The sequence below is a fragment of the Bacillus sp. 3G2 genome, assembly GCF_044324725.1.
Classification (GTDB): domain Bacteria; phylum Bacillota; class Bacilli; order Bacillales; family Bacillaceae_G; genus Bacillus_A; species Bacillus_A mobilis.
Genome location: NZ_CP172246.1, coordinates 949,387 through 1,064,141, shown reverse-complemented (window position 1 = coordinate 1,064,141; position 114,755 = coordinate 949,387). Strand labels below are relative to the sequence as shown.

The following is a 114,755-nucleotide window of genomic DNA, read 5'->3' as shown; positions in this document are numbered from 1 at the left end:
TTTCTGCAAAGTTTTCTTTCGTATATTGTCCTTTATCGAAATAACTCACGAAATGATACCCAGAGAAAATTTCTTCAAATAAAAAATCAACTAACGCTTCTTTAGAAGAAAAATGATAATAAATAGCCGGTTTTGAAATACCTACCTCTTTCGCAATCATGGAAAGGCTCATCTTCTCAATGCCGTGCTCTGCCATAAGTTTAAATGATGCCTCTACAATATTTTGCGATGTTTGTAAATTCTTTGTCATACTGTACCTCACTTATTTTTACTTACCGGTCGGTAAGTAAATTATAAAATGAAACGAAATGATTTGCAAGTTAGTTAATATTACAGAAGGGATTTATTGGTAAATACAGAAAGTATAAAGTAAAAGCAACATATAACAATAAGGAGGACATACATATGGCACTTGGAGGTAAAGGCGGTAGTGGTGGCACTGGCGGCGGTGAAGCTGGACAAGATGGTAAGGGCATTGGTAGCAGTTATATATTACTCATTGTGCTCTTTATCATATTAGTCGTAGTTGGAGTCAGCTATAGTGGACTTGGTCTTTAACTTTCACCAGTAAGAAAAGCACTGGCTATATTAGCGGCCAGTGCTTTCTATTTTCATTATTGATCATCCACAATAATATACGCTGTTCGGATTGGCCCATGTACACCTACGACAAGGTTCATTTCAATATCAGCGCTATTTGATGGACCAGAAACGAAATTTACACAAGCGGGTAGTTTTTCTCCCGCTTCATTTTGATCATGGATTCTTTTTGTAGCTTGGGTTAATCTTGGTACGATCGTACTTTTAGGAACGATTGCAATGTACGACTCCGGAAGAAGGCTAACATGTCTTCCTTTTAACCCGTCATTAAATAGGACAACGGTTCCTGATTCTGCCAAGGTCATATCGCTGAACGTAATACCAAGGTCAGCAGCTTTCGCAAATGCTATGTCCTCTTCTTTCTGATCCGATCCCCACATACGAAAATGTGTTGCACCTTCATTTTTGAAAAATGGAGTAAGACCATACTCATGAAAACGCTCATCGTTCGCATACATAGCGGATGTAATATTCCATTCTTTTAGTAAGGACCCCAATGTTTCAACAAGATTTTCTTGCGTTGTCCGTTTTACTTCTGTATGAATGACTTCGCAGTGCTCTATTAGTTGTAATACAAGTTCTTCTTGCGCGAGTCCGTCAAAAACAGTCCACTGCGGGGCAAAAGACCATTTCGGTTTTTTCACTGCTTCAGGACGTTTTCTACCAAGCTTTTCTGATAATTGGAGTAAAAATTCTTCACGATTTTGGATGGCCATCATCGTTCTCCTTTACGTGTTTTTCAAACCACTTTCGAAACGGTTGTTTTTTCGGAACTGGGAAATCTCTCGCATCCGTCCACGCTTTTAACGGTCCAATGCCGCGCTCGATTTTATCACCTTTCGCAAGAGGTTTTAATGCATAGGGAGCGCTCTTCGCCGCAAAAGAAAATAAGCTAGGACTCTTCACTACTTTTTCAAAACCTTTCATCGCCGCGTTCCAAGCTACAGGTGATCGTTTTTCTTCTACAATGCGGCTCCGATGTTTAATTAATAAGTCGTGTAAAGGAATTTTCACTGGGCATGCTTCTGTACAAGCACCACAAAGACTAGATGCATAAGGTAAATCCTTATATTCATCATATCCTCCTAAAAGCGGTGTTAACACAGCTCCAATTGGTCCTGGATAAATAGAACCATATGCATGTCCGCCAATATGCCTGTATACAGGACACACATTAATACATGCTGCGCAGCGAATACACTGCAGTACACTTTGGAATTCTGTCCCTACAATATCAGAACGGCCATTATCCACAATGACTAAATGGAATTCCTCAGGTCCATCTGTCCCGCCAGGCTCCGTTAATCCTGTAATATAACTCGTTAACTTTTGTCCTACAGAACTTCTGCATAGAAGAGTTACTAACACATCAAGCTCTTCCCATGTCGGCACAATACGCTCCATCCCCATAACTGTAATTAACGTTTTCGGAAGTGTCGTGGTCAGTCTTGCGTTTCCTTCGTTTGCTACGATAGAAATGGACCCAGACTCTGCAACCGCAAAGTTACATCCAGTCACTCCTATATCCGCTGCAAAGAAATCATCACGTAAATAGCCTCTTACAAACCTCGCCATTTCCGTAGGATCAGATGTGCCAGTGTAGTTTAACTTTGTTTTAAATATTTCACAAATGTGTTCTTTATCTTTGTGGAGGCACGGAACAACAATATGTGACGGCGGATCGTGGTCGTTCACTTGTAGAATAAATTCAGCAAGATCTGTTTCTAACACTTCCGCTCCAGCTTCTTCAATTGCTTCATTTAAACTGATTTCTTCTGTTACCATCGATTTTGATTTCACAATTTTTTTCGCGTTTTTCTTTTTTACAATTTCTTTTACATATTCCCTTGCGTCTTCTGCCGTCTTTGCAAAATAAACAAAACCACCGTTTTTTTCAATATTTTCACTTAGCTCATATAAATAATAATCAAGATTTTCTAATGTATGCTTTCGAATTTCTTCTCCTAAAGCTCGCCATTCTTCCCAATTCCCAAGACTCTCAGTCGCTTTTAATTTCTTGCCCCTAAGACCATCTTGCGCTTTCCTAACAGCCTGCCGCATAAATTGATCGCCAATGCCGGTTTCAGTACGCTTATGAAAGGGATCGTTCCCAATTCTCATTCCCATCTGTATATCCCCCTCTTATTTTCGGTCCTCATTTAATACTTGAGCAATATGTTTTACATCAATTGGATAGCCCTGGCGTGTTAAACGTCCTTTTATATTCATTAAGCAGCTACAATCCATCCCAATTAACACTTCTGCACCGGTTTCCATAATATGCTTTACTTTTTCATCGACCATTTGTTCAGAGATTTCTGGCATCTTTACTGAAAATGTCCCTCCAAATCCGCAGCAATCATAATTGTGCGATAGCGAAACTACTTCCAGTCCTTTGACACACTTTAATAATTTTTGCGGTGGTTCTTTAATTCCCATCAATCGGCTCATATGACAAGATGTATGAACTGTTGCTTTTTTATGAAGCACCGCACCTAAGTCTTCTTTCCCTAATACTTCAACGAGAAATTGTGTAAATTCATACGTTTTCTTCGCAAGCTCATCCGCTTTTTTCTTCCACTCCATTTCACTCTCAGAAAATAAGGTAGAAAACTCATGAACCATCATCGCGCACGAACCGGATGGTGCCACAACATATTCTGAATGAGCAAAGGTTTCAATCATATGTTTTGCCGCTGTTTTCGTTTCTTTCACGTACCCGCTATTATAGGCCGGTTGTCCGCAGCAAGTTTGGCTTTTAGGAAAATCAACTTCACACCCTAAATCTTCAAGAATTTCGACGACATCACTTCCGACCTCTGGATAAAAAACATCTGCCACACAAGTGATAAATATTGATACTTTCATATTTGCACCCCTAAATACAGTAAAGTAACTCCATTTGTATATTATTGGTAAAAAGATGAAAAATATGAATAAAAATAACAAAAAGCACCCTACATTACACATGTAGGGTGCTTTCTTTTTAATTTCTATTCAGTAGTCGCATACGATAACAATTCATCGTCACTTCTCCGAGTCTTTGCAGTAATTGATAGTTCGCATATGCGCCGACCGGGGCACCGATTATGGGAACGAGCTGAAGCATTTTCGCTAAATCAATATAGTCTCGGTACTCTGTTTGGAACTTTTCCCAGTCCATATGATTTTCTTCTTCTGTATCCCACGTTTCGATTGCTTTCCATATTTCTTTTCGGTGGTCGTCACTTGAAAAGGCAAGCTGGAAAACGTGAAGAATAAAAAGGCGCTCTTCTTTGTTACTCGTATCAAACCCGTACAACGTTGCTGCATCAAATAAAAATTTAATTTTAATGCCGAGTAAAAGCGGAAAATCAGCCAGACCGAGGAGAATACCGCCAGCTCCCGTCCCTGCTCCTTCTGCCGCTGCTATTTTTTTATACTCATCCATTTTTTTACGTACTTCGTCGTCTCTTCTTTGCAATGACCAGTTCGTCTCTTTTAATTTCGGCTTTATAAAGTTTGATCCAGCACTAATCGTTTGCACCATCATCCGAATCGTTTCTGTTAATACTTTTTGCACTTTCGCCGGAATAAGCTGTTGTACTTTCGTCTGCACTTTCTTAGAGAACCGTGTCATCATAGAAGAATCTTTCATGAATGTAGCTTTCCACTGCTCCAATTCTTTTATAACCTTCTCTTCATATGTAATCATAGGTTCATTCCCTTCAATTTAAACGCTCAATACGTTTCGCCCCATATTGATAAACGAAACCGATACTAAATACTATGCTTACGACTAATAAAATTCCCGTCATCATGAAATCTTTCGTCGCAAGGGCGAATATAACTGTAAATATCACGCTGCCGGTAATAAGGATTGCATTTAATAAGACAAGAAAATCTTTCTTCTTCTCTTCTCCCCCGACCGGATACAAATCAAGCCAAATCTTCATGCGGTGATGTTTCCATAAAGTTAAGAGCTGATAACCGATTAAGTATAGGAATATCAGGCTTACGATAAATCGTCCATATAAAAACGGAATGAAGTAAAGAATAACTCCGCCAAGAGCGAGCAAACGCACATATAATCCGAAATAGTTACCAGATCGTAAAAACGTTCTCGTATATAAGTATAAATAGGTACGCTTTTCACCGATCATCGAAAGGATGAAATCAAGCCATTTCTTGCGGGATACTCTTTCTTTTAATGCTGGTACGTCAACGAACATGTTCGCGATGCGGTACAGCAGCATCATTTTCTTACCTTCTTCAGAAATTAAATACTCCCAGTTTAATGGCTTTCCCTTCACCATTTGATGCAGTACTACGAGGTATAACACCATGAGAAGGACGGTTCCGCCAATAAACATAACGGAAGTACGTTCTACAAGGAAGTACACAAATAAGCCGTTTAAAATAAAACGAATGAACCAATCAGCTCTTTGTATATTTTGGTCTGTTAAAAATGATTTTTCCCACGCAACGAATAAGTTCCACGCTTTTACAATGACAAACGCGAGTACTAACCATATGTAAGCCGCTCCCGTTTGCTTCATTTGCTGAAAGTATAACGGGGCAAGCGCTGCCGCTACGATTGCGATTATGTATAACTGAATCATAAACGTAAAGAGAAATGCCTTTGTGAAGTATGGTTTTAACTTTTCTTCAACTGGCAGTAAGTAAACGAGATCCGCTTCTTTTAATAACGTTTGAATCGATCCGGCCGTTAATACGAGACCGAGTAACACTGCCATAACGAGCGCCGCCGGAAACGAAGGCGTTAACGTTTGTAACCATTGCTGGTAATAATACGCCCCTGCGCCGATGATAAATACGAAAATAAATTTCAAATGATCATTAAATACGTATTTACTATATGTACGAACTTCTTTTAGAAAGTGACGAAATCGTTCTTTCCATAATGCTGTGCTATTCATAATCTTCTTCCTTTGTTAAGGCAATATAAATATCATCTAGCGTTGCGCCTGGCATATTAAACTGTGATTGCAGTTCAGATAATGTTCCCATCGCTCTTACTTCACCTTGATGCAAAATAATGAACGAATCACAATAACGCTCTGCCGTCGCTAAAATATGTGTACTCATTAAAATACCCGCACCGCTCTTTTTCATTTGATCCATCATTTGAAGGAGTGATTGAATCGCTAACGGATCAAGTCCAACGAATGGTTCGTCCACAATGTAAAGAGATGGCTCCACTAAAAACGCACTCATAATCATTACTTTTTGTTTCATCCCTTTTGAGAAATGAGATGGAAACCATTTCAAACGATTTTTCATGCGAAATTCTTGTAATAATTGTCCTACACGTTCTTCGTATTGTTTTTCATCGACACCGTACGCCATCGCTGTTAACTTCAAATGTTCTTCTAGCGTTAGCTCGTCATATAATACTGGTGTTTCTGGGATGAACGAAAAACTAGAACGGTACGCTGTCATATCATCACGAATTGTTTTCCCATTAATTGTGACAGTTCCTTTTTTCGGTTCCATTAAACCGATAATATGTTTAATCGTCGTACTTTTACCCGCTCCATTTAAACCGATTAAGCCGACAAGTTCGCCTTTATTCACAGAGAACGAAACATCTTTTAGTACAGGTCGTTTCGTATATCCTCCTGTAACATTTTCTACACGCAATAACTCGCTCATACGACACCACTTTCTTCATTAGTATTCATTCTATATTCATCTTACCAAAAATAGCGCTGTACTACATAGTATCGATGCCCTCAAAAAAAATTTAAATTTGTTCGCATATATTTTTACGAAAGCGGACATCATAATTAAGGAAGAAGGAACACATTGAAAAAGCAACCACCAATTGATGAGTAAAACAACATAGTGAAGTCATCATGAAATGGGGTGTCCATGTTGGACAAAGAAATTTACACATAACCAGATCATTTGTTTCATTTTAGAAACGGGGTGTCTCCGAAAGAGCATATACTGTTTTAAAAAATAAACAATTTCCTTTTATAAAAGATTGCAATTCATTTCACTTGAAAATGGGGTGTCTACGGCAGAAACTTTAGCCGATTTACCGTGCATTTCTTAAATAAATGAGGTGTCTGCGAAACGTAAATTACGATAATGCTTTTTCAATCCCTCTTCAGAAAACAGGAAGCTGAGTCAGCTTCCTGTTTTTCGTGTTTGTTCTCTTATGTAATTATGGTAAAATACGGCTAAGGATATTTGAAAGGATGAGATCAATGAATCATACAGCGGACAATTGTATTTTTTGTAAAATTATTGATGGGCAAATCCCTTGCTCAAAAGTATACGAAGATGAACATGTGCTTGCATTTTTAGATATTAGTCAAGTAACAAAAGGACATACTCTTGTTATTCCAAAAGTTCACAAACAAGACATTTTTGCGTTAACGCCAGAAATCGCATCACACATTTTTTCTGTCGTTCCGAAAATCGCAAATGCGATTAAAGCAGAGTTTAACCCAGTTGGCTTTAACCTACTTAACAATAACGGTGAAAAAGCTGGACAAACTGTGTTCCACTTCCACCTTCATTTAATTCCACGCTACGGTGAAAACGATGGTTTCGGTGCTGTTTGGAAATCACATCAAAATGAATACACAATGGAAAATTTACAAAACATCGCAAGTACAATTGCAAATAGTGTGAAATAGTGACACTATAATAAGAAGTAATACATAACAAGCCACTTTCCTAAAGTGATTAAATATTGCACGGCTTGTTTCTCCACTCAAGATGCCGGGGACTGTGCACTGCACACTTTTCTTTCCCTTGTCTTAAAGATATGCATATTTTTTCACATCATGAATACGAACAAAAAATAAGGAGGTTTCCTTTTATGTCAAAAGCTAAATCCTTTATTACAGGTGTCATTTGCGGCGGAGCAGTTGCTGGACTAGCTGTTCTTTTCTCTACTCCTTCTTCTGGTAAAGCTATGCGCGGCAAGCTAAAAGAAAAAGGAACTGATATTAAAAAGACTTTAGCTGATATTACAGCTGATACAAAATTATTAAAACGTCAAATCGTTGAAACTGCTTCAGAAGGTAAAGAAGTGTTTCAAGAATTAAAAGACGATATGCAAGACACGCTTTCGAACTGGAAGCAAGATATTTCTCAAAACAAACGCCATATTGAGAAAGAGATTTTGGACATTCAAAAATCAATTGAGAAACTACAAGAAGCTGTTCCGGAAAAAGCGTAAACAAATTCCTGCTTAGTTTTTTGCATATAACAAATATTTTTTATATAAATTGACCTTAACACGGCATATCACACAGATATGCCGTGTTTTTATGCATTTACAATATATGTTATCACTTAACATGTATGGACAACGCATGTGTTCTCGACTCATAAAACGCTTCCATAGTTATGCATGATTTGTATAGAATGTCATTTTTCCAAAAAATTTTCACAATTCTCACAAAAAGACTTTATTAATTTTTATTTTACTGGCATAATAGATAGTAATGAAAAAGAATGTTAAAGTGGGTGAGTAAATGAAAAGTGGAGAAAAAGATTACTCGGTAAAAGAAGCGATGATTTTCAGCCAACGCATTGCTCAATTATCGAAAGCGTTATGGAAATGTGTAGAGAAAGATTGGCAACAGTGGATTAAGCCTTACGATTTAAACATCAATGAACATCATATTTTATCAATCGCTTATCATTTAAAAGGGGCTTCTATTTCTGAGATTGCTAAGTTTGGAGTTATGCACGTATCAACGGCGTTTAACTTCTCGAAAAAGCTGGAAGAACGCGGCTATCTTGTATTCTCGAAAAAAGAAGATGATAAACGAAATACGTACATTGAGATTACAGACAAAGGGGAAGAATTACTACTTCGCTTAATGGAGGAGTATGATCCTGAAAATAACTCTGTATTTAATGGGGCTCTTGCACTTCGTAATTTCTATGGTAAGTTCCCAGAAAATATCGAACTTATCGCTATCTTGCGTAACATTTACGGACAAGACTTCATCGATATTTTTGAGAAATCATTAGAGAATATTGAGGAGAACTTTACGGAAACCGATCAGAAGTTAGTTAAGAAGTAATCTATTTATTTTTTCGCAATCATGCTTAAGAATTCATTCATAAGCGGGTTAAATAAACCTTGTTTTGCTAGCGCTTCCGCAGTTTCGTGTACTTCGAGCTGATGTGGAAGCGCTTTTTCAAATTGATCTAACAGCGCATCGAACAGAAGAAGCCCTTCTGCTTTTTCCACTACATATTGCTCGTTCAGTATTTCACAAAGTTGTAGTATACGTTCAATATCTTTTTTGCGAGCTTTTTTCTTTATGATTAAAGAATAAAATGGACACTTTTCTTCATCAATCATTTTAAATAGTAGGTCTACGTAGTATTCAGCTTGTTCTAATCTTCTAACAACGTCCATTTTCTCCCTCACTTTCTAACACAAAGTCTTCTATTTCTGAATTTTATAACACGAACAAAATATCGTATGATACAATATATAAAGTATATGTATTTTAGCCAAAAGGAGGTCTCGCCTCATGACACTTATAACAGTTGTTTTTGTCGCATTCGCACTTCTTGTTATATTTTACACGAATTTTATGACACATACACTGTGTGAACGAAAACAAATAGCTGCGAGCCGCCAACCCGGTGTCTTTCGGGTTATTAATGTATGTATAACAATTTTATTAATTTCTAGTTATATAGAAATTATATTTCATGGAAAGTGAGGAAGGAAGCCCCTTCCTCACTTTTTTCCTCTATAAGCAAATTATACCTACTATAACCAATAAAATAAACAGTACAAGTAATAAAATAAGTTGAGAATTCATCCCCATCCCCTCCTCTTTTCTGTATATGCGGCATGCGCCCAATATGGAACACCTTCAAAATCTGACACGGACTGGTTAAATTTTCTTTATCAATATGAAATCGAGTCGAAATATGATATATTAAATTTTGTACATATTGCTTATACTATGAAATAAATGACACGCATCTTAACTTTATCCTAAAGCCTCGGTAAGCCCTGTTAAGCGCGCTTTACCAATACAAAAAGCAAAAGTATCAGTGAGACTTAATCGGGCTCTTATGAACTAAAATTCATTGGGTAGGATAAATTAAAAATACATAATAGTAGGAGTGTTTATCGAATGAAGAAAGCTATGCTTGCCTTAGCCGCAACAAGTGTAATCGCATTATCAGCATGTGGAACATCATCATCAGACAAAATTGTTACATCTAAAGCTGGTGACATTACAAAAGACGAGTTCTACGAGCAAATGAAAACACAAGCTGGTAAACAAGTACTAAACAACATGGTTATGGAAAAAGTACTTATTAAAAACTACAAAGTTGAAGACAAAGAAGTAGACAAAAAGTTCGATGAAATGAAAAAACAATACGGTGATCAATTCGATACACTATTAAAACAACAAGGTATTAAAGAAGAAACTTTAAAAACTGGTGTGCGTGCTCAATTAGCGCAAGAAAAAGCTATCGAGAAAACAATCACTGATAAAGAATTAAAAGATAACTACAAGCCTGAAATTAAAGCAAGCCACATTCTTGTAAAAGATGAAGCAACTGCGAAAAAAGTTAAAGAAGAACTTGGACAAGGTAAATCTTTCGAAGAGTTAGCGAAACAATACTCTGAAGATACTGGTTCAAAAGAAAAAGGTGGCGACTTAGGATTCTTCGGACCTGGTAAAATGGTTAAAGAATTCGAAGATGCTGCTTATAAACTGAAAAAAGATGAAGTAAGCGAGCCTGTGAAATCACAATTCGGTTACCACATCATTAAAGTAACAGACATTAAAGAACCAGAAAAATCATTCGAACAATCAAAAGCTGACATCAAAAAAGAAATCGTTCAGAAAAAAGCACAAGATGGCGAATTCATGAACGATCTTATGATGAAAGAAATCAAAAAAGCTGACGTAAAAGTTGACGATAAAGATTTAAAAGATCTTTTCAAAGAGCAAAAAGCTGACGCTAAAAAAGACGAAAAGAAATAATGAAAAGCTCGGGCTAATCCCGAGCTTTTTTGTTTGCCCTCTTCTCGTAATACATTGCGTCTAGATTCGGTACATGAAATTATGTAGTTGATTTTCGTGAATCTAAATTATATCGACCGCAACTCCAATTATATCGGCGATTTTCAAAATATATCGACTATAACTCCAATTATATCAGCGATTCTTGAAATATATCGACTTACCGACAAAAACTGACAATGATCGCAATCCCCTCTTCAAGAAGCACAAAAAACCTTGATTCCATCACACACGGAACCAAGGTTTATCTTATTATTATTGATTAAATGAAAAAACTATGTTAAATTAGTACAGAAACACGTTTTTAAAAATATACCGAACGTATTTATCCGTATCTTAATTGTACACCAAAACACATCTTCAGTCAACCTCTATTTTTCACTTTTAAAGGAGTGCTTACGTATGAACAAAAAACTTGATTTAGAGCAAAAACGATTGGATACCGTAATAGAAACGATTACGCAGCAAATTGATAAACTGGAAAATGAAACTGGCAGACGCCGTGCGGAAGTAATCCATATTCGTAAACATTTCTGGGATGACGTGAAAGTGAATACTGATACTTTTGATGATTATCTTGAAACAGTTATCAACTTAAGACAACAAGCTCAGTCACTAGCTGTCACACAAATTACCCATAAGCACACCTTTAATCGACTTGCCGCATTAAGACGCATGCATAAAGCACCTTACTTCGGGCGAATTGATTTCAAAGAAGAAGGAGAATCTACTGCGGATCAAATTTATATCGGCGTAGCTACACTTACTGATGCAAGCGGAGAAAACTTTCTTATATATGACTGGCGCGCACCCATTTCGAGTGTGTACTACGATTATCCACCAGGGCCAGCTGAATACAGTACACCAGGAGGCATAATCCACGGTAATGTGGAGAAAAAATTACAATACATTATTCAAAATGGCGAGATTGATTCTATGTTCGATACGAGCCTTACAATTGGTGATGAAATCTTGCAACAAGCGCTCGGAAAAGGTACGAACAAACATATGCAAAGCATCGTTGCTACAATTCAGCGCGAGCAAAATGAAATTATCCGTCACGATGAAGGCCGACTTCTTATCGTGCAAGGAGCTGCTGGTAGCGGTAAAACGTCCGCTGCGCTGCAACGAATCGCCTACTTACTATATAAATATCGCGAATGGCTAAAAGCGGATCAAATCATTCTCTTCTCCCCTAACTCTATGTTCAACAGCTACGTATCTAACGTATTGCCTGAACTCGGTGAAGAAAATATGCAGCAAGTGACATTCCAAGAATATTTAAACCATAGACTAAGCAAGTCATTTGACGTTGAAGATCCTTATGAACAATTAGAATATATGTTAACGGAAACGAATAGCCCTACCTATAAAGCAAGAAATGCGAGCATTCGATTTAAAGCATCTACCCAATTTTTCGAGATGATTCGAGCGTACAGACAATCTCTTGAATCTTCAGGCATGCTATTTAGAGGTATGAAGTTTAGAGGAAAGTTAATTGCTTCTGCTAAAGAAATTACAGAGCAGTTTTACAACACTGACTCCTCCCTCCGCTTCCATAATCGAATTGAAAAGTTAACGGATTGGCTAAATAAACAAATAGATGCAATTGAAAAAGCAGAACTGAAAAAGCCTTGGGTAGAAGAAGAAATTGAATTACTGAGTAAAGATGAATACCAAAAGGCTTATAAATATTTACAGAAAAAAGGCGAGTTTGACGACAACTCCTTTCATGATTTTGAAAAAGAAACGAAAGTACTTGGACGTATGATTGTCCGTAAAAGATTGAAACCACTTCGTAAAGGCGTTCAAACATTGCGTTTCATCAATTTCACAGGCATATATAAACAGCTCTTCACAGATGCATCATGGGTTACTGGAGAAAAACCGAAAGAATGGGATGACATTTGCTCCTTAACAGTAAACATGCTTGATGAAGGAAAGCTATATTACGAGGATGCGACGCCATTTTTACTTTTAAAAGAATTAATTGAAGGCTTCCAAACGAATAGATCGATTAAACACGTACTCGTAGACGAAGCGCAAGATTATTCACCGTTTCAATTTGAGTTTTTAAAACGTCTCTTCCCTGCTGCGAGAATGACTGTACTCGGAGACTTTAACCAAGCGATATTTGCCCATGCGAGTGAAGCAGTGAATTTCAATACACTTACTAGCTTATACGGACCAGATGAAACGAACGGTATCAACTTAACTCGTAGCTATCGCTCAACAAAACCGATTATTGAATTTACACGCGCTCTCGTACCGGAAGGAAAGAACATCCATGCATTTGAACGTGACGGTGAGAAACCTACAGTGACGAAAGTATCCAGTGACAGCGAACTGCACGAGCATATTACTGCCAAAGTTGCTGCACTACAAACAGAGCAGCACAATACGATCGCAATTATATGTAAATCTGCAGCTGAAAGCGCCGCTGCCTACGAAGCACTTCGTCATATCGAAAATATTAAACTTGTGAAAAGTAACTCAGCCGAGTATGAGCAAGGCATTGTCGTGATCCCCGCTTACTTAGCGAAAGGTATCGAATTTGATGCTGTTATTATTTACGATGCTTCTAAAAATGTGTACAGTGATGAGAGCGTTCGTAGATTATTCTATACTGCTTGTACACGCGCGATGCATGAATTACAACTTTATAGCGTTGGCGAGATTAGTCCTTTTATACTCGGGGCTAATTCGGAGAGTTTTGAGCTTATTACACCTTGATACTAATCAAGGTGTTTCTTTTTTATGAAGGATTTACACCTTAAAAGTAGAATATATCAGTTTAGAAAAAGCTAAGGAGTGAAAAGATGAACCATTATTTTATTGCTATCTATGACGGCGTGTTTCCTACTGAAAAATTACATACCATTTTACAATCTAATCCTACTTTTACCGACCTAAACATCTGCCCTCTCTCAATCTCATCACCAAGACCTATCACATTATTAGTTGGCGCAGAACACGATACACTCACAACTGGTCTTACAGATACATACCATTTATTAACGCAAGAGTTGCAAAAACTAGAAGAACAAGAAAAGTACTATTACGTATACGATTATAAAACTAGAAAGACCATCGAGAATCCCAACCAAAAATGCTTCCCATTAGCAAAAATCAATATAAGTGTTACGAAATTCCATCAGATGATTCAAAAAGTAAAAGACTTAAAACGACCTGTATTTGCAGGTTATAACATCACTTCTCATGATTCGGATATACTTACGATTGATGTACTTCTTTCTTCACCTTTATTGGATCCTAACACTTCCGAAAAAGATGCGGAAGAATATACCTATTTACAACAGCTAGCTGAATCAATTTCTCGTTCTGAATTATGTACATCTATTAAAGCAAGTTCGCTTATTACAACATAAAAAGAGGGTTATTTATCATAACCCTCTTCTGCTATCTATTTACGTCTATACTTGATCATAATAATGCACTCTTTTACATGTAACTTATATAAGTATCAAGGTGTTTTTCTTATTCTAAACGGCATATCTTTACGCCGATATACACTCAGCACGATCCCCATTATAAGCGCATGAAATACAGTCGGCGTTAATCCGTAGCTAATAAAAGGTAAGGATATAGCAGCATGCGGCAATAATCCTAGTATCATTCCAACATTATAAATGAACTGGAATACAAAAAGAGTCACTCCACCAACGAGCAGCAATTTACCGTACCGATCATTTATTTTATAAGAGATGACTATTAATCTTGCTGTAAAAAGAGAAAGAACTAAGACAAGAATGAGCGCAAGCCAATATCCATAATAGTAAGTCAAACTAGCAAATACAAAATCAGTATCTCCAGCAGGGATGAACCTTGTATCTCCAGCTGTACCAAACCAACCTGCTGACGACATCGCCTCTTTTAAACGTATATACATAAACCCTGCGCCACGCGCATCACTCTCTGGATTTATATACCCTAAAAATCTCTCCAAGTAGTATGTTTTTGCTGAGGTCACGGAAAAGAATACCTTAATAATAAATAAACAAATGGGTACAGCTGTAATAATCACTGCCGTTTTCTTTCCTAATTTACTCCACCAAAGCATAACGAAGACCATTGCGATATAAATAAACATTGTTGAAAAAGCGGATCCAATTAAGAATAAATATAGCGAAAATAAATATAAAGCGACGAGATACCTAACTTTCAACCTACTATTATTGAAAAAAGAAGCCCAGGCTTGAAAAAAGAACGGCACTGCCATTAAACGACTAATTGCAACGGGCCCAATTTTTATTAACGGTTCTCCAGCCACCGAAACGCTCGGAAAACAATATAATATTAACAAAATAAGTACACCAATTGTGTAAAACAGCCACCCAAATCTCTCTAATTTCCGGTAATCAATCAGCATCATCACTACAACTGTTGCAATGCCGAGAATAACAGATATTACCTTATTCATTAGTAAGTCATCCATATATCCAAAAGCTATAACTGGTAAAAAACCCAGTCCCATAGCAGCCACTAATAAAATAAGTAAAAACCAATCCACCTTTGGCTTATGAAGTTTATTAAGTTCTTGCCCTAGTTTAATCGGACTCCCCATTTGTTCAACAGCTTTTTCTTCAGCAATTTCCTCGCTTAATCCTTTATCCATCCACATATTCTTCGTCTGTTTTAAGTGAAAGTCTAGCTCAGTTGTTACAAAGCTCTTTGCTTCTTTTGATTTAATATGATTCGTAACCTCGCTTACAAAACGCTCCCCTTTTTTATTCAATTTCGCCTCACTCCTGTACTAAGCCTTTTAATATAAATTGTACCTTCGTAGCATTTTTTTCTGCCTTTCGCAGCATCTTTCTTCCTTTATCATTTAATTGATAATATTTCACTCCTGCATGATCCCAACTAGATTGGATAAAACGGTTCTGTTCTAGACGATGTAATACTGTGTATAGAGACCCTTCATCACCTTCGAATTTTTGAATCCCTCTCCCACGCAGTAACTGAATCAATTCATAACCTGTTTTTTCATTCATAAGAAGTTGCAACACTGCTAAAAGGATATCTTCTTCCTTTTCGGACGATTGATTGATTTTTTCACGTACCCGCTTCCGGTGCTGATCAGAAAAACTCAAATGTTTAAACGTTGTATTCTCCATTGATTTTCGCAGGCCTTTTAATCGATCTTCCATTTGATTATTCCTCCAATCCTTTCTTCAAAAGCTCCTTCGCTTTTTTCAGTCTCGTTTTTATCGTATTTTCCTTCACTTCTATTACTGTAGCAATCTCCTTAATTGATAACTCTTCATAATAAAATAGATAAATGACTTCTCGATATTTTATCGGTAAATTCATTACCGCAGAAGCGAGCTCACGGTCCTCAGCATTTTGAATAACAGTTTGTTCGACACTATCATTTTGAATCCCCATATAAGCAGATTCATCCTCTGTCACGATCACCTTTTTGTTATACCAACTTTTTATATAGTCCTTACATTGATTAATCGCAATTCTCCACAGCCACGTTTTCACATTTGACTTCCCTTTGTATGTATGAAGAGATTTATAACATTTCACAAATATATCTTGCGTTACATCCTCAGCAATCTCTTTATTATTCACATATGAATACACAAGCTGCAGGACTTCTTGTCCATACTTATTCATAATCTCATCGATAAGGAGTTCCTTATCTTCTATTTCAAACGCTTCTACCGTTAATTCATCCACACTATTTCCTCCTTCCCATATATTAGACGACGTACTGTATGGAAAAGTTTTATAAATTTATAAAAAAATCCGGTTGGCAATAACATTTTTGATAAAACACTTCCCCAGCCACTTACATATAATAAACCGAATAGTCGTTACAATACATTCACCTAAAGAGCGCCTCTCTCCCAAGGCGCTTTTTAAGTTTGCAATAAGGGTTTTGTTTTCTATCGTCAAGATTCCCCTCATCGCTATATTAAAAAGAGAACCGATTTAATTGAGTCCTCTTTCATCCTAACACTCACTTAAAGAATCTAATATTTCATGACCATACAAAGATGGCTTGCTAATATCAAAACCGATACATAACACACAAAAACCACCTAAAGGCTCCCCTTCAGGTGGTTTTCTATTTTACGCTAACGCAGCTGCCTGTTCTTGTTGATCTACAGGAATTACAGCGTCTGTTAATGCTTTTTCTAGTTCTGCTGTGTATTTCATTTGCTCTTCTTTGCTCCAGCCTAGTTTCGCAGCCATGTAGTTGATTACTGCTTCTTTCCACTCGTATACCCAGTGGATGTTGAAGAATACAGCGCCTCTGCGGCGTACGAAGAAGTCAACTGGTTTTGCTGTCATTTCGTAATCCATTGCGTATACAAGTGGGATTAGAACGTCTAGCGGCATATTGTATTCTTTCGCTTCGTCTTTATGTTTTTTCGCTAAGTCGAATAATACGTCTACGTTAGAGCCGTAGAATTTCGCGAATTCTTCTGCTTGTGCTGTCGTTAAACCGTATTTCGTACCTTCGCCTGCTTTTTTCGCAACGAATGCTGGGAATCCGTGTGAACCATCTACATGTCCACCAGAGATTGGCATATGTTTCGTGTCGCTCTTCGCATATGCACTATGACCTTCTTTTTGTAATAGATTCGTTACGTAGTCTACTACCATTTCAGCCATTTTGCGGTATCCAGTTAATTTACCACCTGCGATTGTAATTAAACCAGATTCAGAAGTCCAAATTTCATCTTTACGAGAAATTTCAGATGCATTCTTACCTTCTTCATAAATTAACGGACGTACACCAGCCCAACTTGACTCAATGTCTTTCTCCGTAATTTTTACGCTCGGGAACATGTAGTTAATCGCATTAATGATGTATGTGCGATCTTCTGTTGTCATGTGCGGTACAGCTGCGTCTTTATCATAGAACGTATCTGTTGTACCTACGTATGTTTTTCCGCCGCGAGGAATCGCGAACACCATACGTTTATCTGGTGTATCGAAGTAAATCGCTTGGCCTAATGGGAAACGTTTTTGGTCAATTACTAAGTGAACACCTTTTGATAACTGAAGTACTTTTCCTTTTTTCGAGTTATCTTTTTCACGCAGTGTATCTACCCAAGGACCAGCTGCGTTTACAATTTTCTTACCGTACACTTCATATACTTCTCCATCTAGTAAATCGATTACACGTACACCACATACTTTTCCATCTTTATATAAGAAACTGTCTACTTTTGCGTAGTTAACAGCTTTCGCACCGTGTTCAATTGCTTCTTTCATTACTTCAATTGTAAGACGCGCATCGTCTGTACGATATTCTACGTAGTAACCGCCGCCTTTTAATCCTTCTTGTTTTACAAGAGGCTCTTTGTTTAATGTTTCTTCGCGGTTAAACATTTTTCTGCGCTCGCTTCGTTTTACGCCTGCTAAGAAGTCGTATACACGAAGACCAATTGATGTACTGAATGATCCGAACGTACCGCCTGTATGGAACGGAAGTAACATCCACTCTGGTGTTGTTACATGGGGACCGTTCTCATATACGATCGCACGCTCTTTACCCACCTCTGCTACCATTTTCACTTCAAGTTGTTTTAAATAACGTAGACCACCGTGTACAAGCTTCGTTGAACGACTTGATGTACCTGCTGCAAAGTCCTGCATTTCAAACACAATTGTTGATAACCCGCGTGTTGCTCCATCTAATGCAATACCAGAACCAGTAATACCTCCACCAATTACGATCACATCTAACTCTTGTTTATTTACTCCGTTTAATACGTCTTTACGTTGTTTACTTGAAAATTTCATGGTAATTCCTCCCTTTGATAACGAAAAAAGAGACCACAAACTCCGCTATAGATTTCGCCTCTATAGCGCGTTGTGGTCTCTCCAAATCTCCTACCGAATTATTAACTTGTCACCATTATAACACTGTTTATGATTATTTGAAAGCTTTTGTTGCTTCAATTGCTTTTTTCCATCCAGCATATAGCTCTTCGCTTGTTTCCGCTTCCATCGTTGGTTCAAAGCGTTTGTCCATATGCCACTGTTCTTTAATTTCATCTTGGTTTTTCCAATATCCAACCGCAAGACCAGCTAAGTACGCTGCACCTAAAGCTGTCGTTTCGTTGATCACCGGACGCTCTACAGGAACAGCTAAAATATCACTTTGGAACTTCATTAAGAAGTTATTTTTAACAGCTCCGCCATCTACGCGTAATGTGTTCAGTTCAATACCTGAATCTGCTTCCATTGCGCATAATACATCTTTCGTTTGGTAAGCTAAAGATTCTAGCGTTGCACGAATGAAGTGCTCTTTCGTCGTACCGCGCGTTACACCAAACATAGCGCCGCGTACTTCACTATCCCAGTACGGTGTACCTAAACCTACGAATGCTGGTACAACGTATACACCTTCAGTTGATGCAACGCGTGATGCGTACACTTCACTCTCACTTGCATCTTTAAACATGCGCATTCCGTCACGTAACCATTGAATTGCAGAACCTGCTACGAAAATACTTCCTTCTAATGCGTAGTTCACTTTACCATCTATTCCCCATGCAATTGTTGTTAATAGGCCATGCTCAGAAGCTACTGCTTTTTCACCTGTGTTCATTAACATGAAGCAACCAGTTCCGTAAGTGTTCTTCGCCATACCTTCACCGAAACAAGCTTGTCCAAATAATGCTGCTTGTTGGTCACCAGCTACACCTGCAATCGGTACGTTTTGACCGAAGAAGTGATAGTCAATTGTTTCTCCGTAAATTTCAGATGATGGACGTACTTCTGGAAGCATACTCTTTGGCACTGTTAACATATCTAGAAGCTCATCATCCCACTGTAAGTCGTGAATGTTAAACATTAATGTACGTGATGCATTTGAGTAATCTGTTACGTGCGCTTTACCACCAGATAGTTTCCATACAAGCCACGTATCAATTGTTCCGAATAATAGATCGCCGTTTTCTGCTTTTTCTCTTGCACCTTCAACGTTATCTAAAATCCATTTTACTTTCGTACCAGAGAAGTATGCGTCAATTAAAAGACCTGTTTTTTCGCGAACTGTTTCGCTATAACCTTTTTCTTTTAACTCATCACAAATTTCAACTGTTTGACGAGATTGCCATACGATTGCGTTGTAAATTGGTTTTCCAGTCGTTTTATCCCAAACAACCGCTGTTTCACGTTGGTTCGTAATACCGATACCAGCGATTTGTTCTGGTTTTACATCTGCTTCGCTTAAGCAAGTTGCGATAACCGCTAAAATAGATCCCCAAATTTCTTGCGCGTTATGCTCTACCCAACCTGGCTTTGGAAAATGTTGTGTAAACTCTTTTTGAGCTGAATGAACAATTTCACCTTTTTTATTGAACAGAATTGCGCGTGAGCTAGTTGTTCCTTGGTCTAAAGAAAGAATATATTTTTTCATATCGGTTTCCCCCTATGCTACTTTTCTACTATTTGTATTGCTTTCACTTTTTTTACTTGTCATATAAGAGATTGCTAGTACAATCACAGTTGCAATAATCACATAAATAAGTGCTACATTTTGTTTTCCTTCAAATACAACTTGATGGAATAATCCTGCAAGTGATCCACCTAAAATTGGACCAACTACGGGAATCCATGCATACTTCCAGTTTGAACCGCCTTTTCCTGCAATCGGAAGGAAGAAGTGTGCGATACGCGGACCTAAATCACGAGCCGGGTTAATCGCGTATCCTGTTGTTCCACCTAATGATAAACCAATACTTACAATTAAGAAACCTACGATAAATGGATTTAAACCATCTGCAAATTTATTTGCTCCAATTGCTAATATACCAAATACTAAAACGAATGTTCCAATCATTTCACTTAAAAGGTTTGTAAATGTGTTCGGAATTGCTGGACCTGTTGCAAATACGCCTAACTTTGTTCCTGGATCTTCTGTTTCTTTCCAGTGTGGTAAGTAATGTAAATATACAAGAACTGCCCCGATAATTGCCCCAATCATTTGTGCTGCGATATAACCTGGTACGTCACTCCATGGGAACGCTCCCTTAAAAGCAAGGCCTATCGTTAAAGCCGGATTTAAATGTGCCCCACTAATTGATCCAACTGCATACGCTGCTACCGCTACCGCTAAGCCCCAGCCCATTGTAATGACAATCCAACCAGAATCTTTCGCAAACGACTTCTTTAAACTTACACCAGCGCAAACGCCGCCACCAAGTAAGATTAACAACGCAGTCCCTATTAACTCTCCTAAAAATGCTGACATAGTATCCCTCCACAATCAATTTAAACGCTTCCAAATGTGATAGAGGTAAAATGAATGGCCATTCGTTTTTGTAAAAAGAAAAAGACCCACAGCTTTGCACGCTTCTATATAAATTTATATAGAAACAATGAAATGTGGATCTCTTCTTTTCTCCGTCACGTTTATTAACTTGTCTATAATGTTAACCTTTCATGAAAGCGGTGTCAACAGAATTTTTTCACATTTTCGTCACTTTTTTTGGTAATGTTTCCATAGTTCGCGTTTTGATGTCGTAATTGCTGTCGCACCAGCATTTAAAGCTCTTTCAACATCTTCCACAGTACGAATGAAACCACCCGCTAAAATCGGGACACCAGTACGCTCTTTCACCTCAGCAATCACATCCGTTAGCGCACCAGGAAGCACCTCTATATAATCCGGCTTCGTCTTTTCTAGCAAATTACAGCTCTTTTCCATCGCGCTAGAATCAATTAAAAAGATGCGTTGAATTGAAACAACACCCTTTTGCTTCGCCTTCATAATTACACTCGCCTTTGTCGAAAGTAACCCGTACGGTCTAAACTCTTGGCATAAATACTCCGTCGCATGTCCATCACTCTGCAAACCATGAATTAAATCCACATGTAAAAATACCTTCTTACAATATTGCTTCGCAAGTGACACGACACTCTTCAATTGACCGACATGAATATCTAAAATAACAATATACTCATACGAACTATGTAATAGCTTTTCCAAATCTTTAATTTGCCTCACTGCCGGCAAAATCTTCTGTTCATGAAATTCCATTCTAAATGTCCCCTTCTTTATGTCATCCTATCCTTTATAGTACACAATTTGAGTAGAAAGAACAGCTAGTGCGGGGAAATTCTTTCAATTTATCCACGCAAACAAAAAAACGCCATCGCTTCCTATACTTCTATAGAAAGAATAGCGCATACCTCCATTTTTATCCCTCAGATTTTCGGTTATATGAAAACCCCGGATATTTCACAACAGGCCACTTCTCCTTACGCAAGGAATCCATGAATTGCGGCCCAACATGTATATTACTTTCCACTATTTCTTTAGGAGTCAGTGCCATCCATTGATTTAACGATACATCTTCAAAACGATTGCTTCTGAACATCTCTAAAAACCATAATGTTTCTTCACCTGTATTTTGAATATAGTGTCCAGTCGCAAATGGGACGTACCCGACATCACCAGCTCTATAATCAAATGTACGAGCTGTACCATTCCCAAGAAACACAGTCATTCTTGCTTGCCCGGTAAGATAATATTGCCATTCATCATTATTTGGGTGCCAATGAAGTTCTCTCATTCCACCAGGCTCAACTTCAACGAGTGCCGCTGCAATTGTTTTTGAGATAGGAAAATTTGTAGAGTCTACAATTCGGACGCTACCACCAGGAGTTGTAATCGGATTTTGTTTTAACAATTCGTGTTTAAACGTTAAAGGAACTTCTCCTTTTGGTGACTGGACTTCCTGACTCTCAAGCGAACCCGGCACCTCTCCTTGATAAATATAAACTTGATCTGAAGGGATAGAATGAAAAGCACTCTCTGGCACGCCAAAATTAGCCGATAACACTTCTTTTGGCATATGCGCAAACCAGTCGGAAATAGCTAAAGTAGATAAATCCGAAAAATGTCCATCATCGAAAACGAGTAGAAATTCACAATGCTCCAACCCTTGAATCGAGTGCGGAATGCCAGGCGGAAAATACCAAAGATCACCCGGGCCAACATCAGCAATAAAATTCCGTCCATTTTGATCAACAGCTGTTATCCGTGCCCGTCCTAAAAGCATATACGCCCATTCCGCCTCTTTATGCCAATGAAGTTCTCGTACTCCGCCGGCCGTTAAGCTCATATTGACCCCAGCAATCGTAGTTGAAACCGGCAGTTCCCGAACAGTAATCTCCCGAGACCACCCACCTTGTTTTAAAATCATAGAAGTATCTGAGAACGAAAATTTCAAATTAGGAACTAATCCCGCATCCGTAATAGGCGGCACAAGCATATTCGGATTTTGAATATCCCGCATTACATTACGCGGCCCTGAATCAATCGCACCTGCTCCATCGCTCCGTATTGGCTGTGGCACATTCCCTCCCGCTTCATTAACAGTACGTTTCTTCATCATTACACTCCTTTTTCATCCGGTTATTAGGTGAAAAACCTCTATCATAGTGTATGAATTTGGGTTTGGGTGGTTACTGTTTCTATAGATACAACACGTTTCGCTCTAACAGCCTACTACCATTATTATTTAAAATAGAAGATGGACAACAAAAACTTTAAGTAAAATACAAAAAACGCCCTCTGTTTCAGAAAGATTAACAGAAAGCGCTTTCTTTTTTGGATGCAGAAAACATCCGGAAATACATTGACCAAATCCGAATAGTATGATACTTTAAAAATGTATAAAAAGAATTTCTCTTGGTTTACTTTTACATATTTAGTTGAAAACTGCCGTTTTCTAACGGTTTTTTTATTGACTAAAAATCCACAAGAATTCCCTTTTTTATACAAATATAAAACAAAAGGAGTCATTAATAATGGAAAATATTACATCTTCATTATTAGGAGCAATTTTCAGTTGCACTGTCGCGATCTACAATGCTTTATGCCCAATTTTTAGCAAAGAGATTACAATCTTAGTAATCTGGAAACAAGCAAAATACCATTTTGGGGGCTTGTTAGTAATCTTTATAGCCCTATTACTAACACTAATCCTTCAATACCACACGCAAACATTATGGTATGAATACTACCATTGGCTTCTGAACCGAATGATAAATCATTATTTCGAAACACGTATCTATCATGTTGCTGCATAATAGATACATACATTAATTTAAAGACCTCTTTCTTTCGCCAAAAGGAAAGGGGTTTTTAATACTCTGCAAACATTGTTTGCAATATCTAAATGTTACTTCTAATATTAATTAAATTTAACGTTCGTTTAATATCACTATTTACCAATTTTTAATAACCTGGTATATATCTTTGAATTGTTTCTTTCGCCAAAAAGAGACAACGCCTTTTTAGATTCATTGCAAAATTTGTTTGCACTATCTAAATATTATTTCTAATATTTACCACTGTTTACCAAAATATAATAATCTGGTATAGCTAACACTCATAATATTATCAAAAACATTGACTATAATCAATAAAAAAATCTATTATTTACCCTATTTAACTCTCTATTCAAACTGAATTTAATTAATAAAAACCATTAAATTCCATATTCGTTCTGAATTTAATTAATAAAAACCATTTAATTCCATATTTATTCTGAATTTAATTATCAAAAACCATTTAATCCCACATTTATTCTGAATTTAATTATCAAAAACCATTTAATCCTATATTTATTCTGAATTTAATTAATAAAAACCATTTAATTCCATATTTATTCTGAATTTAATTATCGAAAACCATTTAATTCCACATTTATTCCGAATTTAATTATCAAAAACCATTTAATCCCACATTCATTCCGAATTTAATTATCAAAACCTATTTAATTCCGAATTTAGTCATAAAAAGCGTTGACTATAGTCAACAAAAAATCATAAAAAAATCTATCTAAATCCACATAAAAAAACGATAGATTTCTTATCTCAACACTTATAGCGTTTATTATATCTTCACAATTAAGAATCAACTATATACAAAGTTCAAATTATTCGTTGCTTTAGCGATTATATCTTATCCAGTTCTTGTACAATTCTAATTCAAAATAATCCCCACTCTTATCATATAGACTTTACACTAAATTTCTCTATAGATATTCAAAATATGAATATCCAAGCTTCCACTAATAAAAGAAGCTATCTTACACAGACTGTACCTCACAGCCTTTTCAGATAACTTCTCTCTGTTACTTATAATAACACCGAATCTTTATCACTATCCTGATTACGTTTCTCACGCTCTTCTTCTAAACGCTTCATATATACTTCGCCTTCTTTTTCGATAAATTCATTATCCATCTCTTGCTCTTTTTTTGAAGTATATAAAACCATGTAGCCACTTAATACGATCCCTACGATTACAAGATACACCCACCATGGTAAAGTTTCCACTGTACTTCATTCCTTTCCTTAGACAAGCCTTATTAGTTTCACTGTATGAGAAAAGAAGTGGATTTATGCTTAAAATTTATTGTGGATTCTTCGCGAAGAACGCTTGTACATATTCCATAAACTCTATTGGTTCCTGGCGAAACGGTGCGTGGTATCCTTTTTCAATGATATGGAACGTACTATCCGTAAATAGCTGATGATACAGTTCACCATTTTTCCAAGAAACGCTCTTATCGTGTCGTCCCCATATAATTAAAGTCGGTACCTTAATTTTGTCTGCTTCCATCGCGATGCGGCGCTCTCTCATTTTCGTCAACTGATCATAATGTTCTTTATCGTCGCGACTATTTTTCACTGCATTTTTATTATAATCCGTAATCTCTGTTACAGTTTGTAAGTCTGTTGATAGCGGCGGCACTTCATAACTTTCTTTTTGCTGGAAAGACTCTATCCCTGTAGAATCCGCTAAAATGAGATGCGTTACTGCATCCGGATATAAATACGCTAAATTTAGAGACATCTCTCCGCCCATCGAATGACCAAGTACTGCGAACTGATCGTATCCGAGTTTTTTCATTAACTTATAATATAAATTCACTTGCGCAGGAAACGAATACTGAAAATCAACCGGCTTCGAAGAACGTCCAAATCCTAAAATATCAACCGCTATAATCGTGTGATCTCGTGCAAGTTCCGGGTAAATATCACTAAATCCATCAGATGAACCACCAAACCCGTGAAGCATAAGTAAAGGCGGTTTCCCTACGCCAATTTGCTTAAAATAAATCGTCTGTCCATCAATTTGCGCCATATTCTCTTTCGTATTTACCTTCATCATAACAGTATCTTTCACTTCTTTAACCTTCGCAATCGGCTTATCAACGAAGTTACATATAATTAACAAAACGAGCACAATACCGCTAATAAAATAAAACTTAAACCGTTTCAACATTCCCGTCTCCTTTCTCTTGTTGCTATTTAAAGTTTTTACATTATTTGGTTGTTTTATGATTAATTTTAATTGTAACCAATACAGTTACAATTATACTAAAAAAATATTACTCACTTCTATTATTGATGGTTATTTTGTAACTATTATAGTTACATATTTAAAGTAAGTCAATTCTTTTCTCTGCATGGCCTCATAATAAAGAAAAGGACTTCATGTTGAAGTCCTTTTCTTTGTTATTATAGCTGGCTTACTCCGCCGTCACCTCTATTATCTGCTGGTGCTCCGCCTGTGTCGCCTCTAGTATAGTCCGGTTTTACTGGCGCTCCTCCGTCGCCTTTATTGAAGCTAACATAATCTGGTCTTGCTGGTGCTCCGCCTGTCTCTCCTATATTTAATGCTTGATTTGTAAACGCACTGTTAACTCCAATTGATAACGCACCTACTAACGCAATCCCCAACATTCCAAAGTGAATCTTTTTCATTATTTTAGCGCTCCTTTTTTTAATAATTTTTTTTGAGCTTTATGACTCATGTGAAAATAGTGACTTGCTTTATTGTGATTCTCTTCTTTATGAAACCTTAGAGCTAACATTTCAGCGTATTCCTGTATACAACCCCATAGCTCTTCTTTTTCAAAATAAGTAATACCTTCTAAAACTACTTGCTCTAAGCTTAATGTAGGTGATTTTTCGTTTACACTTTTCAAAATCATAAAACGATAGTGAAACTCTTCCTTATTTAATTCTTTACAAATATCCAAACCTTTTTCAACCAGATCTGCTGCCAATTGATATTGCCCTAATTTATAACATTCACGCGCTTCAACAAATAGCGCTTTAAAAAATTTCGGCTGTTTTTTTGTAACTTCGGATGCATGGCGAACTGCAAGTTCCGATAAATCTTGACTAGCATACAAAAAGGCTAAATTATGACGCACCATTAAAATATATTTTTCATAATTTACCTTTTGAAAAATATCCATAGCAGCATTTAAGCTTTCTTCCGCGAGTTCGTAATTTTTCAAATCAATACAACACAGACCAAAAGCATTTTCACATAGCGCTATATTTATTTCGCAACCTATATGTTTTTTGAACTCCTCTTTTGCTTTTCTCAAATAATCAATTGCATTAACTTGTTGATACGTTTGATAGTAAAAATTACCCATACGATAATCAAACTCAGCATTCTCTAAAGAGTGCGAAACGTATTTCAGTAGTATATTTGCCTTTTCATAACTTTCCTTTGCATCATTATATTTAGACATTGAAGTACAATATATCCCTTTAAAAAAATGATAATAATATGCTAAAAATCCTTCAGTTGGAACTTCAAAAGATTCTATTCTTTCAAAACTATTTTCTTTTATATTTAACCAATCCGTCAGCATTTTATATCTAAAATCTAATAACGTAAAATACAAAGATAATTCCTGATCCACATCCAACCCACTAATCTTACTATCAATCTCTTCCTTCATCTCCGTTGCTTTCTCTATATTTTGCTGCAACATTACACGATACCAATCATCTAAAGAATGTTTCATTTGCTCCCTTGTTACTACATCTGCTCCCATACACCTGCATCTCCTTTTCTCAAACTTACAAAATTAGGATATTTATACAATTATCAAAATTGTATAGTATCACCTCTTTTCTATGTATTGAAAAATAATTGTCAGAAAATTTATAATTTAAATGAATTATACCAAATATTTCTATTTTAAAAACTTGAGAAACATTTTTCAGAAAATTTTATAACCCAAATAAAAAAACAAGCAGTTCCAGCGATCAGCTAAAACTACTTGCTCTCCTACTTACTATCTCTATTGTTACTCTTTAATAAATTCCTTCGTGCTTCTTACTGTATCAATTGGACGAACTAGTTTTTCAATTTCTTCACGTTTTGGCTCTAGGAACGGAGGTAATGATAACTTTTCACCAAGTGTTTCGTATGGCTCATCTCCCATAAATCCTGGGCCGTCTGTTGCGAATTCAAATAAAATTTGTGGTGCAACTCTTGCGTATAATGACTCGAAGAAGTGACGATCTACATATCCAGATGACGGAAGGCCAACGCTACCGATTCTCTCAATCCATTCTTCTAATACAGCACGATTTTCTACGCGGAATGCAGCATGGTGCACTGTACCAAATCCTTGTCTTGCTTCAGGAAGAACCGTATTATGTTCTACAATGACAGAAGCACCGTTTCCGCCTCCGTTTACTTCAAATAAATAGAATTCTCCTTCTTGCGCAATCTCTTTAAATAATAGAACTTTCTCTAACACTTCTTTAAAGAAACTAAAGTTTGCGATACGAATGAATACAGGGCCTAAGCCAGTAATCGCATATTCTAATGGAACTGGACCATTTTGCCACGGTGTACCTGACTCGATCCCGTTATCTAATTCATCAGAGATTAACTGATAGTGTTGATCATCAAAATCAACGAAAGAAAGAGTTTTCTTACCAAATTGCTCTTTAATTCCTGTATGCTCCACTTCAAGACGGTCAAAACGTTTTACCCAATACGCTAATGCTGCATCAGTTGGAACACGGAATGAAGTTTTTGAAATCTCATTTGTACCATGTACTCCTTTTGGAATACCTGGGAAATCAAAGAATGTCATATCTGTTCCTGCACTACCTTTATCGTCTGCAAAGAATAAATGGTACGTTTGAATATCATCTTGGTTTACTGTTTTTTTAACTAAACGCATTCCTAAAACGTGAGTGAAAAACTCATAGTTCTTTTCTGCACTACTTGTAATTGCTGTAACGTGGTGAATTCCTTTTAATTGGTTCATTTTATATTCCTCCAATGGTTTTAAATTTTATATTTTCTCTTCTATTATTTCTCTTCAATAGGTGCTAATTTCGCTTCAATTTCTGCTCGCTGATCTTCTAAGAACGGCGGTAAATCAAGTTTTTCTCCTAAATGCTCTACATCCCCATCAACTGTAAATCCTGGTCCATCTGTCGCAATTTCAAATAGGATTCCGTTTGATTCGCGGAAGTATAAGCTTTTAAAGTAGAAACGGTCGATAATGCCTGAAGAATGGAAACCTTTTTGTATCACCTGTTCTTCCCAATAAGCTAGCTCTGCATCGTTTTTTACACGAATTGCCAAATGGTGAATGCTACCACGGCCCGGCTTTTCAGTAGGACCATCCAAATATTTCACAACGATTTCTCCGAAGGCTTCTCCTTTAATAGACTGGAAAATCGCTTCTTCATCGCTTCGGCTAATCTCTGTATAACCAAATATATCTGTTAATGTACTCGCCAGTTTATCAAGTCTACGCACTGTCATTTCCACAGAACCCATTCCTTGAATTTGATGCTGTGCAGGAACTTCTGATTTCTCCCACGTTTCCCAGTGCTCCACTTTTTCTCCGTTTGAAACGAGTAACACGAGGCGAAGACCTTCCGCATCCTCAAATTGCAAAGCAGGACGATTTGCATATGTTGTTATTTCACTATGTTTTACATCAAATCTCTCAAATCGTTCTTTCCAGTAATGTAAGCTTTCCTCTGAAGGAACGAGTAATCCGATTCGCGTAATTGCATTCGTACCACGGTACGTTTTTCCTACTAAAGGCATTTCAAAAAATGATAGTTCCGTACCTGGACTTCCTGTTTTATCTCCATAAAATAAGTGATACATTGACGGATCATCTTGGTTTACCGTCATTTTCACACGGCGCAAACCAAGTACGTTTTTATAAAAGTGATTATTCTCACTTCCGTTTTTTGTAACCATTGAAATGTGATGATGCCCTTTAATTTCATACATTGATAATTCCTCCGTTTCATTTTACTAGTCAAGTGATATCTAAAAAATAATATTTCCAACAAATAATATGGTTATTAACTTTTCAATTTATGCTCATTATGTTTTTATAGCTTAATCGTAGTTTTTACTGAATAAGCTGCACTGAATCCATTTATAAATTACTTTGTTTTGTATACCGAAAGCAACTGAGTGTATGTTTTTCATATGACTCAATCGCTTTCGTTACTATCACTTTACAACTCAAGTGATTAAAAAGCAAGTAATTTATCTCAAATTCGAGATATTTTTTTATTGGATAACATTTTGAACTGGAGAATGATAAAGTGAAGGCTAATAATCAGTGGGGTTTTACTGTCCATTAACGCGGGATAAAGTATTCATACGAAGAGTAGACAACTTCTCCCCTTTAAAAAGGTTTATTACATGTTGAAAAGGAATGTTATCTATAAAAGAAAGGAGTTAATTTATGAATAAAAATATATCATTACTGACCTTATCATTATTCCTATATCTATCCGCTTGTTCGACTGAGACAAACACTGGTAGTACATCTACTACTGAACAAACAAAAGTAAAAACTGCCTCAATACAACAAGAGGAAAATCGTAAACCTATTTTCTTTCAAGGAAAGGAAATAAAGAACATTGAGCTTATATCCACTAAGGTAAAAAATAAAAAAGCAGTTATAAATCTACAGTTTGATCAAATTATTAAATCCATGGAACATACAGGAATAGATAAGGATCGAGAAAGAGTTATTCCTCTTTTGCTAGATGATGAGGCCAAAGCAAATATTGATTATCAAATGAATGTAAATTACCAAGATGGTTCCAATGAAACATATTTAATTTGGCTAGAGGATAAAAAAGTTATAATTGCTCGTCAAGATAATGAAGAACAAAAAAATCTAGAACATTACATAATAAGGGATACAGATGCTCAACAAATATTACGTTTATTTAAGAACAATGTAGAATAACTTCCAATAACGAGGATTATGTAACTAAGCTGCCCATATGGACAGCTTATTGTATTTTTTGCTTAACATATTTTTTCTGAAATGCTGGCGGTACTCAATTTAAAAGTTGATATGCTCCCATTCTAGTGGCAAGATATGTTTTATTTGTTCTTCGTTACACCCATGCGTACTTCTTAACTATTTTATTTCATTTTTAATAAAGTGAAACTTTAATCAGTGGGGGTTTTCTTCATCCCCCACTGATTATTAGCCCTCACCAATCGGACGTTTACGGACAGCCCGACTCCCACCTAACTTCTTTGCTTTCGCTGAATTTGGAGATGTGGTCTTACTGCTCATTAAAGCGGGATAAATCGAAATTTAATGACTTAACATTATGCTAATCTTAGGAGCGAGGTATTTTATCGGTGAGTGTATACAAACCATGTAATGCTTGCTGTTAATAATGTTGACGAAATCAAAGCTGTAAGAACACTATATGTTTGCCAAATAAGTATTGTTGCCCAATCGAAAGCACAGCACAGTATACCTAGGGCAATCGTAGCAGTCAGGAAAATAACTGTTACGGTTATTCTCTTTTTTGTCATTGGCTGCTGATTATTCGTTTTCCTTCTGCGTAATCCTAAGAGAAATAGCAAAACGGCCAATAGGCAAAGAATAATTGTGATAGACGACAAAATGATATCCAAAAGCTGTGTGCCGCTTATTTCATATGACTGAGTTAGATTGCCTTCTAATATATCTTTAACTTTTAGTACCATATTTATATTGGTATTTGTGCCGTTGCTCAGCAAGGAGACGGCTGTTCGTTCATTTGGCAGTATGACTACTTCGGTTCTGAAATTTGGATTGCCCCCAGTGTGTTCTATAATCGTTTGTTCGGCGTTTACGGACCAGCCTGCCGCATAATACATACCGTTAACAGCCGAAACAGACATATCACCCCTATGTGATTTTTCGATAACCATGTGAAATATTTCGGGTATGTCCTGCACGATCCCCATCTGTATGCCCATCCAACGCGCCATATCTTTTGTATTAGAAATGATGTAGCCTGCGGGTTTATTCCCAGCATAATCCGGAGCTTTAAATGGAGTTGTCATAAAAAAGGAAGAACGGTAGCCCTGTGCCAGCTGTCCAGTGGCTTGAGCAGCTTCTTTATAAACATACGTCTGGTGAAGACCTAACGGCTGAAATACCTGTTCCTTCATAAAGTCTTCATAGCTTTGTCGCGACACAATCTCAATAACCAAACCCAATACGTCATAATTAACGGTTCCATAGTTATACTGTTCACCGGGAGGGAACGCCAATTCAGCATCCACGAGCATTTCTACAGTCCTTTGCAACATATCCGGTGTATTGCCTTGTGGAATACTTTGAGTATGCCTAATATTTGTTAGACCACTGGTATGGTGAAGAAAGTTATTTAGTGTAAGGCTTTGCATATCAACAGGTTTCCCTTGATACTTTAACGTAAACCAAGGTAAATATTTTTGGACAGGGTCAGTCATTGAGAGCAGCCCTTGCTCTTCCAATAGCATAATGCCCATACCGGTAAAAGCTTTACTGACCGAGGCTAACTCATAGAGTGTATTTTCACTTGCAGACAACCCCTTTTCACGGTCTGCATACCCTGAAGAAAAGTAGAACACTTCATCATCAGCAAGTATTGAGATTGACATTCCCGGCACACCTGATATACGACAGGCATCATCTAGCAACGCTTGTATTGCCGTAGATTGCGAATCTGACAACGCATAACTTTGTGTTGCAAATCCTGAGAATAATATAAATATCGTTAATACAAAAACAATAATCTTTTTCATAAACTCTCCTTTTTGGAAAATTATAAGAGAATAATATAAATAACCTCCTTTTACAACTACGAAACTAAATTTTAATTTATCTTTCTATTCACCTGTATAATATCAAATAATTACGAATAGTTACACTTGAACGAACAGATGGATGTAATTTGAAACAACTTTAAAGAGCCTTGCTACGTAGAATGTAGTAAGGCTCTTAGCTTTTTAATAATCAAAATTCAATAACTTTATTATCATTATACAACAGCCTCACTAAGCGTATTAACACTTAATGAGGCCATTTGATTCACATTATTAATTATGGAACGTCGGTTTATAGAACGAACGATTATCAAGTGCGAAGACACGCTCTGTGTATTCGCCTGGTTTTGTGCGTCCTAATGCGCGGTCCATCATGTTCATTTTTGCATCTAAGTTATCGATGTAGTGCAGAATTTCTGCTTCTTTTACTAAAGGTGGTTTTGGGCTACCCCATTCTGCTTTTCCGTGGTGAGAAAGGACGATGTGTTGAAGAATTAATACTTCTTCTGCATCGATGTTCAGCTCGTCTGCTGCTTTACCAATTTCGTTCACCATAATAGAAATGTGGCCTAGTAAATTTCCTTCTAACGTGTATGTTGTAGAAATTGGGCCAGATAATTCGATTACTTTACCAAGGTCGTGTAAAATAACGCCTGCGTATAGTAAGTCTTTATCTAATGATGGGTATAGATTTGAGATAGCTTTCGCTAAATCAAGCATCGATACGACGTGATACGCTAATCCAGATACGAATTCGTGATGGTTCTTTGTCGCTGCTGGATATTCTAAAAATTCGTTTTGATGCTTATTTAATAAATGTCTTGTTAGACGTTGAATGTTCGGGTTTCTCATTTCAAATATGTATTGCGTAATTTTCTCGACCATATCTTCTTTTTTCACTGGTGCTTTTTCTACGAAGTCTGAGATATCCGTTACTTCATTTTCATTCGCAACTCGGATTTGTTTCACACGTAATTGAATACGTCCTTTGTAGTTTAGAATGTCACCAGCTACTTTAACGATTGTTTCCGCTACATATTGTTTCTCAACTTCTGGTGATACGTCCCATAGCTTCGCTTCAATATCTCCACTTGGATCTTGTAAGATTACTGTTAAAAACGGCTTTCCATTGCTTGCTAGACCTTTTGTCGCTGTTTTAATTAACAAGAAAACATCGACTTGTTCACCAACTTCATATTCTGCAATTTTCTTTTTCATTCGAATTCCTCCACCATATCAGTTACTTTTAGTATAGCACACTACAACTCATTTTCTTTACGCTTACGCACTAATTTTATAATCTGTTTTTCTGTAAAATACGTTAGTAAATGCGCATGACATGTAAAGAAGATGACTTGTCTGTCTTTCGCAATTTCCTTTATAAGTTCAATCGTACGATTCGTCCTTACCGCATCAAAATGCACGAAACTATCATCAATAATGAACGGATAATCATGCTCAAATGTTTTCGCTAACGCAAATCGTAACGATAAATATAACTGTTCTGCTGTCGCTTGGCTTAGTTCATGACTGTAAAAACGCATACCATCGTTACGCTCAACGATGAACGGCTCTGCCTCTGACGGTGAAAAGATTTTACTATAGCGTCCGCCTGTTAAATACACAAAGTACTCTTCTGATTTTTGTAAAATACGAGGAAGATGTACTTCGTGATAATATTGCTTCGTTTTCGTTAACACTGTCTTTGCGGCCGCATACGCAGCCCACTTCTTCACTTGTTCACGCACTTGCGCTTTTTTCATTTCCCATTCGTGTAGTAAATCACCATACGTACTTCCTTCTTCTAAATTCTCAATTTCCATACGATGCTTCGCAATGCGCTCTGTCAATTCTTTTTCCTTTGTAAGACAGTTTTGCGCGGTTGTCATTTCTTGCTTTAATTTTTCATCATAACCGTCAGCCTCATAATGTTCAGCTAATGATAAACTCGTTAAACGCTGTTCTAACAAATCAATTTGCGGTAACAAACGCCCTACTTGCTTCTCAGCATCTTCACGTTTTTTCGATAGTTTACCCGCTTCTAAAAACATCTCTTCATCAGTAGAATGTGCGATATGCCATAAACTATCTCGTTCTACTAACAGTTGTTTCAATTGCTCTTGCATGAACTCATATTCTTCTTGCCATTCAGCTAGTTTCTCTTTTAGCTGCTTACAAGTTTGGCGCTTTTCTTTCTCATTTTGCATACGGCTTTGCGCTTCGTGCAACTTACTATACTCCGCACTACCGATAACAGTTTCTAGTTTATGTTCAAAATGCGAAATCATTTCATATAATGAAGATTTCCGAGCACCTTGTTTCTCTAACTCACGATATAATTGCTGCATCTTTTCCATACGCTCAAACGCCGGTAATATGTGAGCATACGTATAAAATTCAGGGAACATATAGCGCATTTTATACACATTTACTTGTTCGCTAATGCGGAACGTTTCTCTCTCCCATTCCTCATACGATGAAACGACTTTATCATACGCTCGCTCCATTTGTTGTAACTTATATGACTCACGCTCAAATAGCTTACGAACCTCTTCATCTTTTTCTAACGCATAGCGCACAGACATCGCTTCTTCACTTTGTCTCCCGCCAGCACTTTGCTGAAGAGTAAGAAGCTCTTCTTGTAATCCACTTGACGGATCTTTATATAAAACGAGGGCAAGAACAATCCCTACAAAAATAATGACACTAATAAATAAGAGCGGGCGATTGTCTATAAATAAGCTTGTAAATAAAACGACTGTGTTAATAAGAAGTAACAGAAGACAAACTCTTTGCCACTGCTTTTTCTTTTGCATAGCCGCTCCTGCTTTTTCTTCATACTTGCGATTCATTCTCTCTGCGCCCATACCGATAAACGCCGCATCTTGGAACGACTTCTCTTTCTCAGCTAACGCACTTCGCTCTTCATCCGCTAACATTTGCTTCTTAATCTGTCTTATGTTTTCTTCTTGTTCTTCTAACTGCTCCTGCGCTACTTTAAAACGATCATCAAGCTGTGCTTTTTGCGTTTCTAATTCACGCGCCTTTTGCACTGCTTGCGTAATTAACTCTTTCGTTGCCAAACTCATATCAAACGACAGGACTGTTTCTTTTTCAAACGTAGCACCGATTTGTTGCTCTAATTCTGCCAGTTCTTCTTTTATATTCGTAATCGTTCCTGTCACATCACGCATTTCTTGACGTGCATTTTCATAAGACATGTGCTGCATACGAAGTTCTTCTACATAACTTTCTTTTTGTAAAAACGCTTCATCTATTTGAATCGATTCCATTTCCGATTGCACATTCTCTATTTTTTTATAGAGTGAATCAACTTGTAATTGGAGCGGCTCCATCTTCGCCTTAATCGCTTCATAACGCGCCATTCCGTTTACAGGAAATTGCCCGCTCTCGTTTTCTAACACTTTCTCATGCGCACGCTTTTCAATAACGAGAGGTTCAAGCGCAGCTAATATTTCATAATCTTGCTTTCGTTTTTCTGCACTCTCTTTTTCCAAGCGAACAGTAGCTAGCTTCTCTTCACTTTCTTTTAACTGCTCGACCTGTTTTTCATACGTGCCAATTTTCCCTTGCCACTCTTTCATCTTCTCTTCAAGCTTCTTCATTTCTTGCAGTGACACGTTAATTTCAGGTTTACGCCCACTCGGCTTAAAGCGCTGATCCATTTCTTTCTCTAGCTTTTTATCGAGCTGTAATAACGCATCACTTCCGACTGCGCTTGCTGAAAATAAATAATTTCCAATATCCGCTTCACCAAGCTGATGAATATTTTGAAGACCGTGCATATCAAATGAAAAGACCGATTCAAATAAACTTTCATTCATCCCGCTTAATATATCGTGTAAAATTTCCTCGCCGCCCGTTTTCCCATCTTCAAAATAAACGGTCACCTCACCAGCTGCTGTTTTTGGCAATCGTTCAATTTTCAAACGACCATACTTCTCTGTTTGCACAGTCATCGCACCGCCATACTTGCCGCCTTCTTTCGGCTCATAACGGCGTTGTCCTCTCGTTGGAAAACCGAATAAAATACTTTTCATAAATGAACGAATTGTCGATTTCCCCGCTTCATTTTCACCATATAAAACAGTCAGCAATGAAAGATCCATTTCCACATTTTCTAATTTTCCGTACCCATAAATATGGAGTTTTTCAATTCTCATTTCTTATCCCTCTCTTGCTGGAATAATTGCTCTAAAATAATATTTTCCGCTTCTTTTTGAATCTCTTTCTTCTCTTCTTCTGTAAAAGATTCAATACTATTACGCGCTACAGGAGATGTCCAAATACTGCGCAGCACGCCGTCCATATTGGTGAAAGCTTCTAACTCTTTTAGCACGCTACCGACGAAATGATTTTCTTCTTTCAAACGCTCGATTTCCGCAAACGAAACCGTCTCATTTTTCCACTTCATCGCGTATACAAAATCTTTTCGCTCTTCGCCCGCTGCTAAAATATGAAAAATCTCTTCCACACGTTTTTCATCACGTAAATAAGGAGAAAGTGGCCCCTGTCCTGTAAATACGACAGTTAAAAGCGTCCCTTCTTCTCTTCGGCATTCATTCATCGCACTTGATATCACAGTCATAAGTTCATCAACCGTTTCAAGTCCATCGATACTTACTTCTATCTCATCCCACACAACATCCGCCGTATGGAAAAATGAACATTGCGTTCCTTGTTTCGTGAGTTCAATCAGGTACGCGCCCTTTTCGCCCGTTTCCTTACGATGACGTCCTTGTATGTTCCCTGGATAAATGATGTATGGCTCTTCTGATAAAATTTCACGTTTATGTATATGGCCGAGAGCCCAATAATCAAACTGCTTTTCTTTCAGCTCACGAATTTGAAACGGTGCATAGCGATTATGCTCTGCATCCCCTTCCACACTTCCGTGAAGCATACCAATATGAAAAGGCGCATCACTCATTTTCGTATACTGCGCTGTCATATTATCAGTTACCGCTTGCTGCAAATAACTAAACCCGTAAATAGAAGCTACTAGCTCACCATTTTTATAAAACGATTTCTCTTCTACATAAGGCTCCGTAAACACATGAACATTTTCCGGAAACTCAATTGCTGCCCAGCTTCCCCCTAAATGATCGTGGTTACCGTGAATAATAAAAACAGGGATATCGTACTGCGACAGTCTCTTCATTTGCTCGCGCACAAACACTTGCGCTCTCAAACTCCTCGTCTCCGCATCATACAAATCCCCGGCTAGTAATACGAAATCAACGCGCTCTTGAATCGCTTTATCAACAATACGCTCGAACGATTCAAACGTACTCTGCTTCATTCTCTCCCAAACAGACTGCGGTACATTCATCTCCATCCCTTTAAACGGACTATCCAAATGCAAATCAGCCGCATGTATAAACTTCACTTGTTTCACAAATAACGATCCTTTCTTTTCCGTACTTTACTACGAATAGTAAATCTAGTGCCCATAAAACTTCCCCTTTATTTTAACACGCAATGTCATATATTTCTTTGCATATTCTAGCGATTTATGCCAAAATAGTTATAAGATTCTGATTTTTATTATTGGAGGGAATTTTCATGGGAGTATACGTTCTAACAGTCTTTGAAAAAGATGGTTCAAAAGCATTAGACGAATCATTCGAGGCGGCAACCGAAAAAGAAGCGAAAGCAAAAGGTGAATCTATTTTACAAGAAAAAGGATTGTATGAAAAAACACATCGCTGCACATCTTCTGCAGGCAAGCTCGTTTTATTCCAGCGCTAAAAAAAGAAGCGTCATCCGCTTCTTTTTACTCTACTATATCTTCATCACACCACGTAAACGCCACATCTAGAATGCGATTACCGATACGTACGCGCTTATTCCATTTTCCTGTTTGGATCTGATGTTGCAACTCTGCTTTCATCTTTTCCGTCCAGTTGTGAATCGTTTCACTACCGTCGTACGGATATACGCTTGGAAACTCTTCCTGCAGTAGATGCAAGCTCTCTGCATCAAAATGAAAATGGAAGAAGTAGTTTGCTGTAAGCGATGGTTCTTGCAATCGTAAAAAATGATCATCAATTTGCTTTCTATTTCTATAGAAAGTAAAGATATTCACTTTACCGCTCGTAATTTGGTCAATTTGAATTTCGTGCTTCTCTATAATCACGTCTTGCCCACCTCGTTATATACTATCCTTAGTATATATGTCTTTTGCAACAAAGTTAACCATTTTCGCGCGAAATTCATTTCCTTCATTATTATCCTGTACCTCCATATGCAATCAGAACAAATAAAAACAAAGTTGAAGGGGAGCGATTACATGTATTTCGGAAGCAAAGGTTGGTATGTAAAAGAACTTAAAAAATTAGGTATCCGTACTTATGAAGGCAAAAAACTAGAATCGTATCGTACGCATGTGTTATCTAGTTTACTTGAGAGAATGAAGAGAGCTTCGGCTTAATAGGTAAATAGTTTATATGCTTTGTTAAAACATAACTAAAAACTATATTTTATATAATATACGAAAAAAGCTGTATCAATTTTTTTGATACAGCTTCTTTTTATTCATACAGTAGGATCCTTCTTTTCACAACTTTGCTTATTTTCCTTATCTATTGGTTTAATGTGATAATTAATAGGCTTTATAACCTCTAAGTCCCAACACCTATTAGATATATATAAAATTGAATTATTTTCTATATAATAATTTCCAACTAAATCACTTTCTTTTCCTGACTGATTTACATAAGTAATTTTAATTGGTTTTTCAAACGGTTGGTTTATTATTCTTATGAATTGTCCACTCCATAAAGAGAATCTGGGTAACGAAACAAAAGCGAATAAGAGTACAAGTCCAATTACTAACCTCACTACATTATTAGCTTTGTTAGAAAGAATACTATAACATTTATAAATAACTATATATAAAATTGAATTATTTTCAAAAGACCTTTCCTTATTTTCTTCCTGCTTCTCTTCGATTTCCCCTTCGATTTTCTTACTAGCGCCTAATTTTACCTTTTCTTCTATCTTTTTCTGAGTTAGTTTAACTATTTTTAAAATAGCGAAATGCAAAATTGGCATTGTTGCAATAAAAATCGCTTTTTCAGAAAAAAATACTATATTATTCTTCCCTAAACCCAAAGATAATAGCATAGAAATTATAATAGAAAACGGTAAACAGCTTATAGAATTGAACCATTTCTTACTATGGTAATGACGAAATATTATTAGTGTAATGAAAAGACATGGAATGAATAATACAGTAGATAATTCCATGTATATACTTTCATCTAATACTTTCATAACACTTAATACTTGTCCGATAAAGGCTAGTAGCAAAAACTGAAGCACAGCCGCACTTATCATTAGAATTGGGTGTTTTTCCGCTATATTAATAGTATATAAAAAACATAGTGTAAAGCCTACAAATATCCATATAAAAGCAAAACTTAACATACTAATGAATGTAATCTCATTAGCAAAAAACATCGTTATAAACAGGTTTAATAAGAAGATTATTAAACCTAATAAAATGAAGATAGCTCCCTTTTTCTCCTTATTTTTGCGCATCAAAGGAATAGATGCTGAAATTATATAATAAGTGCAAATAAAAAATATAGAAGTAATAGTTAGAGTTTGTATACTAAAAGGTATCAAATTGGATACTATATTAAAATTCGAGATTTGAAAAAATTCATCACCACTAAAATAATATCCATACAAAAAACTATATATAATGAGAAATCCTAAAGAAGATATAAGAGTGAAACCGAAAAATAAAAATCTTATATCAAAAAATAAACGCTGAACATGCTCACCTTTCTTTTCAAAAAAAGAATTAATAAAACTCACCTTTACACATCCTTTATAAAATAATCTTTATTCCATATTTTTGGTAACCATCCCTCTTCAACCTTTCCCAACAGCCCTAGCAGTGAATTCATTTCACTACATAATATTAAATTATAAAATTTTAAAATCCTAATCTCCTTATAAAACATTATAAGATAACCCGTAAAACATTCCAATCATGAATGATAAATGGAATATTTCACATGAAGGGAAACCAACTATGAGCTTATTTTTTATGAACCCTACTCCTTTAAAATACATTTAACAAAATAACCCCCAAAACCAAAAATGCTATAATAAACCCAATCAAACTAAGGGGGAACATGTATCTTGCACGGAAAACACATTCAATTTCACAAGTTCGGCAACCCAAAAGATGTATTACAAGTTGAATATAAAAATATAGAACCATTAAAAGATAATGACGTTTTAGTCCGTATGTTAGTTAGGCCGATTAACCCATCTGACTTAATTCCCATTACCGGAGCGTACGCTCATAGAATTCCTTTACCTAACATACCTGGTTATGAAGGTGTTGGTATTGTAGAAGATGTAGGCGCGGGCGTTACGAGAGACCTTATCGGTAAACGTGTTTTACCGTTACGCGGAGAAGGTACTTGGCAAGAGTATGTGAAGACATCAGCTGATTTTGTAGTCCCTATTCCGGATTCCATCGATGATTTCACAGCGGCACAAATGTATATTAATCCACTTACAGCTTGGGTTACTTGTACAGAAACGTTAAACTTACAGAGTAATGACGTTTTATTAGTGAATGCTTGCGGATCCGCTATTGGACATCTATTTGCACAGTTATCACAAATTTTAAACTTCCGATTAATTGCTGTTACAAGAAATAATAAGCATACAGAAGAGTTACTGCGCCTTGGTGCCGAGTATGTAATTGATACTTCCACCGCCCCGCTTTATGAAACCGTTATGGAATTAACAAACGGGATTGGTGCAGATGCTGCGATTGATTCTATCGGAGGACCAGATGGAAATACATTAGCTTTCTCCTTACGTCCAAACGGGCACTTTTTAACGATCGGCCTTCTATCAGGAATACAAGTGAACTGGGCAGAGATTGTCACGAAAGCAAAAGTGCACGCAAACATATTTCATTTACGACATTGGAATAAAGAAGCTTCACCATATAAATGGCAAGAAACGTTTCGTCACTTAATTCGCTTAGTGGAAAATAAGCAATTACGTTTTATGACGGTACATTCTACGTATGACTTAGCGGATGTGAAAGCAGCAGTTGATGTTGTGCAGTCTGCTGAGAAAACGAAAGGGTAACTAACTGTTACGATTTATTTAACCAATTATAACGAAAGTTAATTAAATATATCAGTAAGCCCTGCTAGTCAAGTGATTGGCTAGTAGTGAGGGTTAACTGCGGGCAATCCCTAAAGCTGATTGAACTACAACGTGGCTAGAAATAGCGAGCGTGAATGTCGCGAAAGCAGAAAAAATCAATCAGATCGTGCAAGGTTAAATCCTAAACACTAGAACAATGGGTCTTCCGCCTCGAATCATCTAAGTCAAAATGGATAAGATGAACGTTCAACGACTATCTCGTATAACTGACGAGAGTACACCACAAGCCTATGGTGGTGGAAAAATCCTCTATCTCTAAAGAGATAAACATATAGTCTGCGCTCATGTGAAAACAGGAGAAGTTCATAAGAGAACTGGCTAAGGAATTGCGCCCTTAGTTGAACGAGATACATTTAATTAAATCTATCAAACCTCATTGAACCTATCGAACGTATGTGCTATATTAGGTTTAATGAGGTAAGAATAATAATGAAATTTTCACGAGTTAGTCAAGTATCAGAATTAACAGGTTTGCATCCGAGTAGTCTAAGGGGAATGCTGGTGGAACACGCTACGATTCAGAAGAACAAATCTTTCATTAAAGGAGTTACATTCTGATGATATTGGCGAAGAAAGTTAGACTAATTCCAACGCCTGAACAAGAAAAAGTGCTTAGAAACCATGCCGGTGCTGCAAGATTCGCTTATAACTATTGTAAAAGAATGAGTGATAGATACTATAAGCTATTTGGAAAATCTGTTTCACAGTTAGCTTTACAGAAACGATTTACAAAGATCAAGAAGCGAAAGAAATATGAGTGGTTAAAAGACATCAATGCACAAGTTCCTAAACAGGCTTCAAAAGATTTTGATACGGCGAGAAAAAATTCGTTCAAAAAGTACAAAAATGGTTCTCACACTTCTTATAAATCCAAAAAAGATGTAATCCAAGGATTTTATGCCAATTATGAAAGACTGGCTATAGGAAAGAAGGTAGTTCATATTCAGTCTATCGGAGAAGTGAAAACAAGCCAACAACTACCAAGAAATAAAAAACCATCCAATCCAAGAGTTACATTTGACGGTCGTCACTGGTGGATTAGTGTAGGATTCCAAGAAGATTTTGAATCCCAAGAACTAACCAATGAGTCGATTGGTGTGGATGTTGGTTTAAAAGAGCTGTTTGTAGCTTCTAATGGTATGAAAGAACGAAATATAAACAAAGATGCTAAGGTTAAAAAACTTTTGAGAAGGAAAAAGTCAGCGCAAAGAGATATGTCTAGGAGATTTAAAAAAGGTGTAAAAATTCAGTCTGCCGGATATGAAAAAGCGAAAACGGAGCACCTGCGGTTATCTAGGAAAATTATAAATATCCGAAATAACCATATCCATCAAGCAACAGCTAAATTGGTGAAAACCAAACCAATGAGGATTGTTGTGGAAGACTTACCTATCTCAAACCTGTTAAAAAACAAAAAACTATCGAAAGCATTTTCATTTCAAAAATTAAACTTCTTCTTTCAATGTTTATCATACAAGTGCGAGAAGTATGGCATTGCGTATGTAAAAGCTGATAAATGGTTCGCCTCAAGCAAGATTTGCTCATGTTGCAGCGTAAAATACGACCATTCAGTTCAACCAGAAGGACAGTGGAGTTTAAAAATACGTGAGTGGTGTTGTGCTTCATGCAATAGCCATCACGATAGGGATGTAAATGCGTCGATAAATTTATCAAGATGGGTAAAATAAATGCTTGATAATAGGAGGTAACGATACTGCCTCGTGTGGAGTGTTATACCCCTCGTCCCTTTGGGGCTGCGAGAACACGATGAAGCACTAACTTGTGTAAATTTGATTGAATTGTATAGATTTAGTTAAGTTTATCGTATCGGAAAGTGTTTTTGACGAGTTATTAAATGCAAAGGAAGGAGTCTTTTTGATTGGCCTTTTAAATAGACTAGATAGTACGTTTAGGAATGCCGAATTGTAAGTATCTGGTATAATTATATTAAAAGGTGAAAGGAGCTTCTAACATGTGGTTCATTTCGGCAATCGCGCCTGTTGTAATAGTTGGTGGAATTGTAGTATTTGTAATGAAAAGAATGGAACGTAAATATAACGAAGGAACATTAGGTAAGAAAAAATCAAAAGAAGCTCAAAATTTATTAGATAGTCTCATACCTATAGGAATGCTTGTCGGCTGTATAATCGGTTTGATTTTCGGCATGTTTTTCCCGGACTTCTCCCTGCTTTCAGTTAGTTTAGGATCTGGAATAGGCTATTTATTTGGTTATTTCGCCTATGAAACTTATAGCAAGACAGGAGATAATTTTTCGTAATCCAAAAAGAATAATCAGGACAGTACATAGTAGTCATATACAATATGTACTGTCCTTTATTTTTGCATCAATGCTATCAACTTACCTTCCACATCCTATACACCTTTTCTTACCTTAAATAACAATTTTATTATTTGTCATATAATTAGCACCTTCGTTAAACATATATAAAGATTGTTGTATTTCTTACTTTTCCCTTTGAAAACAATATATACTACATTTGAAATAAGCAAGTGTGTCTGCTTATTATCTAAATTCCCGTGCAATACCCCCTCACGAAATGCTAGGAGCAATCCTAGCATTTTTTACAATAACGTTTTGCCCACTTTGAACATATGTAATTATAATTTCTTGTCAACGTTAGTCATAAAACAAAAAAATCCCCTCAAAGCATAAACTTCGAGGGGTGAGCCTGTTTTTTATTTACTTATATACGTACAGCTGTACCACTTACAGCAACCATTAACATTCCATCACGAACAACCTCGTAATCTACGTCAATACCAACGATAGCGTTCGCACCTTTTTGTTTTGCAAGTTCTTTCATTTCATCCATTGCGATATCACGAGCTTCTTTTAGCTTACTTTCGTAAGAACCAGCACGACCACCGACAACATCACGAACAGAAGCGAATAAATCGCGGACAATATTTGCACCCATAATAGCTTCACCGTTTACAATATCGATATACTCAATAATTTCTTTACCTTGAATTCCAGACGTTGTTGTTACAATCATGACTGACACTCTCCTAATAAGTTGTAGTTTGAATAAGCTTTCTTATATCTTTATTATGACATGGAAAAAGTATCTAATCTATTGAATTACCTTACAGGAGTGTGACAATTTTGTAAGAATAAAACGCCTATTATGTTTAAGAAAGCGCTTTAACATTTGGATACATAAATGATTCTCTATTTTCTTTCCAATCCTTTTCTACTTCTTTAAAAGTTGGTCGCCCTAATTCCCCCTTATTTTCCTGTTTACGAAACCATTTCTTCACATACTTCTCTCCATTTTTATTTTGAACTGTACAAAGGAAACTATTACTACTATCCTTTACTATTTTTACAATCACGAAAAGACACCTCTTCTCTCTTAAACTTGATCTTTTGCTATAAGCCCTTCCTCTCTTATAGTCATACGACTCCTCGGTCGCGCCAAAGTTGTAAGATCAAAAAACGATATTCACTGTGTTTAATATGTGACGTACATATTATTTAAAGAAATCGGAGTTATAAGCATTATACTTATCAAATATTTTATAAATTTCTAACTTATCATCTAATGTTGCATCTACTAAAATTAATATATTTCCATCATAAATGTATTCTTCATATTTCTTAGCATGTTCCTCAGGGATTCCTAAGCCGATAAATGCTCCTATTAAACTTCCAGCTCCTCCGCCAATACCGGCTCCTCCAATAGCTGCTGCGATAGGTCCCGCTGCTACGATTGGACCCATTCCAGAAATGGCAAGTACACCAAGACCTGTTAATAAACCTCCGAGTCCGCCTGCTACTCCTCCTGCCACAAGCCCTGTCGCTGAAAAGATATCCGCTTTATGTGCGGTTTCATGATTCACTTTTTCACCCGATTTTTCTTCCAGATGTTCAATTTCCTTTTGATCCTTTGCAATAGCTGAAATATTATCAGCTGGATATCCTTTATCACTTAATTCATTAATAACGAATGCCGCATCATCGATTGTTCTAAAAACACCTACTATTTTTCTATCTATATTCATAACTATTAACCTCCTAAAGTTTTATATAATGTATCTTTATCTTTCTTCATTTCTGTATACACTAATCTTCTTATTAACATAACCATTTATGAAAAAAGCGAATAGTAAAAGCATTACAAGCGAACTACTTAACAAGTAAATTAAATCAAATGTAATATCAATCATCAGTTCATTCATGTATACCAGACTCCTTTTTATTTAAAGTAAAAGTATATTTTTATAGACTAGAAATCTTACAATTCATCTTCAGTCAATCTCTTTGTAGTTTATGTATACCCTTCGTAACCCTTTCTAAACATAAAAAACTATAATTATATTTTTTTATTTATATGTTTAACATTTTTTAAAACGGGTATGTTTATATTGTTATGCTTACTATATGGAAAGGAATATTTCGATGAATGCAATCCAATCTACTACTATTCTTTATAATGAAACACCTACAATAACGCAGATTCATCATTTTTATGCTTTAATGACAACATTTCAAACAACTTTATTTATAGGTAAACACGGAACACTTACTTCCATTAAAAACTTAAGCACATTAGTATCATTTTTCCTTACTGTCAAAAAGAAAGAACTTGTATTATTTATCTTTGAAGGAATAGATGCAAAAAAAGCTTTAAGAACACTCTTTCCTTCTTAAAAATTTTGTTATCCCCCTATTCCCTCGATTGTTACTTTTCATATATAGTTTTATATTTCAAAATGATTTCCTCAATTCAAAAAGAGACCCCCTAATACAATAGGGGGATTTCTAGTTCGGCCTTACGAAAACTGGTATAATATATATTACGTTTTCATTCTTTACGATTGAAAACTCTTAATAACCTTGAAGGTAGGAATTTTTAATGCACTCGAAAGCAAAATTTAGTATTCGCTACAAAATTATGGCTGGTTATTTAGTTATCATTTTGTTCTTACTTATTTCTTTCATTATGCTAAACAATGAGATTTCCAGTTTACAAAAATCTCGTAATTTTATTATTGAGCACGATTTCAAAGTACTTAATTTAACGAATCAAGTGGAGAAAGAATTGCTAACAATTGAAAATAAAGCGAAAGGATTTATCACTTCTAATGATGCAAATTACGTTCAATCCCTTAATGCTGTGGAAAAGGATTACGAAAAAGATTATCAAGATCTTTTTGCTCTATTAGAGGATAACCCCTCTCAGCAAGAAAAGTTAAAACAGATTAATGAAAACATTACTAGTTGGATTAATAAAGAGATTCACCCACTTATTACAAATAGCAATAGTAATAACGTACAAGCAATCGATACGACTCAAATTCAGTCACTACAATCGCAGGTAACGAACTTCCGTAGTGTTGAGGAGCAACTAACGAAGAAAAGAGCTGCACAATTAGATACCGAAAATAATAAATTAGAGATTTGGTTATATAGTTTATTGTTCTTACTTTCTTTTATTTCTATTATCATTTCACTCTATATTTCGAATTCCATTACAAAAACGATTAAAAATGTAATTCAAGCTATTAAATCCATTTCTTCGAAAGAAAAAATTACGGAAAGAATTCATGTAAACACTCATGATGAAATAAAAGATTTGGCTCATACAACGAACCACCTACTAGACGAAATATCGAAAAGAGAGTGGCTACAAACTGAGCTTGCAGAGTTAATTTTAAAGTATCAAGGTGTATCTTCTATCGAAATGTTAGGTAATAAAATTCTGAGCGGCATTATACAAAAAACGCAAACTTCTTGTGGTGCATTTTATGTTCGTGAAGAAATTGAAGACACTATCTACTATGTGAAAAAAGCTTCTTTCGCAGATCAAGGTGCTGATATTGGGAAACAATCCATTAAAATGGGGGAAGGTTTCATTGGACAGTCTGCTTTAGAAAAGAAAAGTTTTATTCTCAGGGACATACCTGAAGAGTTTCGTTACGTTACTACTGGATTATTAGAAATACGCCCTAAAAACCTACTAGTCATCCCTATCTTATTTGAGGATGAAGTGATTGCAGTAATAGAGTTAGTGAGTGTAACTGAGATTTCAGACTTACATCAAGATTTAATTCAACAAACTGTTGATAACCTAGGTTTAACGATCCATAGCATTATGGGACGTATGCGAATTCAAACTCTTTTACATGAATCACAAGCAATGACAGAAGAGCTGCAAGTTCAATCAGAAGAATTGCAAACACAAGCTGAAGAACTACAAATGCAAGCTGAAGAATTACGAACAACGAATGAACAACTAGAGTCTAGAACGGAAGAGGCCGAACAAAAGACAGCTGACTTACAAATTACTAAATCAGAATTAGAAGAAAAAGCAAGTGAGTTATTACGTAGCTCAAAATACAAATCAGAATTTCTAGCAAATATGTCACATGAATTACGCACACCGTTAAATAGTATTTTACTATTATCTGAAATGTTAAAAGAAAATCATGACAATCATTTATCAAACGATGAAATTGAATTAGCAACTGTCATTCATTCATCAGGGAAAGATTTACTTACTTTAATTAATGACATACTAGATTTATCGAAAGTAGAAGCTGGGAAACTAGATGTGATTTTCGAAGCAACGAACATAAGTGACATGGCAGCAAGTATGCAGCAAAACTTTTTACATATAGCTGCACGAAAAAGTGTCGAATTTACGGTTAAAGACAGTGATACAATTCCTGATTTATTTTATACAGATGCAAAGCGGATTGAACAAATTATTAAAAACTTATTATCCAATGCATTTAAATTTACGGAAAAAGGATCCGTTTCTTTACATTTCGATTCGATAGAAACAACCAATTTAACTCATGATATGCAGTCTATAAGTAAAGACTGGATGACAATTTCGGTAAAAGATACCGGCATTGGTATCGCTAAAGAACAGCATCAACTTATTTTTGAAGCCTTCCAACAGGCAGATGGCGCAACGATTCGGAAATATGGTGGTACAGGCTTAGGGTTATCTATTTGTAAAGAGTTTGCTAGATTATTAGGTGGTTGGATTACGTTAGAGAGTAATGTAGGAGAAGGCAGTACTTTTACCGTATATATTCCTAACCTTCCAAATGGGTTAACTAATATACAAGTATCCAACCTAGAAGTCGCAGCAACGATAGAAGACATTGTTCCTGCTGAAGTTGTTGAGGAAACTCTAGTGACGCCAGAAACAAATAACGTCTTCCAAGAGAAAACTATTTTAATTGTCGATGATGATCATCGAAATATATTTGCATTACAAAATGCATTAAAAAAACAACATGCTAACATTATTACTGCACAAAACGGCATAGAGTGTTTAGACATACTAAAAAACAATACAAATATTGACCTTATTTTAATGGATATTATGATGCCGAATATGGACGGTTATGAAACAATGGAACATATCCGAATGAACTTAGGGTTACATGAAATACCTATTATCGCATTAACTGCTAAAGCAATGCCAAATGATAAAGAAAAATGTTTATCTGCTGGCGCTTCAGATTATATAAGTAAACCATTAAATTTACATCAACTCTATTCGGTAATGAGTGTATGGTTAATAAAATAAGTGAGGTTTAGTTTAAGTGGAAAATAAGTATTATAATTTTGATCCATCTGTAGATATGGATAAGCGTACGAACTTAGAAATTGAATTACTATTGGAAGCGGTATTTAAACTATCTGGCTTCGATTTTCGCCAATATGCTCGCACATCTATTTATAGAAGAATTTGTAATAGAATGCAGCTCTCTAACATCCCTACCATTTCAAAATTAATTGAAAAAGTAATTCATGAGGAAGGGGTTTTAGAACAGGTATTAAATGATTTCTCCATTAATGTAACTGAAATGTTCCGTAACCCTAACTTTTTTAAAGCGCTCAGAGAGCATGTCATTCCTGAATTAAAAAAGTATCCTGAAATTAGAATTTGGCATGCCGGATGCGCAACTGGTGAAGAAGTATTATCCATGTCCATCTTACTTCACGAAGAAGGATTAAGTGAAAAAGCTGTTATTTACGCAACAGATATGAATACAGATGTGTTAGAGAAAGCGAAACAAGCTATCCTTCCGTTAAATAAAATGCAAACTTATACGAAAAATTATTTACAAGCTGGTGGTACACAAGCATTCTCTAACTATTATTCAACAGATAATCGTTTCGCTTATTTTAATCCGTCTCTTTTACAAAACATTATTTTTGCTCAGCATAATTTAGTAACAGATCAATCTTTTAATGAATTTCATATTATACTTTGCCGTAACGTTTTAATTTACTTTACGAGTAAACTTCAAAACCAAGTACAGCAACTATTTTATGAAAGTTTAGGTCACAACGGATTCCTATGTTTAGGAAATAAAGAAACTCTCCGTTTTTCAGATATAATGCCGCATTATATCCAATTTAATCCGTACGAACAAATCTATCAAAAAATACAATAAAAGCGTATGAAATCCTCTGTTTGGATTTCATACGCTTTTTATTTCGCATTCGTTTGTATCATAATGAGGCACATATCATCTGATTGTGCTTTCTTCTGTTCTTCCTTATAAAACCCTTCTATTTCTTCTTCTAAATCTCCCCATTTTCTTTCTGTAAAAGCACGTAACTTCTCTTCAGACTCAAATTCATCATTTGCAATTGCCTCAAGAACACCATCTGTAAACAATACAATTTGAGCGTTCTTCTCAAAAGGTATAACAGTCTTTTCAACTTTTATTTCATCAAAAAATCCTACCGCACAACTCCCGCGATTTAGTTCCACTACATTCTCTTCATCAACTAAAACGTATCCAGAAGGATGCCCTGCATTTACATATTCAATCGTTCCCTTTTCTGTATCTACTACTAAATATATCGCTGTAAAATAATATGGAATATCGTCATTGTCATTATGTAAGAGAGTCATATATTTATTTAAATCTTTAATGACGAGTTCTGTATCGATTAAAGATTTAATCGTTTCACGTAATACAGACGAAATAAACATACAAACTAATGAAGCAGATATACCATGTCCCATCACATCTAATAATATAATACCGTAGCGGTTTTCATCGATTTTATACCAATAATACATATCTCCAGCTAGTTTGAATGAAGGTAAATAGCTTGCTTCAATTTTTATATGATTTTCTCTTAATGGACTACTTAATAAGTTTCTTTGTACTTGTGTAGCTAAATCTAATTCATTACGAAGGTTTTCTTCTTGTTCTTTATGCCAATTTAATTCCGATTTCAAGCGTAATGCTACACGCATACGTGCTAACAATTCAACTTTATTTATTGGTTTCGTAATATAATCCATTGCGCCTATATCAAGCGCTTCAGCTAATTTATTCGCATCTTCTAAAGCTGTTACAAAAATAATAGGAATATCTTTAAACTTCTCCTCGTTTTGTAATCGCCTACAAACTTCAAGTCCATCAATTTCAGGCATCATGATATCTAATAGTATTAAATCGATTTCATTATGCCTGGAAGAATCTTTTCCAAAATGGATGTATTCGAAAAGCTCTTGTGCAGAATTAAGCGATACAAGATCCTGATATCCGGCTTGTTTTAAAATTTTTTCAATTACAAAGATGTTAACCGGATTATCATCGACAATTAAAATGGACACAAGTTATTTCCCCTTTTCTTATTTAAAATGTAAATCGATTATCATTTTCTATTTTTCTAGTATTGCATACTCAGTTATAAAATGAAAATTTCCTACTCAAACATATTTATACAGCAAAAGAACAAACCCCCTAGAAATGAGGGTTTGTTCTTTCACTCTATAAAGTGAAACTTTAATCAGTGGGGGTTTTCTTCATCCCCCACTGATTATTAGTTGAACCAATCGGACTTTTAGGGGCAGTTGATCCCACACCTAACTTCTTTGCTTTCGCTGCATTTTCAGGTGGGGGGTCTTACTGCCCATTAAAGTGGGGTAAATTTCCACTATTAATTTAACACTAGTGCTTTGTCACTTAAAAGACGATCTAACTCTTCCATATGATTTGTTTCATCTGCGATCATATCTTCTAACTTTACAACTAACTCTGTCATATTTAATTTCGCTGCCTGTTCTTTTCTCGTTTCATAGCGCTTAATTGTTTCATATTCTGATTGTCTAGCGTATTCTAACATTTCTCTAACATCTTCTACTTGTTTTACTGGTAAAGGGATCGTAGTAGGTGTACCACCTAACGTCTTAATTTTCTCCGCTAAATATAGGGCATGTCCTTGTTCATCACTAATTTCAGATTCAAAGAAAGGTTTTAACACTTGTCTATATATACCAGAAACTGTAGCTGCATTATGGTTATACATAATAATTGCCGAGTATTCTCCTGCTAAATCTTCATTCAATCCTTCGATTAGTTCTTTCACATCGTGTGACATTTTCATATCTCCTCCTATACTTAATAACTACCCCGTTTCTCATGTTTTAAACATAATTCTTTAAAATTTTTATGTATCTAAAAATGCCGCTTGCTTCAATTTACTTATTGCTTGTCTTTTAATACGAGAAACGTGCATTTGTGAAATACCTAACCGTTCCCCTGTATCCTTTTGATTTAAATTTTCTCCAAATATATAATGAATAACACTCTTTTCCGTATCATTTAATACGTTAAAAATATCCTTTAAAACGAGACGCCTTTCTGTCTCTTCATATCCTTGCTCTACTTCACCTACAGATTCAATTCTCGCTACCGAACTTCCATCAGATGAATTTTCAACGACATCATCTAAGGACGATACTCGATAATTATTTTTCGCATCCATAATTTCGAGCACTTCCTCTTCGGATAGTCCTAAATGATCTGCAATCTCTATAATCTTCGGTGAACGCTGCAAATGATCTGTTAGCTCCTCTATCGCAAGTTTAATCTTCCCGCCTAAATCTTTAATTCGCCTTGGAACATGAATGCCCCAAGTTTTATCACGTAAATACTTCTTTATTTCCCCTACTATCGTAGGTATTGCAAACGGCTCAAAAGCATTTCCTATCGAATAATCATACCTTCTTATTGCGCCTAAGAGCCCTAACATTCCTACTTGTATAATATCCTCATGCATCGGCCCACCTTTTGAATAGCGATACGCAATAGAATATACGAGATTTTTGTAATGATTAACTAATCTTTCCTGTGCTTCATCACATTGGTTTTGTTGGAAGTCTGCAATTAGTTTAATAACGTCTTCTTTAGCAAGATTTGTAGGTTGAGATTGGATTTCCATCATTCTCCACCTGCTCTCTTTGTATATATTTTGTCATTAAAACTGTCATGCCCTCATCATGCATAATTTGTATATCATCCATTAACGTATTGATTAAATATAAACCTAAACCATTTTCCGGCAAATGTTCTACTGGTTTATTAATATCATACGGACCAACTTTCCTTTTTAAAGTGCTAAAATCAAAGCTAACTCCATTATCCGCAACCATAATTTCTAATCGATCTTCATATAGTCCAAAGACAATTGCAATTTCTCCAACGTCTTCTTTGTATGCATGTTGTACAATATTTGTACATGCTTCACTAATCGCAATTTTCATATCTTCTATATCGTCATAAGCAAAGCCCATCCGATTCGCAACACCAGCCATTGTTAAACGAATAATAGCCACATATTCTGCTTTTGCAGGAATTTTCATTTCTATCTTTTCAAATCTCTCCATCATCCCTAGTCACCTTCTTTCTACTTTTTCAAAATCGGAATTCAAATTTAATATTTCTGTTAGTCCTGTAATATCAAATAATCTTTTTAACCTTTTAGATACACCAATAAATTCTAGTTTGCCATCATTTTTCTTAACCGCTTTTAATAGAGCTATAAATACGCCTAAGCCTGTACTATCCATATACTCTACCTCAGTAAAATCTACTACAATATAAACCTCTTTCTCGCTTGCAATAGGCATTACCTTATTTTTTAAATCTGATGCTGTATACGCATCAATCTCACCATTAAGTTGTACCGTATAACCTACATCATTTTGCAAAATATTTACTGCCAAATTCATCATTTCCGCCCCCTTATCTCAAACTATTACTATTTAATTACCCATAAAAATTAGTTTTAAACATATTTTTTTATTTTAATTATAAATAAATTTTCTACACCTTTCTCAGCTTAATGCTAAAAAATACTACCAAATGTTTAAACCTTGTAAATTTGTGTATGTATAATGTATAAACATTATTTTTAGGGGGATCTATCTATGGAAGAGAACAACTTTAAAAAGGGAGATTTCGTTCAATTTTCTTATCGACACGATCATGCTACAAAATTAGTTGGTTCCATTATTAACATACTAACGAATACAATTGTAGTTGATATAGGTAATAGCGAGGACTTATCTCATATAGAACCAAGGCAGGTTGTAAGAATAAATAATTGTAAAAAGGTATCGATGGTTTAATACATAATAGAAAGTGTAATGTTAATGAGTGGGGGTTCTTCATCCTCCACTCATTCCTATGCAGATTACATAAAGAAAGCATCCAAATTAGTTTAATTGGATGCTTTCTTTATGTATATTTATCAGTTCATTTACTTTATAGCTATATATAATAAACTTAAGATTACTATTTATTATCATACTTACGCTTTCCGTAGCATTCTAGAAAAGAATGTAACGATTAAAATAAAGACGATTGCACCTAATAACGCTGGAAGAACGAAAATGCCTCCCCATTCAGGACCCCAATGACCAAATAATGCACTACCTACCCAAGATCCGATTAATCCGGCAATAACGTTACCAACTATACCTAAAGGAAAGTCTTTCCCTGTAATCATTCCAGCTAACGCACCAATAAGTCCACCTACAATACACGTAATAATAAATCCCATAATTAAACCTCCTGTATTATTTTTATATTGGTTTTATCAAGCTTTGGTGTACAACCAAAGCTTGATAAACATGTATTATTCTTTATGATCCAATTCATCACTTATCTTTTGTTTCACTTTTCCGACTTTTTCTTTTATAGTTCCTTTCGTCTTCTCCCACTTCCCTTCATTTTTCAGCTCTCTATCCTCTGTAACTTCACCAATTCCTTCTTTTACTTGTCCCTTTGTCTTTTCAACCTTACCCGTAATTTGTTCTTTTAGTCCGCTCTTACTCATATTCCCCATCTCCTTTTCGTAATAGATTTATAGATTTAAAGAGTATACGTGCATCTTCTTTCTTGTAACCATTCACCGACTCTTTCTAAATCCTTAACGAATAACAAGATTTTTCCTTCATCCAGCTTTTCTTCATAAAAATTAGCTTCTTCCTCATTAAGTCCTAACTCTTGCATCTTATTTCTTAACTGATCTCCCGTTTTTTGAAAGACGTTAATAATACTTGTCCCAAGTCCCTCCTCTTTTATTCCAATTGTATTCACGTCTGCATTGTCTGCGATTCTATCTGTCCTTTCTTTCTCATGTGTTAATACGTAAATATCTTTTTGGTCTATTCCTTTCTTCACTAGATCATTCGCCGCATTCATGACCTCTTTCTCCGTAATAAATTCATATACAAAAGGTTTACTATACTTCGTTTCCATCTTTAACTTCCTCCTTTAAAATGAATTATTTGTTATATTATATGTAGTACACCTATTTTCGAAATGTTAAACATAAAATTTGAAAAAAGTTATGTGAAATTTATCTATCCCTAAACTAGTACAATAAATCTACTTACAATAACTACCTCAATTAACAGAAAATTGTTATAATTAAAAGTGAGGAGGGATATTATGAAAAAAATCATATCTATATGTGCTCTAACCGCTCTATCTTTCACTTTAATAGGATGTACAAGCACCTCAGCTACAGACAAATCTCCACAAACTAAACAAGAACAGAAACAAAATGCCTTTCAATTAAACTCCGCAAATATTACAGACATTGAAATACTTAGCACGATAAATAACAACGTTTCAAAATCTCAAACAGATAACGAAGAAATGATACACTCTATCGTTTCAGCAGTCCAAAAAGGCAATCCTAAAACAATCACATTAGATCAAAAAAAGAGAGAGTCTGCGCATTCTACTATTACCGTTACATATAAAGATGACTCAAAAGAAGAGTTTCTTGTATGGGCTGATAATAAGGAACAAATTACGATTGCTAAAGGTGAGAAGAAAGATAAAGTTGAAGGTGTGGTAGTGAACATTAAAGATGCGAAAATGATGAAGGATTTCTTTAAAATGTAAAAAGGATCTCCTTTAAGGGGATCCTTTCTCTCTTCATACAGCCTATTGAATTCTGCTCCTTATCATCCAAAGCAGAGATATTAATGATATATTATGAAGACGTTTATTTACTCTATAGTTATATACCTATTGTTGCTATTGCAGAAAAGTACAACAAGCTGGACAACCTAGATTTCAAACTGTAAGATTAGATGTTGGTAAAATTAAAGACAGCAAAGCATATATAGAAAATAGGTGTTAATTTTGAAAATCAATAAAAAATTTGAACCAATGATTTTTAATCTCTTTATGATTTTAGGTATATCTAGTATTATCTCTTTCGTCATGGTTTCAATGAACGTTGGATATACAGCTTTATTTCTCAAATCATGGCTGAAAACATGGGGAATTGCTTTCGTGCTTGCATTTTTAGCTTCTAAATTACTACCCTTTGTAGTGAAAAGGATAATGAAAATATTCATATTTGTTTAGAAGGATGCTTAAAAATAAAGTGATGCACTACTCTAGTTCCTTTAAATGAAAAGAGATAATCATCACAAAGCTTAACCTAGTAAAATATTTTAACTCGAAGAAAGATACTTGCAAAGTTATCTTTTCCTTATATGTTAAAAAAGCTCGCCTATTTCCGTAGGCGGGCTTTATCTTTATTACACAATAAGAAAGTATACTCTCTTTTCCTCTGAAATTTTATGTAATTGTACATATTCATGAACATAAATGTATTGATGAACTTTATCTACATACGCATGGCATTAATCCATTGAAAATTTATCTTCTTTAAAGCAAAACTCTCTTTTAGAAAAAAGAAAAGACACTCTAAGGTGCCTTCCTCCGACGTGAACCATCTTAATTTTAATAATATGTATTGGACTCCCATCCAATTATTATTTTACCATGTTAAGTTGTTTTTGTTTATTGAGAAATACAATAATTTACTTGCGCTGGTTGTCTGTATGAGGTCTTTTTGTAGTCCATGCAGCGATTAACAAAAGAACAATAGCCGCGATAACACCTAAAAGTCCTTGCTTGAGCCACATAGATAATGCGGTATTTGAGCCAAAGGCTAGAAACATAAGCATGACTGTGTATTTATTAAATCTCATTATCAGCAACCTCCTAATGTAACTGCACTTAAGAAAATTTCATCATTCATTTATTACGTAAAAAATGGTATTAAACAAACTTTAGATCCCTTATTTACAATTAAAATCTATATTTTTAAAAATGATATAGAAGAGAGCATGAGTAACTGTTTCATTTTGTCACGCCTATCTGTATTGGTTATTTTAAATAGATTTTTTAGAATGTAAGATTTCTCATCTCATAGTAGCAAACAATTGATTTGTACATTTTCATGTTTTGTCGAAGGATAATAAAAAATAACCTATGGTGTCTTCCTTCGACTTGAATTATCTTAATTTTAATAATATATATTGGACTCCCATCGCTATCAAGCTAAGAAAATACAACTACCCCAGAACAAGATTGTATCCTAACTTACAATAAAAAAGTTCATCTTTTCGTTTTGGGGTAATTTTTAATTTGATAGGTACAGGGCACGCTCTATAAAGCAGATTTTTTGAACGGCGTAACATAATCAATAAAATGTATACTATATATCTTATATGTTATGTGGGAGCCGGAAGCTAAAGGAATTAGTACTTGATTATCATGAAGAAAAAGCCGCAGTGAAAGTGTTGATGAAGATCTTTACTAAACTACGCATAGGTAGAAAAGTAAATATATATACTTCTCTACCCATCTTAATGTTACTTGATAAGTACTTGTTTTCATTATATATACAAAGAAATGAAACCGGCTATAACAACCAATGGCAGGATTACTGCGAGTGTATTTTTTAGAGGGACACGTTTTTCTGGGACACCAGGGTGGATAACAAATGCAAGTAAAACAATTGCTCCAATAATACCTAAAATTGTCTGAATGATCATCATCCTCCTAAGGAATATTATTATTAAAATTATATCACATTCAAACGCTTATAAAGTAAATATCTTACAATTAAAACCGGATGTCGAAATCCAAAAAATCCCCTCAAAGCATCAGCTTTAAGGGGATTCATCCTATCATCTTCTCTCTTCATACAATCGATTTGCTTTATACGAACAAACTAAATACATAACAATTGCAGTAGGGATAAACAACCATGCAAAGCCTCTCATCAATGCTAATGGTGTTTCAAATAAGAATGACCATAGAAATGATACACCTTGCTTATCCCATAGTCCTGGCGTAAAATATAGTTCTTTCGGATTTGCAAGTGCTCCTAAATGAATCGTGTCATTAAACATAAATAGGATTAATATCGGAATAGAGCACATAGCTAATTCTAAAAATGTTTTAGATAGACGTTTATACTTCCCCGCTCGTGACATTTGATCTGAGAAAATGTCATCTTCACTTTCTTCATTTATCTTTTTAAAATAGTACGTACCTGACCACCGATTACCAGCTATATGCTCCCAGCCACTATCTTCAAATAACGTGCAGTAATTCATAAATTCACTTTTTCTACTAAATACTCTATGGTCTATTCTAATCGTCGCATCTTCCGGCTCTGTATATCTAAATGTATAACCAAATGTAGTGCTTTCTAGTTGATAGCCTTTCCAAGCCATCTCTTCTAACCATTTTTCCTCTTTCTCAAAGTCTAAAAAGAATTTCAATCTCCACATCATCGTTTCCCCCTAACTATACGTGTAATAAACTCTTTGTAACCTCAATAATGTGCTGCATTCTCATAAAGTCTAAGTGCAATACTTCTTTCCCGCGTTCCGTAATGGCATACACTTTTCTTCGTTTATCTTCACTTTTTACCGATTCTATTAATCCTTGTTTTAATAAATTTTCAACCGCACCATACAATGTACCCGCTGCGATTTTCACTTGATGATTACTCAGTTCCTCCACCTTTTGCATAATTAAATATCCATGGGCTGGCTCTAATAACGCTAAAAGAACATAATACGTTGTTTCCGTTAATGGTAAATTTTTATCTCTATTCATAAAGACCTCCAATGTAACGATAACTATATAGCTAAACTATATAGTTAAACTGTATAGTTTGATTTTATACAGTTAGACTGTATATGTCAAATTCAGAAATAATTTTATAACCCATAACAAAAACGCTACCTTTTTAAAAAGATAGCGTTTTTGTATTACCCTTGCTTATTCTTCGCTTTCATTTGCTCTTCATAAACAAACTTTGCGGTCATAAAATCGTTAGGAAAATCTCCCAACGCTTTCTTCATCACGTTCAATTCTTCTTGTGATTTGATCTCTACTCCGTTTAAGAAATCAAATGCTTTTGATTGTTCATCCGCAACAAAGTTTTGCGTCATATAATCATCTTGAAAGTCTTGCTTCGCTTTTTCTTTCACTTTGTTCATTGCATCTGTTTTATTTATACTTTTCACAGGATTTGCGAATGCGCCTGTAGGCTGTTCTTGTTTAGGCTCTTCTTTCGTTTCCGGCTGTGGAGCTGGTTGTTGCTTCGGTTGTTCTTGTTGAACTGGCTGTTGCACTACTGGTTGCTCTTTTTTCGTTAATTCATCTTTTAACCTCTTAACTTGTGCATCAAGAGATTTATTTTCAGTTTCTAATACACTCTTATCACTTTTTAACTTTTGCATTTCTTCAAAATGCTCATCTACTAATGTATTGTATTCTTTCTCAGTGTACATTTTTTCACTAGTTGATGTCGTTTTTCCCTTCGTAATAACTGCATTAATAATTACAAGTAACACTATAATTCCTATTAACGCAGCAACAATCTTCTTTTTGTTCATTATTAATCCTCCAAAATGTAAAATTACCAAGGTCATCATAACAGATGCTAGCATGTTCTTTTGTTGCATTATGTCGAATTAAAACAATATAGGATAGGTCCTTTTCTATTTTTCATAAAAACACTCTAAACAAATATTGAAAATAGCTCTGTTTATTTCCGTAAATTTGCAAGCGTATCCCATAAATGATATCGATTCTCATTTTCATTAAATTAGTGATATAATGATTTCATCAAATATAAGGAGGTAACAACAGTAAGTGAAAACATAAGCAAACGTGAACAACGCTCTTTATCACGTAAATTTGAAAATATAAAAAAGCGAGGTGAATAATCTGTTACTAACAAAAGAGCAAATATAGATAAAAATATGCTTAGGGTGCAACAGATTGTATATTTGTCTATATTTTTAGTAGCAGAAAATTATGATTACATCTTTTATCCCTAAGAATGTATGTATCTTTTCTACTATCCTATTTTCTATATTCTTTTCATCACTATCATCGCAACAAGCAATGGCAGCAGAAGATCCAGAAACTCCAGTAACAATAATGAATCCCGATGAACCTTCCAAACCCGAAAACTATATTCAAAGTAAAGATTCATTATATGAAGAATCAGGAGGCCTTTATACAGAAGAGGACCTCAAACACGCCATACCTAAAGATAAAACAAAAACACCAGACAACTCCATCAAATTAAATCCATCATTTGAGAAACCACCTATGAAAGAAAAAGATAAAAAGCAACAATTTGCACCACCAACTTATCCCAGCAATGATCCTGTTCCTACTAAATCAATAGTCCCAAAAACTACAGGAAAGCTATATTCCCGCTGTCTCCTTAGGTGATGAATTTACGAACATGCTCAACTTTGATTAATTTTACGATTCTTTCAAGATAACTACATGAAAAAAGTGAAAGCCTCTTCGATTTTATCGAGGACGTTTTCACTTTTTAAACTAAGAAGATTTTTTAATGGTCTTTGAATACAGAACTTTTTCTTATGCACATAATTGTTTGTTTACTATAAATTATATAATTTGTTCAATCTCTGTTTCAGCAATTAAAAAAAGCATCTGAAACAGATGCTTTTTCTCATTCTCACTACATAAACGTAATCGTCACTAAAGAATATCCTTCTTTCGCATTATACGGCTCAGCTTTATAAGAAACACGGTTTGCCCCTTGCGGATAACCGATTTCTCCAATTACTTTTTTCACATCTTGCAATGCACCATCCATTGATTGTTTATAAAGAATTTCAATCTTTGGTAACTTTTCGTTATAACGCTGCTGCATTTTATTTTTGAATTCATTATAGTTATTTGCAATGTATTCATTTCCTAAATAATTTAACTTTGTATCTTTTAAGATTTGCTGATATGCAGGGATTTTCGTACCACCTGCCTTAATTTTATTTGTTAATGTACTATAATAATTTGTTGTAGCTTGCGGATAGTCCCCGCGGTTCCATTCATGATTTCTTGCAATTTGCTCATCAGATAAGTTGAAATAAGAATACGTTACGCGGCCTTGTTCATCTGGCACAGGATCGTCGAATGTTGTATCAAGGTGATACCATTTGTTTTCGATTTTCACTAAATTCCAAGCATGAGGCTGACCGTCTCCAGTTCCTACTACAAAATGATTCTCAATTCCAGCTTCTTTTAATAATTGATAGGTTAATAGTGCATAACCTTGGCAAACCGCAGAGCGATTTACAAGTGCTTCATATGCTGTGTAAGCTTTATAAGACGTATCATAAGAAACGTGTTTTACGACATAATCATGAATCGCCTTCACTTTTTCGTGATCATCCATTCCAACTTGCGTAATCGAAGAAACGATTGCCTTCGCTTGCTTCATTACATATTCCGTTTGTTCTTTCGTTTCACGGTATGTAATCTTTAACGTAAACGTATAATTTCCAGGTGATCCAGAAAGTCCATATGAAACATTCGATCTATTATAATTCGTATACTCATTTTTACTTGCCACTTCTTTATAGGCATTAAAAAGTGTATTCATCACTTCTTTTGTATTACTATTTTTCGTTTTATACGAAATTGTAATATTCGTCTCATACGCATTAATACGCTTTTGCACCTCATCTTTGAATGCTGTTAATAATGCCGCATCTCCTGTATCTTGCACCGCAACTTCAGGCTGTTTATATTGCAAAGCATTATATAAAAACTGTGCATACTGTTCACGCGTTACCGTTTTAGCAGGTTCAAATTTCCCGTCGCCTGTACCAGATGCAATCCCGTTTGACTGCACTGCACTAATCGCCCCTTCTGCCCAAAAACCATTCGGAACATCATTAAATGTATGCTTTTGCTTAGCCGAAACTTGAAAAGCATTTTTAATAATTTGCGCCATTTCTGCACGGCTAACAAAATCTTTCGGCCTAAAACCTCCGTTTGCATCACCTTTAAAAATCCCTAATTTCGTTAACGTTAAAACCTCTTCAGGAAACAATGTTGCACCTGAGCGAATATCTCGATACGGATTGTTTAAAGTTGATCCATCTTGTAATACGTAACGAGCACCATCATTACTAAACGTACCACCTTGCTTATTTGGTACCAGCGCACGATAAATTAAAGCTGCAACTTGCTCCCTCGTTGCAACATCTCCAAAACCAAATATCCCATTTCCATAACCAGAAATAATATTTGTACTCGCTAAATCTTTAATCGCCGGATACGACCAATGCGATGTAGGCACATCAGAAAAAATACCCGCCTCAGCAGCTCTCACATCACTGCCATTTGTAGACAATAAAGCACCACCAATAAGTGTTAATGATGTAATTGATTTTAATAGTTTTGTGTACATAATTCCTTCTCCCAATTCGTTCTCTATTTATGTTTTTTGTCGAAAAATCTAAAAGAATATGACAAAACATATTATACTATTAAAACTTTTTGAAGGATATATTAAGTTTTGAAATATGCAAAAACTCATATTGTTATAGGAATTCATAGTGATATTATGTTGTTTTACTTGGGAATATATAAATAAAAGAGAAATACAACATACAAACAGCCCAAGTTCATCGTGCAAAACTTTCTGCGTTTAATCTAGGAAGCATTGTATTTTCTATAGTTGGAATTATTGTACCTATTTGTTACTACTTTAAATACTTTTTATAGAGGTTTATCAGTTCTTTTATAAATTTTAAAAATGCAGTAACAACTTAAATTCATAGGACAACCCATTCAAACGAAAACCACTATTCGGATTAAAGGTTCTGGTGCAAATAAAGGATACATTCCAAAAAACAATGAGGATTCTACCGGAATCGTTCTTTATGCTGTTAATCCAAATAATTGATGAATGAATTGTTTTTGATTTTGAACAGACTGATCACACACCCTTTTGTAGAGTAATAGTATCAGTATGTCCAAGATTTACAGATTCATTGCACAAGTGTTATATTTTTTGCACCAGAACCGAATAAAATGTACAATAAATGCAACACCTTACATTTATTAACAAAGTTTACAATTAGGTTGATAAATTTTAAAATTAGCTTAAAAAAACACTTTTTCTATTTATTTGGATTTTTATCTATGTGATAGTGAATGAGTACATAATAAAGGTGAAAGGGTGTTTTTCTTTGAACAAATTTTTCAAGAAGTTGGCTGTAGTATTATCGTTCTCTATGCTATTAACAGCAGTTAGTCCTGGGTATTCAGCTTTTGCGAATACTGAAAGTGATGATCTGAACTCTGAACGATTGTTAACAGAGGACGAGTTTTTGTATGACGTTGGTTTTGAAGATGTAACGATTGATGAGTTTGCTGGAGATAATATGCCGGATTATGTGGATGATTCTGTAGAAGAACCTCATTTGAGAGTATATTATGCAGCGCCTGTTGTGGTTTGGATTGTTGTAGCTGGAATTAGGGTTTCTAGAATAGTCTATAAAGCTATTAAGTATGCTCCTAAATATCCATCAGGATTTAAAGCTGTGCAAAATGGAACAAAAAATGTAAATGTAAACAATACAAAATTATTAAGTGAATTGAGACAAATTGAATCAGGAACTTGGAAAAAAGTATATAAAGATGGTTATGACAAAAATGGTAAAAAGATTTCAATTCACTATTTCCAAAGTAAATCAGGTAAAGTGTTTGATGTAAAAGTTAAAAGTGGATGGAGTGTAAAATAATACATGTATGATTTACGTGTAGAATCGAAAGATATTCAACAGTTTGAGAAAATGATATTAATAAATATATTGGGTGTTCTAAATGCATTAGAAGAACAGTTGATAACGATTGAAGAAGCGGAGAAAATAATATTTACTCCCTATACAATAGATTTATTAAGATCAAAAAAAGTTTCTGAGGAAGTACTTCATGTTATTTATTTAGGAACTGAGCTAGAAGATATTTATAGTTTGATGCCTAATGAATTAAAAGATACTTTGTTAGAGATAAAACAGTTGGTATTGAAATTATTGCAGGAAAAGCAAGAATTTAAAATTTTAGATAAGGCATTAAGATAATTTAAAAGACATGGAAAACAATTGTTTTCCATGTCTTTTTTGGTTCTGGTGCAAATAAAGGATACATTCAAAAAAACAATGAGAAATCCTACCGGAATCTTTCTTTACACTGTTAACCCAAATAATTAATGAATGAATTGTTTTTGATTTTGAACATACTGATCACACACCCTTTTGTAGAGTAATAGTATATCCAAGATTTACAGATTCATTGCACAAGTGTTATATTTTTTGCACCAGAACCGAAAATCCCTTCTACCTTAAGATAGAAGGGATTTTCTCATTTCTACTTCAAACTACCCGCAATCTCCATAAAGATAACTCCAAGTGCTTCAGCAAACAAAAGTGTATTCTGCATTTCTGAAAACAGTAGATGGCAGATTGTGACCTACTGAATCTGCTAAGAAAGAATATACAAGAACATCCTTAACATCATCTTTATTTCCACTAATGATGACATCAAGGAAATCTTCTATTTGGAATTCTGGAGTAAACAACACAATCTTAGTTGTTCTGTTTGGTTCTAAAGAAACAAAAGTACGAGAGATTTCAACTAATTCATTTTGAACCGGGAAAAAAGTGTTTCTACTTCTCTTAACAGTTACCGTTACATTACTAGTATGGCAGCGTGAATCATTGTTTAACATAATGTTGAGAGCAGTTGGAATAATCCCATTTTCAGAAACTGGAACTCGAAACACTCCAGTAGATTTATGAGCCATATAATCACATCCTTTCAAAATAAAATATATTTACAATATATTAGATGCAAAAAACGTTCATTTTGATAGGGACAAATTACTAATATGTGGTACAAATGTGAAGAAATCGAATTGGCAATGGAAATAGACTTTAAACTAGACAAATAAAAGTTGATTGATATTGTTAAAAAACAAAAAAACTCTAACTAACTCGTCATGGCGATTTAGTTAGAGTTTTTTTGTTTGAAGTATTCACGCGTATCTACCCTTGTCTTTTCAGGTAAAACAATATCAAGTTCTTTATCTAACCATGCAAGAGTCTTTTTACGCAGAAACTCACGCATGTGTTCTTCTGCTTCAAGCATTACTAAGTTAATTGTACAAAAAGAATTGCTAGGTTCACAAGAATTACAATCCTCGTCTCGATATAATAGACCATTCTGTACAATATTTTTACATTGAAAAATAGGTTTTGGACCTTCGACAGCTTCTATTACATCCCAAAAAGAGATATCTTCTGGAGACTTAGCTAATCTGTATCCTCCCTTTACACCTGGGACAGAATTCACAATGTCAGCTTTAGATAATTTACCGAAAACTTTTGAAAGAAATGTTTCAGAAAGTCCTTGAAACTCTGCCAAATCTTTTATTCCAACACTTTCCTTAGAAGGAGTATTAATTAAATAAACTAGGCAATGCAAGGCATATTCAACCCCAACACTATATTGCATATACAAATCACCTGCTTTTTATTTTAAGGGTTATCAAATTGTATCTTAGGACCATTTAGAATTTTAGTCAAATAAAAAAAGGCTCTTTTAAAGTAGTATGTATTTCATTTGACAAAAATAATTTCAGAGCTTATATTAAAGACAAAGTTAATCGTCGATTAAATTGGTCTTTAATTAAAACGTAAAAATTTTTAAAAAGGGGAAATACAAATGAACAAAACACTTATCATAAACGCACATCCGAAAGTGGATGATACATCATCAGTCAGCATTAAGGTTTTTAACCACTTTTTAGTATCTTATAAAGAATTAATTCCTAATAATGAAACGATTGAACAGATTAATTTATACGATGATGTAGTGCCAATGATAGATAAAACTGTTTTAAGCGCATGGGAAAAGCAAGGAAATGAACAAGAGTTAACTGGTGAAGAACAAAAAGTAACAGAGCGTATGTCCGAAATTTTACAACAATTTAAAAGTGCAAATACGTATGTTATCGTATTACCTTTGCATAATTTTAATATTCCATCAAAGTTAAAAGATTACATGGACAATATCATGATTGCCCGTGAAACATTTAAATATACTGAAGCTGGATCAGTGGGACTACTTAAAGATGGAAGAAGAATGCTTGTTATACAAGCAAGTGGAGGAATCTATACAAATGATGATTGGTATACAGAAGTGGAATACTCTCATAAATATTTAAAAGCAATGTTTAATTTCCTTGGTATTGAAGATTATCAAATCGTTCGTGCACAAGGAACAGCAGTACTAGATCCAACTGAAGTATTACAAAATGCGTATAAAGAAGTTGAAGAGGCGGCTTCTAGATTGGCTAGCAAATAAATTTCCCCACTGGAAAAATGATGTTTATAAATAAAGATCCCCTCCACCACAAGGCAGAGGGGTTTTCTAATTCCTACTTCAAACTACCCGCAATCTCCGTAAAGATAACCCCAAGCGCATGTGCACCTGCATCTGGATAGCCTAAGCTTCTTTCACCAACTGTACCGGCGCGGCCCATGCGAGCTACGATTTCTTTCGTGTACTCTGCGCCTTTAACCGCTGCTTCTGCACCCTTTTCAAAGGCAGTTTTCATATCTTCTTCGTTTGAAGCGCTAGCTAACCAAGAGTCTACACATGGAGCAAGTGCATCAACAAGCGTTTTATCACCAACTACTGCTCCTCTACCGAATGATCTTTCACCTATAAAATCTGCTATCTCTTCTTTTTTTCTATATTTGCACCAGAACCTTATTTTTTAATCAACACTATTTAACTGACTCTACTTGTTTCTCTAATTCTCTTCCAAGGAATGTAGCAAGCTCAAGCATACCAAATTGATTTGCTACAGACTCTGCGTCAGAATTATAGTTTGTATTTGTATTAATATCATACGTATAAATTGTTCCATCCGAACTGCGAATAAATTCAATACCCGCAACGGTAATTTCATTTTCTTTTAAAAACTCTTTGTATTGTTCAATAATTGGCTCTTGGAAGTCTGATATAATTTCAAATTTTGTTGGCGCTTCTGTCTTACTCTCTTCTCCTACTGGGCAGAAAGCATCTTGAATCGAACATGCATCTGCTGGACAAAGCTCGAATCCTTCTGATGTATCTACTTGAACTGCATATACAAACTGACCACCTACAAACTCACAACGTGTAATATATGGCTCTGGTGCTTCAATATATTGCTGGATTAAAGTAATTCCATCAATAGGTTCTTCAAACGCCGGACTATCCAAATATTGCTCTAAAGCATCAATGGAATGAAATAGTTGAACGCCAAGGCCTTTCCCTGCACGATTATGCTTTGTAATGAACGGTACTTCCCCTAACTCCCTTGCTGCCTTTACTATATGATCACGTCCAACAGCACCAATTGTTTTCGGCACTTGTATACCAAAATTTCTTAATGCTGCATATTGATTCAATTTACTTACTTCAAGACGTAATGCACGAGACCCATTAAATACTGTGCGCCCATATCCCTCTAACCAAGCAAGAACCCCTTCAGTTAATTCAGGTGCATATCGATGCCCTCTCGTATGTGAAGAAGCACTCATGCGGCTATAAAAAACACCTTTTGGAGGTTCTTGTTCTAATGAAAGTGTTCCTTCATTTAAAAACCATTCCTCATACGGTAACTCCAGTTCTTCCAACCTTTTCACTAAATGATCCGTCCATTCCTTATTCTCATGTAATATGTAAATTTTACTCATTTGTAATCAATTCCTTTCTTTTTGCTTCAACTAATGGCATCACTTTTTCAGAAAATCGTTTCATCTCTTCAAGCTGTGGCGAAAATTGTAAAAGTAATAAAGTAACACCCACTTTTTCAAAAGCGAGTATCCTTTCTGCAATTTGTTCTGGTGTTCCAATTAAATTAGGACGTAATCCACGATTAGATACGGAATAATCATTGAGCTTCACTTGCTGTTCCAAATGCGATTTACTAATAAAGTCTTGGTAACCCGCGTAACCTAACGCATCGTCTTTCACATCCGTTATGCGTCTCCATTCCTCTACTGCCTCTTCTTCTGTATCACGACAAATGACGTAAGCCGCAAGCCCGAATGACTGCAATGGCTCCTCTGTAACTTTCTTTCTACGATTCTTCATATCTTCTATTTTCAGTGATACTTCTTCCACTGTTCCGCCGTGCATGACATATGCATCCGCGTGATTTACAATGACCTCTTTTCCTCTCTCACTCTCACCACCTGCATAAATCTTAATGCCCTGTTTCTGCACAGGCTTTGGACTTAAATGTGTATGATGAAGCTCATAAAAGTTCCCTTTATAAGAAAACTCTTCTTCTTTCCAAAGTTCTTTCAAAATAGTTACAAATTCCTCTGTGCGATCATACCTTTCATCATGTGCGGTAAATACCCCGCCGTACTGTCTCGCTTCTGCTTCCCACCATGCCGAAACTACATTCAAAGTAAAACGACCATTACTTAATTGATCGATATTCGCTGCCATTTTCGCTGTAACTGCTGGATTGTGGAAGCCAGGTCTTACAGCTGTCATAATCTCTAATTTATCCGTTACTGCTGCAAGTGCTGCCGCAGTTGTCCACGCTTCTAAACTTGGTGCTGAAACACCTTTTATATCATTTAAGTTTAATTCTGCAATAAGTGTTGTTGAAAAACCTAATTGCTCTGCCGCTTGCGCTGTTTGTTTTGCATACTCAAACGTAGGCGGCATAGATTCATCATCTACATTTCGAAGCCATCCCCCAAAAATCGGTAACCAAAAACCATACTCCACTACCTATTCCCCCTTTACCTTTTAGCCATAAAAAAAGCTACTCTTATCGAAATAAGAGTAGCCTTCTTGACTAAGTGAACCGCTCTTATCTTTCAGGTGTTTTTCACCTGCAGGATTTGGCACCTTTCGTCTAAAACGAGGTTGCCGAAGTTTCATAGGGCCCGTCCCTCCACTTCTCAACATAAGAATTGTTTGATTTTCATTTATTATAATCATCAGAATAATAAAATTCAATCCTTTAATACTTATTTTTCCGATAAACATTAAATGATATATATAAAAACATATTGTTATAGAGTTTTATAAGGGTATTATGTTGTTTTACTTGCGGATATATAAAGGGGTATGTTGTATCATGTCGAAAATATCATGTATAACCAAATTGCTTTACTTCTATCTTAAAAACACAGCAAAAGAGGTGTTAGTAGCATGAAAAATATACGATGCGAGAATTGTGGTTCTACTACATTTAAAGAAGGAAGAGTTGGATTTGCTTATCATGCATATGTTTGTGAAGATGATTCTAGTAGGCTCTTTTCTGTGGGGAAACGTTCCAAACTATTAACTACATTTTGTTTAGAATGTGGTGAAGTGAAATCATTTAGAGTGGAGAAGCCGGAGATATTTGAAGAATAAAATACTAGAATCAAGATGTCCTTCATGTGGAAAAAACCCTAATTTTCTTGGTAGATGTGGTTGTAGTTAATACAAATACCATTCCGGTGGAGGCTCTTTTTTTTAGTCAGGAATAAGTTTTTACTGCGGTACACATGAAAATAAATCAGCTGATTATAAAATAAAAAAAAACGCTCATTTGAGCGTTTCATCTATATACCTAATAATTACTTTTTCTTCACTTTGATCTAATAACTCTTTATACTTCAATATTCCATCAGCCCCATGGCTCTCCATGCGTATATTGTATAACGTTTGTTGTATTAACCTTTGATTGGTCTGTTGGAGCATTTACTCCATTTAATAGTATGACCGTAATTATTAATCCAATTGAACTGCTTATGATTCTTTTCATTTTAAAGCCCCTTTCTGAAAACCTTTTTCTTTTTCTTTATATCCTAAATAGAAGTATTCACTAGATTTTATTGAATTTCCTTCTTTATGATATTTAACCGCTAATTTTTCAGCATATTCCTGGACATATTGCCATAAACCTACTTCATTAAAGAAAGAAATTCCTTTAGAAATAGCTAACTCTAATTCTTCAGCGGAAACATTCTCATTCATTCCCTTTAGAATGGTAAAATGATGTTCATATTCTTTTTGTTCTAGTTCATTACAGATTACTAAACCTTTTTCAATTAAAGAGGCTGCAAGCTTTGTTTTCCCTAACTTTAAATTCTCTCTAGCTTCCAAAAAAATCGCTCTAAAGTGATTCGGGATTTTTTGTGATACTTCTGATAAATAACGAAGTGCTAAATCAGATAGGTTTTGCTCTGCATACATAACCCCTAAGCTATGTCGAACTCGTAACATTAGCTCCTCTTCATTCTGCTTTTTCAAAATATCCAGAGACGACATAAAATAAACTTCTGCCTGTTCAAATTCATTTAGCTTTACACATGCTAAACCCAGAACATTGTCACACGCTGCGACCTTCCTACTATACCCGTACAGACCTTCAAATATATTTCTTGCTCTAGTTGCATATTGAATGACTAAAATAGGCTGGCAAACATGATAATAATAGCTGGATAGCTTAAAGTTAAATTCTGCTTTTTCAATTGGATCCTGAATATTTTCCAACAAAGATTCTGCTATTCCATAATGCTTTTCAGCCACTTTAAAATCACCGTTTACCGTAGCATGAGAAGCCTTAAAGAAATGGTAATAATATAATAAAGATTCATCTGATGGCACTTCATCTAACTTCATTTTTCTTAGATCATTCTTAGATATGTCAGATTGATGGGGATAAAACTCTGCACTTAACATTTTAAATCTAAAATCTAAAAGTGAATAAAACTCTGTATTCTTTTGATCTTCTTCCATACTATTAATTTTTGTATCAATACTTTGTTTTAATTCCTTTGCCTTAACGAAATTCTGTGAACGAATTTCTCGATACCAATCATGTAAAAGTAAAGTGATTTCTTCCTTTTTTATTACGTGTACACTCATATAGCCCCTGCTCCTTTGTCTATAGATTACTAACATAATAACAAAAATAAACCTATAAAACATTTAATTTTCTGAATATTATTGCCTCAAAAAAATTTCTCAATACATTTTCACCATTTCAACTCTTTAAACTTATAACTTTTTCTATCCCTTATTCGTTTCTATATATAAAATAACACTTCATTATTGGTAATGATGAAATATGAAAGTCTATCCTTTCATAAGAAAGCCCCTTTTCTTTTTTCTCGATGATCGATATTACTTAACATGTAAAAAAAGATTTGAATAGGAGTTCAATACATATTATTAAAATTAGGATGGTTCAAGTCAGAGAAAGGCACCTTTGGGTGTCTTTTCTTTATTTCTCAATATAAGAACTTTAAGAATATACTATTATTTTGATACAAATTCCCTTTTGTGCAATGAGATAGCAATAAAGATAAGACCCACCTATTTCCGTAGGTGGGTCTTATCTTTGTTACACAATACCAAATTATGCTCTCATTTTTTTATAAACTTTATGCAATTATACATAGTTATAATAATTACACAAAATAAATATTACATGTAGTAAAATATAAATTGTGGATACATTCTATAAAGCAGATTCTTTTGAAAGGCGTAACATATCAATCATTGCAGAAGGTGTGGCGTCACTCTAATACCGATCTTAAATCTCTTGTATTTTGTAAACTAACAATCTGGTGTATATAGACGATTCTGTTTTATAGGATGTGTTTACATGTATAACAAAGGGATAATACGGATAGATTTATATTAAATGAGCGTGGTTCAAGTCGGAGAAAGGCACCTTTAGGTGTCCTTTTTTATGGAGAATCAGTTTAAAAACTAAAAATAAAAGAACCTCAATAAATGAGGTTCAAAAAATCTACTATTTTAAATTACCTTCGTAAAAAGCAACTCCATTTTGAACATGTTTTAAATACCACGTAATCGTTCCACCACAAACATTTTCATTAAAACTATTAGCATATACTCCATTTGAGTAATAAAGAGTTCTTTTGAATTTACCATTAGAATACTCATAAGGAATTGAGCATGTTGCTTGCTTCGGAGAGCTCACATCTTTTTGCGTATCAGCTGAAGCTGCCCCAATTCCTCCTGTTAATGCAATACCAGTTGCTAATGCTCCTACTACTAATTTCTTGAACATAATAAATCCCCCTTTAATAGTTTTTATAGCTTACAACTTAAATGTATCACCTTTGTAATTTATGTAAATATCTTGAATATGTAGAAATATTTATTTAAATTTTGGTAATATTGGAATTTTATTTTATCAAATAGAAGATAGAGGGAGTTAGAAAATTATGTAACAATGCATAATAAATCAATCGGATATTATGATATACTCACAAAGAGCTGATACAAAATTTCTTTAGATTGGAAAACTAAAGTCTTATCTACCTAACAGGAAGGCGCCTAATGGCGTCTTTTCTTTATTTTCAAAAGGGCCTGCTCAATTCATTCTTTAAAACATAAGGTAAAGTGAACCCGTTAAAATCCATGGAATGAACCCTAGTTTTCCCCTCTTATCTAAAGGAGGCACTATTGTTATGGGATAAGGTACACAAAACAGGTTACAAGTAAAGATATATATCTTTACTTGTAACCTGTTTTGATTAAATACATTTTAGTCAGTTTTTATCTAGCATTTTATAAAAATGTTGGGGGAATTACGCTGTTATTGTGGAATTATTGAGAAGTTTATAATATCTCCCAAATTGATTTACCATAAAGGGTAATCCAAGAACGGTACCTCTTTCATCAAGAAATAGAAATGTCGGGAACATAGTGATATTATATGCTTTTATAAAGTCCATTGTAGCTAATAATACTTTCAAATTTTCTCGTTCTTCAAGAGCAATTGTATTCAATGTAGTAGGATCCGGAGTCGCAATAATTAAAACAAAATTATATTTATCTTCATATCTTTTAGCTTCTTCGGTGAATTCAACAACGTCTAGTGAACAAGCTTCACAACCATCAGCAGAAATCAAAAGTATAACCGGTTTATCACATAAATCTTCTAAGTTTACTATATGTCCAGTTATAGATTCCAAACTGAAATTTGGAGCGATTGAATTAATAGGCAAACCACGAGAATTACTAATACTTTGATTTGAAATCATCATTTTATGCAAGTTAGAATGGATTTTCGCTAGTGACTTATATATGCATACATAAATCACTAGAATTAAAATAAACAATATAAATACACTCATATACATTCCTCCAATAAATAAACATAAGAGAAAAATCAATTAAGTGGATGGATTAGTCTATAGACTAATCCATCCACTTAGTTTTATCTATTACATCCACACTTAGTACCAGATCCTAGGAATCCGCACTCAGTGCCCGATTTACAATCATAAGAATACTTTTGAGTTGTCCCTACATATGGATGTGGATTTCCACCTGTACCACATCTAGTATCCGCACCACAATAAGATCTCACACAATCACATAAAATTGCACCATATAACATATTATTTCCCCCTTATTTTGTCTTGGTACATCCGCAAACAAAAGATTCTCCTCTGTACCCACACTCAGTGCCCGATTTACAATCATAAGTATAATCTCTAAATGTTCCTACGTATGGATGTGGTTTTCCACCTACAGTACATCTAGAATCAGTAACACAACTTGATCTCACGCAATCACATAAAATTGCACCATATAACATATTTTCCCCCCTTTCGTTGTTTATTTACAAATTATAACATGTTATAATTTGTAAATAAACATAATTTATTCAATTTTCTTAAAATTCAGTAAAGGGTGGTGGAATATGAAATTTAGATATTATATAGAATCTAGTAAGCTCGTATGGACTACAGCTAAAACAGAATTGATACTCAATATATTAATAAACATATTTCAAGGGATTATACCTCTATTAACTTTAATACTTACTCAGAAATTACTGAATACAATTCAACATTTGCTCACGTTTAATGAAAAAGCGATAACCCAAGTGAGCATATATTTAGTTCTACAATTATTAATTAATTTCATCTCAACTATTTTAGACAAATTTAAGGTGACGATAGAAATAAAATTAGAGCAAAAAATGGACTATCAACTAAAGAAGATACTTGCAGAAAAAATGTTAAAAGTGAAATATCAGTACTTTGAAGATAATAAATTTTATGATCATCTACAAAGAGTTCAGGGTGAAATAGGACATAAATTTTTAGATCCTATGCTAAAAATTATTGAAATTATAAGAAATAGTATTACGTTAGTATCTACACTATTGTTTTTGGCACAATTTCATTGGTTATTTCTTGTACTAAGTATAATCTCAGCAATCCCGATGTTTATTATACAAAAGAAATTTGGGGAACAAAGTTATTTTTTGATGAAATTCCAAACTCCAAAAGCACGAGAACAAAGTTATATCTTTTCTTTATTAATAAATCGCCAAGCAAATCGTGAGTTGCGACTAAATCAAACATATGAGTACTTAATTCAAAGATGGTCTAAATCATTAAAATCAAACAATAAAGATATCTTAAATCAAGCTAACAAACAGCAGAACATATTAATTTTATACAATACTATTAATCACATAATTAGTATGGGTACAGTTATTATGTTGCTATTTCTCATTTTCAGGAGGACTATAAAAATTGGTGATTTTGTCTCAATTAATGGCGCAGTACAAACGGCACAAGTCTCAATAAATTCCATAGCTACCTTAATAGCAGAAATCTATAAACAAAACTTATTTATAACTGACTTGTACGAATTACTCGCCTACGAAGACGAACAAGAAATAAACATGTCAAATAAAGCACAGATACTTCCAAGAGTATTACAAAAAGGAATACAAGTGAAAAATCTGTCTTTTTCATATCCTGGAACACCAAAAATGGTGATTAAAAATATTAATTTTGATATTAATCCAAATGAAAAGATAGTAATTGTAGGAGAAAATGGTTCTGGGAAATCTACTCTTATTAAATGTTTAATCGGACTTTTTGAAGTTCCGAATAATACGATTTTTTATGACGAGATAGATAAAAATCGCATAGAAAAGAAAAGTTTATATAACAATATAGCTGTTATATTCCAGGATTTTGTTAAATATGAATTAACCGCTAAAGAAAACATTTCAATAGGTTCCTGTGAGTATTCAGAAGAAGATGTAATTTCTTCTTCTAAAAATGCAGAATCACATGATTTTATTTCGAAACTACCAAATAACTATCAAACTCAATTGGGAAGACTGTTTGGGAATAGCACAGATTTATCCGGAGGGCAATGGCAGAGAGTTGCTTTAGCACGAGCATTGGTCAAAAAATCACCAATACTGATTTTAGACGAACCAACATCTGCACTAGACCCTAGCACTGAAGCTAGATTGTTCGAAAAGTTCAGGGAGATTGCCAATGAAAAAATGGCGATATTTATTTCTCATAGAATGTATGCATGCCACTTAGCTGACCGCATTATAGTGATGAAGGGAGGAGAAATAGTAGAAATAGGAACTCATAATGAGTTGTTGAATCTACACGGAGAATACTATGATCTATATAATGCACAAAAAGAGAAATATCAAGATTTTAAAGAAAACACATTAAAGGAGAAGATTTATGAGCCTAATTATTAATACTATTTGCTTTATTTTTGGTTATATTTTTGTTACTTCCAGTTTATCGAAATTTTCGAAATTCGAACAGCATTATGCAACTGTACATGCTTATAATATTGTTCCTGAATCCACAAGTAGGTTATTTGCAAGATTTGATAGCATAATAGAATTGATAATAGGGATATGCTTATTAATTGGATTTGCACTTAAAATAAACTTAATATTCTCTATTTTTTTATTACTAATATATACTTTAGCTATAACAATTAATCTTTTTAGAGGAAGAACAAATATTGATTGTGGATGTGGAGGCGTTGTCGGTGATGCGAAAATATCCAATAAGTTAGTATTCCGAAATGTAATAATGATACTTATCCTAATTGCCATATGGTTGCAATTTGATTACGAAACATTTAGCTTTCTCTTCAATAAACAATATCTATTTCTTCATTTGTATTTAATTTCTGGAATCATTATATATTTGACTATAAAATACTTATTTAGTCTCACAATAAATATTAAAAACATCATAACAAAGGGGGAATAATGTATGAATACATTTATTATGGTAGGTTTTATCATCTTATGGGTTGTTATTATAGCTGAGGCGGGTTTTATGTTGTACATCATTAAAAGTTTGAACGACTTTGTAAAAGCAATTCAGACTCTTAATGATAAATAAGGGGGTATATTATGGACAATTCAATAGTTTTTATGTCGTTAGTTTTATTATCAATCTTAGCAATAATCCAAGGAGTATTTTTAGTCAAATTGACTAGGCAGGTAAAATTTTTTGCAGGGGTGATTGCAACTTCGCCTCATGTGCATTTTAAAAAAGAACTGCAAATCGGACAAGCTGCACCACCTTTCAAGATAAAAGACCAATTTAAACAAGAATTAAGAATTGGGCCAAACTCAAAAAACACTACAGTATTAATTTTTATTTCATCAGAATGTCCAACATGTAAAAGATTTGTTAATTCCATTAGCTCTACATATACACTTGAAAGTACCAAAATTATATTTATAAGCAATAAAGAATTAGAAAAGGAATACCATTCGCGATTCAATAAACATAGTTTGTCTTTTGCTGTCTCTACTGATATTTTTCAATTATATAATATAAGATCTGCTCCGCAAGCTATTATAGTTAATAGTCGTGGATATATAACGGATACTTTAAAATTAGAAACTTGGGCAGACCTAGTAAAACAAAAAATAGGATAATAGGTAGGTGGTCAATGTATGAGTACACTGCAAAAATTACTCACAAACATTTCGAAGGTAATTATAGGGAAAGATGGGTCGATTGAATTAGCAGCCATTGCCCTTATAGCCAAGGGACATATTCTATTAGAAGACGTACCTGGGACTGGAAAAACAACTTTAGCCAAAAGTTTAGCTAAAAGTATTGATGCCAAATTTCAACGGATCCAATTTACCGCGGATACATTACCCGGTGATGTGATTGGATTAGAATATTTCGATGTCAAAGAATCAGAATTTAAAACGAGATTAGGACCAATATTTGCAAATATTGTATTAGTCGATGAAATTAATCGTGCTGTTCCTAGAACACAATCTTCATTATTGGAAGTTATGGAAGAACGTACCGTTACTATTGCAAAACACACCTATACTTTACCTAATCCTTTTTTGGTCATTGCAACGCAAAATCCACTTGAATCAGCAGGTACATTCCCGTTGCCAGATGCCCAATTAGATCGTTTTTTACTAACTATACGTCAGGGGTATCCTACTAGAGAAGCTGAAAAAGAAATGATGCAGCGTTTCCAAAGAAACGATCCTTTAGAAAACCTTCATTCCATCATTTCAAGCGAAGAAATCTTATCTCTCCAGCAACAAGCGAGAGAAGTTCTGATAGAGAATGACGTTCAAGATTATCTTCTTGAAATTGTTGAGGCAACGCGTAAACACGAACTTATCGAAATCGGCGTGAGTCCACGGGGGACCCTAGCATTGATGAGAGCTGCTCAGGCTCGTGCAATATTAAAAGAAAGAGATTTTTGTATTCCTGATGATTTACAGGCACTTACAAAATCGGTATGTGCTCATCGATTAACATTGACTATTGAAGGAGAAATGAAAACTACAAAAGAGGAACTTATAAATGAAATTCTCCTAAACCTTCATGTTCCTGTGGAGAACACCTAATGAATCGAACACTTATTTACAGTTCATTAGCTGAACCATTATTAATAGGAATCGTGTCAGTTGCAACTCTTATATTTTGTATATTCTCAAGTAATCTTTTAATTTTATCCATTTTATTTTTATATTTATTTTTAGTACTATTTGTTCATGTTTATATACGTAAAGTATCTCAGGTACATTGGGAGTATGTTCAAGGTACTCCCAATACTTTTATAGGAGAAATAAATAATTGTTCAGTTAAAATTTCAAACAAATCAATATTACCTATTTTTAATATCGTATTTCGATTTAAATGCGATAATCGATTAACTTGGAATCATGACGCGCTAAATAAAAACCATAGTACAGGTTCAAATTACTATATGAAATTCAATATGAAGGGAGAAGCGATTAGAACATTTGATTTACAAAACATAGCATTGAAAAGAGGTATCGGGAAATGGGAAGAAGTTGAGATAGTAATTTCCGATCCATTTGGCCTCATTATGAGTCATCTAACATATAGTCAAATTGATACACCTACTTACTTGATTTTCCCTACTGTACCTAATATACAAATACCTGAATTACAAGAATGGTCGCGTGGATTTCGGAAAGCGATGTCTTCACCTTTGTACGATGAAACCAAAGTAGTAGGCGTGAAAAATTATGAAAATGAAGATTTTCGCTCGATACATTGGAGCGCAACTGCAAAAACAGGAATCATAACTGCAAAAAAACATGAACGATCACAATCCGATAAATATGCACTCTATCTAAATTTAGTAAACAAGAGTGGATTATCTATACGAAATGATACAGAAGAACTCATCGAGGTAACTGCCGGTATATGCAAACAACTTTTATTACAAGATTGTTCATTTGAATTGTGGATAAACAGCATAAAGGATACTGGATTGCAACATATTAAATCAGGAAATAGCAGGGGACATTTACAAAACACACTAAAAATACTTGCCTCTATTACAGAAGAAGATACACCTGTATCCTCTTCTTACTTTTATACAGCTGGTTTTCGTCGTAAGGAATTGGATGCTGTCCCTTTGATTATTGGTACTTCTCCGAGAGTAAATAATCAAATCAATAAATGGATTGTAATTAAAGATTAAGAAGGAGTTTGTGTCATGTTCAATAAAAAAAAGCATATACAGATTCATTTATGGATTGCTAGGATTTTAATCATCCTTCTTTTCTCGATTAGTGCCATAACTTTATCCAATGGTGTAACATCCCTACAAAAAATAATAAAAGACCATTATTTTAAGGAAGACTCTCAAAAGTATTTACCAAAAGAAACGGATGATTTTGAAATAACGGAGGGCCCTGTTGTACTTACCGGAAAAGAAGAACGTGGGTATTTTGGAACAACTAAATCTAATAAGAAAGTAATTATAGAAGAAAAAAAAAGTTTACTCACTCCCATCCTTAATTTACTTAAAAACCAATGGATTATTATAAGCTTTTATCTCATTTGTATCGGAATTATTGTTTTTATTTTTTATAGATTCTTAAGAAAAAAAATCTATAAAAAAGTGATTCTAGCAGAAAAACAACAAAATGTTAAAAGTGTAACAATAGTTAATAACAAAAATGAAAAATTCAGTAATGAGCCTATATATCAACTTCCCACTGATTCTGTACGTATAAAGTTGATAGAATGGGAACAAACTCTTCCATCCCATGAAAAAAGACGTTCCCACGAGTCTATACAACAATGGTTATATAGAATTTGTAGAACAAGAGATATTATTCCTATTTATGAGTCTATTCGTTATGGAAATAATACCTCTACAGAACTTGACTTACAAAAAACCTTGAAGTGGATACAAGAAAACACGAAAACTGAGTAATAAAATCGGTTCTGGTACAAAAATAAAAGAGAATAAAATGCATAGATTCCTAACAGAATCGTATCTTATGCTGCAAGTCCAAACAATAGATAGATGAATTCTTTCTGATTTTGGACAAACCGGTCCCGTAAATTAAGCTGTTCTTCTTTAATCATATACATGGCTTCTACTCTAGGAAGAATGGATGTAGTTGTGTCAAAACATTTAATCCCTAGCATAGAACAAAATCATCACTTCGTTATAAAACGATGATTTTATTCTACTATGTTATTCAAGTACTTTTGTTGTCTAAGTTGCATACCATCAGGTATGCTTTTTTCTTTTTTCATTTCAAAAGGTACACCTTTTGGGATAATCTCTTTATCCCACTCAAAGTACTCCATAAAGCAGTCCAACCATAATTTTGAAGTGCTTTCTGTCGATTAATCAGCTTTTCCAAAAATACAATTAAACAACCTAAATTCCATATTTATATGGACTCACGTTGCTTCTTTTAAAACTATTACTCCAGTATTTATAGACATACATATCTTTCAAGAGAGAACATCTAGCGAAATTACATATCAATCACCTAAAAAATCCCCTCCACCACAAGGCAGAGGGGATCTTCTAATTCCTATTTCAAACTACCCGCAATCTCCGTAAAGATAACTCCAAGTGCATGTGCACCTGCATCTGGATAGCCTAAGCTTCTTTCGCCAACTGTACCGGCGCGGCCCATACGAGCTACGATTTCTTTCGTATACTCTGCTCCTTTAACGGCTGCTTCTGCACCCTTTTCAAAGGCAGTTTTCATATCTTCTTCGTTTGAAGCGCTAGCTAACCAAGAGTCTACACATGGAGCAAGTGCGTCAACTAATGTTTTGTCACCAACTACCGCTCCTCTACCGAACGATCTTTCACCGATAGATTGGATGCCTTGCAGTGCTGCTTGTAACATTTCAGCGAATTCTTTCACTGTTAGCTCACGTTTTTCGCCTGCTGCTTTACTAGCTGCGCGGAATGCGCCGCCCCAAATTGGACCAGATGCGCCGCCGCAATGTTCCATAATAATCATCGAACAACCGTCAAGGAATGATCCGATCGTTACGTTTTCTTGATCTACAATAGAATGCCACTCACGTTTTAATTGCTTAAATCCTTTTGCCACACTCATTCCGAAGTCGCCGTCACCTGCATGCGTATCTAACTCACAGAACGGTACTTCATTTTTAATAATAACGTCGCTCATTTTATCGACGAGATAGATCATGTTGTTTAATGTAATAACATTATCTTTAATAACAGCATGCTCTTCTGCTGTTTCTATTTCAAAGGAAACTTCCTTCTCTTCTGTCTCTTCAAGTACATTCACGTACTCCACACTTTCAACTGGTCCATCTACTTTAAACGCTGGTGTATTACACTCTTTCGATAGTAATGTTTTTAGCTCATCATCTAATTTCATTACTGTTAAAGACATACCAGCCATATCGATACTCGTCATATAGTTGCCAACGAACACTCTATTAATTGTAATGTTTCTAGCAGCTAGTTCTCGCGTCACTGCGTTGTTAAATAAGTAAAGTTCTTGCAGTGGTGTTCCGCCAAAACCGTTAACTAGAAGCGCAATTTCTTCGCCATCTTTTACCCCTAAATCTTTCATTAAATCATTTGTCATACGGTTCGCTAGTTCATCTGCTGACAACATTTTTTCACGCTTAATTCCTGGCTCGCCGTGAATACCTACGCCGTATTCCATTTCATCTTCCGCAAGTGTGAAAGTAGGTGATCCGCTCGCTGGAACTGTACAAGACGTTAACGCTAAACCGATTGTGCGCACGTTAGCAGCTGCTTTTTCCGCTACAGCTTTCACCGCTCCTAAATCCATACCTGCTTCCGCTGCTGCGCCGGCAATTTTATGAACGAGAATAACGCCCGCAACGCCGCGGCGTCCTACTGTATACAAACTATCTTCTACCGCAATATCATCGTCCACTTTTACGTAGTCGACTTCAATTCCATCTTCCGTCGCTAAATGCGCTCCGTTTTTGAAATTCATAATATCGCCGCTATAATTTTTAATAATTAATAACGTACCTTTTTTACTAGCTGTTTCTTTAATTGCTTGATACACCTGAATTTGTGAAGGCGAAGCAAACACATCTCCGCACACTGCTGCATCTAACATTCCTTTTCCAACTAGTCCTGCATGCGCTGGCTCATGACCACTACCGCCGCCACTAATTAACGTTACTTTATTTTCGTTCATTTCTTTCTTCTTAATGACTTTATATTTTTTCAAAAGCTCAAGCTCTGGGTGAGCCATAACCATTCCGTTGCACATTTCCATTACTAATGTTTCTGGTTTGTTTATAATCTTTTTCATTGTGATTCTCCCTCAATTCCTTTAATATATTGTGATATATTTGAAATCTTCTTCTTACTACTCATGTTAAAATGAAAGCGTTTTATAGTAAACGGACAAAATGGACAATCTGTCTAAAGACACCGCTCTCATTTATAGATAGGATTTTCATATTACTAACATTCTAGGGATGATTCAGATGACCTCTTCTATAATTTCTAAAAAGATAATCGCGAACTCATTGAAACATTTAATGGAAACAGAGTCGTTTCATAAAATATCAGTGAGCGATATTATGTTACACTGTCAAATGCGTAGGCAAACTTTTTATTATCATTTTAAAGATAAATTTGAACTATTAAGCTGGATTTATAGAGAAGAAACGAAAGAAAACATTATCGACTTTCTCGACTATGAAACGTGGGAAAACATTTTCGATTTATTATTTGATTACTTTTATGAAAATCAAAAATTTTACCGAAATGCTTTTAAAGTCATTGAGCAAAACTCGTTTAATCACTATTTATTTGAGCATACGAAAAACTTATATATGAAAATTATTGATGAATTATCTGTGAGCTGTGGATTCAGCCTTTCTGATGAGACAAAAAATACGATTGCCTCCTTTTATAGTCACGGCTTCGTTGGAACGATAAAAGATTGGATTGAAAGCAAATGCGAAGTAGATTCGTCCATTATGTCTTCTCTCATGAAAAATATGATAAACAATCAATTACTACTATTACTGGAGCAATCTGCAAAGTAATTAAAGGGTGGCAAAAGCAATGAAAAAGATTATGAATGATGTACAACATGTTGTTCAAGATATGATGCATGGCTTTTATTTTGAACATAACGACAAAGTAAATTACGACGAAACAAATAACATCATTTATGTAAAAGATATCGAGAAACTGAAGCAAAACGTTGTTATTATAAGTGGCGGTGGTAGCGGACATGAGCCTGCTGATATTGGGTATGTAGGAAAAGGTATGCTTACGGCGGCAGTAAACGGAAGTATTTTCACTCCGCCTACAGTGGAACAAATTTTGGTGGCAACTCGCCTCATGCCAAAAGATAAGAGCATTCTATTCATCATTAAAAACTTTAAAGATGACGTAGCGAATTTTCTAGCAGCAGAACACATCGCGAAAGAAGAAGGTAGAAAAATTGACCACATCATCGTAAATGACGACGTTTCAATTGAAGATGATGCTTCTTTTAATAAAAGAAGACGCGGCGTCGCTGGTACTGTTTTCGTTCAAAAAATACTTGGTGCGGCCGCTCTTGCAGGTCACTCTTTAAATGAACTAGCAACACTTGGCCGTTCTATCACCGAAAACTTACACACATTAGGAGTCGCCCTTTCACCTGCAAACGATCCGGTGAAAGGAAAAGCTTCATTCACACTAAACGACGATGAAGTATTTTATGGGGTCGGTATCCACGGCGAAAAAGGCTACCGTAAAGAAGCACTATCCTCTTCTGAAATATTAGCGATCGAACTAATGAACAAACTAAAAAGCATCTATCGCTGGAGAAAAGGCGACAACTTCGCCATTCTCATTAACGGATTAGGCACAACGCCACTAATGGAACAATACATTTTCGCAAATGACATTCGCCGTTTATGTGAGCTGGAAGGGTTACAGATTACATTCGTAAAAGTTGGTACACTGCTAACTTCTTTAGATATGAAAGGTGTTTCGCTCAGTTTGCTTAAGGTGGAGGATTTGGATTGGGTGAAGTGGTTGAAGGAAAGTACGGGAGCTGCTAGTTGGTAATATAAATAAAAATAGGATGACTTCAATGGGCCATCCTATTTTTGTACGTAATTCACCTATTAAAAAAAATTCAATTACTGAAGAATTCTCCCTTCAATATTACAGCAAATTTACATTAAAAATGTAAATCCTCATTTCCTTCGTATTTTCCTTTATTAAGTCTTTTTCTTATGAATAATTCTGCAACAATTAAATTGGGTACCCACGCTAACCAAGCAATAATAGCGTAGCTAAGTTCAAACCGCTCTATTCCAAATAGAACGATAAACAACGGTAGCCAAATTCTTAATGTAACTGCTCCAAAGGTTAAAGAATAATTTCTAATCATCCAATTCCGATGTTCTTTAATTTTTTTATTCTTAACTCTATGTAACGCTTGATATGCTGATGTTAGCCAAAATACGGATAACAAACCGAAACCTAGCTTCGCTACCAATCCTCCCGTGGCATAAAAGGATAGATATAGTCCAGAAACGCCTCCTAATAATATACCAACCAGATAGATTCTCCCAACTATTCGATGACGGTTGATATTCCTTTCTCTAAATCTAGTGGATAATGTAAAAGGACCAATTACTAATGCTACAATACTAGTTGTAATATGTATAAATAGCATCACATACCAGAACTCACTTAATTTAGATCCAAACATAAGCTTCGCTTTTACAAGCCCTGTTTGAAATCCATTCATAATAAAATATTGGACAACAACATAGCCAGCTACTAAAAGAGCAAAAAAAGTAAATACAAACCAAATTTTCCTGTTCAAATTTTACTGCCTCCTTATTACATGAAGGAATTAGATTATACATTACTGTTCATTCTAGGAAAAAATAAAAAAGCCTTCTAGCGAAATGAAGTGAACCCCGAAAAAGGGACATGTAATAGATTAATATTTCCAATATAACACATATATATTTATATATATATATGTTATATTGTTAGAGGTACTGAAAAAGATAAACGGTACAGAAATGGTTTTTTTCTAATGGATATGTTGCAACAAGTAATAGATACATTTAAGTTGAACGTGTTAGCAGTCGAGAACGTTCCTGAGTCTTTTAGTTCGACTGTATATAAAATCAAGCTAATTGATCATCGTACAGTATATATAAAAATTCCTTATTCAAAAGTAAAACTTGAACGTGAGTATACTGTACTTAAACGATTACGCAATGAGCTTCCTGTACCAGAAATGTTAGACTATTGGGAAGGTAATGAAGATGTCACTGGTGCTTTATTATTATCCGAAATCAACGGTGTGCCGATTACAGAGAAGGTGGATACAGCTTTAGCTTATGATATCGGAGTACACCACGCAATGCTGCATGCAATCATTCCAAATGAGCAGGATTTCAAAAGTTCCGTTTCCAATGTATATGGGAAATGGTCTGAGTTTATTGAGCGACAATTTTATTCCTTTGCAGAAGATGTAAAAGAAGTGATTGATCCTTGTTTATACGAACAATCATTGAAGCATTTTGACCGTCAAGTGAAATTACTTCCAGCTCCAGATGGGCCTAGTTTTATACATATGGATTTTCGACCAGGTAATATTTTAGTTCATGAAAATCAAGTAGTCGGCATCATTGATTTTGAAAGTGCCCGAATTGGTGCAACCGAAATAGACTTTACAAAAATTAATAGTGATATTCTCATGAAATCTCCCGGAACATGGGATGCGTATAAAAAAGGCTATGAGTCCATTCGTCCACTTATTGATTTACAAGAAGTTTTACCGTTTTATCGCTTTACCGATGCGTTTAATGCAATTGGTTGGTGTAAAAGAAGAGGTATTGAAGAGCATCAAGCTTTTTTACAGGAGAGTGTAGCATATTTAAACGCTTTGTTTATGAAAGAATGATAGTTGAAAGAGAATTATCAAACATCAATAACTGATGTTCCATTTATAAAGAATTTTTCATATTTCATTATTCAACAATTGGGCGCAAGCGAGAAAGATACGCAGGTATAAAATGATCAAACTTTTTTATATAATAAAAACCCCTCAAGTATATCGTTCTATACTTGAGGGGTTACTCATCTATTCCTTCTCATCTCTCATATTCTTAAATCAATAGTTAGCTCATCTGTAATCTGCGCAAGATGGAAAAATCCTTTTATATAATGGATATCTGCCCATTCCTCTTCCCCACCAATAATAAATAATTCTTGCGCATCATACATGAATGAAAAGCTTGGATAAAAACTGTCAGCCTTTATTTCAATCTCACCAGTGCGATTACTGATAATCTTACAGTCTGCTGAATAGCTTAATAACGTGTAGAGAGAATCTTGTGCTGATTGGAAGAAATACTAGAATCATTTTATAAACGAGATCGCAACCATCTTATTGGAAGCTTACAGATCTCCAGGATAATAAATGAACATCGCACCTACAAATGAAAAAACTAAACAAAAAACAGCCTCGTATTTTATAACTAAAGAGGCGTTCGTATCCAGCTTTTTTCCCTCTCTTTTCAATATCAATTTAAATAACGCTGTATATAATACTTTATATAATACATATCCAATAATTGCCCCAAGGGTATTCGTAAATACATCATCAATATCTGTAATTCTATTATTTAGTAATTGATTTAACTCAATTGCCAATGAAAAAAAGAATCCCGCACATACGGTGTTTTTCATTTTTCTAAACTGCGGCCAAATAGTCGGTAATAAAAAACCTAATGGCATAAACAGTACAATGTTCAAAAGATACGTAGTACTACCTGCCGTATCAAATAGAGTCAAGTTAATTTGACTGACACGAATCCACGTTTCATATCTACTTATATCCCATACAGTCGCGATTTGCGTCACCTTATACACTAGCGAAAGATAGAACAGAAAAACATACACCCACAAAAAATGCAGAATAGATATAGTTCTTTTCGCTTTAAAATAAAATCCAATTTGAAACACAACACAAAACATAATAGTAAAAAAATAAGTATACAAATAACTCATCAAAACTCCTGTATGCATGTGGAATCCCCTAACTTTACATTTTCATCTATGACTTTGTTGTTTATAGGATAGGAAAAACTTTTAAAATAAAAAGTAGGGTAAACATAAAATTTTTCTTAAATCTTATGTTGGTCCTTATTATTGCTCTTCTTAATAATCCGTTATTCGTTGTTAGGAAACAGTATGCTTACACTTAACAATATTATCATTTTTGCACGTAATCCTCGTAATACTTTAACTGATGAAGCATATATAAAATCATGTGAATCGTTTGTTCAGTTAAAACATGAAATTAAGAAATATATGACGTACTATAATCATTCTTGCTATCAATAGAATGTAAAGAAGATGACTCCTGTTTGCATACAGAAATCATCTTTTTTAGGTTACCTAACTTTTTTTAGAATGTCCTTTACAAAGGGTACAGATCAAGAGCACCTTATTCCTATTCAAAGGGATCAACTATACCTTCTTCCCTTAAAATCACTAAAACCCATTTACAAATCTATAAAAGTAGATATAATATCCTTATGGAACCTTTATTAATTTATAAAGCATTGTCAAATGAAACAAGATGTCAAATTTTATCATGGTTGAAAAATCCAGAAAACCATTTCGACGAAAAACCTTATCTAGAACAAGACCTTAACTTTCAAGTTGGAGTATGTGTAGGAGATATCCAGCTTAAAACTGGCTTAGCCCAATCGGTTATTTCTAGTTATTTATTAACTATGAAAAAAGCAGGCTTACTAGAGTCTGACCGAATTGGAAAATGGACCTACTATCGTCGAAATGAAAAAACAATACGAGAGTTTTCTGAATACGTCCAAAACAAATTATAAAATGAAAGCTAATAATCAATCAGCATACTAATTGATTATTAGCTTTCACACATTCTGCTTTTTTACAGGTATCCAATGACTCTTTTATAAAATTGCACTGCCTATAAAAGCAAGAAACATCGAAAGGAGAAATTTTTTTAACATATCATATCTAGTTATTTAGATATCTGTTATTGTATTTTAGATTACATACTCCTGATAATATTGGCATCCAATCATGCTTATAATAATGCTTCTTTGTTAATGAATTTACTTTCAAAATACTGCTACGAATGGAGAGTTTTATAAATGAAAAAAGTAAATCCTTTACTTATTCTGACACTTGCAATAGGTGTATTCGGAATTATTACTACCGAGATGGGTATTGTCGGCGTATTACCACAAATCACTGAAAAATTCGGAATTTCAACTACACAAGCTGGATTTTTAGTAAGTATATTTGCACTAGTTGTTGCTATTTCTGGTCCGTTTTTAATTCTGCTCGTCTCTAGTATGAATCGCAAAATAATTTTATTAACAGCAATTTTCATATTTGTTATTTCAAATTTAATCTACGCTTATACAACACAATTTGAAATCATGCTTATTTTTCGTATTTTACCGGCTGCGCTTCATCCACTCTTCTTTTCAATCGCTCTTGTAACAGCTGCTAAACTTGTCCCTCCAGAAAAGAGCGGTCAAGCAGTTACAAAAGTTTTCATGGGAATTACCGTTGGCTTTGCTTTAGGTGTACCACTAACCTCTTACCTTGCAGACCAATTTTCACTCGAAATGGCTTTCTTATTTGGAGCATTCGTTAACACTCTTGCATTCATTGGAATACTACTCCTACTTCCTTCTATGCCTGTTAAAGAAAAAATGTCTTTCGGCAAACAAATTCGTATACTCGGCAAACCAGGATTATGGTTAAATATTTTAACCGTCACATTCCTTTTTGCAGCCATGTTTTCCGTATACAGCTACTTCGCTGAGTACCTTGCAAAAGTAACTTCCATGAATGGATCTCTCATCAGTATCATGCTATTCATATTTGGTATAGTCATGATTTTAGGTAATCATTTATTTGGTGGTCTCCTGCAAAAAAGCATAATAAACACTGTAATATCATTCCCTATTCTATATTCTATTGTTTACATATTGGTTTATTATTTAGGTTCCTACCTTGTTCCAATGATTTTTATAGTATTCATTTGGGGAATCGTACATGCTGGTGGATTAATTGTTGGTCAAACATGGTTAATAAGTGAAGCTAAAGAAGCACCTGAATTTGGTAACAGTCTATTCGTTTCGTTCTCAAATCTCGGAATTACTTTAGGAACAACTATTGGGGGCTGGTTCATTTCAAACTTAGGTATTCACCAGCTTATTTGGAGCGGCTTTATATTCACACTACTCTCATTTCTATTAATTATAATAAAACTAAAATTTTTCAATTCTAATAGCCAGGCTTCATTATCAAGCTAGTACATTTTCAGTTCCAAATTCGATAAAAAATATTATACATTCTTCTTATAAGATTTTATTAACTAAAAAGTATAATGCTCAAAGCCTTTAGCCATAATTACGACTAAAGGCTTTTTTGTATATAAAATAATTCTAAAAGGAGCTAATTTTATGGAGCATAATCAAAATGGAGTACTTGCTTTAATTGTTTTGTTTTTAGGATTAGTGTTTTTTGTTAGTGGAATGGTTTATCATTTATGGGGTTCTTTTTAATGGTACGATTATAATCACTCCTAAAAACCCTCAAGTATATCGTTCCTTTTTTAATTTCAACGTTTAGACAGATACATAATTCCAAAACTAAAACGTTTATTGCAATTATCGATATGGGACATTTCACAAAACAACTTAACATGGTAAAATAATATTCGGACAGGAGTCCAATATTATTAAAATTAAGATGGTTCAAGTCGGAGGAAGGCACCTTAGGGTGTCTTTTCTTTATTTTCAAAAGGACCTGCTCAATCATTGCGTAAAAAACATAAAGTAAGTTGAATCCATTAAAATACATGAGTGACCCCTTGTTTTCCCCTCTTATTAAAGGAGGAACTATTATGGGATTTGGTGGTAGTTGTAGTAGTGGTTGTGGCGGCGGCTTTGCTTTACTAGTTGTATTGTTTATTTTATTAATCATTGTTGGAGCTTCTTGCTTCTGCTAAAAAACTATTGGAAACGACACTCTTATATGGGTGTCGTTTCTTTGTAATAAAGGAAGGTTTTTACATCCAAATTAGTTATTTACACAGCACTTTATTTCTTCTCATCCCTCATACTGTAATACCCCAAATTAATAATAATTAAGAAATACCCACCCATAATTCCAGCTGCAAATGTCCACATGTACTCACGGTGTTCAATTTCATACATAATAATCGCGCCGAGTATTGCCGCTGCAAACCGATTCATCATGCCTAGCATTGGTGCTTTTTCTTTTTTTACGATGCTATCTCCGAATTTTTCGATACGCCTTCCTAAAATCCAGGCGCAGTACATACTCACTAAAAGGCCGATGCTTATCCCTACAAACTGTGCTGAAAAAGGTGTCACCAACCATCCCAACAACATCACGCCTAGCAAACAATATATTTGTATGTTAAATGATCTTAATGCCATACGAATCATGTTATGCTCCTTATCTTTCCTATTAATCCCATCTTTCGGACTTCAAGCTTTCCGATATATCTTTTTTAAAATGGGGGAATTTGATTTTGCTCACCATTAAATAAGCGAGTACGCATGTGCCAAATGCCACGGAAACCGGGTTATTTAAGAGACATAAAATGAGAAGACACATTGCCGCAAACGGAATAGGCATTCCGATGAATGTCGGGAGTTTGCTTTGTTGTGTATTAAATCTCGCAAGCCGCAGCATTCCGCAAATACTATATGCGAGCGCACATATCATCCCGACAGACTGCAAATCTTTTAAAGCAACACTATATGCAAGAATAGATGGTGCCACACCGAAGGTCACTAAATCCGCAAATGAGTCTAGTTCTCCGCCTATTTCCGAAACAGCATCAAGTTTCCGAGCGACCATACCATCAAACAGATCAAATACCATACCTGTAATAATGAACATCACTGCACCGTACATATCGTGAACGAAAACAGCGTGAATAGCCAAAAGCCCACACACAAAATTTGCTATCGTAATCATATTTGGTATGTAACTCATCACACGCATCTGCTCCTTTCTACTAATTGCTTCTTACTCATTAGACTCAAGATCCTTCTGCTTTTCTTCTAATATCACTTTATTTATTTTCGTTAACGTATCAGTCATTTGCTGCAAAGCTTCGATATCAATTTTCGAGAAATATTTCTCGATTAATTCATCATCTAACTCAGACAATCGCTCCATATATTTACTACCGTTTGGGCCGAGCGTAAGGAAATACTCCCTTTTATTGTTAGGATTCACTTGTTTTGAAATCATCTGTTGCTTTTCCAATTTCGATAAAACTTGGCTCACAGCACTTTTCGTTATATTAAAAGTAGTCGCAATGTTATTTGCTGTCGTGTTTTCATTTAAATGAATATGAAATAACATGCTCTCTTGCTGCCCAGTAAGACCGAACTCATCCTTTAAATCTTGAAATAGTAAAATGTAGAGTTCCGTGTAGGCTCGATTCATTTCATTAATTACTTCTTTATACGATTTAGTCATAGCTTTCTTCCTCCATGCTGTTATTTCGTTTTAATAGTTTAGTTCACTTAACTAAACTATATTATACCTTTATGTTCGTGTAAAGGGAAATATCGCTCCAGCATTCACAAGGAAAAAAAGAAGACATCAATTAAGATGTCTCCCTTTCATACTCAAAACCCCAAACTCTCACCATTCGTCTTAATTACTTCTTTATACCAATCGAAGCTTTTCTTCTTCGATCTTTTTAATGAACCTTTTCCTTCATTATCTTTATCAACGTATATATATCCGTAACGTTTTTTCATTTCTCCAGTAGAAGCACTTACAAGGTCAATTGGGCCCCAGCTTGTATATCCGATAATGTCTACTCCATCTTGGATTGCTTCCGACATTTCAATCATATGTTTTTGTAAGTAATCAATACGGTATTCATCATTCACTTCTTCTTCACCATTTAATTGATCGATTGCACCGAGACCATTTTCAACAACAAATAAAGGTTTTTGGTAACGATCGTACAGTTGGTTCGCTGTAATACGGAAGCCTTTCGGATCAATTGTCCATCCCCACTCTGATTTTTCAAGGTATGGGTTTTCAACAGAACCGAATACATTCCCGCTCGTTATGCTTTTTAACACTTCTGGATCTGTACTTGTTGCTCGGCTTGAATAGTAGCTAAAGCCAATGTAATCAACCGTATGCTCTTTTAAAATTTCCTCGTCTTCTTTTTCCATTTCAATTGTTACATTATTGTCTTTAAAGAAGCGTTTTGCGTATCCAGGATATGCTCCTCTTGCTTGTACATCAATGAAGAAGAATGATTCACGGTCTTGTTCCATCGCACGAAGAACGTCGTCTGGATTACATGTGTACGGGTACGTCGCACCAGCAGCAAGCATACAACCGATTTTTGCATCTGGAATAATTTCATGACACGCTTTTACAGCTAACGCACTTGCGACAAGTTGGTGATGCGCTGCTTGATATTGAATTTGTTTTTTATTATCACCTTCTTTAAACGCTAAACCTGCTCCCATGAAAGGTAAATGTAAAAGCATATTAATTTCATTAAACGTCATCCAATATTTCACTTTATCTTTATATCTATTAAAGATCGTTTTTGCGTACGTCTCGAAGAAGTTTACAAGCTTTCTACTTCTCCAGCTTCCATACTTTTCTACTAAATGAACAGGTACATCGAAGTGAGCCATCGTAACGACTGGTTCAATACCGTGCTTTAACAGTTCATCAAACAAATTATCATAAAACTGTAATCCTGCCTCATTTGGCTTTTCATCTTCACCACTTGGGAAAATACGCGTCCACGCAATCGATACACGTAACGCTTTAAATCCCATTTCTGCAAAGAGTGCAATATCTTCTTTATAACGATGATAAAAATCAATCGCTTCGTGTGACGGGTAAAACTCTCCTTCTACAGGTGTAAAGGAATGAATATTTCCTTTCATAATATCCCAACGGTTCTCACCAGTTGGTAATAGATCAACCGTCGTTAATCCTTTTCCATCTTCTACATATGCGCCTTCAACTTGATTGGCTGCAGTTGCTCCACCCCATAAAAATCCTTTTGGAAAATTAACTTTAGACATATAGAAAAACTCCTTTATATAAGAATGAACGAAGAAAGCTATTGTAAGTTTTAAAGAATACCTTTCTTCGTTTGAACCTGTATGAAATGTAACTACTATTTAACTCCTAACTTTAGTAAGCAATCTCCTGCTTGAATCTTTTCTATTTCCGTTTTTTTGATGCTATATTTATCATAATTTGTAACAACAACTGGTGTTGTCACAATGTAACCCGCCTTTTGAATTTCAGCTATATTAAACTCAATAAGTAATTGTCCTTTTTCTACTCTCGCTCCTTGTTCAATATGAGAAAAGAAAAATTCGCCATTTAATTTCACAGTATCCATCCCAATATGGATTAAAATTTCAGCACCTGAATCCGCCGTAATTCCTACCGCATGATTCGTCGGGAACAGCGCAGAAACCGTACCTGAAACTGGTGAAAACAACTTTCCTTCTGAAGGCTCAATCGCAACTCCTTCACCTAGCGCACCTGATGCAAATGCAGCATCGTCAATATTTTGAAGCGGCATAACGACGCCATGGAAAGGACTAAAGATTACTTCATCATCGTTTGATGCAGCAATTTTATCAATTGTTTCAGCTGTTTCTGTAGATATTTGCTTTTTCGTAAAACCAAATAAGTAAGTCAAAATAAAACCTACTACTAAAGAAACAACCATTGAAACAATTGCGCCCCAAAATCCAGCTGTAATTCCATCTTTCGGACTAATAAATGTCGGAAGCGTAAATATACCAAGTCCGCCTGTCATATAAGCTTGTGTACCAAATACGCCAAGTATTGCGCCGCCAATTCCTCCAGCGATACAGCTCATAATAAACGGCTTTTTAAGAGGAAGTGTAATCCCATATATCGCCGGCTCTGTAACGCCGAAAATCCCTGAAATAAAAGCTGGAATGCTAAGTGTTTTTAATTTTTTATCTTTCGTTTTCATCCAAACGCCAAGCACAGCACCAATTTGAGCAAATGAAGCGGCAAATATAAGCGCTAGTATCGGATCAACACCGTTTACTGCTAAATTGTTATAGCCAATCGGAACAACGCCCCAATGAAGGCCAAATATGACAAGTACTTGCCAGAAAGCACCGAGTAAAGCACCCGCTACTAATGGGCTTGCATGATAAACCCAAAGCGTCGCCTGTCCTAAAAATTGTCCTGCCCACGTCGCAATTGGGCCAATAACGAGAAATGTAACTGGTACAACGATTAGTAACGTTAAGAATGGTAGTACAAATGTTTTCACAACATCCGGAATCACTTTCTTTAAAGACTGTTCTACTTTCGCTCCAAAATAAGCAGCGAGAATAATTGGAATAACAGATGATGCATAGTTCATTAAAATAACTGGTATGCCTAAAAACGTAATATGAATTGGTGATTCAAACATCGTCCCTGCAAATAACGTATATAATGGCTCACTTGCTTTTAAACCGGATAAAGCCGGATAAACTAACGCTCCTCCAATTGCCATACCGATGAATGGTGATCCCCCGAATTTCTTACTTGCTGTATATCCTAAGAAGATTGGGAAGAAATAAAATAACGAATCGCCAACTGCATTTAATATTTGATACGTTCCTGACTTCGTACTTAACCAGCCTAACGCTACAAATAATGCATTAAGTCCTTTAATCATCCCAGTTGCAGCTAACACTCCTAAAATAGGAGTGAAAATGCTAGAAAGAATATCTATAAGACTACTCTTTTTCTTCTCACCCGCACTTTCTTCCTCTGTTTCTTGAAACCCTCCAACAGCAATAACTGCTTTATATACGTCGGATACATGGTTACCAATTACAACTTGATATTGTCCGCCGCTTTTCATAACAGTCACAATGTCTTCCATACTTTTCAGTAATTCTGTATTTGCTTTCCCCTCATCTTTCAACTGAAATCGTAAACGAGTGACACAATGTACAATGCTACTTATATTTTCTCTCCCGCCAACATTCTTCAGTATATCTTTTGCTAATTTTTCATACTTCATAGTAATTTCCCTCCCTACAATCATCCCATTTATCATTTTTATAAAAGAAAAAACCTAAACTAACCATAACGGTGTGATACATACGAATCACTCCATTACAAGTCAATTTAGGTTTTGCCTGCCAAACAGTAACAATCCCGTTTATTCAATTACATAATTCGTTGCGTTTCGTTACACGATGAATGTGCAACGTCAAGTACACCTTTTCATCTTTTGAAAGATGACTATTATGTGCTTTTCGTAAGTATGCTTCAATTTTTTCTGTACAACAATATGCCTCTTCATACTTACTTTTCACTTGCTCGTATAAAAAATCATCATCGGCCGAGTTCAATTCCTTCTGCATTAAACGCTGCGCGAAATATCGTAAATGCGTTACAAACCGACTATAATTAAATGAATTTTCATCTAAGTTCATCTTATAGTGGTACTTTACAACATTTAAAATATCTTGGACGATTTTCGTCATCGCTACCGTTTGTTGCATCGCCGGCTCGCCTTGCTGCGCATTAACGAAATGCAAGGCAATTGACCCTGCTTCATCTTCAGAAAGTCTAAGCCCAGTCTCTTCTTCAATTATGTTCAAAGCTTGTAGACCAATTTCAAACTCTTTCTGATAGAACCTCTTAATCTCCCAAAGCAAAGTATTTTTAAGATCCATTCCTTCTTTATGCCGAGTTAAGGCGAAACTTAAGTGATCTGTTAATGTAAGATAAATATAATCACTTAAAGTCCCCGGCAAAGCTGTCTTAGCAAACTGAATAATTCTCTCTGTAATCTCTAAATTTTCTACAGGAATTTCAGTTAGCAACCTAGCAAGTTTCTCTGATAATTCTCTTGTTTCTAGCACAAAGGTCTTTTCTATCTTAGATTCATCAATCGCATCGCCTACTTTTTTCTGAAATCCCAAACCTCTGCCCATCAGTACAACTTCTGTCTCAGTATCCTTCATCGTACAAACAACATTGTTATTTAAGATTTTATGGATTCTCATATTGTTCCGCCTTCTTCTTCTTAAAGTCACAAAAGGTAATAAAAAAACCTAAACTGATTCCAAAAGCCACACTACACCCGTAGCCTCTAGATCAATTTAGGTTTTGCCTGCCGAACAGTAACAATCCTTTTACTTATTAACTTACCTTCATTATACACAAAAAGTAAGCGGTTGCAATGATAAATTATTGAATATTTTTTTACAAAGAACAATACTATCTATTTATCAACTGTTGCTTAAATTCATCTAAAACTTTCTTTCTCTCTTCATAATCTTCCGCATCAGCTTCTTCCCAAAGCTCAAGGTCAGCCCCACGTCCAATTAATGCAATCGCATTACTGCGAACTTCTTCTTGAAGACAACCTTTCTCCAATTGTATTGCCGCAAGACCAATATATACTAAAGACATTACCTCTAACTCTTCCTCCATATCAAACTCATCTACATACTCTTCTAAAATGAGCTTAGTTGCTTCTTCCGCGCTGCTACCTTCTTCTATATATTCAATAAACTGCTCTTTCACATCACAAGTCGTGTCATCATCAAATAATCCAGTTCCCCAAGCGCCCATATGCTACAGCTCCTTCTTTATGCTTTTTCATTTCTATTTCAATCTTAAATATAGTAAAGTTCATTACAAGACTAGTTATATACATCATTATATTTTACAATTACTATAGGTAATATATATTTTTCACTACATGTATCATTCTGAATAATTAAACATAATTATCAATAAAATTCCATATAGACCCAATAATGGTTAAAATGTTATAATGAAATCACCCTACATAGTTACTCATATTCATACGGAGGAACTAGCGTCTTATTAAGCAATGCGCATAACTCAAATAAAAAAGACACTTTGAAGTGTCTTTTTTATTTATTTTCATAAGAATTATCTCTTTTATAAACAAAATCTATCAAATGAAAAAGGAGACTATCATATGGAGCATCCTCTAGCAAGAGAACTACGTAACATACGTGTATGCCTTATTATCTTAATCATTGTCATTGCATTTTGGGATCGTGAGAAAACTGTGGAAATCACTGATCATGATAGTGATTCTAGCTTAAACATTAGCAATATGACCCAAGTTGGCGATAATACATTTGCTTATAAAGACGAATCTAATCGAATTAAAATATTTAAGTTTGACCCGGATACAAATGAAATAAAACTAATAAAAGAATTTTACGCTAGCGAATATTAATTATATAAAGGCACCTTAAGGTGTCTTTTTTTATTTTCAAAAGGACCTGCTCACGTTTATACGTCAAAACATAAAGTAAATGGAATCCGTTAAAAAAACACGAGTGACCCTTTGTTTTCCCCTCTTATTAAAGGAGGAACTATTATGGGATTTGGTGGTAGTTGCGGCGGAGGCTGCGGTTTTGCTGGAGGATTTGCATTATTAGTTGTGTTATTCATTTTATTAATCATCGTTGGAGCTTCTTGCTTCTGCTAAGACTAAACAAACTATCGGAAAAGACACTCTTATATGGGTGTCTTTTCTTTGTGGAGTAGAATGATGAAAAGACAGATTTACAATGCTAAGCGATTTGTTGGTACTACTCCTATAAGAAAACATGTCTTTATAACCTATCTTCTTATTTTACTGAAATACTTCATCTATTCATTCATGTTCTTCGTATTCATTGATGAATCACCAAGAGCTTCTTGTACTCCTCGAATGTTCTCAGCCTTTTTAATTCCCTTCACTTTTCTATCTGTATAATCTATTTTGAAAATTCTACACATAAAAAAGGAAAGTGAAAAAAACACTTTCTTTTTGTTAAAATCTACATATCTATTCTATTTTTTGTAAAGCACCTGTTTTCTTATTTACTCCATAGAAAACTGTTTCATTCTTAGACCAATCTGTTACTTTATATCCGTATTGATCTTCAGTTTCAAATTCTTCTACATATACCGCAGTCCCTGGATGGCCTTGAGCTTTTAAGAATGAATTTACAATAGACAATCCAGTCTGGAAATTAGGTACTTTTAGAGTAGTAGCTTCATTATTCACATTTTCATTATTCTTTTTCTCTTCTACATTAGAAGCTTCTGTTTTCACTGACTCTTGTTTTTGTTTCTCTTCTTGCTTTTGTTTTTCAGCAAGTTGCTTCTGCTGCTCTTCTCTTTTCTTTTGTTCTTCTCGTTTTTTCTGTTCAGCTAACTTCTTTTTCTCTTCTTTGTCTTTTGCAAAAGATTTTGCTTCTTCTTTAGCCTTTGTAACGAATTCTGACCACTTCTTTTCTTGCTCTTTAATTAATGGATGATCAATATTGAACTTCATAAGACCATCTTTCGTTACTTCATCAACATTACTCAATTCTTTATTTTTAAGAATTTCTTCAACCAACTCCATATTCTTTTCGTTTTCTTGCAATTGAGATTGGAGTTCTTCTGTCTCTTTTTCAACACTTAATAGAGATTTTGTAATTTGTTTTTCAAATTGATGTTTAGGTAGCTCTTTTATTTTATTAACTTGCTCTAGTGTAATCTTCGGTGTTTCTGTTTTTTTCATATCATGTAAACGATCCATCTCTTTAGACAGAGTTTTTAAATCATCTGTTTTCTTATCTTGTTTTAACTCACTAGCTTCTGCATATAAATCACTAGCCTTCTTGTAATCTTGTTTTTCCATTAAGGAATCTGCTCTCTCAATAATATTATTCACTTTCCCACTTCCTAAGAAGTAATTAGCTCCGAATCCTAGTGCTAGAACTAAGATGACCAATAATGGGATCCATAAAGCTTTTTTCATACGTTTGTAACTCTCCTTTTTTAAATTTCTTTTATTAATATATACAATATATTAAAAGTACAATTCATTATAAACCACTATAGTGGAAAAATGAACCAAAAAACTTTTTCAATATAATTTATTAAAAGTTAATTAGCAGTTAGCGTCAAGACACAGGGCTTAGCGTTGTAAGTCCACATTTCCCTGGCGCTATCTCTATCTATAGAACATGTCCATAACTTATATTTCATTACGTGTAGTTTTTCATAAACATATCCAGCCTCTTCAGCTGTAATTCCAAATCGTTTAGCAGCATTAGATATGATTCCGTTAGAAATATATGCGCCATATTCTCGTTTACTTTATTTTTGCAAAAAAAGGGAAGTCTCCCTCACTTTTTTTAAAAGATTATTTATATTCTCTCACTAACATCAGATACTTTGTCGCCGACGGCAGATATTTCTTTTTTTAGATCTCCTATTCCTTCCAATATTTGTTCATGTCTTTCCTCTTCTTTATAAAGCTTTACACATTCCTTTAGACTATCAGCTTGATATATATCTAAATACCCAATAAATTTATCAATTATTTTAGTTTCGCAAAATAATTGAGGTAATTGTGTAGAATGAATAAATTGATCCAACGTATGTGATATTTCTTTTTTTAGTCCTTTTTGTTTATTTATTAAAAAGCACTTGCCTATGAAATAAACATAAATATTAGTGACTTGTCTAATAATTGGAAAGAACAAAAGAATTAATACTATGATTACGTTAATTCCTATCAGCATAGGCCATTGACCTGGATTAGTTATAAAAAGGTCTTTTAATATAAGAGTCATAGGCATAATTTTTTTTATTGATACAACAATTATTTCTAACATAATTAAAATGATTACTAGTAGGGCTCCACTTAAAAGAATAGGTCTTTTTACCCTATTATATTGCCTATTTAATTCTTCATATTCTCCTGCTAGTTGTTTACCTTTTGTTAATACTTCTCTAAGCTGTTCTTTTCCCAAAAAAATCCCTCCATAAGTTTACAAATAATGTCTTGATTTTCTAATGAAATAGATTCATTGATCGTGTTTCTCAAAGCTATTCTCCTTTTGAAATATGTATTATAATTTGCACCCGAATAAGTATACATTAATATTCTTACATTTGTAATTATTTAATAAAAGGATATAGTAATATTTTTATTTTAAGGTGAACTCTTAGCTTGATAGCTGCTATCACATAAAAAAAGACACCCTAAGGTGCCTTTCCTTTAAAAACTAAAAAGTATGAGAAATGGAACCTTTAGCCTTAATTACGACTAAAGGCTTTTTTTGTATGTAAATAAATGAAAAAGGAGCTAATTGTATGGAACATAATAAAAATGGAATGTTTGCTTTAATCGTTCTGTTTGTAGGACTAGCATTTTTTGTTTTCGGTATGGTTTATCATTTATGGGGAACGGCTTAAAAATAAATAGTAATCCATTTAGAAGAAATTCAGGCGCAATATCCTGAACTTCATCTCATTAAGCACCAATAATCATTTACCTAGTTATGAAACCCCTCATTATGCTTCAGGGGTTTCCGCTTTAAAACAATTATAAAAAAAGGCCCCATCAATGGGGCGCTCAAAAAATAATATAAGTAAATGAATTAAAACAAATAACAGACAACTAAAATATATAAGGTTAACATCATATAATCTATATATATATGCAACATTACATAAAATTCTTTATTATTACATGCTATACTAAAACAGGAGTCGACAATCGTTATTTTCTTCTTATTTTTAAAGCAATATGGATATATCTTCTTAACTTCATTTGGATTGTACAAGCAAAAGAAGACATCGTAATCGATGTCTTCTTTTCTTATACTTTTATGAATTTTTTTGCGAAGATGCTCTCCAAGCACGAAAAGATGTTGGGCGTCCAGAATGAGCTCTTTGCTTTGCAGCAGCTGATTTTTCTTCAATATTCATTGGTTTTTCTTCAATAGTCGCTGGTTTTTCTTCCACAATCACTAATTTTTCTTCAAGAATAGTCACAGCTGTTTGCATTTTTTCCAGCTGTTCTTTTAAAGCTTGCTGTTCAATCTTTAAATCCGTAAGTAATCGTAAAATCATTTCAGAATTGGCCATAAAGATCCTCCTTCCCCCAATACACAGAATAAAATACAATATGTCATCAGCATAATACCCGTGACAAAAATAAGGTCGTCAATTCTCATAAAATCTAAGCATCTTTTATTTTTCAAAAGGACCTGCTCAAGTTTATCCGTAAAGACATAAAGTACATTAAATCCATTAATTAATGGTCTTTATGGAAGGAGGAGTTAATATGGGCTATGGCGGTAGTTGTGGTGGAGGCTGCGGTTTCGGCGGCGGATTCGCTTTACTTGTTGTACTATTTATTTTATTAATCATCGTAGGAGCTAGCTGTTGGGGCGGCGGATTCGGCTGCTAATAAGAGGCACTCTTGAGAGTGTCTTTTTTTTATGTTTTTAGATGTACAGCCCCTTCGCATTCGCACATTTTAAAATTGACATAGCATTTCATGCACCATATACTGTTAACAACAGTATACTGTCATTAACAGTATTAATTCTAATTCATTCAAGGAGGTATATCCATGAAACATACAGGAAGACATACAGGTGCATTTCTTTTGTTATTTTTGGCAGAAGGTGATAACTATGGCGGGCAATTATTGCAAAAGTGCGAGGAAGAACTTCCAGTTAATCCAATCGATAGCGCCATTTTATATCGTACGCTAAAGAAATTAGAAAACGAAGGTGCAATTGAATCTTACGTAAGTACAGATCATCAAGACAAACCGAGAAAGATGTACAAAATTACCCCTGCTGGAAAAGAACAATTGGCAGATTTCCAAATGGATATTGAAGAAAAAATGAAGAACTTATCCTTTTTCCTGGGCAAATATAAGGACTTAAAGGATTCCGACCATGATTAACGGCGTGATTCTTTATACTTTAGCCATTATTCTTACGGGGATTTCTTTTATGAAGGACCGCAATAAAACGAAAAGAGCTCTAATGAAGTCGTGGAAAATGTTTCGCAATCTTCTACCTGCGATGCTCTCCATCATGCTCTTCGTTGGCTTATCGCTTTCTATATTAACGCCATCTTTCATCTCTTCCATCATTGGGGAGCAATCTGGATTTCTCGGCATTGTTTATTCAGCGATACTCGGATCCGTTGCACTTATTCCAAGCTTCGTCGTATTTCCTCTTGGCAATACGTTAGTCCAACACGGCGCAGGCCTTCCTCAAGTTGCGGCACTTATGTCTACACTCATGTCAGTAGGGCTTACAACATTACCGATGGAACAAAAGATATTCGGACGAAGCTTTGCTTACGCACGTAATGCATCTGCATTACTCATGTCTCTCCTATTCTCCTATATCATTTGGATGGTGATGGTATGAAAGAACTAAAGAGATATCGCTTCTTTTTCATTTTACTACTGGGGCTCATTGTATTAACTTTTATAAATCAATCTTTAGGATGGAGCGCATTACAATTAACAGGAAATAGTATTTTAGATATGTTGTTTCTCCTTCCCCCTGTCCTACTATTTGTAGGATTACTTGATCAATGGGTGAAGAAAGAAACGCTCATGAAATATATGGGCGAAAATTCCGGCGTATACGGAATCTTATTCTCTCTATTATTAGGCGGCATTGCAGCTGGTCCTCTCTACGTTGCCTTCCCAATTGCAGCACTCCTATTACAAAAAGGCGCCAGCATTCGGTACATCGTATTTTTCTTAGGTGTTTGGACAACTGCGAAATTGCCGATTCTCGTGTATGAATTCTCTTCATTTGGAGCTACTTTTACACTCATTCATATTGGTTTCGGTTTAATATTCTTTTATGTAATGGGGCTTATTTTTGAGAGGTTTTATGATCAGGAACAGTTGCTAAAGTATGATGTTACGGAAGAAATGTAAGATTAACAAACATTGGATAACAGACGCAGAAGATCGAACTGTCATTGTAGAAAAAGATAAACCAACATTAACAACATGTTACCCTTTCCACTACATCGGTGACCCCCAGATCGATATTACTACTACTTAAAAGGAGCTGTCTCACGAGTCATCTTTTGACCATGTGACACCTCCTTTTTATTTTAGAAACATTACCATAACCTTAACTCGATACAGTATAATAAATGTACAATAAAAAATTCCATATTTTGTATTATACTATTTTTTGGAGGTGATTATCTTGAGTAAAAACGTGAATTTACTTCTTCAAATAGTAATTGGAATTATAATCATGATCACGCCCATTATCATCATAGGGTTGACGTATGATGGATCGACAGCTATGGGCAACTTATTAGTTGCAGAATTTATAATGAGAATACTATCCCTCATTATCGGCCTTTTAGTCATTAGTAAAGCTTTACATCGTTATTCCCAATAGTTATTCATACTAAAAAACAGACAATACATACACCACATTTTCCTCGGCTGTTTGAACTATTATTGCGAAAGAAATATAAAAAAGACATCTTTAATCGTAAAGATGTCTTTTTTATATAAAGTGAAACTTTAATCAGCGGGGGTTTTCTTCATCCCCCTTTGATTATTAGCCCTCACCAATCGGACTTTTATGGGCAGCCCGACCCCCACCTAACTTCTTTGCTTTCGCTGCATTTTGAGGTGGGGGTCTTACTGTCCATTAAAGCGGGATAAACCTTAATTCTCGTTCTGTAAAACCCTCGCTGCCTTTACTCCCTCTTTCTCTTCTTTTAAAAACAACGATACGATAAAAGCAACAATGATAAAGACTAACCCCAATGTAAATGCACCTTGGAATCCTGAAGTTAAACCGTTTAACTTCTCTACTGGATCCATTGGATTTGCGGAGCTTTCCATATAGCTAGTTGTTCCTGAAGACATTTTCGAAATAAAGATAGCTGTTCCAATTGCGCCAGCTACTTGTTGCAACGTACTAAACAGTGCTGTTCCGTGCGGATATAAATCTGGTGTTAATTGATTTAAACCGTATGTTTGTGCCGTCATGACAAACATGAGTCCAACCATTAATACGCTATGCATGACAATAATTTGTACCATTGATGTATCAGGAGTAATGCCTTTAAATAAGAACATTGCTATCCCTACTAACACAATACCGGGAACGATAATAACTTTGGGACTAAATTTATCAAATAGTTTACCTGCGATTGGTCCCATTATGGCGCTAATAACACTTCCCGGAAGCATGATAATTCCTGATTTAAAAGCTGTCACGAGTAAAACTGTTTGCAGGAACATCGGTAATAAAGTCATTGTTGAAAATAACGACATCATCACAATGACAATTAATCCAACTGATAATGTAAACATCGGAAATTTAAATGCGCGTAATTCTAAAATTGGATTCTCAATTTTCAATTGTCGAATTACAAAAATACATAATGAGATAAGCCCAACAAGTAAAGTGCCATACACTTTCGCATCAGACCATCCTAAATCACCCGATGCACTAAAGCTATACACAAGTCCGCCAAACCCTAATGTCGATAAAAGGATAGATGGATAATCTACTTTTGGCCTTGTTAACTCTGAAACATTTTGAATGTACTTCATTCCAATCAAAATTGAAATGATCACGATCGGAATAACAATATAGAATAACCAGCGCCAATTGAGTGAGTCTACGATTACTCCAGATAATGTAGGACCAATTGCTGGAGCTGCCATCATTACAAGTGCGATTAATCCCATTGTGGCACCACGTTTTTCAGGCGGACAAATAATTAAAATCGTATTCATTAATAACGGTGTAATTAATCCCGTCGCTACAGCTTGGACGATACGGCCGACTAATAAAATGGAAAATGTCGGTGCGAATCCTGCAATTAATGTACCGACTAAAAATGTTACCATAGCGATCAAAAACATTTGTCTCGTTGTGAGCCATTGCTGAAGTAACGCTGTAATTGGGACTAAAACCCCAACTACTAACATGTAAGCTGTAGAAAGCCATTGAATCGTTGAAGCTGTTACATCAAATTCTTTCATTAATACCGTTAACGCATTACCAAGCAACGTTTCGTTTAATAACGCAACCATTGCCCCTAAAAGTAATGCAATTAAAATTGGGGTATGTTTCATATTAGAAGTATCAACTTTGCCACTTGCAGGGCTCTTAGTTGTCATATTCATTTACAAATTCTCCTCCTGTTTCTTACTTAAAAAACTTTAAATACACCGGAACACATGTAATATAATATACATATGTAGATTAAAAAGGGAGAATCAATTTTCAGCCACTGTATATTTAATCTACAAAAAAGGAGAATTGTAGATGAATGATAATGAAAAACAAATTGATTTACGTATTAGACGTACACATAAATTATTGTGGGATTCCTTATTTGAATTAATGACGCAATCAAAACAGAAATATAGTACCATCACGATTAACCAAATATGTGACCGCGCGATGGTACACCGAACAACCTTTTATAAACACTTTGAAGATAAAGATGCTTTATTAGCCTTTGGATTTAAACGATACAGCAAGATGATTGGTGAAATACCGGTTTCGGATCGATTAAGTAAACCATTTCAAGTAATGGAACAATTCCTACACCATGAAGAAATCGGTAAAATATTAGAGACGCAAATGTCTGATGAACAATTTATTAACCGGACACAGTATTTAAGTCACGAAACGAGAAAACAAGAAATAGAAGCGTTAAATCAACTTTGTAAAAACCATACGATGCCAAATGATTTAATCATTGAATTTTATTCAGGGGCAATCACCTCATTAAGCGCATGGTGGTTTAAAAATGAAAGAAGCGTTTCTGCTGCTGAAATGGATAAGTATCTCCACCAACTTATTAACCGGGATATTTTTCAGTTTGGAAAAGAATAATTTTATCGATAAAAAAAGCCCATATGAAATGGGCTTTTTGCATACTATTTATTCTCTTTCAACTTCCCTAACTCCCGCTGCACTTCTTCTTGTAAATTTTGATCTAACACTTCTTGTTGATTCGGGGACTTCATATTGTAAAAGTAGTTGCTAGCAGCTGTTTCTGCTTCTAGTTTCTGTACGTAAGATTCAATACGTGCAAAACCTTTCGCTGTACTTTCTGTATGGAACGAATCAATTGCTCTGTTGCTTTCTTTTATCGCTTGCGCCGCATTTAACCTTGAAACAAGAACGAGTTCTTTATATTGCAATTCTCCATATTTCTTTTGCAGTTTGTCAATTTGTTCATAAAGCGTCGCTGTTTGCTCTTTTGTTATTTCGTACTGCTGGCGGTATAACTCCGCTTTTTTCTCATTCACAATTTTTTCTTGCAGGGCTAACTGCGCCATATGATCTTCTTCGCGTGATACAGCAAGTTCCGCTTGGCGCGTTCTCTTCGCAATAAGAGCAGTCGTTTCTGAAATTAATGCTTCATATTTTTTTTCTAAATAATATTGATGCGAAAGTGCTTTTTCCGCCTTCGTAATTTGCTGTTCTGTCTCGCGAAGATATTGCTTTAACATACTAATCGGATTTTCTATCTTATCTAACGTTTGATGCATATCCGCCACTACAATATTTTTAATACGTTTTAAAATACCCATTATTACTTCTCCTCCTTACGAATACTTCGTTCCCATTGATCTAAAATATCCACTTGTTGGTGCACTTGAAAATCGCTGTATACATCTATATGAGTTGCCAACCTTTTTTCTTTTAATTTTTTATATGTCCAACCAATTATCGCAACACATGCAAGCAACGGAAGAACTGGTAATACACCAATAACTAGGAGCAATATGCCTGTCCACTTTTTAACCATATTCCCTTCAGACTTACGAAGCATGTACCAACCGAAAAGAACAAATCCAAACGCTAACAGGAATGGTATAAAGAATACACCTTCAAACTCTTTTTCATGGTGTTTTTCATGATGCTGATCTCGCTCAAAGTTATTAAATTTCTCTTTTTGCGTAACGAAAGCTTCTCTTTCTTTATCGTGAGAAACAGTATATGCTGCTTGCTTATGTTTCTCATGATCCCACCTTTCAAACTTCATACTATGTAATCCAAACAGTAGTAATCCCAGAAGTAACGGGAGGATCAAAACCCATTTTAACCAACGCAATTTTTTACGTTTATTCTTTTTCATCCGTTCACCACCATCTATCCTTCGTTTTGAAATAAGTAAAAAATGTATGACCTCCCTTTACCTTTGATACATACGATTGTAAAACGTAGACGTGAGAAGAAAATGAAGGAAGCATGATGAATATATGAGAAATATATAAGAAATTTCTCATAATGATTTCAAAACGAAAAAAAACAATTTCTCCATAAAAAATAGAGAAATTGGGTCCTTGTTTCATTATTTTTATTCACTTTAGCAACTCACATACCACCCTTCTTCAAATCCGAACTTTCAACAACTGAACGGGAATACCCCACCTTCTTAACTCGCATCATCCACTTTGTTCATACGCTGACCTGATACATGTTCATCTGGCCGAAGTTGTTGCAAAGCAGCTTCGGATGTTGTTAGATAGGAATTTTTAAATAGCTTCTTCATTATGGAGAAAAAACCGTCGATAAATTTAAGTTACAAATATTCAGAATTAATATTAAAATATAAAATGGGGATAGGGGTATGGGATTATAAAATTTATACATAACGAGGGAATAGAAATGAAACTACAATTAAAAGCGGATTTAGGGCTACTACTAGTTACATTCTTTTGGGGTGCATCCATCTTACTTACAAAGGTTGGACTCGAAGGCATAGAAGAATACAACTTAATCGCATTACGATTTATTATCGCCTTTCTTTTATCAGGTTTAATATTTTACAAACATTTATTCAAAATTGATTTTAAAACTGTAAAATATGCATTTATACTCGCTTCTGTCTTATTTATCGTTTACATTTTCGCGACTTTCGGCACAAAGTATACGAGTGTTTCTAATGCTGGTTTCTTACTATGTCTCACAGTCATTTTCATTCCGATATTATCAGCTATATTTTTAAAACACATTCCGGAAAAGAAAGTGGTAGTAGGAATCTTTTTAACGATAATAGGAATCGGCTTATTAACATTAACGAGCGAATTCAAGATCGGTAACGGCGATATATTTTGCATACTATCTGCCTTATTTTATGCCATTCACGTCATCATTACTGGCAGCGTAACAAAACATGTGAACTCCATTGCACTTGGAGTAGTGCAACTCGGTTTCGTCGGCCTATTTAGCCTTATTTTTTCATTCATTATCGAAACACCAAAGCTTCCTAGCACAACCAACTCATGGCTCATCATCTTAGCCTTAAGCATATTTTGCACCGCAGTCGCTTTCATCGTGCAAGTTATCGCCCAGCAATATACGACGCCTACACATACAGGGCTTATCTTCTCATTAGAACCTGTCTTTTCCGCAGGCTTCGCTTTCGTTTTCACAGGTGAAACACTTACTGGGAAAGGATACTTAGGCGCGACACTTATATTAGTGAGTGTATTGATTGCTGAGGTGGATTTTAAGAGTGTATTGCGGCCTAATTACAAGAAAAATATGGAATAGTTATTTCGCTAAAGTACATAAACATACCCCGAAAATATTCGTTTGTATTATTTTCACCCTCTTACCTTAATTTTTTAGATGCTACCTTCGAATAAGGTAGCATCTAAAATATGTTACAAGGAATTATTATATTTATGTAGCCTGCATAGTTAACCTTTTCTACATTACTTACTGCACATAGTCATACAAATTTTTCGCTAACAATAAACAAGTTACTGTAATGAAAAGAGCACGAACATACCCGCTTCCTTTTTTTATAGCAAACTTGGAGCCAACAACCCCTCCAGCAATTTGAGCAATTCCCATTATAAAACCATACGCATAGTTCACTTGCCCTACATACATAAACATCAACAACGCACCAACATTACTTCCTAAATTAAGAAGCTTCGCATTACCTGCTGCTTTTAAAAAATCATACCCAATAAATAAAAGAGAAAACATTAAAAACGAACCTGTGCCAGGACCTAGAAATCCATCATAAAAACCAATAGTAAAAACAAAAAAAGTAAAAATAATGACGTGTCGACCAGACAATTTCTTATGAGTGGAAATACTACCCCAATCCTTTTTGAATATCGTATAAATAGCGACCACACCAAGCATAATCAGCATCAATGGCTTCAGTACTTCTGGGTTCATTAAATGAACGGTCCATGCCCCTATTATGGAACCTATGAAAGTGAGTGGAACTAATTTAAACGCCGATTTCAAATCAAGATTACCAGAACGATAAAACACAATATTACTAGTTGCACTTCCCATCGTCGATGCTAGCTTATTTGTGGCTACTGCACTTGCTGGATTCAATCCTGTAAATAATAAAGCTGGTAAGGCGATGAGTCCGCCACCACCTACAACTGAATCAATAAATGCAGCCACAAACCCAAAAACAATCAAAATCATTAATACAGATGGGTCTAAATAAAAATCCATATTAGTAGCCTCCCCTTTAGTCACTATCGTAATAGTAACTATGAATTTGCTAAATGTAAAGAGTTATTGTAACGTTAAAATATAAAGTGAAACTTTAATCAGTGGGGGGGGTTTGTTCATCCCCACTGATTATCAGCCCTCACCAATCGGGCTTTTACGGGCAGTAGATCCCCCACCTAACTTCTTTGCTTCCGCCGAATTTTGAGGTGGGATCTTACTGCCCGTTAAAGCGGGATAAAAGCAAACATCGGAGGACGAAAAAAGTGGACTACATAGTGCAACAGCTTAAAAAAATGGGTTTTAATGAATATGAAGCTAAATCTTATGTATCTCTTGTTAAACAGGGGCCTGTCACAGCCTACCAAGTGAGTAAGGACTCAGGTGTCCCAAGAGCGCGAATTTATGAGATTTTAAGTAACCTTGTAGAAAAAGGAATTGTCATGAAGGAAGAAATAAATGACACTACCCGCTATTCACCTCTACCTGTTGAAATCTTTTTACAGAAGGCGCAATCAGAATGGCAGTCTACTTACGAAGGAATAAGTGATTCATTAAAAAAACTAGAAACTTCTGAGGAAAAAACGGATAATCGAGTAATTACTTTAAAAGACAATCAAACAATCATTAGCTACTGTCAGACATTAATAAAAAAAGCAGAACAACGTATTGTCATCTCGATGTGGGATGAAATGTATGAAGCGTTAAAAGAGGATCTAGCTGAGGTAGCTGATAAAGTCACAGTACAAGGTATTACCCTGCATGTTGAAAATCCAATTAAAAATTTAGAAGCCCATCGTATCACACCCTATACAGAAACCCGTTCTACAGAACATTGGTTTATTTTATCCATAGATTCTAAAGAGATGATTTATGGACCATCACTTGAAGAGCGTAATGTTGCTTTTTATACAGATGATCCAGTTCATATATACCTATTAGAGGATTATGTATGGCATGATGTGTTAGTGAACCGACTTGTCCGACGTAGCCAAGACGATTTGGAGCAATGGATTACTGCAGAGAGAAGAGCTTTCTTTATGGGGAAATAACAAACATATTCAAAAAATAAAGCATAAGTGAATTCAATGGAAAACTTATGCTTTATTTTATATGCAAAGTGATACCCAAATCTTTTCACTATTTCTCCTCCACAAACTGCCCAAACTCTTTCAAAAATCTCAACTTAAAACTCCCCACAGGTCCATTCTGATGCTTTGCCACATGAATCTCCGTCATCTCTTTCTGCTTCGTTTCCTTATCGTAATAATCTTCGCGATACATAAGCATAATGACATCCGCATCTTGCTCAATTTGTCCTGTTTCTCTTAGATCAAATAAAAGAGGTGTCACCTTATAACTCTATGTGACACCTCTTTTTCAAACATTTAATGTAGAATTGTTATTATTAGATTTTAATTTTGTTTTTCTTACAATTGCCGTTATTACCTTCATTAACAATAAGGGGATAATAGCTGCGTATATAATATATATAATTCCGTATTTAATAATAACCCCTAATCCATCAGTATCTCTCATTATAAAAGTGACATAATCTACATTTTCAAACAGTTCAATAACATTAGTAAATAACCTAGTGGCTAGAGCTAAACACCCTAAATAGAATAAAAAATTCATAAATCTAGAACTACCTTTCGTTACATACATGAGTATAAATGATATAACAAAGCCTATATAAATATATGTAGCATATTCAACCGCATACGCAATAACAAGAAATCCACCGATGAAAAAAGCTATTAAACCGGCTATTAAAATAGCTAAAACTAAAAAAAATGTCCATTGTCCAGTAGGTATTGGAATCCCTACTGAATGAGTATCGTTTTGTTTCAATCCTACATCCCATGTATCGCTATCAGGATCTAATGTATACCCTCTGTCATATAAATTATTTTCTGCCTCTCGACTTGCACGTGTATTCCCTTCGTAATATAACCGTTCTAGCTCTTCATCTGACTTATTCGAGTAATCCCCCATAAACTTCCCCCTATCCAATAATTTTTTCATTTATTTTTATTGATTTTTCAGTCTTTTAACTAGAAACAGTTATTACAATCAATCTTGTGCGGTAATATAAATCATGGAGACAAAGCTCTTTTCTTACATATTCATATCAATAGTCTTTTAGCTCGATCCCGTTAGCGGCTTTCGCTACCATTTTCGAGATTATCTTAAACTGTACGACCATAAGGATTGGTACTCGTAACATGAAATTGCGCAGAAAGATTTTAAAGCTCGATTTTTCAACCATGCTCCCAGCAGCTAGTTTCCCTATTTTTTGATTCTTCTCAACAAACTTTCTCATCTCTTGCTCATAAGCAACATAGGCACGGGAATGATCACCACGCGCATTTTTTAGTTCGCCTGCTAATACATAAGCTCCGACAAGCGCTAGACTAGTACCTTGCCCTGATAGAGGTGATGGACCATATGCCGCATCACCTACCAATGTAATTCGACCTTTTGACCATGTTGGCATGTGAATTTGACAAATCTCATCAAAATAAAAGTCATCCGCCTCTTTCATAGTTTTAAGTATGTGTGAAGTTTCCCAGTCTTCTGTATGGCCTACAAATGCATTTTCTACAAGTTTTCTTTGAGATTCTTCATCATAGCGGTCGTACTCCAGTGCCTCCGATTGGAACAGGAACATACCTTTTGCCTCTGTATTACCACGAGCGCTATACATACCCACAGTTTTGCCTGGCATTGTATAAAGCATTACGCGGTGGTCAAGGTTGAGGTAATTCTCGAGGGTGAAAATCGAAATATAACAACCAAGTGTACGTTTAAACTGTGCTTCATCACCAAAAGTCAGGGACCTCACATTAGAATGCAGCCCGTCCGCACCGATAACCAGATCAAACGTCTGTGGCTTTTCATGAATAAATTGGACTTCTACACCATCTTCAGTTTCATGTATAGCAGTAATTGACTCACTCCAAATGTACTTAATTGTATCCTTAGTTAAATCGTACAAAATATTACTCAAATCATCACGCATGATTTCGATGTCCACACCATGCTGGTTCGCGAAACCCGCTTCACTTAATTGACCTTCAACATCACCTTTGCTGTTCACGAAGTACACACCGGTCATGTTTGTATCAGCTGCACGGACTTGATCGAGTATACCCATCTGTCCAAGCACCGTAACAGCTACACCACGAATATCAACCCCATATCCACCAGAGCGCAATGCAGGTGCGCGTTCTACTACAGTCACGTCGAAGCCATAACGATGAAGCCAGTAAGCGAGTGCCGGACCGGTAATGCTCGCACCAGAAATAAGGACGCGTATCGCTTTTTTCATAATTACTTATTCACTCCTATCCTAATGAAAGTCTTAACATACCCTCCAGTATATTCACCGCAACAAAATAATAGGTATTGAACTATTCAACAAATAACCCGCTTGCTGGAAAGGTAAAAAACCTGCCTATCAATATAGGACATTTGATCAAACTTTATTACAAATTGACTATTTTCCCAACACTTAATTCCCCATCTCCACAAACCGCCCAAACTCCTTCAAAAACCTCAGCTTAAAACTCCCCACAGGCCCATTCCGATGCTTCGCCACATGAATCTCCGTCATCTCTTTCTGCATCGTTTCCTTATCGTAATAATCTTCGCGATACATAAGCATAATAACATCCGCATCTTGCTCAATTTGTCCTGTCTCTCTTAGGTCAGATAAAAGAGGTCGCTTATCTTGACGTGACTCTACAGAACGAGATAATTGCGACAACGCTACTACACAAACATTTAATTCACGCGCTAATAACTTAAGCTTACGCGAAATCTCACTAATTTCCTGAAATCGATTGCCCTTATGCTTCGGATCGCCCGTAATAAGCTGCAAGTAATCTACAATAACTAAAAGCTTCTTATCACCGTGCTTCCTCTTTAACTTACGAGTTTGCACCCAAATATCTTGCACCATAACGCCTGCATTGTCATAAATCTCAAGTGGCAACTCACCAATCTCCGCAAACGCCTTACTCACCCTTTCCCAGTCTTCCATCGCAAAACGGTGCTTCGGATTTTTTAGTCTGCCTCCTGATACTTCCCCTACGCAAGACGCCATTCTTTTTAACAATTGCTTACTACTCATCTCCAACGAAAACAATCCAACCGCCGCTCCAGACTTCGCCGCACGCAGTCCAACATTTAGCGCAAACGCAGTCTTCCCCATAGAAGGACGCGCACCAAGAACGACGAAATCTCCTTCCTGCAATCCGCACGTCATTTTATTTAGCGATGTATAACCAGTCTCAATACCCGTAATCTCTTTCGCATCTTGATGAAGCTCTTCATATAAATCAACTAGCGCATCCTTCAAATCAAACTCACATACACAGTCCTTTTCCTCTAACTCACAAAGTGCCGTAATTGTCTCACCAATAATTTTCTCATTCTTCTCCGCAATAAGACGCTCTCCCATCTTGTGCCCGAGAACACCCGCCTGATACATTTTCCAGGCACCTCGAACAAGCCCCTCATAATAAGAGAAGTTGGCAGTTGTAGGCACACCATCCATTAACCCTATAAAATACTCCATTCCCCCGACCCCCTCTAAAAACTTCGGATCTACCCTAGAAATGAACGTCACAAGATCAATCGGTTGCCCCTCTTCTTCCATTTTTCGCATTAACCGAAATATAGACTTGTGCACTGATAGGGAAAAATACTGCTCCGTCAAACGGCACTCCTTAATAAGCTCTCCATCAATTAGTAGAGAACCTAACACCGTCTTTTCCGCCTCTACATTTTGAATACTCATGGCCGCCACCCGCGCTCCGCTAAAAAGCGCTGCAACTCTTCCTCAGACGGCGCATTCTTCTCCCACTCCTCACACCTCGCCAAAAACTCCTCCGTCTCCCCCGTACTAACAGACGTCTCCTTCTTCCTAAAGCTCGTCGTATCCGCCTCAACCTCACATACTTTCGTAAATCCTTTCCCGTGCCAACCTCTCAAAATCCCCTTCACATAAGCAACCGTCCGCTTATTATTCTCAAACGCAATTTGAAGAGCCTTCAGCACAAGCTCCTCTGACAAATCTTCCATCCACGCACTCAGTTCCTCCACCGTATGCGGAGACAAACTACCAAAATGTTGCTCATAAAAAGAAAACACGCGACTTCCCGTTTCTTCCTCTACAACCTCTTCTTCCTCTGTCTCCTCACAAACCGGCTCTACATCATCCACAGCCAAATCACTCGGCATACCGAAATGCGCTAAAAGCATAGGAACATTCAGCTCCTCCTCTACGCACTTCTGAAGAAACATATGTACAAACTCCTTATTCTTCACACCCTTAAGCTCTCGAAGCACACACTTCTCCACATTCGTATTCGTCACCGGATTATAACGAAGCCAATTTAAAACGAATAACTCCCGTGTCTCCGCATCATA

Annotated in this window: 126 protein-coding genes, 5 pseudogenes and 1 riboswitch (2 of these 132 only partly in view); of the genes and pseudogenes, 49 read left to right on the top strand and 82 right to left on the bottom strand. The window is 35.2% G+C overall.

Features of this window, described 5'->3' with window-relative positions; all coding sequences use genetic code 11:
* On the bottom strand, positions 1-250 hold the 5' end (the start) of the coding sequence (locus tag ACHZK0_RS05435; protein ID WP_061676568.1) for a TetR/AcrR family transcriptional regulator. 332 nt of this gene lie to the left of the window's left edge; 250 of the gene's 582 nt are visible here — the first part of the coding sequence; it begins with the start codon at positions 248-250; its stop codon lies beyond the left edge, outside the window.
* 155 nt (positions 251-405) lie between these two features.
* On the opposite strand from ACHZK0_RS05435, the gene ACHZK0_RS05430 reads away from it, so the two are divergent.
* Positions 406-558, top strand: coding sequence for a YjcZ family sporulation protein (locus tag ACHZK0_RS05430; protein ID WP_139242455.1), 153 nt, complete (start codon positions 406-408; stop codon positions 556-558).
* Between the two features lie 56 nt (positions 559-614).
* Here the strand turns inward: ACHZK0_RS05430 and ACHZK0_RS05425 are convergent, their stop codons facing one another.
* From ACHZK0_RS05425 to ecsA, 6 genes are all read right to left on the bottom strand, one after another.
* Positions 615-1,316: a LutC/YkgG family protein gene (locus ACHZK0_RS05425; RefSeq protein ID WP_395761294.1), complete on the bottom strand. Its 702-nt coding sequence runs from the start codon at positions 1,314-1,316 to the stop codon at positions 615-617.
* Positions 1,297-2,727 (bottom strand): LutB/LldF family L-lactate oxidation iron-sulfur protein, encoded by a 1,431-nt coding sequence (locus ACHZK0_RS05420; protein WP_270342027.1) that lies wholly within the window; start codon positions 2,725-2,727, stop codon positions 1,297-1,299. Before ACHZK0_RS05420 ends, ACHZK0_RS05425 begins: the two co-directional genes overlap by 20 nt.
* A 15-nt stretch (positions 2,728-2,742) precedes the next feature.
* The gene (locus ACHZK0_RS05415; protein WP_375808675.1) at positions 2,743-3,468 is read right to left on the bottom strand and encodes a (Fe-S)-binding protein; all 726 of its coding nucleotides are present in this window, start codon (positions 3,466-3,468) and stop codon (positions 2,743-2,745) included.
* A gap of 118 nt (positions 3,469-3,586) precedes the next feature.
* Entirely contained in the window at positions 3,587-4,294 is a 708-nt protein-coding gene (gene ecsC, locus ACHZK0_RS05410; protein ID WP_000634133.1) for an ecs operon protein EcsC, read from the bottom strand.
* 13 nt (positions 4,295-4,307) lie between these two features.
* Positions 4,308-5,519 (bottom strand): ABC transporter permease EcsB, encoded by a 1,212-nt coding sequence (gene ecsB / locus ACHZK0_RS05405; RefSeq protein ID WP_395761293.1) that lies wholly within the window; start codon positions 5,517-5,519, stop codon positions 4,308-4,310.
* Positions 5,512-6,255: an ABC transporter ATP-binding protein EcsA gene (gene ecsA / locus ACHZK0_RS05400; RefSeq protein ID WP_001292604.1), complete on the bottom strand. Its 744-nt coding sequence runs from the start codon at positions 6,253-6,255 to the stop codon at positions 5,512-5,514. The genes ecsB and ecsA overlap by 8 nt, the downstream gene beginning before the upstream one ends.
* Positions 6,256-6,815: 560 nt before the next feature.
* On the opposite strand from ecsA, the gene ACHZK0_RS05395 reads away from it, so the two are divergent.
* From ACHZK0_RS05395 to ACHZK0_RS05385, 3 genes are all read left to right on the top strand, one after another.
* Complete coding sequence (locus ACHZK0_RS05395; RefSeq protein ID WP_001016840.1) at positions 6,816-7,250, top strand: HIT family protein; 435 nt, start codon at positions 6,816-6,818, stop codon at positions 7,248-7,250.
* 185 nt (positions 7,251-7,435) lie between these two features.
* Positions 7,436-7,798: a YtxH domain-containing protein gene (locus ACHZK0_RS05390; RefSeq protein WP_000030296.1), complete on the top strand. Its 363-nt coding sequence runs from the start codon at positions 7,436-7,438 to the stop codon at positions 7,796-7,798.
* Between the two features lie 298 nt (positions 7,799-8,096).
* Complete coding sequence (locus ACHZK0_RS05385; RefSeq protein WP_000834921.1) at positions 8,097-8,654, top strand: HTH-type transcriptional regulator Hpr; 558 nt, start codon at positions 8,097-8,099, stop codon at positions 8,652-8,654.
* Between the two features lie 5 nt (positions 8,655-8,659).
* Here the strand turns inward: ACHZK0_RS05385 and ACHZK0_RS05380 are convergent, their stop codons facing one another.
* Positions 8,660-8,995 carry a DUF1878 family protein gene (locus tag ACHZK0_RS05380; protein WP_063262020.1) on the bottom strand — a complete coding sequence of 112 codons (336 nt, stop codon included), beginning with the start codon at positions 8,993-8,995 and terminating at the stop codon, positions 8,660-8,662.
* Between the two features lie 118 nt (positions 8,996-9,113).
* Here ACHZK0_RS05380 and ACHZK0_RS05375 point away from each other — a divergent pair, with 118 nt between their 5' ends.
* On the top strand, positions 9,114-9,308 hold the full coding sequence (locus tag ACHZK0_RS05375) for a hypothetical protein (RefSeq protein WP_000172690.1): 195 nt from the start codon (positions 9,114-9,116) through the stop codon (positions 9,306-9,308).
* A 30-nt stretch (positions 9,309-9,338) separates the two neighbouring features.
* Here the strand turns inward: ACHZK0_RS05375 and ACHZK0_RS05370 are convergent, their stop codons facing one another.
* Positions 9,339-9,452, bottom strand: coding sequence for a hypothetical protein (locus tag ACHZK0_RS05370; protein WP_002007073.1), 114 nt, complete (start codon positions 9,450-9,452; stop codon positions 9,339-9,341).
* A gap of 279 nt (positions 9,453-9,731) precedes the next feature.
* On the opposite strand from ACHZK0_RS05370, the gene prsA reads away from it, so the two are divergent.
* The 3 genes from prsA to ACHZK0_RS05355 all read left to right on the top strand — a co-directional run bounded on the left by prsA (position 9,732) and on the right by ACHZK0_RS05355 (position 14,023).
* The gene (gene prsA, locus ACHZK0_RS05365; RefSeq protein WP_071721544.1) at positions 9,732-10,595 is read left to right on the top strand and encodes a peptidylprolyl isomerase PrsA; all 864 of its coding nucleotides are present in this window, start codon (positions 9,732-9,734) and stop codon (positions 10,593-10,595) included.
* 441 nt (positions 10,596-11,036) lie between these two features.
* Entirely contained in the window at positions 11,037-13,367 is a 2,331-nt protein-coding gene (gene helD, locus ACHZK0_RS05360; protein WP_395761292.1) for an RNA polymerase recycling motor HelD, read from the top strand.
* A gap of 86 nt (positions 13,368-13,453) precedes the next feature.
* A complete protein-coding gene (locus tag ACHZK0_RS05355) occupies positions 13,454-14,023 on the top strand; it encodes a hypothetical protein (protein ID WP_395761291.1) in 570 nt (189 codons plus the stop codon).
* A 95-nt stretch (positions 14,024-14,118) separates the two neighbouring features.
* Here ACHZK0_RS05355 and ACHZK0_RS05350 read toward each other — a convergent pair whose 3' ends face one another.
* The 15 genes from ACHZK0_RS05350 to ACHZK0_RS05280 form a co-directional block, all read right to left on the bottom strand.
* Positions 14,119-15,390, bottom strand: a complete 1,272-nt coding sequence (locus tag ACHZK0_RS05350) for an FtsW/RodA/SpoVE family cell cycle protein (protein ID WP_395761290.1) — start codon at positions 15,388-15,390, stop codon at positions 14,119-14,121.
* Between the two features lie 7 nt (positions 15,391-15,397).
* Positions 15,398-15,805, bottom strand: coding sequence for a PadR family transcriptional regulator (locus ACHZK0_RS05345; protein ID WP_262742850.1), 408 nt, complete (start codon positions 15,803-15,805; stop codon positions 15,398-15,400).
* A gap of 4 nt (positions 15,806-15,809) precedes the next feature.
* Complete coding sequence (locus ACHZK0_RS05340; protein WP_270343592.1) at positions 15,810-16,343, bottom strand: sigma-70 family RNA polymerase sigma factor; 534 nt, start codon at positions 16,341-16,343, stop codon at positions 15,810-15,812.
* Positions 16,344-16,739: 396 nt separating this feature from the next.
* Positions 16,740-18,422 carry an aerobic glycerol-3-phosphate dehydrogenase gene (gene glpD, locus ACHZK0_RS05335; protein WP_270606712.1) on the bottom strand — a complete coding sequence of 561 codons (1,683 nt, stop codon included), beginning with the start codon at positions 18,420-18,422 and terminating at the stop codon, positions 16,740-16,742.
* Between the two features lie 133 nt (positions 18,423-18,555).
* The gene (gene glpK / locus ACHZK0_RS05330; RefSeq protein ID WP_262742853.1) at positions 18,556-20,046 is read right to left on the bottom strand and encodes a glycerol kinase GlpK; all 1,491 of its coding nucleotides are present in this window, start codon (positions 20,044-20,046) and stop codon (positions 18,556-18,558) included.
* Between the two features lie 12 nt (positions 20,047-20,058).
* Positions 20,059-20,880 carry a glycerol uptake facilitator protein GlpF gene (gene glpF, locus ACHZK0_RS05325; RefSeq protein ID WP_064473812.1) on the bottom strand — a complete coding sequence of 274 codons (822 nt, stop codon included), beginning with the start codon at positions 20,878-20,880 and terminating at the stop codon, positions 20,059-20,061.
* Positions 20,881-21,108: 228 nt separating this feature from the next.
* Entirely contained in the window at positions 21,109-21,669 is a 561-nt protein-coding gene (gene glpP, locus ACHZK0_RS05320; protein ID WP_061678705.1) for a glycerol uptake operon antiterminator GlpP, read from the bottom strand.
* Positions 21,670-21,829: 160 nt separating this feature from the next.
* A complete protein-coding gene (locus ACHZK0_RS05315; protein ID WP_395761289.1) occupies positions 21,830-23,026 on the bottom strand; it encodes an oxalate decarboxylase family bicupin in 1,197 nt (398 codons plus the stop codon).
* A gap of 569 nt (positions 23,027-23,595) precedes the next feature.
* Positions 23,596-23,739, bottom strand: a complete 144-nt coding sequence (locus ACHZK0_RS05310; RefSeq protein WP_395761288.1) for a hypothetical protein — start codon at positions 23,737-23,739, stop codon at positions 23,596-23,598.
* Positions 23,740-24,779: 1,040 nt separating this feature from the next.
* The gene (locus tag ACHZK0_RS05305) at positions 24,780-24,980 is read right to left on the bottom strand and encodes a sporulation YhaL family protein (RefSeq protein WP_000449229.1); all 201 of its coding nucleotides are present in this window, start codon (positions 24,978-24,980) and stop codon (positions 24,780-24,782) included.
* Positions 24,981-25,056: 76 nt separating this feature from the next.
* Complete coding sequence (locus tag ACHZK0_RS05300; protein ID WP_395761693.1) at positions 25,057-25,929, bottom strand: alpha/beta fold hydrolase; 873 nt, start codon at positions 25,927-25,929, stop codon at positions 25,057-25,059.
* Between the two features lie 239 nt (positions 25,930-26,168).
* Entirely contained in the window at positions 26,169-26,414 is a 246-nt protein-coding gene (locus ACHZK0_RS05295; protein WP_395761287.1) for a Phr family secreted Rap phosphatase inhibitor, read from the bottom strand.
* Positions 26,414-27,508, bottom strand: coding sequence for a hypothetical protein (locus tag ACHZK0_RS05290; RefSeq protein WP_395761286.1), 1,095 nt, complete (start codon positions 27,506-27,508; stop codon positions 26,414-26,416). The genes ACHZK0_RS05295 and ACHZK0_RS05290 overlap by 1 nt, the downstream gene beginning before the upstream one ends.
* Positions 27,509-27,763: 255 nt before the next feature.
* A complete protein-coding gene (locus tag ACHZK0_RS05285; RefSeq protein WP_270343577.1) occupies positions 27,764-28,741 on the bottom strand; it encodes a ring-cleaving dioxygenase in 978 nt (325 codons plus the stop codon).
* Positions 28,742-28,785: 44 nt separating this feature from the next.
* A complete protein-coding gene (locus ACHZK0_RS05280) occupies positions 28,786-29,730 on the bottom strand; it encodes a ring-cleaving dioxygenase (protein ID WP_262742860.1) in 945 nt (314 codons plus the stop codon).
* A 466-nt stretch (positions 29,731-30,196) separates the two neighbouring features.
* Here ACHZK0_RS05280 and ACHZK0_RS05275 point away from each other — a divergent pair, with 466 nt between their 5' ends.
* Entirely contained in the window at positions 30,197-30,709 is a 513-nt protein-coding gene (locus tag ACHZK0_RS05275) for a hypothetical protein (RefSeq protein WP_332298641.1), read from the top strand.
* A 401-nt stretch (positions 30,710-31,110) separates the two neighbouring features.
* On the opposite strand, the gene ACHZK0_RS05270 is transcribed toward ACHZK0_RS05275, so the two are convergent.
* The 4 genes from ACHZK0_RS05270 to ACHZK0_RS05255 all read right to left on the bottom strand — a co-directional run bounded on the left by ACHZK0_RS05270 (position 31,111) and on the right by ACHZK0_RS05255 (position 37,978).
* The gene (locus ACHZK0_RS05270) at positions 31,111-32,538 is read right to left on the bottom strand and encodes a serine hydrolase domain-containing protein (protein WP_395761285.1); all 1,428 of its coding nucleotides are present in this window, start codon (positions 32,536-32,538) and stop codon (positions 31,111-31,113) included.
* 294 nt (positions 32,539-32,832) lie between these two features.
* Positions 32,833-33,777 (bottom strand): 3'-5' exoribonuclease YhaM, encoded by a 945-nt coding sequence (gene yhaM, locus ACHZK0_RS05265; protein ID WP_000726650.1) that lies wholly within the window; start codon positions 33,775-33,777, stop codon positions 32,833-32,835.
* A gap of 41 nt (positions 33,778-33,818) precedes the next feature.
* The gene (locus ACHZK0_RS05260) at positions 33,819-36,743 is read right to left on the bottom strand and encodes an ATP-binding protein (RefSeq protein ID WP_395761284.1); all 2,925 of its coding nucleotides are present in this window, start codon (positions 36,741-36,743) and stop codon (positions 33,819-33,821) included.
* Positions 36,740-37,978, bottom strand: a complete 1,239-nt coding sequence (locus tag ACHZK0_RS05255; RefSeq protein ID WP_395761283.1) for a metallophosphoesterase family protein — start codon at positions 37,976-37,978, stop codon at positions 36,740-36,742. The genes ACHZK0_RS05260 and ACHZK0_RS05255 overlap by 4 nt, the downstream gene beginning before the upstream one ends.
* 167 nt (positions 37,979-38,145) lie before the next feature.
* Here ACHZK0_RS05255 and ACHZK0_RS05250 point away from each other — a divergent pair, with 167 nt between their 5' ends.
* The gene (locus ACHZK0_RS05250) at positions 38,146-38,331 is read left to right on the top strand and encodes a YhzD family protein (protein WP_000539551.1); all 186 of its coding nucleotides are present in this window, start codon (positions 38,146-38,148) and stop codon (positions 38,329-38,331) included.
* A gap of 25 nt (positions 38,332-38,356) precedes the next feature.
* On the opposite strand, the gene ACHZK0_RS05245 is transcribed toward ACHZK0_RS05250, so the two are convergent.
* Complete coding sequence (locus ACHZK0_RS05245) at positions 38,357-38,719, bottom strand: hypothetical protein (RefSeq protein ID WP_063260023.1); 363 nt, start codon at positions 38,717-38,719, stop codon at positions 38,357-38,359.
* 153 nt (positions 38,720-38,872) lie between these two features.
* Between ACHZK0_RS05245 and ACHZK0_RS05240 the strand changes: the two genes are divergently transcribed.
* On the top strand, positions 38,873-39,013 hold the full coding sequence (locus tag ACHZK0_RS05240; protein WP_000273537.1) for a YflJ family protein: 141 nt from the start codon (positions 38,873-38,875) through the stop codon (positions 39,011-39,013).
* Positions 39,014-39,117: 104 nt separating this feature from the next.
* On the opposite strand, the gene ACHZK0_RS05235 is transcribed toward ACHZK0_RS05240, so the two are convergent.
* Positions 39,118-40,407: a hypothetical protein gene (locus tag ACHZK0_RS05235; protein ID WP_395761282.1), complete on the bottom strand. Its 1,290-nt coding sequence runs from the start codon at positions 40,405-40,407 to the stop codon at positions 39,118-39,120.
* Positions 40,408-40,737: 330 nt separating this feature from the next.
* Here ACHZK0_RS05235 and ACHZK0_RS05230 point away from each other — a divergent pair, with 330 nt between their 5' ends.
* From ACHZK0_RS05230 to ACHZK0_RS05220, 3 genes are all read left to right on the top strand, one after another.
* A complete protein-coding gene (locus tag ACHZK0_RS05230; RefSeq protein ID WP_395761281.1) occupies positions 40,738-41,709 on the top strand; it encodes a zinc-dependent alcohol dehydrogenase family protein in 972 nt (323 codons plus the stop codon).
* Between the two features lie 638 nt (positions 41,710-42,347).
* On the top strand, positions 42,348-43,478 hold the full coding sequence (locus tag ACHZK0_RS05225; RefSeq protein ID WP_395761280.1) for an RNA-guided endonuclease InsQ/TnpB family protein: 1,131 nt from the start codon (positions 42,348-42,350) through the stop codon (positions 43,476-43,478).
* Between the two features lie 284 nt (positions 43,479-43,762).
* Positions 43,763-44,068, top strand: coding sequence for a hypothetical protein (locus ACHZK0_RS05220; RefSeq protein WP_098375425.1), 306 nt, complete (start codon positions 43,763-43,765; stop codon positions 44,066-44,068).
* A 427-nt stretch (positions 44,069-44,495) separates the two neighbouring features.
* Here the strand turns inward: ACHZK0_RS05220 and ACHZK0_RS05215 are convergent, their stop codons facing one another.
* The 4 genes from ACHZK0_RS05215 to ACHZK0_RS05200 all read right to left on the bottom strand — a co-directional run bounded on the left by ACHZK0_RS05215 (position 44,496) and on the right by ACHZK0_RS05200 (position 45,993).
* A complete protein-coding gene (locus ACHZK0_RS05215; protein ID WP_000637510.1) occupies positions 44,496-44,807 on the bottom strand; it encodes a heavy metal-binding domain-containing protein in 312 nt (103 codons plus the stop codon).
* A gap of 136 nt (positions 44,808-44,943) precedes the next feature.
* Positions 44,944-45,147 (bottom strand): DUF4028 domain-containing protein, encoded by a 204-nt coding sequence (locus tag ACHZK0_RS05210; protein ID WP_262741500.1) that lies wholly within the window; start codon positions 45,145-45,147, stop codon positions 44,944-44,946.
* 138 nt (positions 45,148-45,285) lie between these two features.
* Entirely contained in the window at positions 45,286-45,816 is a 531-nt protein-coding gene (locus tag ACHZK0_RS05205) for a general stress protein (protein WP_270343566.1), read from the bottom strand.
* 36 nt (positions 45,817-45,852) lie between these two features.
* Positions 45,853-45,993: a hypothetical protein gene (locus ACHZK0_RS05200; protein ID WP_001004256.1), complete on the bottom strand. Its 141-nt coding sequence runs from the start codon at positions 45,991-45,993 to the stop codon at positions 45,853-45,855.
* Between the two features lie 220 nt (positions 45,994-46,213).
* Between ACHZK0_RS05200 and ACHZK0_RS05195 the strand changes: the two genes are divergently transcribed.
* The 3 genes from ACHZK0_RS05195 to ACHZK0_RS05185 all read left to right on the top strand — a co-directional run bounded on the left by ACHZK0_RS05195 (position 46,214) and on the right by ACHZK0_RS05185 (position 50,235).
* Positions 46,214-46,465: a hypothetical protein gene (locus tag ACHZK0_RS05195; RefSeq protein WP_000991709.1), complete on the top strand. Its 252-nt coding sequence runs from the start codon at positions 46,214-46,216 to the stop codon at positions 46,463-46,465.
* A 205-nt stretch (positions 46,466-46,670) separates the two neighbouring features.
* Positions 46,671-49,361, top strand: a complete 2,691-nt coding sequence (locus ACHZK0_RS05190) for an ATP-binding protein (protein ID WP_395761279.1) — start codon at positions 46,671-46,673, stop codon at positions 49,359-49,361.
* Positions 49,362-49,377: 16 nt separating this feature from the next.
* Complete coding sequence (locus tag ACHZK0_RS05185) at positions 49,378-50,235, top strand: CheR family methyltransferase (protein ID WP_395761278.1); 858 nt, start codon at positions 49,378-49,380, stop codon at positions 50,233-50,235.
* A gap of 38 nt (positions 50,236-50,273) precedes the next feature.
* Here the strand turns inward: ACHZK0_RS05185 and ACHZK0_RS05180 are convergent, their stop codons facing one another.
* From ACHZK0_RS05180 to ACHZK0_RS05160, 5 genes are all read right to left on the bottom strand, one after another.
* Complete coding sequence (locus tag ACHZK0_RS05180) at positions 50,274-51,416, bottom strand: fused response regulator/phosphatase (protein ID WP_262741504.1); 1,143 nt, start codon at positions 51,414-51,416, stop codon at positions 50,274-50,276.
* Between the two features lie 326 nt (positions 51,417-51,742).
* A complete protein-coding gene (locus ACHZK0_RS05175; RefSeq protein WP_375810986.1) occupies positions 51,743-52,183 on the bottom strand; it encodes a ferritin-like domain-containing protein in 441 nt (146 codons plus the stop codon).
* Positions 52,184-52,252: 69 nt separating this feature from the next.
* Positions 52,253-53,029 carry an RNA polymerase sigma factor SigB gene (gene sigB / locus ACHZK0_RS05170; protein WP_395761277.1) on the bottom strand — a complete coding sequence of 259 codons (777 nt, stop codon included), beginning with the start codon at positions 53,027-53,029 and terminating at the stop codon, positions 52,253-52,255.
* On the bottom strand, positions 52,992-53,474 hold the full coding sequence (gene rsbW, locus ACHZK0_RS05165) for an anti-sigma B factor RsbW (protein ID WP_262741506.1): 483 nt from the start codon (positions 53,472-53,474) through the stop codon (positions 52,992-52,994). The genes sigB and rsbW overlap by 38 nt, the downstream gene beginning before the upstream one ends.
* A gap of 6 nt (positions 53,475-53,480) precedes the next feature.
* Positions 53,481-53,819 carry an STAS domain-containing protein gene (locus ACHZK0_RS05160; RefSeq protein ID WP_395761276.1) on the bottom strand — a complete coding sequence of 113 codons (339 nt, stop codon included), beginning with the start codon at positions 53,817-53,819 and terminating at the stop codon, positions 53,481-53,483.
* A gap of 195 nt (positions 53,820-54,014) precedes the next feature.
* Between ACHZK0_RS05160 and ACHZK0_RS05155 the strand changes: the two genes are divergently transcribed.
* Positions 54,015-54,215, top strand: a complete 201-nt coding sequence (locus ACHZK0_RS05155; RefSeq protein WP_395761275.1) for a methyltransferase — start codon at positions 54,015-54,017, stop codon at positions 54,213-54,215.
* 182 nt (positions 54,216-54,397) lie between these two features.
* Here the strand turns inward: ACHZK0_RS05155 and ACHZK0_RS05150 are convergent, their stop codons facing one another.
* From ACHZK0_RS05150 to ACHZK0_RS05140, 3 genes are all read right to left on the bottom strand, one after another.
* Positions 54,398-54,649 (bottom strand): GlsB/YeaQ/YmgE family stress response membrane protein, encoded by a 252-nt coding sequence (locus ACHZK0_RS05150; protein ID WP_242308245.1) that lies wholly within the window; start codon positions 54,647-54,649, stop codon positions 54,398-54,400.
* 75 nt (positions 54,650-54,724) lie between these two features.
* Positions 54,725-54,925, bottom strand: coding sequence for a CsbD family protein (locus ACHZK0_RS05145; RefSeq protein WP_395761274.1), 201 nt, complete (start codon positions 54,923-54,925; stop codon positions 54,725-54,727).
* Positions 54,926-54,960: 35 nt separating this feature from the next.
* Positions 54,961-55,350: a general stress protein gene (locus ACHZK0_RS05140; protein WP_097865278.1), complete on the bottom strand. Its 390-nt coding sequence runs from the start codon at positions 55,348-55,350 to the stop codon at positions 54,961-54,963.
* A gap of 192 nt (positions 55,351-55,542) precedes the next feature.
* On the opposite strand from ACHZK0_RS05140, the gene ACHZK0_RS05135 reads away from it, so the two are divergent.
* Complete coding sequence (locus tag ACHZK0_RS05135) at positions 55,543-56,004, top strand: hypothetical protein (RefSeq protein ID WP_395761273.1); 462 nt, start codon at positions 55,543-55,545, stop codon at positions 56,002-56,004.
* Between the two features lie 243 nt (positions 56,005-56,247).
* Entirely contained in the window at positions 56,248-56,475 is a 228-nt protein-coding gene (locus tag ACHZK0_RS05130) for a DUF2798 domain-containing protein (RefSeq protein WP_212957011.1), read from the top strand.
* A gap of 461 nt (positions 56,476-56,936) precedes the next feature.
* Here the strand turns inward: ACHZK0_RS05130 and ACHZK0_RS05125 are convergent, their stop codons facing one another.
* The 5 genes from ACHZK0_RS05125 to ACHZK0_RS05105 form a co-directional block, all read right to left on the bottom strand.
* On the bottom strand, positions 56,937-57,107 hold the full coding sequence (locus ACHZK0_RS05125) for a hypothetical protein (RefSeq protein WP_262741510.1): 171 nt from the start codon (positions 57,105-57,107) through the stop codon (positions 56,937-56,939).
* Between the two features lie 690 nt (positions 57,108-57,797).
* A complete protein-coding gene (locus ACHZK0_RS05120) occupies positions 57,798-57,956 on the bottom strand; it encodes a hypothetical protein (RefSeq protein WP_395761748.1) in 159 nt (52 codons plus the stop codon).
* Positions 57,957-58,091: 135 nt separating this feature from the next.
* Positions 58,092-58,703, bottom strand: a complete 612-nt coding sequence (locus tag ACHZK0_RS05115; RefSeq protein ID WP_262741512.1) for a DUF2812 domain-containing protein — start codon at positions 58,701-58,703, stop codon at positions 58,092-58,094.
* A gap of 13 nt (positions 58,704-58,716) precedes the next feature.
* On the bottom strand, positions 58,717-59,031 hold the full coding sequence (locus tag ACHZK0_RS05110; protein WP_049111630.1) for a PadR family transcriptional regulator: 315 nt from the start codon (positions 59,029-59,031) through the stop codon (positions 58,717-58,719).
* Between the two features lie 155 nt (positions 59,032-59,186).
* On the bottom strand, positions 59,187-59,816 hold the full coding sequence (locus tag ACHZK0_RS05105; RefSeq protein WP_262741513.1) for a hypothetical protein: 630 nt from the start codon (positions 59,814-59,816) through the stop codon (positions 59,187-59,189).
* Positions 59,817-60,240: 424 nt separating this feature from the next.
* Between ACHZK0_RS05105 and ACHZK0_RS05100 the strand changes: the two genes are divergently transcribed.
* Positions 60,241-60,666: a hypothetical protein gene (locus ACHZK0_RS05100; protein ID WP_395761272.1), complete on the top strand. Its 426-nt coding sequence runs from the start codon at positions 60,241-60,243 to the stop codon at positions 60,664-60,666.
* Between the two features lie 256 nt (positions 60,667-60,922).
* Here the strand turns inward: ACHZK0_RS05100 and ACHZK0_RS05095 are convergent, their stop codons facing one another.
* Entirely contained in the window at positions 60,923-62,659 is a 1,737-nt protein-coding gene (locus ACHZK0_RS05095; RefSeq protein WP_395761271.1) for an S-layer homology domain-containing protein, read from the bottom strand.
* A gap of 784 nt (positions 62,660-63,443) precedes the next feature.
* On the opposite strand from ACHZK0_RS05095, the gene ACHZK0_RS05090 reads away from it, so the two are divergent.
* Positions 63,444-63,998, top strand: a complete 555-nt coding sequence (locus ACHZK0_RS05090) for a hypothetical protein (RefSeq protein WP_048551433.1) — start codon at positions 63,444-63,446, stop codon at positions 63,996-63,998.
* Between the two features lie 3 nt (positions 63,999-64,001).
* Complete coding sequence (locus ACHZK0_RS05085) at positions 64,002-64,337, top strand: DUF3969 family protein (protein WP_048551436.1); 336 nt, start codon at positions 64,002-64,004, stop codon at positions 64,335-64,337.
* 332 nt (positions 64,338-64,669) lie between these two features.
* On the opposite strand, the gene ACHZK0_RS05080 is transcribed toward ACHZK0_RS05085, so the two are convergent.
* Positions 64,670-65,059, bottom strand: a complete 390-nt coding sequence (locus ACHZK0_RS05080; protein ID WP_071710693.1) for a hypothetical protein — start codon at positions 65,057-65,059, stop codon at positions 64,670-64,672.
* A gap of 203 nt (positions 65,060-65,262) precedes the next feature.
* On the bottom strand, positions 65,263-65,769 hold the full coding sequence (locus tag ACHZK0_RS05075; protein ID WP_395761270.1) for an RrF2 family transcriptional regulator: 507 nt from the start codon (positions 65,767-65,769) through the stop codon (positions 65,263-65,265).
* A 210-nt stretch (positions 65,770-65,979) separates the two neighbouring features.
* On the opposite strand from ACHZK0_RS05075, the gene ACHZK0_RS05070 reads away from it, so the two are divergent.
* Positions 65,980-66,621: an FMN-dependent NADH-azoreductase gene (locus tag ACHZK0_RS05070; protein ID WP_395761269.1), complete on the top strand. Its 642-nt coding sequence runs from the start codon at positions 65,980-65,982 to the stop codon at positions 66,619-66,621.
* A gap of 73 nt (positions 66,622-66,694) precedes the next feature.
* On the opposite strand, the pseudogene ACHZK0_RS05065 reads toward ACHZK0_RS05070, so the two are convergent.
* From ACHZK0_RS05065 to ACHZK0_RS05055, 3 genes and pseudogenes are all read right to left on the bottom strand, one after another.
* Positions 66,695-66,985: pseudogene (locus ACHZK0_RS05065) on the bottom strand (DAK2 domain-containing protein); the annotation flags it as partial.
* Positions 66,986-67,046: 61 nt separating this feature from the next.
* The gene (locus tag ACHZK0_RS05060) at positions 67,047-68,003 is read right to left on the bottom strand and encodes an ATP-grasp domain-containing protein (protein WP_395761268.1); all 957 of its coding nucleotides are present in this window, start codon (positions 68,001-68,003) and stop codon (positions 67,047-67,049) included.
* Entirely contained in the window at positions 67,996-69,054 is a 1,059-nt protein-coding gene (locus ACHZK0_RS05055) for an LLM class flavin-dependent oxidoreductase (RefSeq protein WP_395761267.1), read from the bottom strand. Before ACHZK0_RS05055 ends, ACHZK0_RS05060 begins: the two co-directional genes overlap by 8 nt.
* Before the next feature lie 82 nt (positions 69,055-69,136).
* Positions 69,137-69,242, bottom strand: a riboswitch (SAM riboswitch).
* Between the two features lie 241 nt (positions 69,243-69,483).
* On the opposite strand from ACHZK0_RS05055, the gene ACHZK0_RS05050 reads away from it, so the two are divergent.
* Positions 69,484-69,690 carry a hypothetical protein gene (locus ACHZK0_RS05050; RefSeq protein ID WP_016133805.1) on the top strand — a complete coding sequence of 69 codons (207 nt, stop codon included), beginning with the start codon at positions 69,484-69,486 and terminating at the stop codon, positions 69,688-69,690.
* A gap of 256 nt (positions 69,691-69,946) precedes the next feature.
* Here ACHZK0_RS05050 and ACHZK0_RS05045 read toward each other — a convergent pair whose 3' ends face one another.
* The 5 genes from ACHZK0_RS05045 to ACHZK0_RS05025 all read right to left on the bottom strand — a co-directional run bounded on the left by ACHZK0_RS05045 (position 69,947) and on the right by ACHZK0_RS05025 (position 73,702).
* Positions 69,947-70,084 (bottom strand): Phr family secreted Rap phosphatase inhibitor, encoded by a 138-nt coding sequence (locus ACHZK0_RS05045; RefSeq protein WP_000821340.1) that lies wholly within the window; start codon positions 70,082-70,084, stop codon positions 69,947-69,949.
* A complete protein-coding gene (locus ACHZK0_RS05040) occupies positions 70,081-71,190 on the bottom strand; it encodes a RapH N-terminal domain-containing protein (protein ID WP_016133804.1) in 1,110 nt (369 codons plus the stop codon). Before ACHZK0_RS05040 ends, ACHZK0_RS05045 begins: the two co-directional genes overlap by 4 nt.
* Positions 71,191-72,082: 892 nt before the next feature.
* On the bottom strand, positions 72,083-72,364 hold the full coding sequence (locus ACHZK0_RS05035) for an LCI fold-containing protein (protein ID WP_097819041.1): 282 nt from the start codon (positions 72,362-72,364) through the stop codon (positions 72,083-72,085).
* Between the two features lie 523 nt (positions 72,365-72,887).
* Positions 72,888-73,436: a peroxiredoxin family protein gene (locus ACHZK0_RS05030; protein ID WP_395761266.1), complete on the bottom strand. Its 549-nt coding sequence runs from the start codon at positions 73,434-73,436 to the stop codon at positions 72,888-72,890.
* 83 nt (positions 73,437-73,519) lie between these two features.
* Entirely contained in the window at positions 73,520-73,702 is a 183-nt protein-coding gene (locus ACHZK0_RS05025) for a hypothetical protein (RefSeq protein WP_395761265.1), read from the bottom strand.
* 306 nt (positions 73,703-74,008) lie between these two features.
* Here ACHZK0_RS05025 and ACHZK0_RS05020 point away from each other — a divergent pair, with 306 nt between their 5' ends.
* From ACHZK0_RS05020 to ACHZK0_RS04990, 7 genes are read left to right on the top strand one after another with little or no spacing between them, the layout of a single operon-like run.
* The gene (locus ACHZK0_RS05020; protein ID WP_395761264.1) at positions 74,009-75,835 is read left to right on the top strand and encodes an ABC transporter ATP-binding protein; all 1,827 of its coding nucleotides are present in this window, start codon (positions 74,009-74,011) and stop codon (positions 75,833-75,835) included.
* Positions 75,819-76,364 (top strand): MauE/DoxX family redox-associated membrane protein, encoded by a 546-nt coding sequence (locus ACHZK0_RS05015; RefSeq protein WP_395761263.1) that lies wholly within the window; start codon positions 75,819-75,821, stop codon positions 76,362-76,364. The genes ACHZK0_RS05020 and ACHZK0_RS05015 overlap by 17 nt, the downstream gene beginning before the upstream one ends.
* A 3-nt stretch (positions 76,365-76,367) precedes the next feature.
* A complete protein-coding gene (locus tag ACHZK0_RS05010) occupies positions 76,368-76,499 on the top strand; it encodes a hypothetical protein (protein ID WP_395761262.1) in 132 nt (43 codons plus the stop codon).
* 11 nt (positions 76,500-76,510) lie between these two features.
* Positions 76,511-77,044, top strand: coding sequence for a TlpA family protein disulfide reductase (locus tag ACHZK0_RS05005; RefSeq protein WP_395761261.1), 534 nt, complete (start codon positions 76,511-76,513; stop codon positions 77,042-77,044).
* Positions 77,045-77,062: 18 nt separating this feature from the next.
* Positions 77,063-77,992 carry an AAA family ATPase gene (locus tag ACHZK0_RS05000; protein ID WP_395761260.1) on the top strand — a complete coding sequence of 310 codons (930 nt, stop codon included), beginning with the start codon at positions 77,063-77,065 and terminating at the stop codon, positions 77,990-77,992.
* On the top strand, positions 77,992-79,101 hold the full coding sequence (locus ACHZK0_RS04995) for a DUF58 domain-containing protein (protein ID WP_395761259.1): 1,110 nt from the start codon (positions 77,992-77,994) through the stop codon (positions 79,099-79,101). Before ACHZK0_RS05000 ends, ACHZK0_RS04995 begins: the two co-directional genes overlap by 1 nt.
* A gap of 15 nt (positions 79,102-79,116) precedes the next feature.
* Entirely contained in the window at positions 79,117-79,842 is a 726-nt protein-coding gene (locus ACHZK0_RS04990) for a hypothetical protein (protein ID WP_395761258.1), read from the top strand.
* A 65-nt stretch (positions 79,843-79,907) separates the two neighbouring features.
* On the opposite strand, the pseudogene ACHZK0_RS04985 reads toward ACHZK0_RS04990, so the two are convergent.
* Both ACHZK0_RS04985 and dhaK read right to left on the bottom strand, forming a co-directional pair.
* Positions 79,908-80,171: pseudogene (locus tag ACHZK0_RS04985) on the bottom strand (IS6 family transposase); the annotation flags it as partial.
* A 287-nt stretch (positions 80,172-80,458) separates the two neighbouring features.
* A complete protein-coding gene (gene dhaK / locus ACHZK0_RS04980; protein WP_395761257.1) occupies positions 80,459-82,210 on the bottom strand; it encodes a dihydroxyacetone kinase subunit DhaK in 1,752 nt (583 codons plus the stop codon).
* A 178-nt stretch (positions 82,211-82,388) separates the two neighbouring features.
* Here dhaK and dhaS point away from each other — a divergent pair, with 178 nt between their 5' ends.
* Both dhaS and dhaQ read left to right on the top strand, forming a co-directional pair.
* Positions 82,389-82,955, top strand: a complete 567-nt coding sequence (gene dhaS, locus ACHZK0_RS04975) for a dihydroxyacetone kinase transcriptional activator DhaS (protein WP_395761256.1) — start codon at positions 82,389-82,391, stop codon at positions 82,953-82,955.
* Positions 82,956-82,974: 19 nt separating this feature from the next.
* Positions 82,975-83,973, top strand: a complete 999-nt coding sequence (dhaQ, locus tag ACHZK0_RS04970; protein WP_395761255.1) for a DhaKLM operon coactivator DhaQ — start codon at positions 82,975-82,977, stop codon at positions 83,971-83,973.
* A 115-nt stretch (positions 83,974-84,088) separates the two neighbouring features.
* Here the strand turns inward: dhaQ and ACHZK0_RS04965 are convergent, their stop codons facing one another.
* Complete coding sequence (locus tag ACHZK0_RS04965) at positions 84,089-84,742, bottom strand: DUF2306 domain-containing protein (protein WP_395761254.1); 654 nt, start codon at positions 84,740-84,742, stop codon at positions 84,089-84,091.
* 219 nt (positions 84,743-84,961) lie between these two features.
* Between ACHZK0_RS04965 and ACHZK0_RS04960 the strand changes: the two genes are divergently transcribed.
* Positions 84,962-85,837 carry a phosphotransferase family protein gene (locus ACHZK0_RS04960; protein ID WP_237979686.1) on the top strand — a complete coding sequence of 292 codons (876 nt, stop codon included), beginning with the start codon at positions 84,962-84,964 and terminating at the stop codon, positions 85,835-85,837.
* Positions 85,838-86,034: 197 nt separating this feature from the next.
* Here the strand turns inward: ACHZK0_RS04960 and ACHZK0_RS04955 are convergent.
* A pseudogene (locus tag ACHZK0_RS04955) lies at positions 86,035-86,289 on the bottom strand (hypothetical protein); the annotation flags it as partial.
* Positions 86,290-86,334: 45 nt separating this feature from the next.
* Entirely contained in the window at positions 86,335-86,964 is a 630-nt protein-coding gene (locus ACHZK0_RS04950) for a VanZ family protein (RefSeq protein WP_395761253.1), read from the bottom strand.
* A 216-nt stretch (positions 86,965-87,180) separates the two neighbouring features.
* On the opposite strand from ACHZK0_RS04950, the pseudogene ACHZK0_RS04945 reads away from it, so the two are divergent.
* The 4 genes and pseudogenes from ACHZK0_RS04945 to ACHZK0_RS04930 form a co-directional block, all read left to right on the top strand.
* Positions 87,181-87,282 (top strand): annotated as a pseudogene (locus ACHZK0_RS04945) (TetR family transcriptional regulator); the annotation flags it as partial.
* A 194-nt stretch (positions 87,283-87,476) separates the two neighbouring features.
* The gene (locus ACHZK0_RS04940; RefSeq protein ID WP_064473110.1) at positions 87,477-87,788 is read left to right on the top strand and encodes an ArsR/SmtB family transcription factor; all 312 of its coding nucleotides are present in this window, start codon (positions 87,477-87,479) and stop codon (positions 87,786-87,788) included.
* Positions 87,789-88,076: 288 nt separating this feature from the next.
* Positions 88,077-89,252 carry an MFS transporter gene (locus ACHZK0_RS04935; RefSeq protein WP_270606527.1) on the top strand — a complete coding sequence of 392 codons (1,176 nt, stop codon included), beginning with the start codon at positions 88,077-88,079 and terminating at the stop codon, positions 89,250-89,252.
* A 593-nt stretch (positions 89,253-89,845) separates the two neighbouring features.
* Positions 89,846-89,950, top strand: coding sequence for a YjcZ family sporulation protein (locus tag ACHZK0_RS04930; RefSeq protein WP_000505689.1), 105 nt, complete (start codon positions 89,846-89,848; stop codon positions 89,948-89,950).
* 91 nt (positions 89,951-90,041) lie between these two features.
* Here ACHZK0_RS04930 and ACHZK0_RS04925 read toward each other — a convergent pair whose 3' ends face one another.
* From ACHZK0_RS04925 to ACHZK0_RS04895, 7 genes are all read right to left on the bottom strand, one after another.
* Positions 90,042-90,413, bottom strand: a complete 372-nt coding sequence (locus tag ACHZK0_RS04925; RefSeq protein WP_262741527.1) for an ATP synthase subunit I — start codon at positions 90,411-90,413, stop codon at positions 90,042-90,044.
* 22 nt (positions 90,414-90,435) lie between these two features.
* Positions 90,436-90,969: a CDP-diacylglycerol--serine O-phosphatidyltransferase gene (pssA, locus tag ACHZK0_RS04920; protein WP_395761692.1), complete on the bottom strand. Its 534-nt coding sequence runs from the start codon at positions 90,967-90,969 to the stop codon at positions 90,436-90,438.
* Positions 90,970-91,002: 33 nt separating this feature from the next.
* Positions 91,003-91,461: a MarR family winged helix-turn-helix transcriptional regulator gene (locus ACHZK0_RS04915; protein WP_395761252.1), complete on the bottom strand. Its 459-nt coding sequence runs from the start codon at positions 91,459-91,461 to the stop codon at positions 91,003-91,005.
* 152 nt (positions 91,462-91,613) lie between these two features.
* On the bottom strand, positions 91,614-93,053 hold the full coding sequence (locus ACHZK0_RS04910) for a 6-phospho-beta-glucosidase (protein ID WP_395761251.1): 1,440 nt from the start codon (positions 93,051-93,053) through the stop codon (positions 91,614-91,616).
* A 95-nt stretch (positions 93,054-93,148) separates the two neighbouring features.
* Positions 93,149-95,041: a beta-glucoside-specific PTS transporter subunit IIABC gene (locus tag ACHZK0_RS04905; RefSeq protein ID WP_395761250.1), complete on the bottom strand. Its 1,893-nt coding sequence runs from the start codon at positions 95,039-95,041 to the stop codon at positions 93,149-93,151.
* 145 nt (positions 95,042-95,186) lie between these two features.
* A complete protein-coding gene (licT, locus tag ACHZK0_RS04900; protein WP_262741532.1) occupies positions 95,187-96,035 on the bottom strand; it encodes a BglG family transcription antiterminator LicT in 849 nt (282 codons plus the stop codon).
* A 214-nt stretch (positions 96,036-96,249) separates the two neighbouring features.
* Positions 96,250-96,606: a MarR family transcriptional regulator gene (locus ACHZK0_RS04895; protein WP_395761249.1), complete on the bottom strand. Its 357-nt coding sequence runs from the start codon at positions 96,604-96,606 to the stop codon at positions 96,250-96,252.
* A 376-nt stretch (positions 96,607-96,982) separates the two neighbouring features.
* Between ACHZK0_RS04895 and ACHZK0_RS04890 the strand changes: the two genes are divergently transcribed.
* Positions 96,983-97,249: a YmzC family protein gene (locus ACHZK0_RS04890; RefSeq protein WP_262741534.1), complete on the top strand. Its 267-nt coding sequence runs from the start codon at positions 96,983-96,985 to the stop codon at positions 97,247-97,249.
* A 144-nt stretch (positions 97,250-97,393) separates the two neighbouring features.
* Complete coding sequence (locus ACHZK0_RS04885) at positions 97,394-97,504, top strand: YjcZ family sporulation protein (RefSeq protein WP_000505681.1); 111 nt, start codon at positions 97,394-97,396, stop codon at positions 97,502-97,504.
* Between the two features lie 342 nt (positions 97,505-97,846).
* On the opposite strand, the gene ACHZK0_RS04880 is transcribed toward ACHZK0_RS04885, so the two are convergent.
* The 3 genes from ACHZK0_RS04880 to ACHZK0_RS04870 form a co-directional block, all read right to left on the bottom strand.
* Complete coding sequence (locus ACHZK0_RS04880) at positions 97,847-98,809, bottom strand: hypothetical protein (RefSeq protein WP_395761248.1); 963 nt, start codon at positions 98,807-98,809, stop codon at positions 97,847-97,849.
* A 391-nt stretch (positions 98,810-99,200) separates the two neighbouring features.
* Positions 99,201-99,809: a hypothetical protein gene (locus ACHZK0_RS04875; protein WP_000514180.1), complete on the bottom strand. Its 609-nt coding sequence runs from the start codon at positions 99,807-99,809 to the stop codon at positions 99,201-99,203.
* An 859-nt stretch (positions 99,810-100,668) separates the two neighbouring features.
* The gene (locus ACHZK0_RS04870; RefSeq protein ID WP_270606541.1) at positions 100,669-100,929 is read right to left on the bottom strand and encodes a hypothetical protein; all 261 of its coding nucleotides are present in this window, start codon (positions 100,927-100,929) and stop codon (positions 100,669-100,671) included.
* Between the two features lie 199 nt (positions 100,930-101,128).
* Here ACHZK0_RS04870 and ACHZK0_RS04865 point away from each other — a divergent pair, with 199 nt between their 5' ends.
* The 5 genes from ACHZK0_RS04865 to ACHZK0_RS04845 all read left to right on the top strand — a co-directional run bounded on the left by ACHZK0_RS04865 (position 101,129) and on the right by ACHZK0_RS04845 (position 103,241).
* On the top strand, positions 101,129-101,254 hold the full coding sequence (locus ACHZK0_RS04865; protein WP_000540377.1) for a YjcZ family sporulation protein: 126 nt from the start codon (positions 101,129-101,131) through the stop codon (positions 101,252-101,254).
* 165 nt (positions 101,255-101,419) lie between these two features.
* A complete protein-coding gene (locus ACHZK0_RS04860; RefSeq protein ID WP_098080458.1) occupies positions 101,420-101,761 on the top strand; it encodes a PadR family transcriptional regulator in 342 nt (113 codons plus the stop codon).
* Positions 101,754-102,236, top strand: coding sequence for a hypothetical protein (locus ACHZK0_RS04855; RefSeq protein WP_270606543.1), 483 nt, complete (start codon positions 101,754-101,756; stop codon positions 102,234-102,236). The genes ACHZK0_RS04860 and ACHZK0_RS04855 overlap by 8 nt, the downstream gene beginning before the upstream one ends.
* Positions 102,233-102,760 (top strand): permease, encoded by a 528-nt coding sequence (locus ACHZK0_RS04850; RefSeq protein WP_395761247.1) that lies wholly within the window; start codon positions 102,233-102,235, stop codon positions 102,758-102,760. The genes ACHZK0_RS04855 and ACHZK0_RS04850 overlap by 4 nt, the downstream gene beginning before the upstream one ends.
* Positions 102,761-103,040: 280 nt before the next feature.
* Positions 103,041-103,241 (top strand): hypothetical protein, encoded by a 201-nt coding sequence (locus ACHZK0_RS04845; protein ID WP_088095367.1) that lies wholly within the window; start codon positions 103,041-103,043, stop codon positions 103,239-103,241.
* Positions 103,242-103,516: 275 nt separating this feature from the next.
* Here ACHZK0_RS04845 and ACHZK0_RS04840 read toward each other — a convergent pair whose 3' ends face one another.
* Positions 103,517-104,992, bottom strand: coding sequence for an MDR family MFS transporter (locus ACHZK0_RS04840; protein ID WP_097819026.1), 1,476 nt, complete (start codon positions 104,990-104,992; stop codon positions 103,517-103,519).
* A 142-nt stretch (positions 104,993-105,134) separates the two neighbouring features.
* Between ACHZK0_RS04840 and ACHZK0_RS04835 the strand changes: the two genes are divergently transcribed.
* Positions 105,135-105,710 carry a TetR/AcrR family transcriptional regulator gene (locus ACHZK0_RS04835; RefSeq protein WP_395761246.1) on the top strand — a complete coding sequence of 192 codons (576 nt, stop codon included), beginning with the start codon at positions 105,135-105,137 and terminating at the stop codon, positions 105,708-105,710.
* A gap of 44 nt (positions 105,711-105,754) precedes the next feature.
* On the opposite strand, the gene ACHZK0_RS04830 is transcribed toward ACHZK0_RS04835, so the two are convergent.
* Both ACHZK0_RS04830 and ACHZK0_RS04825 read right to left on the bottom strand, forming a co-directional pair.
* Positions 105,755-106,414: a PspA/IM30 family protein gene (locus ACHZK0_RS04830; protein WP_395761245.1), complete on the bottom strand. Its 660-nt coding sequence runs from the start codon at positions 106,412-106,414 to the stop codon at positions 105,755-105,757.
* A 2-nt stretch (positions 106,415-106,416) separates the two neighbouring features.
* The gene (locus ACHZK0_RS04825; protein ID WP_262741538.1) at positions 106,417-106,962 is read right to left on the bottom strand and encodes a hypothetical protein; all 546 of its coding nucleotides are present in this window, start codon (positions 106,960-106,962) and stop codon (positions 106,417-106,419) included.
* Positions 106,963-107,495: 533 nt separating this feature from the next.
* Here ACHZK0_RS04825 and ACHZK0_RS04820 point away from each other — a divergent pair.
* Positions 107,496-108,383, top strand: coding sequence for a DMT family transporter (locus tag ACHZK0_RS04820; protein ID WP_270606549.1), 888 nt, complete (start codon positions 107,496-107,498; stop codon positions 108,381-108,383).
* 168 nt (positions 108,384-108,551) lie between these two features.
* On the opposite strand, the gene ACHZK0_RS04815 is transcribed toward ACHZK0_RS04820, so the two are convergent.
* Complete coding sequence (locus tag ACHZK0_RS04815) at positions 108,552-109,319, bottom strand: TSUP family transporter (protein ID WP_395761244.1); 768 nt, start codon at positions 109,317-109,319, stop codon at positions 108,552-108,554.
* 263 nt (positions 109,320-109,582) lie between these two features.
* On the opposite strand from ACHZK0_RS04815, the gene ACHZK0_RS04810 reads away from it, so the two are divergent.
* Positions 109,583-110,368 carry a TrmB family transcriptional regulator gene (locus ACHZK0_RS04810; RefSeq protein WP_395761243.1) on the top strand — a complete coding sequence of 262 codons (786 nt, stop codon included), beginning with the start codon at positions 109,583-109,585 and terminating at the stop codon, positions 110,366-110,368.
* 88 nt (positions 110,369-110,456) lie between these two features.
* Here ACHZK0_RS04810 and ACHZK0_RS04805 read toward each other — a convergent pair.
* The 5 genes and pseudogenes from ACHZK0_RS04805 to ACHZK0_RS04785 form a co-directional block, all read right to left on the bottom strand.
* Positions 110,457-110,663, bottom strand: a pseudogene (locus tag ACHZK0_RS04805) (DnaB-like helicase C-terminal domain-containing protein); the annotation flags it as partial.
* Between the two features lie 33 nt (positions 110,664-110,696).
* The gene (locus ACHZK0_RS04800) at positions 110,697-111,314 is read right to left on the bottom strand and encodes a hypothetical protein (RefSeq protein WP_395761242.1); all 618 of its coding nucleotides are present in this window, start codon (positions 111,312-111,314) and stop codon (positions 110,697-110,699) included.
* Between the two features lie 136 nt (positions 111,315-111,450).
* Positions 111,451-112,650 (bottom strand): FAD-dependent monooxygenase, encoded by a 1,200-nt coding sequence (locus tag ACHZK0_RS04795; protein ID WP_395761241.1) that lies wholly within the window; start codon positions 112,648-112,650, stop codon positions 111,451-111,453.
* Between the two features lie 183 nt (positions 112,651-112,833).
* Positions 112,834-114,123: a replicative DNA helicase gene (gene dnaB / locus ACHZK0_RS04790; protein WP_395761240.1), complete on the bottom strand. Its 1,290-nt coding sequence runs from the start codon at positions 114,121-114,123 to the stop codon at positions 112,834-112,836.
* Positions 114,120-114,755, bottom strand: the 3' portion of a protein-coding gene (locus ACHZK0_RS04785; protein WP_395761239.1) for a DnaD domain-containing protein. It continues 225 nt past the right edge of the window; 636 of the gene's 861 nt are visible here — the last part of the coding sequence; its start codon lies off the right edge, out of view — the gene reads right to left on this strand; it ends in the stop codon at positions 114,120-114,122. The genes dnaB and ACHZK0_RS04785 overlap by 4 nt, the downstream gene beginning before the upstream one ends.

Excerpts from the sequence above, each read along its gene's own strand:
- ACHZK0_RS04940 (WP_064473110.1), top strand. The coding sequence starts at position 87,477 with ATGGAACCTTTATTAATTTATAAAGCATTGTCAAATGAAACAAGATGT.
- ACHZK0_RS05010 (WP_395761262.1), top strand. The coding sequence starts at position 76,368 with ATGAATACATTTATTATGGTAGGTTTTATCATCTTATGGGTTGTTATT.
- ACHZK0_RS05110 (WP_049111630.1), bottom strand. The coding sequence starts at position 59,031 with ATGAATAGAGATAAAAATTTACCATTAACGGAAACAACGTATTATGTT.
- ACHZK0_RS05260 (WP_395761284.1), bottom strand. The coding sequence starts at position 36,743 with ATGAGAATTGAAAAACTCCATATTTATGGGTACGGAAAATTAGAAAAT.
- ACHZK0_RS05105 (WP_262741513.1), bottom strand. The coding sequence starts at position 59,816 with ATGAACAAAAAGAAGATTGTTGCTGCGTTAATAGGAATTATAGTGTTA.
- ACHZK0_RS04820 (WP_270606549.1), top strand. The coding sequence starts at position 107,496 with ATGAAACTACAATTAAAAGCGGATTTAGGGCTACTACTAGTTACATTC.
- dhaQ (WP_395761255.1), top strand. The coding sequence starts at position 82,975 with ATGAAAAAGATTATGAATGATGTACAACATGTTGTTCAAGATATGATG.
- ACHZK0_RS05195 (WP_000991709.1), top strand. The coding sequence starts at position 46,214 with ATGAATGCAATCCAATCTACTACTATTCTTTATAATGAAACACCTACA.
- ACHZK0_RS05295 (WP_395761287.1), bottom strand. The coding sequence starts at position 26,414 with ATGAAAAAGATTCACTTTGGAATGTTGGGGATTGCGTTAGTAGGTGCG.
- ACHZK0_RS05175 (WP_375810986.1), bottom strand. The coding sequence starts at position 52,183 with ATGTCACACGATGTGAAAGAACTAATCGAAGGATTGAATGAAGATTTA.
- ACHZK0_RS05155 (WP_395761275.1), top strand. The coding sequence starts at position 54,015 with ATGGAAGAGAACAACTTTAAAAAGGGAGATTTCGTTCAATTTTCTTAT.
- ACHZK0_RS05290 (WP_395761286.1), bottom strand. The coding sequence starts at position 27,508 with ATGGGAGCAGATGTAGTAACAAGGGAGCAAATGAAACATTCTTTAGAT.
- ACHZK0_RS05095 (WP_395761271.1), bottom strand. The coding sequence starts at position 62,659 with ATGTACACAAAACTATTAAAATCAATTACATCATTAACACTTATTGGT.
- ACHZK0_RS05380 (WP_063262020.1), bottom strand. The coding sequence starts at position 8,995 with ATGGACGTTGTTAGAAGATTAGAACAAGCTGAATACTACGTAGACCTA.
- prsA (WP_071721544.1), top strand. The coding sequence starts at position 9,732 with ATGAAGAAAGCTATGCTTGCCTTAGCCGCAACAAGTGTAATCGCATTA.
- ACHZK0_RS04930 (WP_000505689.1), top strand. The coding sequence starts at position 89,846 with ATGGGATTTGGTGGTAGTTGTAGTAGTGGTTGTGGCGGCGGCTTTGCT.
- ACHZK0_RS04850 (WP_395761247.1), top strand. The coding sequence starts at position 102,233 with ATGAAAGAACTAAAGAGATATCGCTTCTTTTTCATTTTACTACTGGGG.
- ACHZK0_RS04860 (WP_098080458.1), top strand. The coding sequence starts at position 101,420 with ATGAAACATACAGGAAGACATACAGGTGCATTTCTTTTGTTATTTTTG.
- yhaM (WP_000726650.1), bottom strand. The coding sequence starts at position 33,777 with ATGAAAAAGAAAATTGCAGAATATGAAGTTGGTGAACAAGTCGATGTT.
- ACHZK0_RS04835 (WP_395761246.1), top strand. The coding sequence starts at position 105,135 with ATGAATGATAATGAAAAACAAATTGATTTACGTATTAGACGTACACAT.
- ACHZK0_RS05115 (WP_262741512.1), bottom strand. The coding sequence starts at position 58,703 with ATGATGTGGAGATTGAAATTCTTTTTAGACTTTGAGAAAGAGGAAAAA.
- rsbW (WP_262741506.1), bottom strand. The coding sequence starts at position 53,474 with ATGATGGAGAGATTTGAAAAGATAGAAATGAAAATTCCTGCAAAAGCA.
- ACHZK0_RS04815 (WP_395761244.1), bottom strand. The coding sequence starts at position 109,319 with ATGGATTTTTATTTAGACCCATCTGTATTAATGATTTTGATTGTTTTT.
- ACHZK0_RS05020 (WP_395761264.1), top strand. The coding sequence starts at position 74,009 with ATGAAATTTAGATATTATATAGAATCTAGTAAGCTCGTATGGACTACA.
- ACHZK0_RS05075 (WP_395761270.1), bottom strand. The coding sequence starts at position 65,769 with ATGCAATATAGTGTTGGGGTTGAATATGCCTTGCATTGCCTAGTTTAT.
- ACHZK0_RS04895 (WP_395761249.1), bottom strand. The coding sequence starts at position 96,606 with ATGGGCGCTTGGGGAACTGGATTATTTGATGATGACACGACTTGTGAT.
- ACHZK0_RS05140 (WP_097865278.1), bottom strand. The coding sequence starts at position 55,350 with ATGGAAACGAAGTATAGTAAACCTTTTGTATATGAATTTATTACGGAG.
- ACHZK0_RS05100 (WP_395761272.1), top strand. The coding sequence starts at position 60,241 with ATGATTACATCTTTTATCCCTAAGAATGTATGTATCTTTTCTACTATC.
- ACHZK0_RS05285 (WP_270343577.1), bottom strand. The coding sequence starts at position 28,741 with ATGAACCAATTAAAAGGAATTCACCACGTTACAGCAATTACAAGTAGT.
- ACHZK0_RS05430 (WP_139242455.1), top strand. The coding sequence starts at position 406 with ATGGCACTTGGAGGTAAAGGCGGTAGTGGTGGCACTGGCGGCGGTGAA.
- ACHZK0_RS05270 (WP_395761285.1), bottom strand. The coding sequence starts at position 32,538 with ATGAAAAAGATTATTGTTTTTGTATTAACGATATTTATATTATTCTCA.
- ACHZK0_RS05205 (WP_270343566.1), bottom strand. The coding sequence starts at position 45,816 with ATGAATATAGATAGAAAAATAGTAGGTGTTTTTAGAACAATCGATGAT.
- ACHZK0_RS04890 (WP_262741534.1), top strand. The coding sequence starts at position 96,983 with ATGGAGCATCCTCTAGCAAGAGAACTACGTAACATACGTGTATGCCTT.
- ACHZK0_RS05045 (WP_000821340.1), bottom strand. The coding sequence starts at position 70,084 with ATGAAAAGAATCATAAGCAGTTCAATTGGATTAATAATTACGGTCATA.
- ACHZK0_RS05240 (WP_000273537.1), top strand. The coding sequence starts at position 38,873 with ATGTATTTCGGAAGCAAAGGTTGGTATGTAAAAGAACTTAAAAAATTA.
- ACHZK0_RS04855 (WP_270606543.1), top strand. The coding sequence starts at position 101,754 with ATGATTAACGGCGTGATTCTTTATACTTTAGCCATTATTCTTACGGGG.
- ACHZK0_RS04865 (WP_000540377.1), top strand. The coding sequence starts at position 101,129 with ATGGGCTATGGCGGTAGTTGTGGTGGAGGCTGCGGTTTCGGCGGCGGA.
- ACHZK0_RS05120 (WP_395761748.1), bottom strand. The coding sequence starts at position 57,956 with ATGATCATTCAGACAATTTTAGGTATTATTGGAGCAATTGTTTTACTT.
- ACHZK0_RS04915 (WP_395761252.1), bottom strand. The coding sequence starts at position 91,461 with ATGACTAAATCGTATAAAGAAGTAATTAATGAAATGAATCGAGCCTAC.
- ACHZK0_RS05160 (WP_395761276.1), bottom strand. The coding sequence starts at position 53,819 with ATGATGAATTTGGCAGTAAATATTTTGCAAAATGATGTAGGTTATACG.
- ACHZK0_RS04800 (WP_395761242.1), bottom strand. The coding sequence starts at position 111,314 with ATGGGGGATTACTCGAATAAGTCAGATGAAGAGCTAGAACGGTTATAT.
- ACHZK0_RS05050 (WP_016133805.1), top strand. The coding sequence starts at position 69,484 with ATGAAAAATATACGATGCGAGAATTGTGGTTCTACTACATTTAAAGAA.
- dhaK (WP_395761257.1), bottom strand. The coding sequence starts at position 82,210 with ATGAAAAAGATTATAAACAAACCAGAAACATTAGTAATGGAAATGTGC.
- ACHZK0_RS04840 (WP_097819026.1), bottom strand. The coding sequence starts at position 104,992 with ATGAATATGACAACTAAGAGCCCTGCAAGTGGCAAAGTTGATACTTCT.
- ACHZK0_RS05310 (WP_395761288.1), bottom strand. The coding sequence starts at position 23,739 with ATGTATGTATCTATTATGCAGCAACATGATAGATACGTGTTTCGAAAT.
- dhaS (WP_395761256.1), top strand. The coding sequence starts at position 82,389 with ATGACCTCTTCTATAATTTCTAAAAAGATAATCGCGAACTCATTGAAA.
- ACHZK0_RS05390 (WP_000030296.1), top strand. The coding sequence starts at position 7,436 with ATGTCAAAAGCTAAATCCTTTATTACAGGTGTCATTTGCGGCGGAGCA.
- glpK (WP_262742853.1), bottom strand. The coding sequence starts at position 20,046 with ATGAAAAAATATATTCTTTCTTTAGACCAAGGAACAACTAGCTCACGC.
- sigB (WP_395761277.1), bottom strand. The coding sequence starts at position 53,029 with ATGATGGAAATCCAATCTCAACCTACAAATCTTGCTAAAGAAGACGTT.
- ACHZK0_RS04870 (WP_270606541.1), bottom strand. The coding sequence starts at position 100,929 with ATGGCCAATTCTGAAATGATTTTACGATTACTTACGGATTTAAAGATT.
- ACHZK0_RS04795 (WP_395761241.1), bottom strand. The coding sequence starts at position 112,650 with ATGAAAAAAGCGATACGCGTCCTTATTTCTGGTGCGAGCATTACCGGT.
- ACHZK0_RS05030 (WP_395761266.1), bottom strand. The coding sequence starts at position 73,436 with ATGAGTGTATTTATATTGTTTATTTTAATTCTAGTGATTTATGTATGC.
- ACHZK0_RS05035 (WP_097819041.1), bottom strand. The coding sequence starts at position 72,364 with ATGTTCAAGAAATTAGTAGTAGGAGCATTAGCAACTGGTATTGCATTA.
- ACHZK0_RS05355 (WP_395761291.1), top strand. The coding sequence starts at position 13,454 with ATGAACCATTATTTTATTGCTATCTATGACGGCGTGTTTCCTACTGAA.
- ACHZK0_RS05125 (WP_262741510.1), bottom strand. The coding sequence starts at position 57,107 with ATGAGATTTAATAAATACACAGTCATGCTTATGTTTCTAGCCTTTGGC.
- pssA (WP_395761692.1), bottom strand. The coding sequence starts at position 90,969 with ATGAGTTACATACCAAATATGATTACGATAGCAAATTTTGTGTGTGGG.
- glpD (WP_270606712.1), bottom strand. The coding sequence starts at position 18,422 with ATGAAATTTTCAAGTAAACAACGTAAAGACGTATTAAACGGAGTAAAT.
- ACHZK0_RS05385 (WP_000834921.1), top strand. The coding sequence starts at position 8,097 with ATGAAAAGTGGAGAAAAAGATTACTCGGTAAAAGAAGCGATGATTTTC.
- ACHZK0_RS05145 (WP_395761274.1), bottom strand. The coding sequence starts at position 54,925 with ATGAGTAAGAGCGGACTAAAAGAACAAATTACGGGTAAGGTTGAAAAG.
- ACHZK0_RS05375 (WP_000172690.1), top strand. The coding sequence starts at position 9,114 with ATGACACTTATAACAGTTGTTTTTGTCGCATTCGCACTTCTTGTTATA.
- ACHZK0_RS04950 (WP_395761253.1), bottom strand. The coding sequence starts at position 86,964 with ATGCATACAGGAGTTTTGATGAGTTATTTGTATACTTATTTTTTTACT.
- ACHZK0_RS05220 (WP_098375425.1), top strand. The coding sequence starts at position 43,763 with ATGTGGTTCATTTCGGCAATCGCGCCTGTTGTAATAGTTGGTGGAATT.
- ACHZK0_RS05395 (WP_001016840.1), top strand. The coding sequence starts at position 6,816 with ATGAATCATACAGCGGACAATTGTATTTTTTGTAAAATTATTGATGGG.
- ACHZK0_RS04880 (WP_395761248.1), bottom strand. The coding sequence starts at position 98,809 with ATGAAAAAAGCTTTATGGATCCCATTATTGGTCATCTTAGTTCTAGCA.
- ACHZK0_RS04885 (WP_000505681.1), top strand. The coding sequence starts at position 97,394 with ATGGGATTTGGTGGTAGTTGCGGCGGAGGCTGCGGTTTTGCTGGAGGA.
- ACHZK0_RS05250 (WP_000539551.1), top strand. The coding sequence starts at position 38,146 with ATGGGAGTATACGTTCTAACAGTCTTTGAAAAAGATGGTTCAAAAGCA.
- dnaB (WP_395761240.1), bottom strand. The coding sequence starts at position 114,123 with ATGAGTATTCAAAATGTAGAGGCGGAAAAGACGGTGTTAGGTTCTCTA.
- helD (WP_395761292.1), top strand. The coding sequence starts at position 11,037 with ATGAACAAAAAACTTGATTTAGAGCAAAAACGATTGGATACCGTAATA.
- ACHZK0_RS05060 (WP_395761268.1), bottom strand. The coding sequence starts at position 68,003 with ATGAGTAAAATTTACATATTACATGAGAATAAGGAATGGACGGATCAT.
- ACHZK0_RS05420 (WP_270342027.1), bottom strand. The coding sequence starts at position 2,727 with ATGGGAATGAGAATTGGGAACGATCCCTTTCATAAGCGTACTGAAACC.
- ACHZK0_RS05225 (WP_395761280.1), top strand. The coding sequence starts at position 42,348 with ATGATATTGGCGAAGAAAGTTAGACTAATTCCAACGCCTGAACAAGAA.
- ACHZK0_RS04995 (WP_395761259.1), top strand. The coding sequence starts at position 77,992 with ATGAATCGAACACTTATTTACAGTTCATTAGCTGAACCATTATTAATA.
- ACHZK0_RS04960 (WP_237979686.1), top strand. The coding sequence starts at position 84,962 with ATGGATATGTTGCAACAAGTAATAGATACATTTAAGTTGAACGTGTTA.
- ACHZK0_RS05015 (WP_395761263.1), top strand. The coding sequence starts at position 75,819 with ATGAGCCTAATTATTAATACTATTTGCTTTATTTTTGGTTATATTTTT.
- ACHZK0_RS05190 (WP_395761279.1), top strand. The coding sequence starts at position 46,671 with ATGCACTCGAAAGCAAAATTTAGTATTCGCTACAAAATTATGGCTGGT.
- ACHZK0_RS05315 (WP_395761289.1), bottom strand. The coding sequence starts at position 23,026 with ATGAAGAAACGTACTGTTAATGAAGCGGGAGGGAATGTGCCACAGCCA.
- licT (WP_262741532.1), bottom strand. The coding sequence starts at position 96,035 with ATGAGAATCCATAAAATCTTAAATAACAATGTTGTTTGTACGATGAAG.
- ACHZK0_RS04905 (WP_395761250.1), bottom strand. The coding sequence starts at position 95,041 with ATGAAGTATGAAAAATTAGCAAAAGATATACTGAAGAATGTTGGCGGG.
- glpP (WP_061678705.1), bottom strand. The coding sequence starts at position 21,669 with ATGGAATTTCATGAACAGAAGATTTTGCCGGCAGTGAGGCAAATTAAA.
- ecsA (WP_001292604.1), bottom strand. The coding sequence starts at position 6,255 with ATGAGCGAGTTATTGCGTGTAGAAAATGTTACAGGAGGATATACGAAA.
- ACHZK0_RS05025 (WP_395761265.1), bottom strand. The coding sequence starts at position 73,702 with ATGTTATATGGTGCAATTTTATGTGATTGTGTGAGATCTTATTGTGGT.
- ACHZK0_RS05280 (WP_262742860.1), bottom strand. The coding sequence starts at position 29,730 with ATGTATGAAATTAAAGGGCATCATCACATTTCAATGGTTACAAAAAAC.
- ACHZK0_RS04910 (WP_395761251.1), bottom strand. The coding sequence starts at position 93,053 with ATGTCTAAAGTTAATTTTCCAAAAGGATTTTTATGGGGTGGAGCAACT.
- ecsB (WP_395761293.1), bottom strand. The coding sequence starts at position 5,519 with ATGAATAGCACAGCATTATGGAAAGAACGATTTCGTCACTTTCTAAAA.
- ACHZK0_RS05070 (WP_395761269.1), top strand. The coding sequence starts at position 65,980 with ATGAACAAAACACTTATCATAAACGCACATCCGAAAGTGGATGATACA.
- ACHZK0_RS05200 (WP_001004256.1), bottom strand. The coding sequence starts at position 45,993 with ATGAATGAACTGATGATTGATATTACATTTGATTTAATTTACTTGTTA.
- ACHZK0_RS05135 (WP_395761273.1), top strand. The coding sequence starts at position 55,543 with ATGAAAAAAATCATATCTATATGTGCTCTAACCGCTCTATCTTTCACT.
- ACHZK0_RS04830 (WP_395761245.1), bottom strand. The coding sequence starts at position 106,414 with ATGGGTATTTTAAAACGTATTAAAAATATTGTAGTGGCGGATATGCAT.
- ecsC (WP_000634133.1), bottom strand. The coding sequence starts at position 4,294 with ATGATTACATATGAAGAGAAGGTTATAAAAGAATTGGAGCAGTGGAAA.
- ACHZK0_RS05005 (WP_395761261.1), top strand. The coding sequence starts at position 76,511 with ATGGACAATTCAATAGTTTTTATGTCGTTAGTTTTATTATCAATCTTA.
- ACHZK0_RS05345 (WP_262742850.1), bottom strand. The coding sequence starts at position 15,805 with ATGGAAGATCGATTAAAAGGCCTGCGAAAATCAATGGAGAATACAACG.
- ACHZK0_RS05080 (WP_071710693.1), bottom strand. The coding sequence starts at position 65,059 with ATGGCTCATAAATCTACTGGAGTGTTTCGAGTTCCAGTTTCTGAAAAT.
- ACHZK0_RS05000 (WP_395761260.1), top strand. The coding sequence starts at position 77,063 with ATGAGTACACTGCAAAAATTACTCACAAACATTTCGAAGGTAATTATA.
- ACHZK0_RS04925 (WP_262741527.1), bottom strand. The coding sequence starts at position 90,413 with ATGATTCGTATGGCATTAAGATCATTTAACATACAAATATATTGTTTG.
- ACHZK0_RS05425 (WP_395761294.1), bottom strand. The coding sequence starts at position 1,316 with ATGGCCATCCAAAATCGTGAAGAATTTTTACTCCAATTATCAGAAAAG.
- ACHZK0_RS05150 (WP_242308245.1), bottom strand. The coding sequence starts at position 54,649 with ATGGGATTTATTATTACGTGTATTGTAGGTGGACTTATTGGTGCGTTA.
- ACHZK0_RS05275 (WP_332298641.1), top strand. The coding sequence starts at position 30,197 with ATGAATAAAAATATATCATTACTGACCTTATCATTATTCCTATATCTA.
- ACHZK0_RS04825 (WP_262741538.1), bottom strand. The coding sequence starts at position 106,962 with ATGAAAAAGAATAAACGTAAAAAATTGCGTTGGTTAAAATGGGTTTTG.
- ACHZK0_RS05040 (WP_016133804.1), bottom strand. The coding sequence starts at position 71,190 with ATGAGTGTACACGTAATAAAAAAGGAAGAAATCACTTTACTTTTACAT.
- ACHZK0_RS05085 (WP_048551436.1), top strand. The coding sequence starts at position 64,002 with ATGTATGATTTACGTGTAGAATCGAAAGATATTCAACAGTTTGAGAAA.
- glpF (WP_064473812.1), bottom strand. The coding sequence starts at position 20,880 with ATGTCAGCATTTTTAGGAGAGTTAATAGGGACTGCGTTGTTAATCTTA.
- ACHZK0_RS05415 (WP_375808675.1), bottom strand. The coding sequence starts at position 3,468 with ATGAAAGTATCAATATTTATCACTTGTGTGGCAGATGTTTTTTATCCA.
- ACHZK0_RS04935 (WP_270606527.1), top strand. The coding sequence starts at position 88,077 with ATGAAAAAAGTAAATCCTTTACTTATTCTGACACTTGCAATAGGTGTA.
- ACHZK0_RS04990 (WP_395761258.1), top strand. The coding sequence starts at position 79,117 with ATGTTCAATAAAAAAAAGCATATACAGATTCATTTATGGATTGCTAGG.
- ACHZK0_RS05215 (WP_000637510.1), bottom strand. The coding sequence starts at position 44,807 with ATGATTGTAACAACAACGTCTGGAATTCAAGGTAAAGAAATTATTGAG.